The sequence below is a fragment of the Caldimonas mangrovi genome (assembly GCF_023721835.1).
In the GTDB taxonomy this organism is placed as follows: domain Bacteria; phylum Pseudomonadota; class Gammaproteobacteria; order Burkholderiales; family Burkholderiaceae_C; genus Caldimonas; species Caldimonas mangrovi.
Genome location: NZ_JAMKFE010000014.1, coordinates 1 through 108,514, shown reverse-complemented (window position 1 = coordinate 108,514; position 108,514 = coordinate 1). Strand labels below are relative to the sequence as shown.

At 69.4% G+C, this 108,514-nt stretch carries 109 protein-coding genes and 3 pseudogenes; 58 read left to right on the top strand and 54 right to left on the bottom strand.

Going from position 1 to position 108,514, the window contains the following annotated elements; all coding sequences use genetic code 11:
* Nucleotides 1-136: 136 nt before the first annotated feature.
* The 3 genes from M8A51_RS20155 to M8A51_RS20145 are packed head-to-tail and all read right to left on the bottom strand — an operon-like array spanning nt 137 to nt 3,191.
* The gene (locus M8A51_RS20155; RefSeq protein WP_251780329.1) at nt 137-1,003 is read right to left on the bottom strand and encodes an N-formylglutamate amidohydrolase; all 867 of its coding nucleotides are present in this window, start codon (nt 1,001-1,003) and stop codon (nt 137-139) included.
* A 31-nt stretch (nt 1,004-1,034) separates the two neighbouring features.
* Nucleotides 1,035-2,189 (bottom strand): ABC transporter substrate-binding protein, encoded by a 1,155-nt coding sequence (locus tag M8A51_RS20150; protein ID WP_251780328.1) that lies wholly within the window; start codon nt 2,187-2,189, stop codon nt 1,035-1,037.
* Between the two features lie 33 nt (nt 2,190-2,222).
* Nucleotides 2,223-3,191: a Bug family tripartite tricarboxylate transporter substrate binding protein gene (locus tag M8A51_RS20145; RefSeq protein ID WP_251780327.1), complete on the bottom strand. Its 969-nt coding sequence runs from the start codon at nt 3,189-3,191 to the stop codon at nt 2,223-2,225.
* A 96-nt stretch (nt 3,192-3,287) separates the two neighbouring features.
* Between M8A51_RS20145 and M8A51_RS20140 the strand changes: the two genes are divergently transcribed.
* From M8A51_RS20140 to M8A51_RS20130, 3 genes are all read left to right on the top strand, one after another.
* Nucleotides 3,288-4,226 carry a LysR substrate-binding domain-containing protein gene (locus tag M8A51_RS20140; protein ID WP_251780326.1) on the top strand — a complete coding sequence of 313 codons (939 nt, stop codon included), beginning with the start codon at nt 3,288-3,290 and terminating at the stop codon, nt 4,224-4,226.
* Between the two features lie 7 nt (nt 4,227-4,233).
* On the top strand, nt 4,234-4,449 hold the full coding sequence (locus tag M8A51_RS20135) for a hypothetical protein (protein WP_251780325.1): 216 nt from the start codon (nt 4,234-4,236) through the stop codon (nt 4,447-4,449).
* 62 nt (nt 4,450-4,511) lie between these two features.
* Nucleotides 4,512-5,045, top strand: coding sequence for a hypothetical protein (locus M8A51_RS20130; protein ID WP_251780324.1), 534 nt, complete (start codon nt 4,512-4,514; stop codon nt 5,043-5,045).
* An 18-nt stretch (nt 5,046-5,063) separates the two neighbouring features.
* Here the strand turns inward: M8A51_RS20130 and M8A51_RS20125 are convergent, their stop codons facing one another.
* The 4 genes from M8A51_RS20125 to dctP all read right to left on the bottom strand — a co-directional run bounded on the left by M8A51_RS20125 (nt 5,064) and on the right by dctP (nt 9,334).
* Nucleotides 5,064-6,356 (bottom strand): hydroxymethylglutaryl-CoA reductase, degradative, encoded by a 1,293-nt coding sequence (locus tag M8A51_RS20125; protein ID WP_251780323.1) that lies wholly within the window; start codon nt 6,354-6,356, stop codon nt 5,064-5,066.
* Between the two features lie 17 nt (nt 6,357-6,373).
* Nucleotides 6,374-7,690, bottom strand: coding sequence for a TRAP transporter large permease (locus M8A51_RS20120; RefSeq protein WP_251780322.1), 1,317 nt, complete (start codon nt 7,688-7,690; stop codon nt 6,374-6,376).
* Nucleotides 7,687-8,220: a TRAP transporter small permease subunit gene (locus tag M8A51_RS20115; RefSeq protein ID WP_251780321.1), complete on the bottom strand. Its 534-nt coding sequence runs from the start codon at nt 8,218-8,220 to the stop codon at nt 7,687-7,689. The genes M8A51_RS20120 and M8A51_RS20115 overlap by 4 nt, the downstream gene beginning before the upstream one ends.
* A 64-nt stretch (nt 8,221-8,284) precedes the next feature.
* Entirely contained in the window at nt 8,285-9,334 is a 1,050-nt protein-coding gene (gene dctP / locus M8A51_RS20110; RefSeq protein ID WP_251780320.1) for a TRAP transporter substrate-binding protein DctP, read from the bottom strand.
* A 169-nt stretch (nt 9,335-9,503) separates the two neighbouring features.
* On the opposite strand from dctP, the gene M8A51_RS20105 reads away from it, so the two are divergent.
* On the top strand, nt 9,504-10,910 hold the full coding sequence (locus M8A51_RS20105) for an aminotransferase-like domain-containing protein (RefSeq protein WP_251780319.1): 1,407 nt from the start codon (nt 9,504-9,506) through the stop codon (nt 10,908-10,910).
* A 12-nt stretch (nt 10,911-10,922) separates the two neighbouring features.
* Here the strand turns inward: M8A51_RS20105 and M8A51_RS20100 are convergent, their stop codons facing one another.
* From M8A51_RS20100 to M8A51_RS20060, 9 genes are all read right to left on the bottom strand, one after another.
* Nucleotides 10,923-11,924: a Bug family tripartite tricarboxylate transporter substrate binding protein gene (locus M8A51_RS20100; protein WP_251780318.1), complete on the bottom strand. Its 1,002-nt coding sequence runs from the start codon at nt 11,922-11,924 to the stop codon at nt 10,923-10,925.
* 17 nt (nt 11,925-11,941) lie between these two features.
* Nucleotides 11,942-13,012 (bottom strand): porin, encoded by a 1,071-nt coding sequence (locus M8A51_RS20095; protein WP_251780317.1) that lies wholly within the window; start codon nt 13,010-13,012, stop codon nt 11,942-11,944.
* A 108-nt stretch (nt 13,013-13,120) separates the two neighbouring features.
* A complete protein-coding gene (locus M8A51_RS20090; protein ID WP_251780316.1) occupies nt 13,121-14,107 on the bottom strand; it encodes a Bug family tripartite tricarboxylate transporter substrate binding protein in 987 nt (328 codons plus the stop codon).
* 34 nt (nt 14,108-14,141) lie between these two features.
* Nucleotides 14,142-15,125, bottom strand: coding sequence for a Bug family tripartite tricarboxylate transporter substrate binding protein (locus M8A51_RS20085; protein WP_251780315.1), 984 nt, complete (start codon nt 15,123-15,125; stop codon nt 14,142-14,144).
* 127 nt (nt 15,126-15,252) lie between these two features.
* Complete coding sequence (locus tag M8A51_RS20080) at nt 15,253-16,209, bottom strand: amidohydrolase family protein (protein ID WP_251780314.1); 957 nt, start codon at nt 16,207-16,209, stop codon at nt 15,253-15,255.
* Nucleotides 16,206-17,153, bottom strand: a complete 948-nt coding sequence (locus M8A51_RS20075) for an NAD(P)-dependent oxidoreductase (RefSeq protein WP_251780313.1) — start codon at nt 17,151-17,153, stop codon at nt 16,206-16,208. Before M8A51_RS20075 ends, M8A51_RS20080 begins: the two co-directional genes overlap by 4 nt.
* Before the next feature lie 10 nt (nt 17,154-17,163).
* Nucleotides 17,164-17,847 carry a 4-carboxy-4-hydroxy-2-oxoadipate aldolase/oxaloacetate decarboxylase gene (ligK, locus tag M8A51_RS20070; protein WP_251780312.1) on the bottom strand — a complete coding sequence of 228 codons (684 nt, stop codon included), beginning with the start codon at nt 17,845-17,847 and terminating at the stop codon, nt 17,164-17,166.
* Between the two features lie 36 nt (nt 17,848-17,883).
* Nucleotides 17,884-18,912 carry an amidohydrolase family protein gene (locus M8A51_RS20065; RefSeq protein ID WP_251780311.1) on the bottom strand — a complete coding sequence of 343 codons (1,029 nt, stop codon included), beginning with the start codon at nt 18,910-18,912 and terminating at the stop codon, nt 17,884-17,886.
* A gap of 51 nt (nt 18,913-18,963) precedes the next feature.
* A complete protein-coding gene (locus M8A51_RS20060; protein ID WP_368408575.1) occupies nt 18,964-19,626 on the bottom strand; it encodes a substrate-binding domain-containing protein in 663 nt (220 codons plus the stop codon).
* 146 nt (nt 19,627-19,772) lie between these two features.
* Here M8A51_RS20060 and M8A51_RS20055 point away from each other — a divergent pair, with 146 nt between their 5' ends.
* Entirely contained in the window at nt 19,773-20,657 is an 885-nt protein-coding gene (locus M8A51_RS20055) for a LysR family transcriptional regulator (RefSeq protein WP_251780309.1), read from the top strand.
* A gap of 98 nt (nt 20,658-20,755) precedes the next feature.
* Here the strand turns inward: M8A51_RS20055 and alr are convergent, their stop codons facing one another.
* The 3 genes from alr to M8A51_RS20040 all read right to left on the bottom strand — a co-directional run bounded on the left by alr (nt 20,756) and on the right by M8A51_RS20040 (nt 24,649).
* Nucleotides 20,756-21,868, bottom strand: a complete 1,113-nt coding sequence (gene alr, locus M8A51_RS20050; RefSeq protein ID WP_251780308.1) for an alanine racemase — start codon at nt 21,866-21,868, stop codon at nt 20,756-20,758.
* The gene (locus M8A51_RS20045) at nt 21,865-23,328 is read right to left on the bottom strand and encodes an alanine/glycine:cation symporter family protein (protein ID WP_251780307.1); all 1,464 of its coding nucleotides are present in this window, start codon (nt 23,326-23,328) and stop codon (nt 21,865-21,867) included. Before M8A51_RS20045 ends, alr begins: the two co-directional genes overlap by 4 nt.
* Nucleotides 23,329-23,395: 67 nt before the next feature.
* Entirely contained in the window at nt 23,396-24,649 is a 1,254-nt protein-coding gene (locus M8A51_RS20040; protein ID WP_251780306.1) for a D-amino acid dehydrogenase, read from the bottom strand.
* 245 nt (nt 24,650-24,894) lie between these two features.
* On the opposite strand from M8A51_RS20040, the gene M8A51_RS20035 reads away from it, so the two are divergent.
* Nucleotides 24,895-26,430 (top strand): sigma-54-dependent transcriptional regulator, encoded by a 1,536-nt coding sequence (locus tag M8A51_RS20035; protein WP_251780305.1) that lies wholly within the window; start codon nt 24,895-24,897, stop codon nt 26,428-26,430.
* A gap of 11 nt (nt 26,431-26,441) precedes the next feature.
* On the opposite strand, the gene M8A51_RS20030 is transcribed toward M8A51_RS20035, so the two are convergent.
* The 7 genes from M8A51_RS20030 to M8A51_RS20000 form a co-directional block, all read right to left on the bottom strand.
* A complete protein-coding gene (locus tag M8A51_RS20030; RefSeq protein WP_251780304.1) occupies nt 26,442-27,086 on the bottom strand; it encodes a PAS domain-containing protein in 645 nt (214 codons plus the stop codon).
* 103 nt (nt 27,087-27,189) lie between these two features.
* Nucleotides 27,190-27,900: a glutathione binding-like protein gene (locus M8A51_RS20025; protein ID WP_251780303.1), complete on the bottom strand. Its 711-nt coding sequence runs from the start codon at nt 27,898-27,900 to the stop codon at nt 27,190-27,192.
* A gap of 156 nt (nt 27,901-28,056) precedes the next feature.
* Entirely contained in the window at nt 28,057-28,884 is an 828-nt protein-coding gene (locus tag M8A51_RS20020) for an AraC family transcriptional regulator (RefSeq protein ID WP_251780302.1), read from the bottom strand.
* A complete protein-coding gene (locus M8A51_RS20015; protein WP_251780301.1) occupies nt 28,881-29,180 on the bottom strand; it encodes an AzlD family protein in 300 nt (99 codons plus the stop codon). The genes M8A51_RS20020 and M8A51_RS20015 overlap by 4 nt, the downstream gene beginning before the upstream one ends.
* On the bottom strand, nt 29,162-29,914 hold the full coding sequence (locus M8A51_RS20010) for an AzlC family ABC transporter permease (RefSeq protein WP_251780300.1): 753 nt from the start codon (nt 29,912-29,914) through the stop codon (nt 29,162-29,164). Before M8A51_RS20010 ends, M8A51_RS20015 begins: the two co-directional genes overlap by 19 nt.
* A 95-nt stretch (nt 29,915-30,009) precedes the next feature.
* Nucleotides 30,010-30,642, bottom strand: a complete 633-nt coding sequence (locus M8A51_RS20005; protein ID WP_251780299.1) for a hypothetical protein — start codon at nt 30,640-30,642, stop codon at nt 30,010-30,012.
* Nucleotides 30,643-30,724: 82 nt separating this feature from the next.
* Entirely contained in the window at nt 30,725-31,588 is an 864-nt protein-coding gene (locus M8A51_RS20000; RefSeq protein WP_251780298.1) for a helix-turn-helix domain-containing protein, read from the bottom strand.
* Nucleotides 31,589-31,721: 133 nt separating this feature from the next.
* Between M8A51_RS20000 and M8A51_RS19995 the strand changes: the two genes are divergently transcribed.
* From M8A51_RS19995 to M8A51_RS19980, 4 genes are all read left to right on the top strand, one after another.
* The gene (locus M8A51_RS19995; protein ID WP_251780297.1) at nt 31,722-33,140 is read left to right on the top strand and encodes a cytochrome P450; all 1,419 of its coding nucleotides are present in this window, start codon (nt 31,722-31,724) and stop codon (nt 33,138-33,140) included.
* Nucleotides 33,141-33,182: 42 nt separating this feature from the next.
* Nucleotides 33,183-33,593, top strand: a complete 411-nt coding sequence (locus M8A51_RS19990; RefSeq protein WP_251780296.1) for a DUF6463 family protein — start codon at nt 33,183-33,185, stop codon at nt 33,591-33,593.
* Nucleotides 33,593-34,423: a helix-turn-helix domain-containing protein gene (locus M8A51_RS19985; protein WP_251780295.1), complete on the top strand. Its 831-nt coding sequence runs from the start codon at nt 33,593-33,595 to the stop codon at nt 34,421-34,423. The genes M8A51_RS19990 and M8A51_RS19985 overlap by 1 nt, the downstream gene beginning before the upstream one ends.
* A gap of 61 nt (nt 34,424-34,484) precedes the next feature.
* Nucleotides 34,485-35,405 carry a DMT family transporter gene (locus tag M8A51_RS19980; RefSeq protein WP_251780294.1) on the top strand — a complete coding sequence of 307 codons (921 nt, stop codon included), beginning with the start codon at nt 34,485-34,487 and terminating at the stop codon, nt 35,403-35,405.
* On the opposite strand, the gene M8A51_RS19975 is transcribed toward M8A51_RS19980, so the two are convergent.
* The 3 genes and pseudogenes from M8A51_RS19975 to M8A51_RS19965 form a co-directional block, all read right to left on the bottom strand.
* Nucleotides 35,383-35,823, bottom strand: a complete 441-nt coding sequence (locus M8A51_RS19975; RefSeq protein ID WP_251780293.1) for a host attachment protein — start codon at nt 35,821-35,823, stop codon at nt 35,383-35,385. The genes M8A51_RS19980 and M8A51_RS19975 overlap by 23 nt on opposite strands.
* A gap of 67 nt (nt 35,824-35,890) precedes the next feature.
* A complete protein-coding gene (locus M8A51_RS19970) occupies nt 35,891-36,862 on the bottom strand; it encodes a CvpA family protein (protein WP_251780292.1) in 972 nt (323 codons plus the stop codon).
* A gap of 42 nt (nt 36,863-36,904) precedes the next feature.
* Nucleotides 36,905-37,134, bottom strand: a pseudogene (locus tag M8A51_RS19965) (helix-turn-helix domain-containing protein); the annotation flags it as partial.
* On the opposite strand from M8A51_RS19965, the pseudogene M8A51_RS19960 reads away from it, so the two are divergent.
* Nucleotides 37,131-37,417: pseudogene (locus M8A51_RS19960) on the top strand (cysteine hydrolase); the annotation flags it as partial. The pseudogenes M8A51_RS19965 and M8A51_RS19960 overlap by 4 nt on opposite strands.
* On the opposite strand, the gene M8A51_RS19955 reads toward M8A51_RS19960, so the two are convergent.
* Nucleotides 37,401-38,042 carry an NAD(P)-dependent oxidoreductase gene (locus tag M8A51_RS19955; protein ID WP_251780291.1) on the bottom strand — a complete coding sequence of 214 codons (642 nt, stop codon included), beginning with the start codon at nt 38,040-38,042 and terminating at the stop codon, nt 37,401-37,403. The pseudogene M8A51_RS19960 and the gene M8A51_RS19955 sit on opposite strands and share 17 nt — an antisense overlap.
* 120 nt (nt 38,043-38,162) lie before the next feature.
* Between M8A51_RS19955 and M8A51_RS19950 the strand changes: the two genes are divergently transcribed.
* From M8A51_RS19950 to M8A51_RS19935, 4 genes are all read left to right on the top strand, one after another.
* Complete coding sequence (locus tag M8A51_RS19950; protein ID WP_251780377.1) at nt 38,163-39,086, top strand: LysR family transcriptional regulator; 924 nt, start codon at nt 38,163-38,165, stop codon at nt 39,084-39,086.
* Between the two features lie 10 nt (nt 39,087-39,096).
* Complete coding sequence (locus M8A51_RS19945) at nt 39,097-39,912, top strand: ChaN family lipoprotein (RefSeq protein ID WP_251780290.1); 816 nt, start codon at nt 39,097-39,099, stop codon at nt 39,910-39,912.
* Nucleotides 39,909-41,126, top strand: coding sequence for a CaiB/BaiF CoA transferase family protein (locus tag M8A51_RS19940; RefSeq protein WP_251780289.1), 1,218 nt, complete (start codon nt 39,909-39,911; stop codon nt 41,124-41,126). The genes M8A51_RS19945 and M8A51_RS19940 overlap by 4 nt, the downstream gene beginning before the upstream one ends.
* Before the next feature lie 151 nt (nt 41,127-41,277).
* Nucleotides 41,278-42,909 (top strand): response regulator, encoded by a 1,632-nt coding sequence (locus M8A51_RS19935; protein ID WP_251780288.1) that lies wholly within the window; start codon nt 41,278-41,280, stop codon nt 42,907-42,909.
* 21 nt (nt 42,910-42,930) lie between these two features.
* Here the strand turns inward: M8A51_RS19935 and M8A51_RS19930 are convergent, their stop codons facing one another.
* Together M8A51_RS19930 and M8A51_RS19925 are read right to left on the bottom strand one after the other, a co-directional pair.
* Nucleotides 42,931-43,674, bottom strand: a complete 744-nt coding sequence (locus M8A51_RS19930) for a helix-turn-helix domain-containing protein (RefSeq protein ID WP_251780287.1) — start codon at nt 43,672-43,674, stop codon at nt 42,931-42,933.
* Between the two features lie 11 nt (nt 43,675-43,685).
* Entirely contained in the window at nt 43,686-44,597 is a 912-nt protein-coding gene (locus tag M8A51_RS19925) for a DMT family transporter (RefSeq protein WP_251780286.1), read from the bottom strand.
* A gap of 74 nt (nt 44,598-44,671) precedes the next feature.
* Between M8A51_RS19925 and M8A51_RS19920 the strand changes: the two genes are divergently transcribed.
* From M8A51_RS19920 to M8A51_RS19855, 14 genes are all read left to right on the top strand, one after another.
* Nucleotides 44,672-45,529 (top strand): LysR family transcriptional regulator, encoded by an 858-nt coding sequence (locus tag M8A51_RS19920; RefSeq protein WP_251780285.1) that lies wholly within the window; start codon nt 44,672-44,674, stop codon nt 45,527-45,529.
* A 141-nt stretch (nt 45,530-45,670) separates the two neighbouring features.
* Entirely contained in the window at nt 45,671-47,626 is a 1,956-nt protein-coding gene (locus tag M8A51_RS19915; RefSeq protein WP_251780284.1) for a diguanylate cyclase domain-containing protein, read from the top strand.
* Nucleotides 47,627-47,696: 70 nt separating this feature from the next.
* Nucleotides 47,697-48,152 carry a YiaA/YiaB family inner membrane protein gene (locus M8A51_RS19910; protein ID WP_251780283.1) on the top strand — a complete coding sequence of 152 codons (456 nt, stop codon included), beginning with the start codon at nt 47,697-47,699 and terminating at the stop codon, nt 48,150-48,152.
* Between the two features lie 26 nt (nt 48,153-48,178).
* Complete coding sequence (locus M8A51_RS19905) at nt 48,179-48,613, top strand: hypothetical protein (protein ID WP_251780282.1); 435 nt, start codon at nt 48,179-48,181, stop codon at nt 48,611-48,613.
* Nucleotides 48,614-48,626: 13 nt separating this feature from the next.
* Complete coding sequence (locus M8A51_RS19900; RefSeq protein WP_251780281.1) at nt 48,627-49,418, top strand: DUF2145 domain-containing protein; 792 nt, start codon at nt 48,627-48,629, stop codon at nt 49,416-49,418.
* Nucleotides 49,415-50,728 carry an amidohydrolase family protein gene (locus M8A51_RS19895; protein ID WP_251780280.1) on the top strand — a complete coding sequence of 438 codons (1,314 nt, stop codon included), beginning with the start codon at nt 49,415-49,417 and terminating at the stop codon, nt 50,726-50,728. Before M8A51_RS19900 ends, M8A51_RS19895 begins: the two co-directional genes overlap by 4 nt.
* Nucleotides 50,729-50,789: 61 nt before the next feature.
* A complete protein-coding gene (locus tag M8A51_RS19890; RefSeq protein ID WP_251780279.1) occupies nt 50,790-51,404 on the top strand; it encodes a CDP-alcohol phosphatidyltransferase family protein in 615 nt (204 codons plus the stop codon).
* A 61-nt stretch (nt 51,405-51,465) separates the two neighbouring features.
* Entirely contained in the window at nt 51,466-53,235 is a 1,770-nt protein-coding gene (locus tag M8A51_RS19885) for a bifunctional alpha/beta hydrolase/class I SAM-dependent methyltransferase (RefSeq protein ID WP_251780278.1), read from the top strand.
* Nucleotides 53,232-54,644, top strand: coding sequence for a phosphatase PAP2/dual specificity phosphatase family protein (locus M8A51_RS19880; protein ID WP_251780277.1), 1,413 nt, complete (start codon nt 53,232-53,234; stop codon nt 54,642-54,644). Before M8A51_RS19885 ends, M8A51_RS19880 begins: the two co-directional genes overlap by 4 nt.
* Nucleotides 54,641-55,075, top strand: a complete 435-nt coding sequence (locus tag M8A51_RS19875; RefSeq protein ID WP_251780276.1) for a hypothetical protein — start codon at nt 54,641-54,643, stop codon at nt 55,073-55,075. The genes M8A51_RS19880 and M8A51_RS19875 overlap by 4 nt, the downstream gene beginning before the upstream one ends.
* A gap of 23 nt (nt 55,076-55,098) precedes the next feature.
* On the top strand, nt 55,099-56,040 hold the full coding sequence (locus M8A51_RS19870; RefSeq protein ID WP_251780275.1) for a phosphatidate cytidylyltransferase: 942 nt from the start codon (nt 55,099-55,101) through the stop codon (nt 56,038-56,040).
* Between the two features lie 69 nt (nt 56,041-56,109).
* A complete protein-coding gene (locus M8A51_RS19865; RefSeq protein ID WP_251780274.1) occupies nt 56,110-58,002 on the top strand; it encodes an MFS transporter in 1,893 nt (630 codons plus the stop codon).
* Nucleotides 58,003-58,123: 121 nt separating this feature from the next.
* Complete coding sequence (locus tag M8A51_RS19860) at nt 58,124-58,798, top strand: CAAX prenyl protease-related protein (protein ID WP_251780376.1); 675 nt, start codon at nt 58,124-58,126, stop codon at nt 58,796-58,798.
* 39 nt (nt 58,799-58,837) lie between these two features.
* Nucleotides 58,838-59,680, top strand: coding sequence for a 23S rRNA (adenine(2030)-N(6))-methyltransferase RlmJ (locus tag M8A51_RS19855; RefSeq protein WP_251780273.1), 843 nt, complete (start codon nt 58,838-58,840; stop codon nt 59,678-59,680).
* A gap of 15 nt (nt 59,681-59,695) precedes the next feature.
* Here M8A51_RS19855 and tgt read toward each other — a convergent pair whose 3' ends face one another.
* Complete coding sequence (tgt, locus tag M8A51_RS19850; RefSeq protein WP_251780272.1) at nt 59,696-60,877, bottom strand: tRNA guanosine(34) transglycosylase Tgt; 1,182 nt, start codon at nt 60,875-60,877, stop codon at nt 59,696-59,698.
* 359 nt (nt 60,878-61,236) lie between these two features.
* On the opposite strand from tgt, the gene M8A51_RS19845 reads away from it, so the two are divergent.
* Nucleotides 61,237-61,899 carry a response regulator gene (locus M8A51_RS19845; protein ID WP_251780271.1) on the top strand — a complete coding sequence of 221 codons (663 nt, stop codon included), beginning with the start codon at nt 61,237-61,239 and terminating at the stop codon, nt 61,897-61,899.
* 4 nt (nt 61,900-61,903) lie between these two features.
* Here M8A51_RS19845 and M8A51_RS19840 read toward each other — a convergent pair whose 3' ends face one another.
* Nucleotides 61,904-64,195, bottom strand: a complete 2,292-nt coding sequence (locus M8A51_RS19840; protein ID WP_251780270.1) for an ATP-binding response regulator — start codon at nt 64,193-64,195, stop codon at nt 61,904-61,906.
* A 154-nt stretch (nt 64,196-64,349) separates the two neighbouring features.
* Here M8A51_RS19840 and M8A51_RS19835 point away from each other — a divergent pair, with 154 nt between their 5' ends.
* A complete protein-coding gene (locus tag M8A51_RS19835) occupies nt 64,350-65,639 on the top strand; it encodes a hypothetical protein (RefSeq protein ID WP_251780269.1) in 1,290 nt (429 codons plus the stop codon).
* Nucleotides 65,640-65,684: 45 nt separating this feature from the next.
* Here M8A51_RS19835 and queA read toward each other — a convergent pair whose 3' ends face one another.
* From queA to M8A51_RS19815, 4 genes are read right to left on the bottom strand one after another with little or no spacing between them, the layout of a single operon-like run.
* Entirely contained in the window at nt 65,685-66,725 is a 1,041-nt protein-coding gene (gene queA / locus M8A51_RS19830; RefSeq protein WP_251780268.1) for a tRNA preQ1(34) S-adenosylmethionine ribosyltransferase-isomerase QueA, read from the bottom strand.
* A gap of 52 nt (nt 66,726-66,777) precedes the next feature.
* The gene (sigJ, locus tag M8A51_RS19825; RefSeq protein WP_251780267.1) at nt 66,778-67,677 is read right to left on the bottom strand and encodes an RNA polymerase sigma factor SigJ; all 900 of its coding nucleotides are present in this window, start codon (nt 67,675-67,677) and stop codon (nt 66,778-66,780) included.
* Nucleotides 67,670-68,230 carry a hypothetical protein gene (locus tag M8A51_RS19820; RefSeq protein WP_251780266.1) on the bottom strand — a complete coding sequence of 187 codons (561 nt, stop codon included), beginning with the start codon at nt 68,228-68,230 and terminating at the stop codon, nt 67,670-67,672. Before M8A51_RS19820 ends, sigJ begins: the two co-directional genes overlap by 8 nt.
* Entirely contained in the window at nt 68,223-68,648 is a 426-nt protein-coding gene (locus M8A51_RS19815) for a hypothetical protein (protein WP_251780265.1), read from the bottom strand. Before M8A51_RS19815 ends, M8A51_RS19820 begins: the two co-directional genes overlap by 8 nt.
* Nucleotides 68,649-68,733: 85 nt before the next feature.
* Between M8A51_RS19815 and recG the strand changes: the two genes are divergently transcribed.
* From recG to M8A51_RS19795, 4 genes are all read left to right on the top strand, one after another.
* On the top strand, nt 68,734-70,803 hold the full coding sequence (gene recG / locus M8A51_RS19810) for an ATP-dependent DNA helicase RecG (protein WP_251780264.1): 2,070 nt from the start codon (nt 68,734-68,736) through the stop codon (nt 70,801-70,803).
* Nucleotides 70,804-70,924: 121 nt separating this feature from the next.
* Nucleotides 70,925-71,437 (top strand): hypothetical protein, encoded by a 513-nt coding sequence (locus M8A51_RS19805; RefSeq protein ID WP_251780263.1) that lies wholly within the window; start codon nt 70,925-70,927, stop codon nt 71,435-71,437.
* Nucleotides 71,438-71,524: 87 nt separating this feature from the next.
* The gene (locus M8A51_RS19800) at nt 71,525-72,286 is read left to right on the top strand and encodes a L,D-transpeptidase family protein (RefSeq protein ID WP_251780262.1); all 762 of its coding nucleotides are present in this window, start codon (nt 71,525-71,527) and stop codon (nt 72,284-72,286) included.
* A gap of 38 nt (nt 72,287-72,324) precedes the next feature.
* Nucleotides 72,325-72,951, top strand: coding sequence for a LysE family translocator (locus tag M8A51_RS19795; protein WP_251780261.1), 627 nt, complete (start codon nt 72,325-72,327; stop codon nt 72,949-72,951).
* 63 nt (nt 72,952-73,014) lie between these two features.
* On the opposite strand, the gene M8A51_RS26605 is transcribed toward M8A51_RS19795, so the two are convergent.
* Together M8A51_RS26605 and M8A51_RS19790 are read right to left on the bottom strand one after the other, a co-directional pair.
* Nucleotides 73,015-73,332, bottom strand: a complete 318-nt coding sequence (locus M8A51_RS26605; RefSeq protein ID WP_368408574.1) for an MGMT family protein — start codon at nt 73,330-73,332, stop codon at nt 73,015-73,017.
* Nucleotides 73,329-73,781 (bottom strand): gamma-glutamylcyclotransferase family protein, encoded by a 453-nt coding sequence (locus M8A51_RS19790; protein ID WP_251780260.1) that lies wholly within the window; start codon nt 73,779-73,781, stop codon nt 73,329-73,331. Before M8A51_RS19790 ends, M8A51_RS26605 begins: the two co-directional genes overlap by 4 nt.
* Before the next feature lie 91 nt (nt 73,782-73,872).
* Between M8A51_RS19790 and M8A51_RS19785 the strand changes: the two genes are divergently transcribed.
* The 7 genes and pseudogenes from M8A51_RS19785 to M8A51_RS19755 all read left to right on the top strand — a co-directional run.
* Nucleotides 73,873-74,616 carry an AraC family transcriptional regulator gene (locus M8A51_RS19785; RefSeq protein WP_251780259.1) on the top strand — a complete coding sequence of 248 codons (744 nt, stop codon included), beginning with the start codon at nt 73,873-73,875 and terminating at the stop codon, nt 74,614-74,616.
* 150 nt (nt 74,617-74,766) lie between these two features.
* Nucleotides 74,767-75,687 (top strand): LysR substrate-binding domain-containing protein, encoded by a 921-nt coding sequence (locus M8A51_RS19780; protein WP_251780258.1) that lies wholly within the window; start codon nt 74,767-74,769, stop codon nt 75,685-75,687.
* A gap of 63 nt (nt 75,688-75,750) precedes the next feature.
* A complete protein-coding gene (locus tag M8A51_RS19775) occupies nt 75,751-76,275 on the top strand; it encodes a Dps family protein (protein ID WP_251780257.1) in 525 nt (174 codons plus the stop codon).
* Between the two features lie 191 nt (nt 76,276-76,466).
* Nucleotides 76,467-77,828 carry a reverse transcriptase family protein gene (locus M8A51_RS19770; RefSeq protein WP_251780256.1) on the top strand — a complete coding sequence of 454 codons (1,362 nt, stop codon included), beginning with the start codon at nt 76,467-76,469 and terminating at the stop codon, nt 77,826-77,828.
* A gap of 45 nt (nt 77,829-77,873) precedes the next feature.
* Complete coding sequence (locus tag M8A51_RS19765) at nt 77,874-78,377, top strand: anti-virulence regulator CigR family protein (protein WP_251780255.1); 504 nt, start codon at nt 77,874-77,876, stop codon at nt 78,375-78,377.
* 172 nt (nt 78,378-78,549) lie between these two features.
* Nucleotides 78,550-79,410, top strand: coding sequence for a 4-hydroxybenzoate octaprenyltransferase (gene ubiA, locus M8A51_RS19760; RefSeq protein ID WP_251780254.1), 861 nt, complete (start codon nt 78,550-78,552; stop codon nt 79,408-79,410).
* A gap of 252 nt (nt 79,411-79,662) precedes the next feature.
* Nucleotides 79,663-80,133: pseudogene (locus tag M8A51_RS19755) on the top strand (FxDxF family PEP-CTERM protein); the annotation flags it as partial.
* 499 nt (nt 80,134-80,632) lie between these two features.
* On the opposite strand, the gene proC reads toward M8A51_RS19755, so the two are convergent.
* A complete protein-coding gene (gene proC, locus M8A51_RS19750; RefSeq protein WP_251780252.1) occupies nt 80,633-81,451 on the bottom strand; it encodes a pyrroline-5-carboxylate reductase in 819 nt (272 codons plus the stop codon).
* 16 nt (nt 81,452-81,467) lie between these two features.
* Nucleotides 81,468-84,437, bottom strand: coding sequence for an L-glutamate gamma-semialdehyde dehydrogenase (locus tag M8A51_RS19745; RefSeq protein ID WP_251780251.1), 2,970 nt, complete (start codon nt 84,435-84,437; stop codon nt 81,468-81,470).
* Nucleotides 84,438-84,573: 136 nt separating this feature from the next.
* Here M8A51_RS19745 and M8A51_RS19740 point away from each other — a divergent pair, with 136 nt between their 5' ends.
* Nucleotides 84,574-85,056: an Lrp/AsnC ligand binding domain-containing protein gene (locus M8A51_RS19740; protein ID WP_251780250.1), complete on the top strand. Its 483-nt coding sequence runs from the start codon at nt 84,574-84,576 to the stop codon at nt 85,054-85,056.
* Nucleotides 85,057-85,157: 101 nt separating this feature from the next.
* Here M8A51_RS19740 and M8A51_RS19735 read toward each other — a convergent pair whose 3' ends face one another.
* The gene (locus M8A51_RS19735; protein ID WP_251780249.1) at nt 85,158-85,844 is read right to left on the bottom strand and encodes a YggS family pyridoxal phosphate-dependent enzyme; all 687 of its coding nucleotides are present in this window, start codon (nt 85,842-85,844) and stop codon (nt 85,158-85,160) included.
* 68 nt (nt 85,845-85,912) lie between these two features.
* Here M8A51_RS19735 and M8A51_RS19730 point away from each other — a divergent pair, with 68 nt between their 5' ends.
* From M8A51_RS19730 to M8A51_RS19715, 4 genes are all read left to right on the top strand, one after another.
* Nucleotides 85,913-86,956 carry a type IV pilus twitching motility protein PilT gene (locus M8A51_RS19730; RefSeq protein WP_251780248.1) on the top strand — a complete coding sequence of 348 codons (1,044 nt, stop codon included), beginning with the start codon at nt 85,913-85,915 and terminating at the stop codon, nt 86,954-86,956.
* A 34-nt stretch (nt 86,957-86,990) separates the two neighbouring features.
* Entirely contained in the window at nt 86,991-87,638 is a 648-nt protein-coding gene (locus M8A51_RS19725; protein ID WP_251780247.1) for a cyclic nucleotide-binding domain-containing protein, read from the top strand.
* A 39-nt stretch (nt 87,639-87,677) separates the two neighbouring features.
* The gene (locus M8A51_RS19720; RefSeq protein ID WP_251780246.1) at nt 87,678-88,814 is read left to right on the top strand and encodes a PilT/PilU family type 4a pilus ATPase; all 1,137 of its coding nucleotides are present in this window, start codon (nt 87,678-87,680) and stop codon (nt 88,812-88,814) included.
* Between the two features lie 67 nt (nt 88,815-88,881).
* Complete coding sequence (locus M8A51_RS19715; RefSeq protein WP_251780245.1) at nt 88,882-89,775, top strand: NAD(P)-dependent oxidoreductase; 894 nt, start codon at nt 88,882-88,884, stop codon at nt 89,773-89,775.
* Between the two features lie 60 nt (nt 89,776-89,835).
* Here the strand turns inward: M8A51_RS19715 and M8A51_RS19710 are convergent, their stop codons facing one another.
* From M8A51_RS19710 to M8A51_RS19700, 3 genes are all read right to left on the bottom strand, one after another.
* Entirely contained in the window at nt 89,836-90,525 is a 690-nt protein-coding gene (locus tag M8A51_RS19710) for a BON domain-containing protein (RefSeq protein WP_251780244.1), read from the bottom strand.
* Nucleotides 90,522-91,118 (bottom strand): phosphoheptose isomerase, encoded by a 597-nt coding sequence (locus M8A51_RS19705; RefSeq protein WP_251780243.1) that lies wholly within the window; start codon nt 91,116-91,118, stop codon nt 90,522-90,524. Before M8A51_RS19705 ends, M8A51_RS19710 begins: the two co-directional genes overlap by 4 nt.
* 127 nt (nt 91,119-91,245) lie before the next feature.
* Nucleotides 91,246-91,611 carry a YraN family protein gene (locus M8A51_RS19700; RefSeq protein WP_251780242.1) on the bottom strand — a complete coding sequence of 122 codons (366 nt, stop codon included), beginning with the start codon at nt 91,609-91,611 and terminating at the stop codon, nt 91,246-91,248.
* On the opposite strand from M8A51_RS19700, the gene rsmI reads away from it, so the two are divergent.
* Nucleotides 91,604-92,503: a 16S rRNA (cytidine(1402)-2'-O)-methyltransferase gene (rsmI, locus tag M8A51_RS19695; protein WP_251780241.1), complete on the top strand. Its 900-nt coding sequence runs from the start codon at nt 91,604-91,606 to the stop codon at nt 92,501-92,503. The genes M8A51_RS19700 and rsmI overlap by 8 nt on opposite strands.
* On the opposite strand, the gene M8A51_RS19690 is transcribed toward rsmI, so the two are convergent.
* On the bottom strand, nt 92,504-93,487 hold the full coding sequence (locus tag M8A51_RS19690) for a septal ring lytic transglycosylase RlpA family protein (RefSeq protein ID WP_251780240.1): 984 nt from the start codon (nt 93,485-93,487) through the stop codon (nt 92,504-92,506). It lies immediately after the preceding gene.
* A gap of 99 nt (nt 93,488-93,586) precedes the next feature.
* The gene (locus tag M8A51_RS19685) at nt 93,587-94,237 is read right to left on the bottom strand and encodes a DOMON domain-containing protein (protein WP_251780239.1); all 651 of its coding nucleotides are present in this window, start codon (nt 94,235-94,237) and stop codon (nt 93,587-93,589) included.
* A gap of 240 nt (nt 94,238-94,477) precedes the next feature.
* On the opposite strand from M8A51_RS19685, the gene M8A51_RS19680 reads away from it, so the two are divergent.
* The 3 genes from M8A51_RS19680 to M8A51_RS19670 are packed head-to-tail and all read left to right on the top strand — an operon-like array spanning nt 94,478 to nt 99,111.
* The gene (locus M8A51_RS19680; RefSeq protein ID WP_251780238.1) at nt 94,478-95,692 is read left to right on the top strand and encodes an efflux RND transporter periplasmic adaptor subunit; all 1,215 of its coding nucleotides are present in this window, start codon (nt 94,478-94,480) and stop codon (nt 95,690-95,692) included.
* Nucleotides 95,692-97,716, top strand: a complete 2,025-nt coding sequence (locus M8A51_RS19675; RefSeq protein WP_251780237.1) for a MacB family efflux pump subunit — start codon at nt 95,692-95,694, stop codon at nt 97,714-97,716. Before M8A51_RS19680 ends, M8A51_RS19675 begins: the two co-directional genes overlap by 1 nt.
* 6 nt (nt 97,717-97,722) lie before the next feature.
* Nucleotides 97,723-99,111, top strand: a complete 1,389-nt coding sequence (locus tag M8A51_RS19670) for an efflux transporter outer membrane subunit (RefSeq protein WP_251780236.1) — start codon at nt 97,723-97,725, stop codon at nt 99,109-99,111.
* 7 nt (nt 99,112-99,118) lie between these two features.
* Here M8A51_RS19670 and M8A51_RS19665 read toward each other — a convergent pair whose 3' ends face one another.
* The 3 genes from M8A51_RS19665 to M8A51_RS19655 form a co-directional block, all read right to left on the bottom strand.
* On the bottom strand, nt 99,119-100,189 hold the full coding sequence (locus M8A51_RS19665) for a flavodoxin family protein (protein ID WP_251780235.1): 1,071 nt from the start codon (nt 100,187-100,189) through the stop codon (nt 99,119-99,121).
* 121 nt (nt 100,190-100,310) lie between these two features.
* Nucleotides 100,311-100,634, bottom strand: coding sequence for a hypothetical protein (locus tag M8A51_RS19660; protein WP_251780234.1), 324 nt, complete (start codon nt 100,632-100,634; stop codon nt 100,311-100,313).
* Nucleotides 100,635-100,664: 30 nt separating this feature from the next.
* Entirely contained in the window at nt 100,665-100,946 is a 282-nt protein-coding gene (locus M8A51_RS19655; RefSeq protein WP_251780233.1) for a hypothetical protein, read from the bottom strand.
* 344 nt (nt 100,947-101,290) lie between these two features.
* Between M8A51_RS19655 and M8A51_RS19650 the strand changes: the two genes are divergently transcribed.
* The 7 genes from M8A51_RS19650 (at nt 101,291) to M8A51_RS19620 (ending at nt 105,742) form a co-directional block, all read left to right on the top strand.
* On the top strand, nt 101,291-101,839 hold the full coding sequence (locus M8A51_RS19650) for a M23 family metallopeptidase (RefSeq protein WP_251780232.1): 549 nt from the start codon (nt 101,291-101,293) through the stop codon (nt 101,837-101,839).
* Nucleotides 101,836-102,399: a hypothetical protein gene (locus tag M8A51_RS19645; RefSeq protein WP_251780231.1), complete on the top strand. Its 564-nt coding sequence runs from the start codon at nt 101,836-101,838 to the stop codon at nt 102,397-102,399. Before M8A51_RS19650 ends, M8A51_RS19645 begins: the two co-directional genes overlap by 4 nt.
* A gap of 168 nt (nt 102,400-102,567) precedes the next feature.
* Nucleotides 102,568-103,131, top strand: coding sequence for a hypothetical protein (locus M8A51_RS19640; protein WP_251780230.1), 564 nt, complete (start codon nt 102,568-102,570; stop codon nt 103,129-103,131).
* Between the two features lie 160 nt (nt 103,132-103,291).
* Complete coding sequence (locus M8A51_RS19635; RefSeq protein WP_259372090.1) at nt 103,292-104,095, top strand: VOC family protein; 804 nt, start codon at nt 103,292-103,294, stop codon at nt 104,093-104,095.
* Between the two features lie 106 nt (nt 104,096-104,201).
* On the top strand, nt 104,202-104,513 hold the full coding sequence (locus tag M8A51_RS19630; protein ID WP_251780228.1) for an aminoglycoside phosphotransferase/kinase family protein: 312 nt from the start codon (nt 104,202-104,204) through the stop codon (nt 104,511-104,513).
* 96 nt (nt 104,514-104,609) lie between these two features.
* Nucleotides 104,610-105,251 (top strand): phosphotransferase enzyme family protein, encoded by a 642-nt coding sequence (locus M8A51_RS19625; protein ID WP_251780227.1) that lies wholly within the window; start codon nt 104,610-104,612, stop codon nt 105,249-105,251.
* Nucleotides 105,252-105,400: 149 nt separating this feature from the next.
* Nucleotides 105,401-105,742 (top strand): YciI family protein, encoded by a 342-nt coding sequence (locus M8A51_RS19620; RefSeq protein ID WP_251780226.1) that lies wholly within the window; start codon nt 105,401-105,403, stop codon nt 105,740-105,742.
* 450 nt (nt 105,743-106,192) lie between these two features.
* Here the strand turns inward: M8A51_RS19620 and M8A51_RS19615 are convergent, their stop codons facing one another.
* The 3 genes from M8A51_RS19615 to M8A51_RS19605 all read right to left on the bottom strand — a co-directional run.
* A complete protein-coding gene (locus M8A51_RS19615) occupies nt 106,193-107,386 on the bottom strand; it encodes an IS91 family transposase (RefSeq protein WP_251780225.1) in 1,194 nt (397 codons plus the stop codon).
* Nucleotides 107,387-107,395: 9 nt separating this feature from the next.
* Complete coding sequence (locus tag M8A51_RS19610; protein WP_251780224.1) at nt 107,396-108,274, bottom strand: tyrosine-type recombinase/integrase; 879 nt, start codon at nt 108,272-108,274, stop codon at nt 107,396-107,398.
* 108 nt (nt 108,275-108,382) lie between these two features.
* On the bottom strand, nt 108,383-108,514 hold a 132-nt coding region (locus tag M8A51_RS19605; RefSeq protein WP_407062255.1), incomplete at its 5' end, for an integrase core domain-containing protein.

The following is a 108,514-nucleotide window of genomic DNA, read 5'->3' as shown; positions in this document are numbered from 1 at the left end:
AGGCGGTCATTCACCACGACGATCGGGTGTGCCCCGATTCGACAGCTGCCCAGAAGAAAAGGGCGGAACGCCGGCCTCTGCCCAACCACGGTCATGCGGGCGGCAGCCGCGCCCGCGGCGTTCCGCGAAGGCTGCTTCAAAAGTTGTGCTTCGTCGCCGTCAGCTGCTCGAGCAATTCACGCAACGCGGCCTGCACACGGTCGAACTCGGCGCGCCGCTCGAGTGTGGTTTCGTTCATGTAGAGCCTCTTGTTGATCTCGAGCTGGATGGAATGGCAGCCCTCGCTCGGGCGGCCGTGACGTCGCACGATTTCGACACCCTTGTAAGGATGGTTCACGCCGACGGTGTAGCCACGGCTGTTCAGGAAGCGCTCGATCCACCGGGTCAGCTGCGGAGCGGCGGTGGTGCCGTCGCGGTCACCGAGGACGAAGTCCGGGTGGGCCTCATAGGGGTGCTCCGTGGAATAGGCCTGTGCGACCGAAGGCATCGAGTGGCAGTCGATGTGGATGACCATTGGATGCCGGCTGCGGGCCTCGGCAATCGCCTCGTCCAGCAGACGATGGTAGGGCTGCCAGCAGCGGTCGATGCGCATCTGCGCTTCGGCCACCGACAGCCCCCGGTCGTAGATCGGCGTGCCGTCGTCCAGTTGTCGCCAGATCAGGCCCTTGCCGAGGCGCACCTTGGTGCTGCGGGCCAGCGGCAGGGGCCACGTGCCGGTCAGCATGGACGCGTCGAGCTCGTCCAGCGCGCGGTTGACGTCGATGTAGCTGCGCGGGAAATGGGCCAGCAACAGCGCCGCGCCCATCGAGGGCGCGAAGCCCCAGAGGGTGTCGACGTCGGTGTCTTCGGCCATGCGCAGCGCCTGCGCCGGGCAGGCGAAGCGGAAATCGGCCGGATAGAGCGTGCCGCTGTGCGGCGAGTCGAGCACCAGGGCGGTCCGCCCCGGGTGCAGCGTGCAGGCGGGATGGCGGTCCCAGAAGGAAGCGATATCGGAGAGGGTCATGTGCAGGGGAGGAAAGCGATGCCCGGCGGCATCAGTCGACGATGCGGCCGCCCGCGCCGATCATCACGATGTCGACGTAGCGGGAGCCGTGATGCTGTTGCGGCGAGAAGCCGACGGTGTAGCCGCCCGCGTCGTAGGCGTTCATGCGCTCCAGGCTGTGCCGCAGCGCCTCCCGAGTGGGTCGCGGGCCGGTGCGGCGCAGTGCTTCGACGAACACCTTCGCCGAGACCAGGCCTTCGAGGCCGATGTAGTCGGGCTGGAGCGCCGGGTTGTAGTGCTGCAGCAGCGCGCGGTACTCCACGGCCACCGGCGTGCGGTTCTTGTGCGGGTTCGGTGCCGTCTGGCTGACCGACAGCCCCTGGGCCTGCGCTCCGAGCTCGCTCACCAGGTGCTGGATGCCGATCAGGCTGCGCGCGTAGTACGCGGTGCGGCCCTTGCGGACGCGGTCGAACGCGCGGATGAAGGCGACGGCGTCGCTGCCCGAGACGCCGATGATCAGTGCCTGCAGGTCGTCGGTGCGTTTCAGTGCGTCGACGGCGGCCGCGGCATCGCGCGAGCCGGCCTTCATCGTGCCGGTCGCGACCAGCTTCATCTGCAGCGCTTCGGCACGTTGCCGCGTGTCGTCCAGCAGCTCCCGACCGGGCGGGCTGTCGTAGTGCACCAGGCCCATGCGCGTGAGCCCGATCGTGTGCAGGTGCCGGACGATCTGGGCCAGTTCGTCGGCGAAGCTCGCGCGCGTCGTGAAGACCTGCGGCGAAGAGCGTGCATAGAGCTCCTCGTAGCCGGTGTACGGGGCGAACAGCGGCACGCCGGCTGCTTCGGCGAGCGGCAGGCTGGCCTTCACGGTGTTGGTCCAGGTCGGGTTGAACAGCGCGAACACCCGGTCGCGCTCGATCAACCGGCGCGTGTTCTCGACTGCGCGCTCGGCGACGTAGCCGTCGTCCAGCGAGATCAGCCGGATGCGCCGGCCGTGCACGCCGCCGCGCGCGTTGACGGCTGCGAAGTAAGCGAGCGCGCCGTCGCGGTACGAGGCGGCCTGCGACGCGAAGCTGCCCGAAAACGAGGCCGACTGGCCGAGCAGGACCTCGTGGGGCGTCACGCCGGGGCTGGGCTGCGCGGCCGCCGACGACAGTGCCGCGACGCCGAGCGCGCAGGCGACGCGATGGAACCAGAGCACAGACTTCATGCTCGTGTCTCCTCTTGCAGTGCTTAGGGGGGCTCAGTCGAGCTGGATCTTGGCGAACTGGGCCACCTGCTGCATGCGCTCGATCTCCTGGCGGATCTGCGTGCCGAACTCGGCAGGCGAGCGCAGCGGCGATGGGTACAGCCCCAGCTTCGCCAGGCGTTCGCTTATGCCGGGCGCCTTCAGGGCGCTGCCGACGGCCTGATGCAGGCGCTTCACCTCAGCGGCCGGTGTGCCGGCCGGTGCGACCAGACCGAACCACGACGGCAGGTTGTTGTTGGGCAGGCCGACCTCGGCGAAGGTCGGCACGTCGGGCAGCACCTCCAGCCGCGTGGGCCAGGACACCGCCAGCGCCTTCACCTTGCCGGATTGGATGTGCGGCAGCGCCGAGGCCACCTGGTCGAAATAGGCGTGCACCTGGCCGGCCAGCACGTCGTTGAGGGCCGGCGCCGCGCCGCGGTAGGGCACGTGCAGCATGAAGGTCTGCGTCGAGCGCTTGAACAGCTCGGCCCACATGTGGCCGATCGTGCCGTTGCCGGGCGACGCGTACATCAGCTTGCCCGGCTGCGACTTCAGCAGCTTCAGGAAGGCGGCCATGTCGCGCACGCCGAGGCCCGCGTTGACGATCAGCACACCGGGCGCCTTCACCAGTTCGGCCACCGGGGCGAAGCTTGCGACCGGGTCGTAGCCCAGCTTCTTGTAGACCGCCGGGTTGACACCGTGCGTCGACAGCGTGGCCACGCCCAGTGTCAGGCCGTCGGGCTCGGAGCGCGCCACTTCCTGCATGCCGATCGAACCGCCGGCGCCGGCCTTGTTCTCGACGATCACCGGCTGGCTCAGCTCTTTCGAGAGCTGGTCGCCGACCGCACGCGCGGTGATGTCGGTGGCCCCGCCCGGCGCGAACGGCACGACCAGGCGCAGCGGCTTGCCGTCGGTGCTGCTGGCGGCCCATGCCGGCGCGATCAGCGTGGACGACAGCGCGGTGGTGAATTGTCTGCGGTTCATCATGAAGCTCTCCTCATCCGTTGGTCAGGCGCATCTTGGCGGGGCACCCGGTGCGGCGACAATCGAAACTTCAGCAAGAGATCATTTGCATTTGGAATGAACCGCAGACTCCTGCCCCCGATGCACCTGTTGCGTGCGTTTGTCACGACGGCCCAGCTGAAGACGGTTTCCGCAGCGGCGGACGCCCTGCATCTGACGCAAGGGGCGGTCAGCCGACAGGTGCTGGAGCTCGAGGATTGGCTTGGCGTGACGCTGTTCGCCCGCGTGCGCCGCCGGCTGCAGCTGACGCCGGCCGGGCAGCGTTACTTGCTGGCGGTGCAGCCGCTGCTGTTGCAGCTCGAAGCGGCGACGCTCGATCTCATGAGCAGCCCGCATGATGGCGGCGTGCTGCACCTGTCGGCGCTGCCGACCTTCGCCGCCAAGTGGCTGATCCCGCGGCTGCCGGCCTTCCAGGCGGCGCACCCCAAGGTGATGCTGCAGTTCGTGCCGTATGTGCAGGGCTACGACTTCCATCGCGCCGACCTGGACTGTGCTGTCCGCTACGGCGAAGGGCCGTGGGAAGGCGCCGTCTGCGAATACGTGATCGGCCGGCGCATGGTGCTGATCGCGCCGCCGGCCGGCCGGGGCCGGCCCGCGCTGAAGCGGCCGGCCGACGTGGTGAACCACCGGCTGCTGCACCACGTGACGGTGCCCTCGGCGTGGTCCCACTGGTGCGAACGGCAAGGGGTCGGCGGCATCAACCCGCACGGCGGCATCCAGCTGGACCAGTACGCCGCGATCGTGCGCGCGGTGGCAGCGGGGATGGGCCTCGGCCTGGTGCCGCGATGCCTGGTCGAGGACGAACTGGCCCGTGCCGAAGTGGTGATGCCGTTGCGCGGCGCCGCGGGGGTTTACGAGGCCGAAGCAGGCTACTACCTGTGCTACCCCGAGAACCGCTCGTCGATCGAGCCGCTGCTGGCCTTCAGGCGCTGGCTGATGCAGGCCGCCGTCGAAGGCGAGCCACCGCTGGTCAAGCAAGCCCCATCACCCCAATAATCGCGGCATGACATATTTCTACTGGGTGATGGGTCTGCTCATCGTCGGGACCCTCGTTCCGTCGGCGCTCTTCATGCTGCTCTATGCGCTGACGGGCAGCGACCTGCATGCGCGGCGGGCGAGCAGCCTGTGGGGCTTCGCCCGCTCGTTCGCGCTGCTGGGATTCAACGTGCTGGTCTGGGGGCACGTGATCGTCGGGTTGTGGCGCATCTGGTTCCCCTAGATGAAGGATGTGCATCGGCCGGGCATGAGCCTACCCTGGGCCATTCCGAACGGGAGAGGACCGTGATCGTCTACGTGCACGCTTACGACATCGGCCACGACCGGGGCATGACCTGGGACCGCCACGCCCATGCCACCGACGTCCGCCACGTGCTGCTGGGGCGAGACGACTCGATCTCGATGATCGTCGAGCGCATCATCTCGGCGGTGCAGACGGAGCGCACCATCTACACGATGCTCGTCAATGCGCATGGGTGGGAGGCGACCCGCCCCACGCCGCGCGGCATCGGCATCGTGTCGCTGAGCGACCTGGCCGACCTGTCCGACCTGACGGCACCGCGGTTCCGGCCGTTGCAGCCTTACTTCACGCACGGGGGCGGCGCGCGCGGCGTCGAGATCCATGCCTGCCGCATCCTCGAACACGCGGGCGGCTGGCGCATGTGCCAGGTGCTGGCCGACACGCTGCAGGTGCAGGTGGCCGCCGCCGAGGCGCCGCAGCGCGGCATCACACCGTGGTGGTCCTCGACGCCATCGGACAGCTACGGCAGCTTCGAAGGGATGCGGCAGACCTTCATGCCGAGCACCAGGGCCGAGTGACGCGCCCGCTGCGCGCTGTCATGTGCCACCGGCTGTGGCGGCCCGCAGCGCGGCCAGTTCTGCTTCGGCCGTGTCCATGCGCACGCTGCCCTTGGCCACCAGCACGCGGGCCAGCAGGTCGACCTCGGGCCCGGTCGCGCCGGCCATCATCGCGATGTTCTGCGCATGCAGGGCCATGTGGCCCTTCTGGATGCCGGAGGTCGCGAGTGCCTTCATCGCCGAGAAGTTCTGCGCCAGGCCCACGGCGACGATGACGCGGGCCAGTTGCTCGGCGGTGTCGACGCCGAGGATCTTCAGCGCCAGGCGCGCGGTGGGGTGCACGCGTGTGGCGCCCCCGATCAGGCCCACGGCCATCGGCATCTCGAGCACACCCACCAGGTCGCCGTCGGCCGACGCTTCCCAGGTGCTGAGGCTGCCGTAGCGGCCCTTGCGCGCCGCATAGGCGTGGGCGCCGGCTTCCACGGCCCGGGTGTCGTTGCCGGTGGCCAGCACCACCGCGCTGATGCCGTTCATGATGCCCTTGTTGTGGGTGGCCGCGCGGTAGGGGTCGGCTTCGGCGAAGTGGTAGGCGGCGAGCATGCCGTCGCGCACGCTCTCGCCGCCGATGTCGGCCAGCTTCCAGGTGCAGCGCGCACGCGCCACGCGCCGGTCGGCCAGGTTGGACAGGATGCGCAGCCGGCTGGTGGCGCCGGTCCACTGCGCCAGATGAGGGGCCAGCCGCTCGGCCATCGTGTTGACGGCATTGGCTCCCATCGCGTCGCGCGTGTCGACGATCAGGTGCACGATCACCATGGGGCCGGCGATCGTGTCGATCACCCGCACCTCCAGTTCACGAAAGCCCCCGCCCAGGCGCACCAGCACCGGGTCGCAGGCGTTGCACAGCTCGCGGATCTCGGCTTCGCGCTCGAGGATGCGCAGCCGCGCGTGCTGCGGGTCGCTCACGCCGGTCAGTTGCACCTGCGCGATCATCAGCATGCCCGACATCGACGTGGTGAAGCCGCCGCTGTCGTAGCACTGCCGGGCCGCATTGCACACCGCGGCCACCACCGACGATTCTTCGGTGGCCATCGGCACCAGGCGGTCGCAGCCGTCGATGCGCAGGTTGGTGGCGATGCCGACGGGGATGTTCAGCGTGCCGACCACGTTCTCGATCATGTGGTCGGCCAGCTCGGGCGGCAGGTTGCCGGTGTCGGCCAGGTGCGCCTTTTCGGCGGCGTCCAGCTGCGCGAAACGCGCCACGCTGTCGATGCGCCCGGCGATGTCGAGTTTGTGAAAGCCGGCGATCCGGCTGCTCTTCGGTGTGGCGTCCATGGAGGGTCTCGTCGATGTCAGCGGCTGGTCATCATTCGCGGCAGAAAAGTGACCAGGTCGGGGAAAGCGGCGCAGATCAGCAGGCCGACGATCTGCAGCAGGAAGAAGGGCACGATGCCGCGATAGACCGCACCCATGCCGATGTGCTTGGGCAGCGTGGCCTTCACGTAGAACAGCGTGTAGCCGAACGGCGGGCTGATGTAGCCCATCTGGATCGTCAGCGCATACAGCACGCCGAACCACAGCTCGTCGAAGCCGAGCAGCCGCACGATGGGCAGGAACACCGGCACGGTGAGCAAGATGATGCCGAGCTCGTCGAGCACGGTGCCGAGGAACACCAGCAGCAGCATCATCGCGCCCAGGATCAGCCAGCGGTTGACGTCCAGGCTCTTGATGATTTCCAGCAGCGTGTCGGCGCCGCCCAGGCCGGTGAAGATGGCCACATAGGCCTTCGCACCGAGCGTGATCCACAGGATCATCGACGTGGCCTTGAGCGCGTCGGTGCCGGCCTCGCGCAGCATGGACAGGCGCAGCTTGCGGCTGCTCAGCGCCGGCAGCAGCGCACCCACCACACCGATCGCGGCCGACTCGGTAGGCGTTGCGACACCGAAGAAGATGGAGCCCAGGATCAGCACGATCAGCAGCGCGGGCACGGCCAGTGCCTTCAGTGCCAGCAGCTTCTCGCGCCACGGCACGCGGCGGGTGTCCTGGTCCAGCGGCACCCAGTCGGGGCGCAGCCAGCCGACCACGAGGATGTAGCCGATGTACAGCGTCGCGAGCAGCAGCCCGGGCGCCAGCCCGGCGATCAGCATCTGGCCGATCGAGATCTGCGCGGTGACGGCGTAGACGATGGTCAGCACCGACGGCGGGATCAGGATGCCCAGCGTGCCCGAAGCGCAGATGGTGCCCAGGGCCAGCCGAGGCTCGTAGCCGCGGCGCAGCATCTCGGGCAGCGCCAGGATGCCCATCGCGGTGACCGCGGCACCGACCACGCCGGTCATCGCCGCCATCACGACGCAGATCACCACCGTGCCGATCGCGAGCCCGCCCTTGAGCCGGCCGAACCACAGCTCCATCGCGCGGTACAGCGCCTCGATGACACCCGAGCGCTGCAGGATGCAGGCCATCAGGATGAACAGCGGGATGGCCAGCAGTGCCTCTGACTTCATGGTGTCGAAGATTTGCAGCACCAGCACGATGACGGCGTTCGGCTCCCACAGCGTCACCGTGAACAGCAGCGACAGACCGCCGAGCACGAAGGCGATCGGCAGGCCGGTCAGCATGAAGACGGTGAGGCTGCCGAACATCAGCAGCAGGATGGCGTTGGGGCTCATTGCGGCGCTCCCTGGGCGCTCTCGTCATGGCGCGCCGTGGAGCCGAACCACACCGTCAGCCACTCGACCAGCGCCTGCAGCAGCATCAACAGCAGCGCCAGCGGCACGGCGGCCTTCACCGGCCAGATGGGTGGGTTCCAGGCCGAGAAGCTGGTCTCGCGATAGGCCCACGCGTTCAGCGCCGACGGCAGGCTGAAGTACAGCAAGATGGCGCAGAACACGATGATGACGGGGTAGTTGAGCAGGTCCATGCGGCGGCGCCATGCGGGGCTCATGCGCGCATGCGCCAGGTCGAGCGCCACGTGGCCGCGCAGGTGCAGCAGGTAGGGCCCGCCGAGCAGGAAGTAGGGGCCGAACAGCAGCACCGCCAGCTCCATCGCCCACACCGTCGGCGCGTTGAACAGGTAGCGGCACACCACCTCGTACAGCATCACCGGCACCACGATGGCCATGAGCCACACGGTGAGCCGGAACAGGCCGTGGTTGAAGCGGGTGATCGCGCGAGAGGGCAGGTGCAGCCAGGCGGGCACGACGATGGGCTCCGGCAAGAGCCGGCCGTGCGGCGCCGAAAGGCGTGACGCGGCCGGCGGGACGTCAGGCCAGCAGGCCCAGCTCTTTCATGAAGGCGACCTGGCTGTCGAGCACCTTGCCGGCGAGCGCATCGTTCTTGGTCGCGGCGCGCCAGGCTTCCATCGCCTTTGGGCGCGCGGCGGCCAGGTCGGCGGCGCTGAAGCGGATGATCTCGCAACCCTTGGCCTGGTACTTGGCGAGCACGCTCGCGTCGTTGACCAGGATGCGCTGGCGCAGCGCCGCTGACGTTTCGCGCGCGGCGATGGTCAGCGCCGCCTTGAACTCGGCGGGCAGCTTGTCGTGCGCGGCGCGGTTGGCGACGTAGGCCGTGGCAGTGGTCGGCTGGTGGAAGCCGGGCAGGATCACGTACTTCGCGACCTCGGCCAGGCCGGCCTCGAAGTTGGCCGTCAGGTCGCCGCGGTCGGCCATGTCGATCACGCCCTTGTCCAGCGCCGAATACACCTCGCCGGTCGGCAGGGGGGTCACCGCGACGCCGAACGCGCCCATCACCGACGACGCCAGGCCGACGAAGCGGCCCTTCTTGCCGGCGAGGTCGCTCAGCTTGCGGATCGGCACCTTGGAGTGCAGCGGCTCCTGGCCGTAGACGGTGGGTGCCACGTAGTGAAGGCCGGCCGGCGCGTACGCCTGGCGAGCCAGCTCGAGCCCGCCCTTTTCGTAGAACCAGGCCTCGAACTCGTCGCTCTCGCCGAAGCCGAACGGGATGGTGCTGGTGAACGCGAACGCAGGGATCTTGCCGGCTTCGTAGCCGTCGAAGGTCTTCATCATCTCGAAGGCGCCGCCGCGCACCGCGTCGAACGCCTGCGCGGCGGGCACGATCTGGCCGGCGGCGAACAGGTTGATCTTGAAGCGTCCGCCGGTCAGTTCGCTGACCCGCTTGACGAAGGCCTCCTCGAACTTCTGCGGCGTGGTGCCGCCGTCCCACAGCGCCTGCATGCGCCAGGTCACGCTGGCCGCCTGGGCGGCGGCGATGCGCGGGGCGGCGACACCCGCCACGGCCGCGCCGGCCAGGGCCGTCTTGATGAGGCTGCGACGCCGGATCGTTCTGTCGCTCATGGTCTGTCTCCTGTGTTGTGGCAGTGGATGCACCGCTGCGCACTCACTGTAGGTGAGCTGTACCAATCGATATGGTTACAGTTTGCCGGGACAGTCGCGTACCGGGCCCTGCGACAGCCGGTGCGTGTCATAGTCCGGACGCCTTCCACCCGCTGACGCCAAGCCCCGCATGAGCGCGAAACACCCCCGCCCCTCGATCGCTTCCACGCTCGCGCGGTCCATCGAGCGGCAGATCCGCGAGGGGGCCTTCAAGCCCGGCGACAAGCTGCCTTCGCTGCGCGAACTGGCCCAGCTGCACGGCTATGCGAAGAACACCGTGGTGGCGTCCTTCGAATGGCTGGTGGCGCAGGGCTTGGTCGAACCGAGGCGCGGCGCCGGCTATTTCGTGCGCGAGCTGGCGGCGAGGAAGGCGCCGGAAGAAGACGAAGCCGGCTCGCTGGGCCGCGCGATGGACATCGTCTGGATGATGCGCGAGCAGCTCAAGACCGAAGCCGGCGCGTTTGCGGTGGGCGACGGCTTTCCGCCGGTGGAATGGCTGTCGGAGGCGCGCCTGGACCGTTACCACCACAAGGTGGTGCGCACCGGGCTGGGCGCGCTGTTTCGCTATGGCAGCCGCTTCGGCTACCGCCCGCTGCGCGAGCGCCTGGTGCGCAAGCTGGCCGACTTCGGCATCGGCGCCGAGCCGCGCCAGATCGTGCTGACGCACGGCGCCAACGAAGCGATGGACATGGTGGTGCGCTACTTCGTGCCGCCGGGCGGCACGGTGCTGGTCGACGACCCGGGCTACTACCCGCTGTTCGGCAAGCTCAAGCTGGCCGGCGCGCGCATCGTGGGCGTGCCGCGGCAACCGGACGGTCCCGACCTGGCGGCGCTGGAGCAGTGCCTGCTCGCGCACAAGCCCCGCCTGTTCTTCACGCAGTCGATCGCGCACAACCCGACCGGCTCGGCGCTGTCGGCCGCCAAGGCGTTCAAGGTGCTGCAGCTGGCGCAGAAGCACGACCTGCTGATCGTCGAGAACGACGCGCTGGCCGACTTCGTGCCGACCTCGACGCCGCGGCTCGCGGCGCTCGACCAGCTGGAACGCACCATCTACATCGGCAGCTTCTCGAAGTCGTTCTCGGCCGCGCTGCGGGTGGGCTTCATCGCGTCGAGCGCCGACCTCGCCAGCGACCTGGCCGACCTGAAGGCGCTGATCCACGTGGGCAGCTCCGAGTACTGCGAGCGCACGGTCGACGTGATCCTCAGCGAAGGGCACTACCAGCGGCACCTGAAGCGCCTGCGCGACCGACTCGGCGAGGCGACGCAACAGGCGCAACGCCTGTTCGACGCGGTGGGCGCCGAGATCTTCGCGCGCACGCCGCAGTCGCTGTACCTGTGGGCCGCGCTGCCTGGCGTGCCGGACACGCTGGAATTCGCCAAGGAGGTGCTGCCGCAGAACATCGTGCTGGCGCCGGGGCGCATCTTCTGCGTCGATGCGTCGGCCACCTGCCGCTGGTCGCGCTTCAACGTCGGCGCGGTGGGCGACCCGCGTTTCGCCAAGGCGCTGCGGGCCGCGCTGAAACGGCGCGGCGGGTAGCCGGCCGCGGCTTCATTCCAGCTTGATGTTGCCCTGGCGGATCACCTCGCCCCAGCGCTTGATGTCGTTGACCAGCAGCTCACGCGCCTGCTCCGGCGTGCCGGCCCGGTAGCGCATGCCGGCCGCGCCGAGCGTGGCCTGCACCGGCGGTGAGGCGAGTGCCTCGCGGATGGCCTGGTTCAGCCGTTCCACCACCGGTGCCGGCGTGCCCTTGGGCACGGCGATGGCGTTCCACGACGCGACGCTGTACTGCGCCAGCCCCGACTCCTGCACGGTGGGCACGTTCGGCAGCGTCGGGTTCCTCTCGTCGCCGGTGACCGCCAGCGCCTTGACCGTGCCGCCGCGCACCTGCGGCAGCATCGGGCCGACGATCTCGATCGCAAGGTCGACTTCGCCGCCGATCAGCGCGGTCTGCAGCGCCGGCGAGGTCTTGTAGGGCACCAGCAGCACGTCGATGCCCGCCTGGGTCTGGAACAGCTTGGCAGCGAGGTGCTGCGTGCTGCCGACCGCGATGGTGCCGATCGTCAGCTTCCCGGGTTCGGCCCTGGCCGCGGCCAGCGCCTGCTTCAGGCTGCCGTACTTCGACTTGGCGGACGCGAAGACCCCCAGGTCGAAGAAGCCCAGCGTCGAGACGAGCTGGAAGTCCTCGACCGTGTCGTAGGGCAGCTTCTTGAACAGGTTGACGCTGACCGCGTTGCCGTTGCTCATCAGCAGCAGGGTGTAGCCATCGGGCCTGGCCTTCGCGACCGCCTGAGAGGCGACGATGCTGCCGGCACTCGGCTTGTTGTCGACGATGACCGTCTGGCCGAGCGTCTTGCTCATCGACTCGGTGACGGCCCGTGCGGTGACGTCGGCAATGCCGCCGACGCCGAACGGCACCAGCAGCGTGACGGTGCGGTCCGGGTAGCTGCCCTGCGCCAGTGCCTGGCTGCAGGCCGCTGCCAGCGTCAGAGCGACCGCGGCGACGCGGCGTGTCCAGGCACCCAGATGAAAAACGCAGTGTGTGTCGTGCATGCGAGGCCTCCGCAATGTCAGAACCGATGGCGCAGCCCGGCAGCCAGGCCGGTTTGCGTGCCCTTGCTGCCCATGAAGGAAGGCAGCGCGTAGCCGTCGCCGACCTTGTTGCGGTCGAGCACGGCATACAGGCTGCTGCGCTTGGACAGCTGGTAGTCGGCATGCACCCAGCTCACCTGCCGCTTGCCGGACAGCACCGCGCTGCCGGACTGGTGGTCCTGGTAGTGCGCCAGGCTCAGCGTGACGTTGGGAGCCACCTGCAGGTTGGTGCCGACGGTCCAGGCCTTGTTGGTCTGCGGGCTCACTTCCGCGGTGCGCCGCATCACACCGGCGAACAGCTGCACCGTGGCATTGAAGCGGTAGTTGCCGCCCAGGCCGAGCACCTTGCGTGTTTCAGTGCCGGCCAGGTTCTTCATCTGCTGGAAGTAGGCGCCCAGGGCCACCGGGCCGCCGGAGTATCCCGCACCCACGGCCCAGGCGTCGTTGGCGCTGCTGCCGGACACTTCGCCGAAGGTGTGGGTGGCGCTGAGGTCGATGCCGACCACCTTCGTGTCGACACGCAGCATGTTGTCCTGCCGCGCGATGTGATGGCTGCTGAAGAGCGAATGCGCCAGGCTGTTCGGGTTGCCCAGCGGCTGGAAGCGTGCGGCCAGCGTGTGCGCCAGCGTGTACTGCCGGCCCAGCGTCAGGCCCCACGCGCTGCCGCGCAAGCCGACGTTCAGGTCGCGGCCCCAGAAACGCGGGTTGGCCTGCACCTGGCCATAGTCGGCTGTCGCGGTGCCCTGCAGCGAATTGCCGCTGCTCGGGTCGAAGCCCGACTCCATCGTGAACACCACCGCCAGGTCGCGCGAAAGCGGCTCGCGTCCCCGGAACCCGAGTCGCGTGCCGGTGATGATGCCGTCGCCCATTGTGGTCATCGATCCGCCGGCGGCGGTCACGTTGTCGGCATGCCGCACGGCAGCGTCGATCAATCCGTACATCGTCACGCCGCCGGGCAGGCCCGGGGTGTCCTGTGCCGGGGCCTGGGTCGAGAGGGCCGCGGCAAGGCAGCCGAGTGCAACGGCCGCGAGGGGTTTCGGGTGGCGCATGAAGTCTCCTTGTTGTGATGAGGCAGAGCGAGGCCCGGCCGCGGCCGACAACCGGCCGTGGCAAGGCAGTGGGAAAGCGTCCGGGCTGGCGGTGAAGCCGCGAGAGCGTCAGTCGGCCGTCACCTTGGCGGTGCGTACGACGTCGGCCCAGCGTGGTAGCTCCCTGGCGATCAGCTCGGCGAAGGCCTGCGGCGTGTCGGGTGTCGGCACGGCGCCTTCGGCGGCGAGCTGCCGTGCGACGGCCGGGTCGCGCAGGGCCTTGTTGATCTCGGCGTTGAGCTGCCTGACCTTGGCCGCCGGCGTGCCGGCGGGCGCGACGAAGCCGTACCACTGGTCGGCCTCGAAGCCGGCATACCCGCTTTCCGCCACCGTCGGTACGTCGGGCAGTGCCGCGAGGCGCTGCGTGCTGGACACCGCCAGCGCGCGCAGCTTGCCGGAGCGGATGTGCGGCAGCACGGTCGGCACGCCGGTGAAGGTGGCGTCGACCTGGCCGCCGAGCAGGTCGTTGATCGACGGAGCGGTGCCGCGGTAGGGCACGTGCAGCAGGTCGGCCCGCGCCTTCAGTTTGAGGTACTCGAAGGTGATGTGGGCCGCGCTGCCGTTGCCACCGGACGAATACGACAGCTTGCCCGGCTGCGCCTGCGCGTGCTCGATCAGCTGCTTCAGGCTCTTGATCGGCGAGTGGGCGTTGACCACCAGCACATTGGGCACGCGCGCCACCCAGGCCACCGGCACGAAGCTCTTCTGCGCGTCGTAGGGCAGCTTGGGATACAGCGCCGGGTTGACGGCCAGCGTGCCGATGTGACCCATCAGCAAGGTGTTGCCGTCCGGCTCGGCCTTCGCCACTTCGCCGGCCCCCAGGGCGCCGCCGGCCCCGGGGCGGTTGTCGACCAGCAGCGTCTGGCCCAGCTGCTGGCCCAGCCGCGCGCCGACGGCCCGTGCCAGGATGTCGGTGCTGCCGCCGGGCGGGAAGGGCACCACCACGCGCAGCGTCTTGCCGGCCTGCGCATGGGCGATCGGGCAGGTCGCCAGGGCCAGTGCAGCCAGCAGCATGCGGCGACGCCGGTGCATGGGTCGGGGCTTGATGTTCATCATCGAGGGTCTCCTGTGGTGCATGGACGGCGGGGCGTCAATCCGGCTTGATGTGCGCGTCGGTGATCAGCCGCGCATAGCGCTGCTGCTCCTTGTCGAGCAGCGTGACGAAGGCCGAGGTCGGCCCGGGACGCACCTGCCCGCCCGCGCCGGACAGGCGCTCGCGCACCTCGTTCGAGGCGAGCGCCCGCTGCACCTCGGCATGCAGCAGCTTCACGATGTCGGCCGACAGGCCGGCCGGGCCGATCAGCCCGTACCACACCGACGCCTCGAAACCCGCGAAGCCGGACTCGGCGATGGTCGGCACCTCGGGGAACAGCGGCGAGCGCTGTGCGCTCAGCACCGCCAGCACGCGCAACTTGCCGCTGCGCACGTGGGGCAGTGCCTCCAGCGCGTTGACCGCCACCGTGGGAATGTGGCCGGCAACGACGTCATTCATGGCCTGCGCGCCGCCCTTGTACGGCACGTGCATCAGCTGGATACCGGCCGCGCGCTCGAGCATCTCGACGGCGAGATGCGGGGTCGACCCGTTGCCCGGCGAGCCGAAGCCGATCGCGTCGGGCTGTTTTTTCGCCTGCGTCACCAGGCTGGCGAAGTCGGGCAGCTTCGAGTCGGCGTTGGCCGCCAGCACCACCGGCACCTGCCCCACCTGCGCGATCGGCGTGATGTCACGCTCGATCCGGTAGGGAGCCGGCTGGTACAGCGTCACATTCGCGGCCAGGGCGTTGGCGGCCAGCATCAGCGTGTAGCCGTCGGCCGGGCTGTCGATCAGCGCGCGCAGCGCGATGTTGGTGCCGCCGCCGGGCTTGTTCTCGACGATCACCTGCTGCCCGAGGCGAGCGGTCATCTGCTGCGCGACCGCACGGGCGATGATGTCGACCGCGCCGCCGGCGCTGTAGCCGACGAGGATGCGCACCGGCCTGGACGGGTAGGCCGCAGCCTGGGCCACGGCGCGGTTCTGCACGCCTGCGGCCAGCACCAGCAGCAGGGCCGCAGCGGCCCGCCTCGAAATCTTGCTCATGTGGGTGGTCTCCGTGGTGGTCCCGGCCGCTTCGGGCGGGTCGGGTGGATTCTGGGAATTACGGGCCGGCCCGCCTAGATTCGTTTCGGGATAGCAGCTATGCCGGGGCGGAATGGAAGCGGGCGGCTCATGCCGGCGGCGCAGGGACCGGCAGCTCGGGCCAGTACAGCCGCATCGGGTTGGCCACCAGCAGGCGGTGCTGCAGCGCGGGGGTCACGGCGATCTGCGGGATGAAGTCCACCAGCAGGCCGTCGTCGGGCATGTGGTCCTTCAGGTTGGGGTGCGGCCAGTCGGTGCCCCACAGCACGCGGTCGGGAAAGGTCTCGACGATGCGGCGCGCATAGGGCACCACGTCGCGGTACGGCCGCGTTTCGCCGTTGCGTGCGTGCGGGCCGCTGATGGACAGGCGCTCCGGGCAGGACACCTTGCTCCAGACGTTCGGGTGCTCGCGCATGAACTGCAGGAACAGCCCGAACTCCGGTCCGTCCACCGGCTTGGAGACCTCGGGGCGGCCCATGTGGTCGACCACCACGGGCGTCGGCAGCGCACTGAAGAAGTCCCACAGCTCGGGCAGGTCGGGCGCCTCGAAGTAGACCACCACGTGCCAGCCAAGGCGGGCGATGCGACCGGCGATTTCGAGCAGCTCTTCCCTGGGCGTGAAGTCGACCAGACGCTTGACGAAGTTGAAGCGTACGCCGCGCACGCCGGCCTCGTGGAGTTCGCACAGCTCTTCGTCGGTGATGCTGCGGCGCACGGTGGCCACGCCGCGGGCCTTGCCGCCCGACGCGCGGCAGGCGTCGGCCATGGCCCGGTTGTCGTCGCCATGGCAGGTGGCCTGCACGATCACGTTGCGCGCGAAACCGAGGTGGTCGCGCAGCGCGAACAGCTGCGGCGCCGACGCGTCGCAGGGCGTGTACTTGCGCTCGGGCGCATAGGGGTAGCACTCGCCGGGGCCGAACACATGGCAATGGGCGTCGACGGCACCTGCCGGTAGCCGGAAGCGCGGCGCGGACGGGCCGTCGTACCAGTCGAGCCAGCCGGGGGTCTTGGTGAAGTCGCCCGTGACGGGACGGGTGGGGGTCATCGGTGCGGGCTCCCGTGAGTGTCGTGAAGGCGGCGCAGGTGGTCGAGCAAACGGTCTGCTTCCACGCGCCAGTCGCTGCTGCGCGCGTGGCCGGGGGCGTCCCGGGCGCCGAACAGGCCGGCGTCCGCGACTGCGGCCACCCAGGCCTGGCGCTCGGCGGTGCCGGACGCGCTCCACGCTTCCAGGCCCGCTTCCCGCACCGTCTCCGCGGCCTCGAGCATCTCCTCGCTGCGGCGCCGGCCGTGCTCGATCACACGCTGGAAGAAGTACGCGGCCTGACGCTCCCAGTCGATGCCCGGAAAGGTCTCGGCCAGCGATGCGATCACCGCGTCCTCGACGCCGTGGTGCCGGGCCGCCGTGAAGCTTTCGATGACCATTGCCTCCAGGCCCTTGATCATCACGCTGCGGCACATCTTGGTGGCCGATGCGACGCCGAGCCGCTCGCTGGCGACGCGCGCGGCAAAGCCCAGCGCGTTCAGCGGCTCGAGCAGCTCGGCCGCGTGCAGGCCGCCGAGCAGCAGCGGCACCCGGCTGCGGTAGGGCGGCACGCTGGTCATCACCGCGCCCTCGACGTAGCGGCCGCCGGCGGCGTCGACGAGGTGCGCTGCGCGCTGCTTGGCGCCGGGCGATGCGGAGTTGAGGTCGAGGTAGAACGCGCCGGGCCGGATCTGCGCGGCACAGGCCGCGGCGGCGGGCACTGCCTGGCTCGCGGTGACGGCGCTGATGAGGACATCGCTGGCCGCGGCCAGGCCGCCCGGCGTCGCGCACAGCTGCACGCCGTGCAGCGCCGCGTGCCCGTGCAGGCCGGCCGCATGGCCGGCGTGCTCCAGCTTCACGTCGTGGCAGCTGACGCGCACGCCCTGCGCTCGCAGGTCCTCGGCGAGGATGCGCCCCACTTCGCCATAGCCGAGCAGGCCCACCTGCCACTGTCGCGGATCGATCACGGCCTCGCCCTCAGTCGATGTAGCGCAGGCCGGCCTGGGCCAGCGGCTCGCGCATCCGGTACATGTCCAGACCCAGCACCCCGGACGCGAGCCTGGCCCGCTTGGCGCCTTCGTTGGCTTCGCGTGCCGCCGCCGCTTCGGCGGCAGCGGCGGCGCGCGCCGCCGGCACGCATACCACCCCGTCGTCGTCGGCCACGATCACATCGCCCGGGGTGACCCACATGCCGGCGCACACCACGGGAATGTTCACCGAGCCCAGCGTGGCCTTGATGGTCCCCTTGGCGGAGATGGCCTTGCTCCACACCGGAAAGCGCATCTCGGTCAGCGTCTTCACGTCGCGCACGCCGGCGTCGATGATCAGCGCCTTCGCGCCGCGCGCCTGGAAGGACGTGGCGAGCAGGTCGCCGAAGTAGCCGTCGCTGCAATCGGCGGTGACTGCCGCCACGACGATGTCACCGGACCGGATCTGCTCGGCCACCACATGCATCATCCAGTTGTCGCCCGGCTGCAGCAGCACCGTCACCGCGGGGCCGGAGACGTGCGCGCCGGCATAGATCGGGCGCAGGTAGGGTTTCATCAGGCCGACGCGGCCCATGGCCTCGTGCACGGTGGCCGACCCGAACGATGCCAGCCGCTGCACGGCGTGCGGATCGGCACGGTGGATCTGGGTGTGGACGACCCCGAGTTCGTACATGGTGGACAGTCTCCTTGGGTGCTTCGGGCGACGGGCTCAACGGCCCTGGGCCTTCAGTGCGGCGTCGAGCCGCGGGAACACGCGGCGTGCATTGCCTTCGTAGACCCAGTAGCGGTCGTCGTCCGAGAGGTTGGCCGTGGCCTCGACGTAGCGGCGGGTGTCGTCGTAGTGGTGGCCCGTGGTCGGGTCCACGCCACGCACCGCGCCGATCATCTCGCTGGCAAAAAGCACGTTCTTCACCGGGATCACCCGGGTAAGCAGGTCGATACCCGGCTGGTGGTACACGCAGGTGTCGAAGTAGATGTTGTCGAGCAGATGCTCCTCGAGCAGCGGCTTCTTCATCTCCTGCGCAAGGCCACGAAAGCGGCCCCAGTGGTAGGGCACTGCGCCGCCGCCGTGCGGGATCAGGAACTTCAGCGTCGGGAAGTCCTTGAACAGCTCGCCGCTGAGGCACTGCATGAAAGCCGTCGTGTCGGCGTTGAGGTAGTGCGCCCCGGTGGTGTGGAAGCACGCGTTGCAGCTGGTGCTGACATGGACCATCGCCGGGATGTCGTGCTCGACCATCTTCTCGTAGAGCGGATACCAGTGGCGGTCGGTCAGCGGCGGGCTGGTCCAGTGGCCGCCGGACGGGTCCGGGTTGAGGTTGATGCCGACGAAGCCATACTCCCTGACGCACTTCTCCAGCTCGGGGATGCAGGTCCTCGGGTCGACGCCCGGCGACTGCGGCAGCATCGCGGCGCCGATGAAGTGGTCGGGAAACAGCCGGCTGACGCGGTGGCAGAGTTCGTTGCAGATCGCCGCCCAGGTGGCCGAAGTCTCGAAGTCGCCGATGTGGTGCGCCATGAAGCTGGCGCGCGGGCTGAAGATCGTCAGGTCGCTGCCGCGCTGCTTCATCAGCTTCAGCTGGTTGGCCTCGATCGACTCGCACAGCTCGTCGTCGCTGATGTGCAGCGCGGACGGGCTGGGCTTGCGGGCGGGGTCCTTGAGCGCGGCGATCTGCAGCTCGCGCCAGGCGCCCAGGGCCGCCGGGGCGGTGGTGTAGTGGCCGTGTACGTCGATGATCATGAACGGGTTCGTCGATGGAGGGGTCGTCGGTGAGAAAGCGGGGCGCGGCCCTCACCTCATGCCGCAGCGCTGCCGGAGCCCGGCTGTCTCGGGCGAGCGCATGAAGTCCAGCAGCGCGCGCGCCTCGGCGGCGCGCTCGGTGCGCGCGCACACCGCGGCGCTGAATACCGTGGTGATGCCGGCGCCCGCGGGCAGCGTGCCGAGCACGTCGACCTGGTCGACGTGCATCAACTCGCTCAACTGCTGAAAGCCCAGCTCCACCTCGCCGGCGGCGATCAGTTGCGCGACGGGAATGCCGGGGCGCGCCTGCAGCAGGCGGTCTTGCAGTGCGGCGGCGAGGCCCCAGCGCTCGAGCAATCCCAGCAGCGCTGCACCGCTCGGGCCGGTCGAATAGCCGATGCGGCCGGCGGCGAGCACGGCCTGCTTGAGCGCCTGCTCGCTGCCGATGTCGGGGCGGCCGGCGCCGGCCCGCACGGCGACGGCCATCGGCGACCGGGCCATCGGCGCAATGCTGCCGGGCAGCACATGGCCTTCGGCGGCCAGTCCGTCGAGCGCGTCCGAGGCGAGCACGACGATGTCGAACGCCTCGCCGTCACGCACCCGCCGCGCCGCGTCGACACCGCCCACCGACTCGAAGTGCACGGCCTGGCCGGTGGCGCTTGCGAACGCCGCGCCGAGCGCGGCCAGCAGCTGGCGAGTGGCCATCGACGACATGCCGGTCAGAGGTGAGCCCACGGTGCAAGGGAAGGATGACGGTGGGCGGATTCTGAGCAGGGGCCCCGGGCCGAACAAGCCGCACGGCGGGATAGCTGCTATACGGCGCCGGCATGGCTCGCCGGTCCGGGTGCGAAAATCCCGCCGTGAACCTCAACCAGCTCGAAGCCTTCGTGCATGTCGCGGAGCACGGCAGTTTCAGCAAGGCCGCGCTGGTGCTCGGCGTGGCGCAGCCGGCCCTGAGCCGGCAAGTGCGGGCGCTCGAGACCGAACTGCGCGAGGCGCTGCTGCTGCGCCACGGCCGCGGCGTGCAACTCACCGATGCCGGCAGGCGCCTGCTGGAGCATTGCCAGGAGATCCTGCACCTCGTCTCTCTGGCGCGGGCAGACCTGCTGGCCCATCGCAACGAGCCGATCGGCCAGGTGGCCATCGCGATGCCGCCGACGCTGGCGCGCCAGCACACGCTGCCGCTCGTCAGCGCGTTCCGGCGCGACCTGCCGAAGGCCCGGCTGGCGATCGCCGAAGGCTTCTCGGTGCACCTGACCGAATGGCTGCTGACCGGCCGCATCGACCTGGCGCTGATCTACAACCCCGAGCCGCTGCCGGCGCTGGAAATCACGCCGCTGCGCACCGAGTCGTTGCGGCTGATCAGCGCAGCCGGGCAGGCGCCCGCCGGGCCGCTGACGCTGCAGCGGCTGGCCGACCTGCCCCTGATCATGCCGCAGCGTGGGCAGATCTTTCGCACGCTGGTGGAGTCGGCGGCCGCGATGGCCGGCGTGCAGTTGCGCGTCGAGTGGGAGGTGTCCAGCGTGCCCGCCATACTCGAGCTGGTCGAGGCCGGTGTCGGCCACGCGGCGCTCGGCGAGGACGCGGTGCGCTCCGCCAAGCAGCAGCCGCGCCTTGCGATCACGCCCTTTGCCGGTGCCGAGATCACCAGCACCTTGTGCCTGGTGCTGCCGGCGCACAAGAAATCGACGCCATTGATGCAGCGCACGGCTGCGATGCTGACCGCCCTGGTTCAGGCGGGTTGAGTTGGCAGCGGCTGGCGTCCGTCAGGTGAGGGGCCGTCCGGCGCAGCCGCGGCAGACGGGGGCCTGCCCGGCGGGGAGCAGAGCCGCGTCGACGGCGCTCAGGCGCCCAGATAGCTGCGGGCGTAGCGGCCGCCCAGGCTGGTGAGGATCTCGTAGCCGATGGTGCCCGCGGCGCGTGCCGCATCGTCGACGCCGATGCTGTCGCCGAGCAGGTCGACCAGCGCGCCTTCGGCCAGCTGCCCTTCGGGCACGTCGGTGGCGTCGACGGTGATCGCGTCCATCGACACCCGCCCGACGACGGGCAGGCGACGGCCCTCGAACTCGACCTCGCCGCGGTTGCCGAAGCTGCGCAACCAGCCGTCGGCATAGCCGGTGGCCAGCGTGGCGATGCGCGAGGGCCGCGACGCGACCCAGGCGTGGCCGTAGCCGACGCCGGTGCCGGTCTCGATGCGGCGCAGCTGGATCACCTTGCTGCGCAGCCGCACCACCGGCCGCATCGGGTTGGCGGCGCCGGCCACCGGTGCCACGCCGTAGAGCGCGGCACCCGGTCGCACCAGGTCGAAGCGGTATTCGGGCCCGAGAAAGATGCCGGACGAGTTCGCCAGGCTGGCACGTGCGCGCGGCAGCCGCGCCAGCGCACTGCGAAAGCGTTCGAGCTGCCGGGCGTTGATGGGCGCGGCCGGGTCTTCGGCGCTGACCAGGTGGCTCATCACGACTTGCAGCGCCAGGCCGCGCAGCCGGCCTTCGTCGTTCGCCACGGCCTCGAGTTCGTCGGCCGGCAGCCCCATGCGCGCCATGCCGGTGTCCACCTGCAGCACGGCGGGCAGTTCGCGCCCCAGCGCGTGCGCCAGGCGCTGCCAGGCGTCCAGCTGCGGCAGGCTGTTGAGCACCGGCACCAGCCCGTGCGCGACGAACTCCGGCTCGGACCCCGGGGGCGGGCCGTGCATCACGTAAAGGATGGCGTCGGTGTCCAGCAGCGGGCGTAGCGCGATGCCTTCATCGAGATGCGCGACGAAAAAGTGGCGGCAGCCGGCACGGTACAGCGCCGGTGCCACCCGTGCCGCACCGAGGCCGTAGGCGTCGGCCTTGACGACCGCGCCGCAGACGGCTCCTTCCGCCTGCTGGCGCAGCAGCCGCCAGTTGGCGCACACGGCGTCGAGCCGGATCTCCAGCCACGCGCCGGCATTGGTGTGGGCGCGGGCCGAACTCATTGCGTCTTGCGCGCTGCTTCCTTGCGCCGGTCGACCCAGAACTGCGCGTTGCGGATGCCCAGCTTCTCGGGGTCGAAGGTCGGCGTCACGCGGGCCTTCTTCTGCTGCTCGTAGTCCTTCAGGGCCAGCAGCGCGGGCTTCTGGATGATCAGGATCGCGATGATGTTCAGCCACGCCATCAGGCCCACACCGACGTCGCCCAGGTCCCAGGCCACGGAGGCGCTGCGCACGGCGCCGTAGGTCACGGCGGCCATGATGCCCAGCTTCAGCACGAAGCTGAGCCACGGGCGGTGTACCTTGCGGTTGATGTAGGCGATGTTGGTCTCGGCCATGTAGTAGTAGGCAACGATGGTTGTGAACGCGAAGAAGAACAGCGCCAGCGCGACGAAGGTGGCGCCGAAGCCCGGCAGCACCGACTCGACCGCAGCCTGCGTGTAGCCGGCGCCGGCCTCCACGCCGGGCAGGCCGTTGAACAGCATGGCGCCGTCGGGAGCCTGCACGTTGTACATGCCGGTCGACAGCAGCATGAAGGCGGTGGCCGAGCAGACCAGCAGCGTGTCGACATAGACCGAGAAGGCCTGCACATAGCCCTGCTGCGCCGGGTGCTCCACTTCGGCCGCAGCAGCGGGGTGCGGCCCCGTGCCCTGGCCCGCTTCGTTCGAGTACACGCCGCGCTTGACGCCCCACTGCACCGCCATGCCGAGCACCGCACCGAAGCCGGCCTCGAGCCCGAAGGCGCTCTTGAAGATCAGCGCGATCATGCCTGGCACCTGGGCGATGTTGAGCAGCACGATCACCAGCGCCACCAGCACGTAGGCCAGTGCCATGAAGGGCACGACCACCTCGGCGAACAGCGCGATGCGCTTGACGCCGCCGAAGATGATGAAGCCGAGCAGGATCACGATCACCGCGGCGCTCACCGCCGTGTTGACGCCCCAGGCGTTGGCCAGGCCCGAGGCGATGCTGTTGGCCTGCACGCCGGGCAGCAGCAGCCCGGTGGCAATGATGGTGGCCACCGCGAAGATCCACGCGTACCACTTCTGGCCCATGCACTTCTCGATGTAGTAGGCCGGCCCGCCCCGGTACAGGCCCTGGTCGTCCTTTTCCTTGTAGATCTGCGCCAGCGTCGACTCGACGTAGGCGGTCGATGCGCCGAGGAAGGCCACCATCCACATCCAGAACACCGCGCCCGGGCCGCCGAAGCTGATCGCGGTGGCGACGCCGGCGATGTTGCCGGTGCCCACGCGGCCCGACAGCGACATCGCCAGCGCCTGGAACGACGACACGCCGGCGGCCGACGACTTGCCCTTGAACATCAGGCGGAACATGTGCCCGAAGCCGCGCACCTGCATGAAGCGCGTGCGCAGCGAGAAGTACAGGCCCACACCGAGGCACAGATAGACCAGCGCCGGGCTCCAGATGATGCCGTTGACGGCGCTGACGATTTCATTGAGTGACATGCAGAGGTCTCCTGTCTCGGTGTTGGTGGTTGTTCAGTCTGCGGTGGTTCTCGGAAAACGGGCGTGACTAGGCGTAGCGGTCGACGCCCAGGCCTTCCATGTCGATCTGCGGCGTCTTGCCGCTGACGAGGTCGGCGATCACGCGGCCGGTGCCTGCGGCCATGGTCCAGCCCAGCGTGCCGTGGCCGGTGGCCAGCAGCAGGTTGGGCAGCCGGCAGGGGCCGACGATGGGCGTGCCGTCGGGCGTCATCGGGCGCAGCCCGGTCCAGAATTCGGCACGCGTCACGTCGCCGCCCCGCGGGAACAGGTCGGTGACGACGAACTCCAGCGTCTCGCGGCGGCCGCGTTCCAGGTCGAGGTTGTAGCCGGACAACTGCGCCGTTCCGCCGACGCGGATGCGGTCGCCCAGGCGCGTCACGGCCACCTTGTGCGTCTCGTCCATCAGGGTCGACTCCGGTGCGTGCTTCGCGTCGGTGATGGGCAGCGTGATCGAGTAGCCCTTGACCGGGTAGACCGGCAGCTCGAGGCCGAGCGGCCTGGCCAGCAGCGGCGAGTAGCTGCCGAGCGCCAGCACGTAGCGGTCGGCCGTCAGCGGCCCGCGGTCGGTGTGCACCGCGCTCACCGCGCCGCCCGCGGCCTCGATGCGGCGGATGTCGACGCCGAACTCGAACTTCACGCCCAGTGCCTGGGCCATCTCGGCCAGCCGCTGCGTGTACAGGAAGCAGTCGCCGGTCTCGTCGCCGGGCAGACGCAAGGCGCCCACGAACTTGTCCTTCACCTCGGCCAGCGCCGGCTCGTAGAGCAGGTAGCCGGCCCGATCGAGCACCTGGTAGGGCACGCCGTACTGCTGCAGGATCTCGACGTCCTTGCCCACGCCGTCGAGCTGCTTCTGGGTGCGAAACAGCTGCAGCGTGCCCTGCGTGCGTTCGTCGTAGCGGATGCCGGTTTCGTCGCGCAGCTCCCGCAGGCAATCGCGGCTGTATTCGGCCAAACGCACCATGCGGGCCTTGTTGACGCGGTAGCACGCCTCGGTGCAGTTGCGCAGCATCTGCAGCCCCCAGCGCCACATCGCCAGGTCGAGCGCCGGCTTGATGACCAGCGGGCTGTGGTGCATCAGCAGCCACTTGATGGCCTTCAGCGGCACGCCGGGGCCCGCCCACGGCGCCGAATAGCCGGGCGAGACCTCGCCCGCGTTGGCGTAGCTGGTTTCCATGGCCGGCGCGCGTTGGCGGTCGACCACCGTCACCTGGTGCCCTGCGCGCGCCAGGTAGTAGGCCACCGAGACGCCGATGACGCCGCTGCCCAGAACCAGAACCTGCATGTCGATGCTCCTGTGAGGCCCGGACCGGCCGGGTGCGATGGCGGTTGCAAGACGGGTGCCAGCCGGGCGCGCCCCAGGCGAATCAGGCACTTGCGTGCAACGCCCGCCGCGCGCTGTGTCGATTTCAATCCAGACGGCGCCGAAGAATCAGCGTGAAATCGCTCGCAAACCCCGTCAAAGTCACGGCCTGCTGCCCGCTAGACTGCTGTCACGAAAACATGACAGCGTAAGGCTTTCGGTACACCATGCGCCTGCAAATCCATTTCGTCGACCGTGTCGGCATTGCACAGGAGATCCTGGCCGTGCTGGCGGCCCGTTCGCTCGATGTGGTCGCCGTCGAGGTCGACCCGCCCCACATCTACCTGGAGGCCCCCGGCCTGCAGCGCAGCGGCTATGCGCAGTTGCGCGCCGAGGTCGCGCGCGTGAAGGGCGTGCGCCGCGTCGCCGAAGTCGCGATGCTGCCCGGCGCACGCCGGCGCCTGTACCTCGACGCGGTGCTGGCGTCGCTGGCCGACCCGGTGCTGGCGGTCGACGACCACGGCACGGTGGTCGTCGGCAACCCGGCCGCGGCGCAGGCCAGCGGCCTGTCCGAGGACGAGCTTGCCGGCCGATCGCTGCACGAGCTGACCGGCGACGCACAGCTGGCCGCGGCGCTGGTCGAGCAGGGCTACCGGCTGCCCGTCAGCGAGGTGCAGGTCGGCGGGCAGCCCTACCTGCTGGAGACGGTGGCGCTGCACGAGGCCGGGGGCAGCGTCGCCGGTGCCGTGCTGACGCTGCATGCGCCGCAGCGCATCGGCGAACGGCTGAGCGCCTTGCAGAACTACAGCGCCGGCGGCTTCGAAGCCATCCTCGGCCCCTCGGTCGCGATCCGGCAGCTGAAGCAGCGAGCAGTGCGCGTGGCGCAGGTCGACGCGCCGCTGCTGATCCGCGGCGAGACGGGCACCGGCAAGGAGCTGGTCGCCCATGCCTGTCATGCCGGCAGCCGCCGCCACGGCCAGCCGTTCTTCGCGCTGAACTGCGCGGCGCTGCCCGAGAGCCTGGCCGAGAGCGAGCTGTTCGGCTATGCGCCCGGCGCCTTCACCGGTGCCTTGCGCGGCGGGCGACCGGGCTTGCTGGAGCTGGCCGACGGCGGCACGCTGTTTCTCGACGAGATCGGCGAGATGTCGCCCTACCTGCAGGCGAAGCTGCTGCGCTTCCTGAACGACGGCAGCTTCCGCCGTGTCGGGGGCGAGCGCGAATTGAAGGCCGACGTGCGCATCATCAGCGCGACGCATCGCTCGCTCGAAGACATGGTCGCGGCCGGCAGCTTCCGCCAGGACCTCCTGTTCCGGCTCGACGTGCTGCAGCTGGCCGTGCCGCCGCTGCGCGAACGGCCCGAAGACGTGCTGCCGCTGGCGCAGGTCTTCATCGAGCGCGCCTGCACCCAGGCCGGCCGCCCGCGCGCCCGCCTGAGCCGCGCTGCCGCCCAGGCGCTGCAGGCCAACCCTTGGCGCGGCAACGTGCGCCAGCTCCAGAACGTGATCTTCCGCGCCGTGACGATGAGCGACCGTTCGGTGATCGATGTGGACGACCTGGAGCTGGCCGATGCGGCCACGGCGCCGGCGATGGCCTTGGGCGACGACAGCATCGTCAGCCTGGACGACGCGGTGGCGCGCTTCGAACGTGCGCTGCTGCAGCGGCTGTGGCCGCAGTACCCGTCGACGCGCAAGCTGGCCGAGCGGCTGGGCACTTCGCATTCGGCGATTGCGGCGCGGCTGAGGAAGTACGACATCGCCGGCTGAGCGGGAGCCCTCTATCGCGAGCCGTGGCCCTCCAGGCGCGACAGTTCCAGCATGTTGTCGACCAAGCGAACCAGGTGCCAGCCGGCCGTTTCGATCTGCTCGACGTACATGCGCTTGGCGTCGAGATCGCTGTCCTCGAGTCGCTCGGCCAGCAGTTGGGCGAAGCCCAGCACGACATTGAGCGGCGTGCGCAGCTCGCGGCTCACCTGCGACAGGAAGGCCAGCTTGGCCTGGACGGCGGCTTCGGCGCGGTCGCGCTCCAGCTTCAGGCGTTCGGCTTCGCGGCGGTCGGTGAGGTCGGTCAGCGTGCCGACCGCGCGGGTGGCGCCCCCGTGCGCGTCGCGTTCGACGACCCGTCCGCGCGACAGCACCCAGCGGTAGCTGCCATCAGCGGCGCGCAGCCGGAACTCGGTCTCGTAGACAGGTGTGCGGCCGTCGATGTGCCCGTGCAAGGCGTCCAGCATCGCCGCCAGGTCGTCGGGATGCACCCGGGCGCGCCAGGTGGCAGTGGCGTCCGACGCGTCCGAGTCGCCATAGCCGAGCATCGCCTTCCATTGCGGCGGGTAGTGGACCGTTTCGTTGCGTATGTCCAGGTCCCAGACGCCGAAGGCCGCGCTCTGGACCGCCAAGCCCCAGCGCCGTTCGAGTAGCTGCAAGTCGGCCCGCATCGTGTACTGCCCGTTGACCGTGTGTGCCGACAATACCAGTGCCGCCGCCGGCGCACATCGGGGGCGCACCCGCCGCGACGACGATGAGCGGTCAGGCGGCCGGCCGTTGCGGGATGCGCAAGCCGCGTGCGACCGCCGGCCGGGCCACGAAGGCGGCCAGCACGCGGCGCACGTTGGGGAAACCGTCGATCCCGACCAGCTCGCCCGCCTCGTAGAAGCCGACCAGGTTGTTGACCCACGGCCAGGTCGCGATGTCGGCAATGGTGTAGTCGTCGCCCATCAACCACTGACGCCCGTTGAGCCGCTGCTCCAGCACACCCAGCAGCCGCTTCGCCTCGGCGATGTAGCGGTCGCGTGGGCGCTTGTCCTCGTAGTCGCGGCCGGCGAACTTGTGGAAGAAGCCCACCTGCCCGAACATCGGCCCGATGCCACCCATCTGGAACATCAGCCACTGGATCGATTCATAGCGGCGCGCCGGGTCGGCCGGCATCAGCTGACCGGTCTTGTCGGCCAGGTACAGCAGGATCGCGCCCGACTCGAACAGCGGCAGCGGCTCGCCCCCGGGGCCGTTCGGGTCCAGGATGGCCGGGATCTTGTTGTTCGGGTTCAGCGACAGGAACTCGGCCGACATCTGCTCGTTCGCATCGAAGCGCACCAGATGCGGCTCGTACGGCAGGCCGGTCTCTTCCAGCATGATCGACACCTTCACGCCGTTGGGCGTCGGCAGCGAATACAGCTGCAGCCTGTCGGGGTGCTGCGCGGGCCACTTCTGGGTGATGGCAAAGCGGGACAGGTCGGTCATGGCAGGCTTTCTCGGGGAAGAGGCAGTGGCTGGGCATTGTTGCGGCAGGCCCTTGCCGCGCGCGCCGGGGCGGCCGGTGGCCTTGCCGCCGGTGGGGCGAAGTGCGCGGCGGGCTGCAGGGTCCTGGCCACTCTGGCAGCCGGGGCGGCTGCAGGATCAGGGCCGGCCTGCGGTGAACTGCCCCGGCGTGATGCCGAAGGCGGCCCGGAAGCGCTTGGTCAGGTGGCTCTGGTCGACATAGCCCACGGCCGCGGCCACCGAGGCCGGCGCCTCGCCGGCCAGCAGCAGGCGGCGCGCTTCACGCAGCCGGGCGCGGGTCATGTAGGCATGCGGCGGCATGCCGACCTCGCGCGTGAACAGCCGCAGCAGCGCGAAGCGGCTCATGCCGCAGTGGGCGGCCAGCTGGCCCAGCGAGAGGTCGGCCGCGAATTGCTCGTCCAGCACCTGCCGTGCATAGCGCACCGCGGTGCAGCCGTTGCCGTCGTGCGGCGAGCGGCGCAGCGTGCCGGCCGCGTGCCTGGACAGCAGCGCGCGCAGCCCATGCAGCAACCGGCTTTCGAGCTCCAGCGTGTCCGGCCCCTCCGGCGTTTCGGTGCGGCGGTTGAAGGCGCACAGCCAGGCGGCCAGTTCCTCGTCGCGCACCACCGGGGTACGGAACAGCGGCAAGCTGTCGTGCGACTCGCCAGCGTCACGCAGGGCTTCGGACACCACCGCAGGGTCGAGATAGATCATGCGATAACGATAAGCGCCGTCGGCCGAGCGGCCGTCGTGCAAGTCGTCCGGGTTCACCAGGATCACCGAGCCGGGCAGCGACAGCCGTTGGCCGCCGCGGCAATGAAACGTCTGCACGCCCGATTCGATCGTGCCCACCGCGTATTCGTCGTGCGTGTGGCGGCTGTAGCTGTGGCGCTCGAAGCGCGCGCTGAAGCAGCTGACGCCGGCCAGGCCCTCGACACGCCAGTAGCGGCTGGCTTCCGTGTTCACAGGGCGCCCCATCGCCCCAGCGCCACCACCGCGATGCCGGCGGCCATCGCCAGCGGCAGGCTGCGGCTGGCCAGCATGGTCGCGGCCGTTGCCGCCGCGGCCACCCACTCTGGCGGGCCGCCGCTCAGCACGGCCGGCGCCACCAGCGACGCCATCACGCAGCCGGGCATGTGCTGCAGCGCCTGCGCCACGCGGCCCTGCTGCGGCAGCCGGCCGGCGAGCAGCAGGCCGCCGGCGCGGCAGCCCCAGGTGACGGCGGCCATCGCGAGGACGGCGATCAGGGTGTCGGTGCGCATGGAGGTGTCTTTTCGACCCGACGCACAGGCGCCCAGGCTCCCGCAATGCTGCCACACAGGCCGCCCACGACGATGTACCACTTGCCCGGCAGCCACGCATGCGCCAGCACCGCGGTGATGGCCGCCACCGCCCATGGCAGCAGCGTCGGGCGGCCGCGCCACAAGCCGAGCAGCAGCGCCAGAAAGCTGGCCGTGAACGCGAAATCGAGCCCGAAGCGCGCCGGGTCGCCCAGCCATGTGCCGGCCAGACGCCCGGCCACCGAGGACAGCAGCCACGCGCCGTAGACGAGCAAACCGCCGCCCAGCAGAAAGCCGACGCTGCCTCGGCCCTGCGCCAGCTCGGCCGAGGTCAGCGCCCAGTTCTCGTCGCTGATCCAGAACGCCGTCAACCAGCGCCGCCGTGCGGCTTCGCGTTCGAACATCGGGTACAGCGAGGCGCTCATCAGCACGAAGCGCAGGTTGACGATCAGGGTCGTGACGACGATGGGCCACAGCGGCAGTGCATGAGCGCCGCCGCCTTGCCAGAACCCGAGCGCAACGAACTGCGCCGCGCCCGCGAACACCGCGGCGCTCATCAGGCCGGTTTCCAACGGCGCCAGCCCTGCCTGGCCCGCCAGCGCCCCCCACACCAGCCCATAGGCGGCCACACCCAGCGCCAGCGGTGCGCTGCGTTGCATGCCGAGGCCGAAGCCGGGCGGCACCAGAGGCGGTCGAAAGGCGGACAGCTGACGCATGCGCGGATGATTCCGCGACGCGTGCGCGATGGCTTGTAAATTCGTGCGGCGCAGGCGGCTGCCGGACCAGGACCTCAGGCAGCCCCGGCGGCGGCTCAGGGCTTCTTGAACAGCTTCTCGTGCACCCACCCGGTGTTGGTCAGCACCAGCGCGTCCAGCGCCTTCACGGGTTCGGCAGCCGAAGCGGCATCGGCCTGCAACGCCTTCAGCACCGACGTCATTTCAGGCGCCTTTGCCCAGTCCGGCAGGCCGCTCACCGTGTAGGTGTAGCTGACGCGCGAGATGCGGTGGCCGAACATGTCCGCCGGCTCCGAGAACTGCGTGATGGCCGTGACGGTGGCGCGGCCGAAGCAGAAACCGCCGATGTCCTCTCCACGCAGCGTCTTCACGGCGTCGGGCTTGTAGAACTTGCGGCCTTCGTCGGTCAGGTCGAACGAACTCTTGACGACCACCTTCTTGCCGCCGCCCCACTGGGGGACTTCTTTGCGCGACGCTTCCTTCTCGACCAGCAGGCCCGCCCGGGCCATGGCCTGGAGGACCGCAGTGCTACCGCCGATGTCGAACTCGTTCGTCGTCGGGAACTGGCGGTTGAAGTAGCACTTGGGGTAGGCCGTGTCGAGATAGCTCTGGATCGCGGCTTCGAAGTTCTTCTCGCTCGCGGCCTTGGGGTCCGAGCATCCGGTGACGAGCGATGCAGCGGCGGCTGCCAGCGCAAGCAGGTAGCGCATGAAGGGTCCTCTCCTGTTTTTTGGAAGGCGCAAGGATAGCCGGGCCATGTCGCACGAACGTGCTGAGCCGACGCCGCGCGGTTCAACGCCAGATCCGGTAGAGCCAGTACCCCTCGTTGCACTGGATCTGGCGCAGCAGCTCGGACGGGCTGTGGCCGGTCACGTCGCGCGTCTCGCGGCAGAAGTGGGCCTGGTCGGCATAGCCTGCGCCGAGCGCCACCTCGGCCCAGCTGGTGTCGCCGGCGATCATCGGGTCGCGGTTCAGCGTGAAGGTCTGCTCGGCGCGCTGTAGCCGACGCAGGGTGCGCATCGGCTGCCCGGCCCAGGCCTTGATGCGGCGTTCGAGGTTGCGCATGCTGCGCCCCCAGCCGCTGGTTGCCAGGTACATGATCAGCGCCTGCAGCCCATCGCCCAGCGCCGTGCCCGGCGCGCGAGATTGTTCGCGGGCCTGGCGCAGCCTCGGTTCGAGGAATGCCTCGAGCAGGCGCACCCGGGCCTCGTCGTCGGGGGCGTGAAGCACCGCCTGTGTCATGTCCAGCCAGGCATCGTCGAACACCTGCTCCACCGGCGTGAGCCGGTCGGCGTGCGAAGCCAGGTCGAGCCCGGTGAGTGCGTGCGTGGCGGGCGACAGCAGCATCACCATGAAGGCGCGCACCGGCCCGGGGTTGTAGCTGACGCGAGGCTGGTTCTGTGGGCCGCCGAACACCACGCGCGCGATGCGACCGTCAGGCTCTGTCACCCGGCCCTGGGTCAGACACAGCGCCTCGCCCTCGATGAACCAGGTGATGCTGCAGAACGTGGTGGCCGGGAAGTGATTGAAGCGCTGCTCGTGCGGCAGCGGCGGCAGCACGGTGGTGTCGCGTGCGATGTAGGCGCGCACGCACGGGGCCAGCGCACGGCTCGGTGCGATCAGGCGAGCGGTGAGGGGCAGGGGCAGCGCCGGCATGCGCCTGCGAATGTAGCGCAGGGGTGCATTGACAAGGGGCTGCCACCCGGATGGGCGGTGTCGGCCGGCAACCGGCCGGGCGTGGCGGAATCGTTCAATACGGGCGACGCTGCATGGCCCCATGATGCGTCCCATGAATCCCACTCGCCCCCCCGGCCCTCGCGCCGGCCTGTTCGGGTTGCGCCTTGCCTCCCGCATGTTCAGGGACTACCCGGAATTCCACCGGCAACTGCAGCGCGATCACGGCGATGCGGCCTATTTTCGGCTGGGACGGTACCGCGACTATGTGTTCAGCGACCCGGAGCTGATCCGTGAAGTGCTGATGACCAAGGCACGGTCCTTCGTGCGCTGGCAGCGCAGCATGCGGGTGTTTGCACTGGCGCATGGCCAAAGCGTGCTGATCACCGAAGGCGGAGTGTGGCAACGCCAGCGCCGCATGCTGCAGCCCGGCTTCGCGCCGCGGCGCTTCGATGCCTATGCCCGCCAGATCGGAGACGCCTCGGCGCGTGCACTCGATGCCGTGCAGACCGACGGCCGCACGCCGATCGACTTCGAGCAGACGATGACGGCGCTGACGATGGACGTGATCATGCGCACGCTGTTCAGCAGCGAGGCGCCCGAGGACGCGGCAGCGGCCGGCGCCGCGGTGCAGGTGCTCAGCCGCGCGGCCCTCAACGAGATGTTCCTGCCTTTCGAGCTGCCCCAGTGGGTACCGCTGCCCTGGCGGCCGGCCACCCGGCGGGCGCTGCAGACCCTCGATGCGCTGGTGTGGCGGCTGCTGCGCGAGCGGCGTGCCCACCCGGGCGCGCACCAGGACCTGCTGGCGATGCTCATGTCCGCGGCCGACGAAGAGGACGGCGATGCCCGGCTGTCGGACCAGGAGGTGCGCGACCAGTGCATGACGATGTTCCTGGCCGGCCATGAAACCACCGCCACCGGCCTGGCATGGTGGGGCTGGGCGATGGCTTCGCATCCCGAGATCGCGCGCCGTGCGGCTGCCGAGGTCGACGCCGCGTTGGGCGGCCGCATCCCCGTGCACGGCGACCTGCCGCGCCTGCCCTATCTGATGCAGACCCTCAAAGAAACCCTCCGCCTGCGACCTCCGGCCGCCGCGCTGTTCACGCGCGAAGCGGTCGAAGACGTGCAGATCGGATCCTGGTTGCTGCCCAGGGGGTCTCTGGTGATGATCACGCCCTTTGTCGTGCACCACGACGAGCGCTGGTTCCCGTCTGCCGAACGCTTCGACCCCGACCGTTTCGCCCCCGAGCGTGCCGACTCGATACCGCGCGGCGCCTACCTCCCGTTCGGGGTGGGGCCGCGCGTGTGCATCGGCAACAACTTCGCCCTGATGGAAATGGCGCAGGTTGCCGCGATGCTGCTGCAACGCTTCGAGCTCGTGCGGCCGGCACATGCGCCCGAGCCGCACCCGCGCCTGCACGTCACGCTCAAGCCCGAAGGCGGCCTGCGACTGGTGCTGAGGCCCCGTTCTGCCGTCCGGTCGCAGGCGACCGGACTTGCCGGTATGGCAAGCTGTCCTCGCGTCCATGCGTGAGGAACAATTTCCACCCCTGGTCGACAACGGGAGATCGACAAGATGAAGCGATGGATCGGCAACTGGTTGATGGGCGTCGCGGTGTTGCACACCGGGTTCGCGGTGGTGGTGTACGGCGGCGTGTTGCGATCGATGGCGCAGCGCGGGGTGTTCAACACGGTCGGCGACGACCCGCTGACGGGCGCTGTCGCGTGGTTCGTGCTGTTCGGCATGCTGATGTTCGCCTGCGGCCTGGCGGTGGCCTCGCTCGAAAAAGCCGGTGCTCCGGTGCCCCGCGCGCTGGGCGGGTGTCTGCTGGCGCTGACCGTGCTCGGCGTGGTGCTGATGCCGGCCTCCGGCTTCTGGCTGGCCTTCCCTCCGGCGATCGCGCTGCTGGCGAGGGCGCGGTCCCGGCCGGCCGAAGGGGCGGATTTGCTCCTGCAGGGGCAGGCGCGCAGCGCCCAGGGTTCCTGATGGACGGTCTGCACCGCAGCCGGGTGCTGGCCTCGCCGTGGCCCGGCGTGTATGGCACGCACATCGACAGCAGCCGGCACTTCGGGCGCCACAGTCACGCGACCTACGGCATCGGCGTGCTCGAAGACGGCGCGCAGCGATCGGCCAGCGGGCAGGGCATCGTGGAGGCCCGCGCGGGCGATCTCATCGCCACCAACCCGGGCGAAGTGCATGACGGCCGGCCGCTCGGCGGCCCGTCGCGCCGCTGGCGCATGGTCTACCTCGAGCCGCCGGTGCTGGCAGCGATGGCTGGCGGCGGGGCCGCCGGGCAGGGCCTCGAACTCACCCGGCCGGTCATCCGCGACCCCCGGCTGACGCCAGCGCTGGTGCGCCTGCTCGACCGTGTCGCTGCATGGAACGGCGGCTCGCGCAGCCCTGCCGATGCGCTGGCGTGCGAGGAAGCGCTGGTGCACGCCTGCGGCCTGCTGCTTGCACGGCACGCCACCGCGGTGCTTCCCGACGACGCCGCCGCCGACGTGTCGGCGGTACGCGATCGACTGGCCGACGAACTGCTCGACCCACCGACGCTGGCCGAACTGGCGGCGATGGCCGGGCTCAGCCGGTACCAGTTGTTGCGGCGCTTCGCCAGGGTGCACGGCCTCACGCCGTATGCCTGGCTGTTGCAGCAGCGCGCGGAACGCGCCCGGCACCTGATCGGCAGCGGTGCGCCGCTCGTCGATGCCGCTGCGGCGGCCGGCTTTGCCGACCAGAGCCACATGACCCGGGTCTTCACGCGCCAGTTCGGCTTCACGCCCGGCGCATGGCAGCGCGGGGTCGCCGCACCGCAATAGCGTTCAAGACGCCGCGACCGCCCTTCGCGAGACTGCGTCTTCGTCGATTCGAAGGTGCGTCATGACGGAGTCTTCCCAAGGGCAGTGGCTGTGCAGCGCAGCGATGGTGCTGGTCGGCAGCACGGTGGTGGCCAGCAAGGTGATCGGACAGGACGTCGAGCCGTTTCTCGCCACGGCGCTGCGGCACGCGGCCGCGCTGCCGGTGTTCCTGCTGCTGATGGTCGGGACCGGCGCGCGCTTCGAACGCGTCGGCTGGCGCGATGCGGCCCTGCTGACGCTGCAGGCGGCGGCCGGCAGCGTCGGCTACACGGTGCTCCTGATCCAGGGGGTGACCTGGTCGAGCGCGGCCGACGCCGGCATCGTCGCCGGCACGCTGCCGGCGGTGTCGGCGCTGTTCGCCGCCGTGTTCCTCGGCGAGCGGCCCGGGCTGCGGCTGGCGTTCGCGATCGCACTCGCCACCGCCGGCGTGATGGCGGTCGCCGCGGCACCGGCGGGCCCGGCGCATGCGCCCACGCGGCTGCTCGGCATCGTCATGGTGCTGGCAGCGATCGGTTGCGAGGCGGTGTTCATCCTGGCCAACAAGCGGCTGTCGCGGCCGCTGCCGCCGCTCGCGCTGTCGACGCTGATGTGTGCCGGCGGGCTCGTGCTGTCGGCGCTGCCGGCGGCGCTCGCGATGCGCTCGTCACCCTCGGTGCTCAGCGTGCCGGCGCTGGCCGGCATCGTCTACTACGCCTGGGTGCCCACGGTCGGCGGCTTCCTGCTGTGGTATGCCGGCAGCGCACGCACCAGCGGCGCGCGTGCGTCGCTGGCCACTGCGTGGCTGCCGGTGTCTGCACTGCTGCTGTCGGCCGCGGTGCTGGCCGAGCCGGTGCGCCTGTGGCAGTGGGTCGGGCTGGGCTGCGTGCTCGCCGCGGTCTGGCTGGCCTCGCGCGACGGCACGCCCGCGCCGGCCGCCGCACTCAATGAAACAGCCGCTCGGTGAGTTCGCGGTTGCTGGCCTTGACCAGGTCCTTGTCGATCTCCTCGGTCACCGACTTCGCGACGTTGCCGCTGAGCGACTTGCGCAGTAGGCCCAGGAAGCGCGGCGCCGCGATGATGCGCAGCTCGTCGTAGCGGTGCTGCTGCTGCGCTTCTTCCAGTCTCTGCGCCACGCGCCGGGCGAATTCTTCGGCTTCGAGGTGCTGCTCGTCGACACCGGACGAGGTGGTGACGGAAGACGGCCCGCGCCGCCCGGCGCCGCCGGCCCGCCGGCCATGCGCGTCGTCGCGCAACTCGGCGCCCGCGGCATGTGCTTCGGGGTCGGTCATTTCCTCGACGCTTTCCAGTTCGTCGCCGTCGGCCGGCCACTGCAGCACGCGTGCGATGGCCTCGTCGGCGACGACTACCCAGGTTGTCTTCATGGCTACTCCTTGCGATGGGTCACCCCGCATACCGGCAAGCAGCGTGCGCGGGCCGCCGGGCGCAGCGTCAGTTGCGGAACTTCTGCGTCACCATCAGCCCGTGCATGCCGCCGTCCAGCACGCCGATGCCGACGCGGCCGAAGGCCGGCCGCAGGATGTTGGCGCGGTGGCCGGGCGAGTTCATCAACCCCTGGTGCGCCATCGGCAAGGTGCGCGCCAGCGCCAGGTTCTCGCCGGCGATCAGGAAGCGCACGCCGCCGGCGCGCATGCGGTCGAACGGGTCGCGCCCCTCCGGCGTGACGTGCGAGAAGAAGCCGCGGGCGAACATGTCGCGCGCATGCGCCCGCGCCACGCCGGTCAGCTCGGCGTCGGGCTTCAAGGGTGGCAGGCCGGCCTCGGCGCGCTCCTTGTTGAGCATCTCCAGCATGCGCGCTTCCAGGTCCGGGCGTGCGCGAGGCGCTTGCACCTGGAAAGGCAACTGGATCCTTTCGGTCGAGCCGGGCCTGACCGTCAGCCGTGTCAGCGTGCGCTGCACCGCATCGTCGAAGATGACCGCGAGCTTCGATTCGGCCCATTCCGCCGGCGCCGCCAGCCGCTGGGCGACGACGCTGTCGCGTGCCTGGGCCGACAAGCCGTCGAACAAGGGCACCGACAGCAGCAGCACCGCCACGATCGCGGCGTTGATCAGCCCGTTCGCCAGGCCCGGCACCAGGCCTGCCGCACGATTGGCGCCGTGCAGATGGGCTGCGTTTGGTGTGGCACGCACCACCTGGTGCGCCAGCGTGCCGAACAGTGCCCAGGCCAGCACATAACTCAGCACGAAGGCCACCGGTTGCGTCCACACGCCGAGCGACGGCACGGCTGCTTCCAGCCAGCTCGCCGGGTAGCGGTAGCCCCAGAACGCAGCGGCGACGCCGAGCACCAGCACGAGCAGCCCGGACGCCGAGACGACGAAGCCACGCCGCCAGCCGCTCCACAGGCCGAGCATCGCGACCAGCACCAGCCCCGCGTCTACGAGGTTGTAGTCTTCAAGTGACATCGGTCACCGCATAGCAAACGGCATGCGAGCGGCCCGGCCGCCTCAGCCGGCCTGGAACTGGCGCCGGTAGGCCGACGGTGAGACGCGCAGCGCCGCGGTGAAGTGCTGACGCGGCGATACCGCCGAGCCGTAGCCGCATTCGACGCCGATGGTCTCGACCGGAGGGTCGATTCGAGCAGACGTTGCGCCAGCGCGAGCCGCTGGTGCTGCAGCCACTGGCCGACACTGGTGCCGGTGGCGTCCCGGAACCGGCGAGTGAAGGTGCGACATGACCCACAACTGCGATGCGTCCACGGTGTTCGAGGCGGCGCACCGCGGGCTGACAGTCGAGTTCCTGTCGGACGCCAGCGGCGCGCTGCCGTATCACACAACGATGCGGGCGGCGCCAGCGCAGAGGAGATCCACCGCGCGTTCAGCGTCGTGATGCACAGCAACTTCGCCGCGGTGGCCACGACCGAGGCCTGGCTCGATGCCGTGCGGACCGGCCAGCCGCTGCCGCGCGGCCGGCTGCCAACGCGACCTTCTCGTCCGGCCGCACTCAGTAGCCGGCGGTGAAACGTTGCCGCACGTGCTGTGGCTGTTCGATCTCGTCGACGATCGCCACGGCGAGGTCGGCCACCGAGAGGCGCGCCGGCTGCTCGCCGTTCATCAGCACTTCGTCGCCGCCCAGGCGGAAGCGGCCGGTGCGTTCGCCGGGTTCCAGGAACACCGCGGGGGACACGAAGGTCCAGTCCAGCGAGCTTTGCTGGCGAATCAGGTTCAGCGCCTCGCGGGCAGCCAGGGCGCCCTGCTTCCACTGCTCGGGGAAGGTCGGCGTGTCGACCAGCTGCACGCCGGGCGCCACATAGAGGCTGCCGGCACCGCCGACCACCAGCAGGCGCTTGACGCCGGCACGCTGGACACCATCGAAGATCGCACGCGTGCCGCGCAGGAAGTTGTCGTGGATCTGCGGGTCGCTCCAGCCGGGGTTGTAGGCGCTGATCACCGCGTCGTGGCCGGCCACGGCGTCGGCCACCTGGGCCGCATCGAGCGCATCGGCCTGCACGACCGCGAGTCCCGGCTGCGACGCCAGCTTCTGCGGCTGGCGCGACAGGGCGGTGACGGCGTGGCCGCGTTGCAATGCTTCGGCCAGTACCGCGGAGCCGACGAATCCGGTGGGGCCGATCAGGGCGAGTTTCATGAAAGTCCTTTCCTGGGGGTGAAGGCAGGCGCTGCGCCTGCGAGAACCTGAACGATAGAGATCCAAGCGGAGCTGAACTAGACTGGTGAAATCACATTCTTTATTTAGAAAAACTGCATGATCGAGCAGCTCAAGCGCATGGCAGTGTTCGCGACCGTGGTCGAGCACGGCTCGATGAACGCGGCCGCCCGGTCGCTGGGCACCACGCCGTCGGCGGTGAGCCAGCAGGTGCGCGTGCTGGAGCGCGACATGGGCGTCACGCTGCTGCACCGCTCGACACGCAAGCTGCGGCTGACCGAGGCCGGCGAGCGTTTTCACGAAGGCTGCGCCGCCATGGTGGCGGCTGCGCGCCGGGCCGAGCAGCACCTGGCGCAGTTGCGCGACGCGCCGGTCGGCGAACTGCGGGTAGCGTCGCCGGTGGGTTTTGCACGCCACCTCGGTCCGGCGCTGGCGCCGATGCTGTCGGCCAACCCGGGGCTGACCGTTCACCTCGAGGTCGACGACGCGCTGATCGACCTCGTCGAGGCCCGCATCGACCTCGCGATCCGCTTCGGCCGGCTGCCCGATTCGACCTGGGTCGCGCAGCGGGTGGCGGCGATGGATCTGGCGGTGTGCGCGTCGCCGGCCTATCTCGCCCGTCATGGCGTGCCGACCACGCCACAGGAGCTGCTGCAGCACGAATGGCTGCGGCTGGTGCACCGCAGCTCGGGGCCGCATCTGGAACTGAGCGGCCCCGGGGGGGCCGTCGAGCGCCTGCGCGTGCAGTCGCGCGCGACCAGCAACAACCAGCTCTCGTTGCAGCAACTGTGCGAGGCCGGGCTGGGGCTGGCGGTGCTCGGCGTGCAGGATGTCGAGGCGTCGCTGCGCAGCGGGGCGCTCGTGGTCGTGCTGCCGTCATGGCGCCCGGCCTCGCTGCCCGTGTATGCCGTCACGCCCCGGCGCGATACGCAGCCGGCAAAGGTGCGGCATGCGATTGCAGCCTTGCAGAACTACCTGAGCGGGTATGGCGCCGGCTCGCTGTGGCTGGCGCCGCGGAGCGCGTAGGATGGCCGGCATGCGTCGCCCCCTGCTCGCACTGTTCCTTCTTGCCGTGCTGCTGATGCCGCCGCTCGCGCTCGCGCAGAGCGCGTGGCTGTTCGGCGAGCGTCACGATCACGCCGACCATCAGCGGCAGACGGCTGTCGCGGTGCAGCGGCTCGCCGCGCAGGGCCGCCTGCACGCGCTGGTGCTCGAGATGGCCGAGCGCGGCCGCAGCACCAGCGGCCTCGGCGCCGACGCGGCCGAGACCGCGGTGCGTGACGCGCTGGCCTGGAACGAGGCGGGCTGGCCCTGGCAGCGTTATCGCGACGTCGTGATGAACGCGGTGCGCGCCGGCGTGCCGGTGTACGGTGGCAACCTGCCGCGTTCGCTGCTGCGCGAGGCCATGCAGCAACCGCGCTGGGACCAACTGGTCCCCCCCGAGGCACATGCGCGGCTGTTGGAGGCCGTGCGCGAAGGCCACTGCAACCTGCTGCCCGAAGCGCAGCTCGTGCCCATGGTGCGCATGCAGATCGCGCGCGACTTCAGCCTCGCACAAGCCCTGGCCGGTGCCGCCGCCGGCGCGCAGCCCGAGGCCATCGTCCTGATGCTCGCCGGTGCCGCGCATGCTTCGCAAGAGACCGGCGTGCCGCTGCATCTGGGCACGCTGGCCGTGCCGCTGCAGGTCCGCAGCATCGGCTATGCGTCGTCCTATTCCGAGGGCGCTGAACCGGGCTTCGACGAGTGGCGACCGGCGCAGGCCGAGCCGCCGCAGGACCACTGTGCCGCGCTGCGCGAGCGCGGCATGCCGGCCGTCACCGTTCCCGCCGCTTCCGCTTCCACACCGCGATGACGAATACCGCCTCTCCCGCCGGCCCGCTGCAAGGCCTCAAGGTGCTCGAACTCGGGCAACTGATTGCCGGGCCTTTCGCCGCCAAGACGCTGGCCGACTTCGGTGCCGAGGTGATCAAGATCGAGCCGCCCGCGAGCTCGACCGCGTCCGGCGGCGACCCGCTGCGCCAGTGGCGCCTGCTGCACGAGGGCACCAGCGTGTGGTGGCAGGTGCAGTCGCGCAACAAGAAGAGCGTGACGCTGGACTTGCGGCAGCCCGAGGCGCGCGAGATCGTGCGCCGCCTGATCGACGAGGCGGACATCCTGGTTGAGAACTTCAAGCCTGGCGTGATGGAAGGCTGGGGCCTCGGCTATGACGAGTTGAGCCGCAGCAACCCGGGGCTGGTGATGCTGCGCATCAGCGGTTACGGGCAGACCGGGCCCTACAAGGACCGCCCCGGTTTTGGGGTGGTGGCCGAGGCGATGGGCGGCCTGCGCTACCTGACCGCCGAGCCCGGCCGCGTGCCGGTGCGCGTGGGCGTCAGCATCGGTGACACGCTGGCGTCGCTGCATGGTGTGATCGGCGTGCTGATGGCGTTGCAGCATCGCCATCGCAGCGGCCGCGGCCAGGTGGTCGACGTGGCGCTGTACGAAGCGGTGTTCAACTGCATGGAAAGCCTGCTGCCCGAGTACAGCGCGTTCGGCACCGTGCGCGAGCCGGCCGGCTCGGCGCTGCCCGGCATCGCACCGAGCAATGCCTATGCATGCACCGACGGCTGGGTGCTGGTCGCCGGCAACGGCGACTCAATCTTCAAGCGCCTGATGAGCGCGATCGGCCGGGACGATCTCGGCCGCGACCCGGCGCTGTCCAGCAACGTCGGTCGCGTGCAACGGGTGCAGGAGATCGACGGCGCCATCGGCGCCTGGACCGCAAGCCGTACCGTGGCCGAGGTGCTGGACGCGCTGACCGCGGCCAATGTGCCGGCCGGGCGCATCTACAGCGCGAAGGACATCGCCGAGGACCCGCACTACCGTGCCCGCGGCATGTTGCAACGGGTCATCAGCGCAGAGGGCTTGAGCGTCGAGGTGCCGGGCGTGGTGCCGGTCCTCAGCGAGACACCCGGCGGCATCGCTCGCCGTGCGCCCCGGCTGGGCGAGGACACCGCGGCCGTGCTGCACCAGGTCGGCGTTACACCTGAGCAACTACAACAGTTGCGCGACCGGGGTATCGTCTGAACGTATGACGCAGGCGCCGGCCACCTGCAAAGCCGCAAGGCCGTTCGCGGCCGAACGCCATTGATGCCGATCGGTTGACGGCCCAGTGGGCTTGACGTCTGCCCGCATCGTTCGGGCGTGGCCTGTGCCGCTCGCCCCCAAGGAGCGAACCGTGAAGCTGCTGGACCCCACCATACAAAGCGCCACCGCCCTCGTGGTGGACGCCAACCCGACGTCCCGCAGCATTCTCACGACGATGCTGCGCGAGTTCGGCATTTCCCACATCACGCAGACGAGCCGCGCCACTGAAGCGCGCAAAGTGCTGGAGAACCGCCACTTCGACATCGTGCTGTGCGAGTACGAGTTCGAGAACGAGCCGATGACCGGCCAGGACCTGCTCGACGATCTGCGGCTGGCGAACCTGCTGCCGCTGTCGAGCGTGGTGGTGATGATCTCCGGCGAGGCCGGCTACGCGCATGTGGCCGAAGCGGCCGAGGCGGCACTCGACGCGTACCTGATCAAGCCGCACACCGAGCAGGCGCTGCGCGAGCGGCTGGTGCAGGCCCGCCAGCGCAAGCAGTCGCTGCGCGACATCCTGACTCACGTCGAGGCCGAGCAGTTCCTCGAGGCGGCCGAGCTGTGCCAGGTGCGCTTCGACACGCACGGGCCCAACTGGGTGCATGCAGCACGCATCGGTGCCGAGCTGTGGCTGCGCCTGGGCAAGCCGCATGCGGCGCAGAAGATGTTCTCGGCGATCCTGCAGGTGCGTGCCTTGCCGTGGGCGCGCCTGGGACTGGCGCGCACGCAGTACGAGGCGGGCGGGGCCTTCCAGGCGCGCCGCACGCTCGAGAGCCTGCTGACCGAGCAGCCCGGGTATGCCGACGCCTACGACGTCATGGGCCGGGTGCTGCTCGACGAAGGCGAGTCCGACAAGGCGATCGACTGCCTGCGGCGTGCCAGCGGGCTGACGCCCGGCAGCGTCGCCCGGCACGTGAAGCTGGGGCTGCTGGCGTTCTACTACGGCGACCCGAAGGAAGCGGCGGACGCACTGCAGAAGGCGAGCCGGCTCGGGCTGCACTCCAAGGTGTTCGATCTGCAAGGGCTGGTGCTGCTGGGCACGCTGCAGTTCGACGCGGGCGAGACGCTGAACCTGAAGCGCTCGCTCGACAGCATGGTGGTGGCGCGCCAGCAGGCACCGCAAAGCCCGCGGCTGCGCCGCTTCGAGGCGGTGCTGTCGGCGCTGCTGCATCTGTCGCGTCGCGAGGTGGGCGAAGCGGTCGCCGGCGTCCGGCGCCTGGTGGACGAGATCCGGGAGCCGAACTTCGAATTCGAGGCTGCGACCAACCTGCTGATGTTGCTGTCGCGCCTGCACGTCACCGAGGTCCGGCTCGAGGACGCCGAGCACCAGGTCGACCTGCTGGCGCGCCGCTTCGCGGTGTCGCGCACCACCACCGAGCTGCTCGGCTGCGCGGTGCGCGGGCGGGAGGTCTTCCTGAACATCCTGCGGCAAGCCTATGCCGATGTGTCGAGCGCGGCCGAAGAAGCGGTCAGCTACAGCATCGAAGGCAAGCCCCGCGAGGCGGTCGTGGCGCTGCTGGCGCATGCGAAGAAGACGCTCAACGCAAAGCTGATCGACATGGCCAGCCACACGCTCGAGCGCCATCATCGCGCCATTGCCGACGCGCAGATGCTGGCGATGGAAGTGAACGAACTGCACCGCCAATACCGCAGCTACGGTACGCAGGTGCACCTCAGCCGTGTCGACGACCCGCGCACGATGGCGTCGGCCGCCCGCAGCCGCTGAGGCACCGGGCGCGGCGTTCGTTCAGTCTGCGTTGTCGCGCTTCAGGTCGCGGAAGGCCGCGAACAGCCAGGAGCGCATGCCGATCACCAGCGTGTACGGCGCGCGCTGCGCCGCCGGCAGTTTCTGGTCGGCCAGGTGTTGGTGCGCGAAGTCCTGCGCCACGCGCTGCAACCGCTCGTTGAACAGGTTGGCCAGGCTCTTGCCGATCTGGCCGTGCACCAGCGTCAGCATCTCGCCTTCTCCATCGAAGCCCCCGCTGTAGTAGTCGTCGACCACCTGTTCGCGGAAGTACTGCATCACCGGTCCGTGCGGACGCCAGCGGAATCCCTTGGCGACCTTCAGGCGGTAGCGGTTCATCGGCTTGAGTTCGATGATGCCGACGCGGTCCAGCTGGGCCAGGTATTTCACGCCCTCGGCTTCAGTGAAGGTGTATGTCGACAGGATCTGCTCGAAGGTCCATTGGCTCAGGCAGCAGATCGCCACCAGCATCAGGCGGCGGTCGGCCACGACGGCCTTCTCCTGCTCCAGCGTCAGTTCGCGCCGCAGCGGCTGCGCGTCGGCCACCTTGCGTGCCAGGTCGGCGAAGTCGAGCTTCAGCACGCGGCAGATCTCGTCGATGCGCGACAGCGGCATGTCGCCCTTGGCGAAGATGCGCTTGATGCTCGACTCGGCCATGCCGAGCTGCGGTGCCAGTTCGGCGTAGGTGATGCCGGCCGCCTTCAGTTCGGCCTTCAGCGCGTTGACGAGGTCCAGGGTCGTGCTCATGGCACGCGATGCTACTGCGTCGGCTTCGCCTCGTGTGCGGCCCACAGCGCCAAACCCATCATCAGCACGCCGATCCATTGCGCCGGTGCCAGCCACCTGCCATACACGGCAGCGTCAAAGACGATGGCGCTGATCGGGTAGACGAACTGCAGCAGCGCCACCTGTGCGGCCTGCAGGCGCCGCATGCCGGCATAGAGCACCACATAGGCCAGGGCGGTGTGCACGACGCCCAACCCGGCCAGCCAGGCCCATGCCGGGGATGCAGCGGGCCAGCCGTGCCACCACGGCCACCCAGCCAGCAGCACCGTGCCAACCAGACACTGCCAGCTCGCGAGCGCGAAGGAACCGATGCGGCGGTCGAGCTTCGCCAGCAGCGTCACGGCGGCGTAGCTCAACGAGCCGCCGAGCGCGCACGCCAGCCCAGTGAGGAAGCCGGCGTCCAGCGGGCGCCCGGTGCCCCCCGCCAGCCCAGTGGCCAGCACCAGGCCGGCCAGCGCGACCGCCACCGCCGCCAACCGTCGCGGCGAGACCGGCTCGCCGAGCCACAGCATGCCGAAGACCATCACCCAGACCGGCTGCACGTGGAAGGCCACCGTGGCGACCGCGATCGACGTGCGCGGGATGGCCGCGAAGAACAGGCCCCAGTTGAACACCACCAGCATGCCCACGGTAAGGGCGACCGCCAGCGCGCGTCCGCGCAGCCGCAGTTCCTGCAACTGGCCGCTCCATGCGCCCCAGGCCAGCAACGCCAGCACGCCGAATGCGCAGCGGAACCATACGGCGGTCAACGGGTGCTGGCCGGCCTCTTCGATGAAGACGCCCAGCGTGCCGAGCAGCACCCCGCCGGCAGCCATCAACGCCGTGCCGCGGGTGCTGTCGCTCCATTCGGTGCGGCCCGGCCGCCGTGCATTCGCGAAGTCCATGCCGGCACTTTGCCGTTCGTCCATGCATATGAAAAGCGCATACTTCGAAGAAATTCCATTCGACGATCGAATTGATGGACTCCTCCGATCTGCAGCTCGACTGGCTGCGAGCCTTTGTCTCGGTGGTCGACGCCGGGACGCTGACCGCCGCGGCGCCCCTGGTGCACCGCTCGCAGTCGGCGCTCAGCATGCAGTTGAAAAAGCTCGAGCAGGCCGTCGGCGCACCGGTGCTGACGCGCGACGCACGCCATGTAGCGCTCACCGCCACCGGCCGGCAACTGCTGCCGCACGCCCGTCGCATCCTCGAAGCGCACGCCGAGGCCCAACAGGCGCTGCGCGGGCCCTCGGTCACCGGCCGCGTCACGCTCGGCGTACCAGACGACTACGCGGTGGCCTACCTGGCGCCGGTGCTGCGCACCTTCGCGGCCCGGCACCCGGGCGTCGAGATCTCGCTGATCTGCGAGCAGTCGACTGCACTGCTGCCGCGGCTGCATCGGGCCGAAATCGACCTGGCGCTCGTCTCGCGCGACCGCCCCGGGCGCGGCACGCTGCTGTTTCGCGAGCCGCTGGTGTGGGTGGGTGCCGCCGCGTACGAAGCCTGGCGGCGCGAGCCGTTGCCGGTCGCCGTCTACGAGGCGGGCAGCCGTGCGCGCAAGGACGCACTGGCCGCGCTCGCGATGCAACGGCGGGCGTACCGGCTGGTCTACAACAGCTCCAGCCTGGCGGGCCAGATCGCGGCGGTGGAAAGCGGCCTGGCGGTCGCCGTGCTCACGCGCTGCAGCGTGCCGCCGCACCTGGTGCAACTCGACGCGCGGCATGGTCTGCCGTCGCTGCCCGAGCTGGAGGTGGCCGTCGTGCGCAGCCGGGCCTCGGCGCGCTCGACGGCAGCGAATGCGATGGAGGAACAGTTCACCCGCACGCTGGCGCGGTAGAGCGAGGCGGGCGCCGCCGGGGAAGCGCCTCCGTGGTGCCGGCAACCCGGCTCTCGCAGGAGGTGCCGGCTGTTCAGGAGGGAATTGAATCCCCAGCGAGGAGCGCTTGGCGGTACGCTTCAGCAACGAAGGAGGCTGGGCATGGACCCTGCGGCAAAGGAGCGAAACGAGTCCAGGCAGCGTTGGAGCAGCGCCGTCGCCTTGATCGTGTGTATCGCGTTCGGTGCGCTCACCTACCAGGCCGCGCTGAAACGCGTGGCCCAGGCGCAGGCTGAGAGCGCGTCGCACGGGCTCAGGTCGTTCACCTCCACGCTGACGTCCTTGCTGGCACGGCATGAATCGCTGCCGCGCATCCTCGCCCTTGATCCTCGGGTGGTCGCGGTGCTGCGCGAGCCCGGCGAGCAGGCGTCGCGGACGGCAGCGAACCTGTTCCTCCAGGAGGTCGCGGCGCGGGGTGAAATCATGGCGACCTACGTCATCGACCCGACGGGTCACACCCTGGCGTCGAGCAACTGGCACCAGCCTTCGTCCTTCGTCGGGCAGAACTACGCTTTCAGACCCTACTTCACCGGCGCACTCCAGCGTGGCTTCGGCCGCTTTTACGCCGTGGGCAGCACCACGGGCGAACCCGGCTATTTCCTCGCCAGCCGAGTCACCGACGCCGGCCAGACCCTCGGCGTGGTGGTCGTGAAAGTCGATTTGCGCACGCTGTTCGTGTCCCGACGCGGCGGCCTCGAGTCGATCGCGGTGGCCGACGAGTTCGGTGTGATCTTCCTGTCGTCGGAGCCGGCGCTGATGTACCGTCCCCTCGAATCGCTGCCGGCAGCCGCGCGGCAGGCCCTTGCGGCGACCAAGCGATATGGCGGCCACGCTCTCGCGCCGTTGAGCGAAGGCCGGCAAGCCGGCGACGAAACGCAGACGGTTCGCCTCGATGGCGTGTCGAGAAGGATGCAGCTCGTCCGCCAGCCGGTCGATGCGCTCGGCTGGCAGGCCATTTCCTTCGTGGACCCGAGTCGTGGCCGGGGCGTCGCCTGGATGGCCGGTATCGCCGGCGCGGTGGCCGTCGGGTTTCTGCTCGCTTCCATCATGTATCTGCGCCTCAAGCGCCTGCGTGCCGACGAACTGCGGCGCTCTCGCGACGACATCCACCAAAGCGAGCTGCGCCTGCGGGCGGTGGTCGACAACCTGCCCGTGATGGTCGGCTTCGTCGATAGCGCGGAGCGCTTCGTCTTCGCCAACGCCCTGTATGCCAACATGTACAGCACGACCAGCGACGCCCTCGCCGGAAAGCCGCTTGCCGAGGTGCTGCCGCCGGAGGAGTACCTGTCCGTGCTGCCGCATCTGCGGCGCGCGATGAACGGAGAGGTGGTCGTCTTCGAACGCGAGTACCGCCACATGCGCATGTACCGGTGTTTCGAGGCGACTTACCGCCCCGAGTGGGACGCCCGGCACGAGCGCGTGACCGGCGTGCATGTGATGACGCAGGACGTGACCGAGCACCGGCGCCGGCTGGACGAGCTGGCGCAGGTTTCGCAACTCGATCACCTCACCCAGCTGCTCAACCGCAAAGGTTTCGACGTGAGGCTGTCGGCGGCCATCGAGGAGTCGGCGCGCAGCGGTGCCGCGGCGGCGCTGCTGCTGATCGATCTCGACCGGTTCAAGCCCGTGAACGACACCTATGGCCATGCCGTGGGCGACGGCTTGCTGTGTGCATTCAGCCAGAGGTTGTCGCGGCTCGTGCGCGCCTCCGATGCCGTGGCGCGGATCGGAGGCGACGAGTTCGCGGTGATCCTCGGCAGCGTTGCCGACCCGGCGGTGACGGAGCGCCTTGCGGCTTCCATACTGAAGATGGCGGCGGTTCCGTTCGAACTGGACGGGATCATCGTCTCGATCGGTGCCAGCGTCGGCGTGGTGATGGACCGCCGGGCGGCGGCGTCGCCGGCGCTGCTGTGCCGCCTGGCCGACGACTGCCTGTACCGGGCCAAGCGGGCCGGTCGCAACCGGTACGAGGTCATGGAGGTCGATGACCCTGTGCCACACCCATCAGTAATTGAGCATCGTTATTCGATACCGAATGGCCAAGGCGGTGCTACATAGTGTCGTTTGATTGATCTTGATCGCCCTCGGCCCGAACATCCGCCCCATGTTCAACAGCCCCGAGGGCTCCATGCATCACACGACCCCCGTCATCCGTCGCGACACCAAGGCCTGGAAGGCCCAGGTCTGGATTGCCTTCGGCGCCGCCGCCACGCTGTGCGCCACCGGGCTGGCCTACCTGCCGGGCGAGGACATCCACCGCGCATTCATGGTGATGGGCTACGTGTTCTGTCTCTCGACCGCATTCGCGCTGGCGAAGTTCGTGCGCGACAACGAAGCCCGGCCGGCCGACACGCCGATGTGGAAGCTGGTGGTCTGGGGCGGCTTCGCGCTCGCGATGTCGCTGACGGGCTGGGGACTGTGGCGCATGGAGATCAACCCGACCTACAAGGCCTACCTGGGCGTGTGCTGGCTGTTCCTGATCTCCAACGTCTTCACGCTGGCCAAGACGCTGCGCGACGCGCACGAAGCCGACCTCGCCGAAGCGCGCCTGCAGCGCCGCGCTGCGCCGTCCGAGCCGCAGTGAACCCGCGTCCGCTGAAGGAGCCTGCCATGAGCAAACGCACGTTCGTCCTGTCCGCCGCGCTGGCGGCCCAGATCCTCGCCATCTCCTGCATCGGCCTGGCGCGCCCGGCGCAGGCCCATTCGACCGCCTCTGAGGCCAGCGCGCTGTCGGCGCTGCCGGTGGCGGTGTCGCTTGCCGCACCCGCGATGCTGCTGTCCGGTGGGGTGATGCTGACGGTGGCTGCCGTCGACGTTTCGGCCGAAGGCACCGTGTGGGTGCTGGAGCGGGCCTCCGACGGCGCCCACGCCACCGTGCGGCTCAGTGCCAACGCGGCCGGTGCGGCCTCGCTGGCGGTCGGCACGGCCGTCACCGTCACGGCGCTGGCAGCCGGCTGGGTGCTGTCGGCCGCCGGCGAGGCGATCGCCTTCATTCCCAACCAGATCGGCGCGTCGCTGCTCCACAACGAGCGGCTGACGCACTGAGCGAAGGCATTCGATGACCTCCCATGTCTTCACCGCGCTGGCCCTGGCAGCAGCGCTTGTTGCGGGTCCCGCGCAGGCCGGCCGCTCCTGCCAGTCCAGGCCCCTGTCCCTGCAGACGCTGCAGCAGGGCCTGGCGCTGGCCGAGCACACGGCTCGCCGGCTCGAGGCCTCCGGCGCCCAGGTCGCGGTGATCGCCCGCAACGGGCAGGACCTGAGCCGCTACGGCCTGCGGTACTCGCACCTGGGCCTGGCCTACCGCGACGAGCAGGCCGGCCGGCCGGTCTGGCGCGTGGTGCACAAGCTCAACCATTGCGGCACGGCACGTGCGGCGGTGTACCGACAGGGCTTCGCCGAGTTTTTCCTCGACGACCTGCACGTCTTCGAGGCGGGCATCGTGCCGCTCACGCCCCGGGTGCAGCAGCCGCTGCTGGCGGCGCTGCGCGACAACCGCCGCGCCACGACGCTCCACACGCCGGCCTACAACATGGTGGCCTACCCCTGGTCGGTGCGCTATCAGCAGTCCAACCAGTGGGCCATCGAGACGCTCGCCTCGGCGCTGGAGCCGGCCGTGCGCAACCGCGAGCAGGCGCAGGCCTGGTTGAAGCTGCAGGACTACCGGCCGACCACGCTGCGCATCGGCGCGCTGACGCGGCTGGGCGGGCGCATGACGGCCGCCAACATCGCCTTCGACGATCACCCCAACGACAAGCGCTATGCCGACCGTATCGAGACCGTGACGGTCGATTCGGTGTTCCGCTGGCTGGAGCGCAGCGGCCTCGGCCGGCACGAAGAGGTGGTGCGATGAACCGCCGCCACCTGTTGTGCTGCTCGGCCGCGCTCGCGACCGGCCTCTTCACTGCGCTGGCGGTCGGCACCGCCGCACCGCGCGGCGGCTGGCGCAATCCGTGTCGGGGACCGCTGCCGCGGGAACTGGCGCAGCACGACCTGGTGTTGTCGGCCTGGGACGGCATCGACCCGGCGCAGGTGTGGGACGCGCATGCCCACCTGCTCGGCACCGGCGACAGCGGCTCCGGCTGCCGCGTGCACGCGCAGATGCACCAGTGGTGGCACCCGGGCGAGGTGCTGCGCCGCCACGCGATCCTGAATGCGGCCTGCGTGCCCGGCGCGGCCGCCTCGGTCGACCGCGCCTATGTCGAGCGCCTGGCGACATTGATGCAGGACTTCCCTGCCGGCGTGCAGTGGTGCCTGTTCGCGTTCGACCATGCCTGCGACGAGGCCGGTCGCGAGCATCAGGACTGGACCACCTTCCACGTGCCGAACGACTACGCCGCACGCATCAGCGCGGGCGCACCCGAGCGCCTGCGCTGGGTCGCCTCGGTGCATCCGTACCGTGCCGATGCGGTGGCGTGCCTGCAGGCGGCGATCGCGGGCGGCGCGGTCGCCGTCAAGTGGCTGCCGAGCGCGATGAACATCGATCTGCGCCATCCGCGCTGCCGGCCGGTCTACGAGCTGCTGGCGCGACACGAGGTGCCGCTGATCGTGCACTGCGGCGAGGAGAAGGCGGTGCCCGGCGCCGGCCGCGACGATTTCGGCAACCCGTTGCTGGTGCGGGCTCCGCTGGAAGCCGGTGTGCGGGTGATCGTCGCGCATGCCGCGTCGCTCGGCCATGCGCGCGACCTCGACCGGCGCTCACGGCCCCGGCGCGCGGCGTTCGAGTTGTGGGCGCGGCTGATGGACGAGCCGGCCTGGCGCGACCGGCTGCTGGCCGACGTGTCGGCGGTGTTCCAGGTCAACCGCCCGCCCGCGGTGTGGCGCACGGTGCTGACGCGCGACGACTGGCACCCGCGCCTGCTGCATGGCTCGGACTACCCGCTGCCTGGCGTGATGCCGCTGTACTCGGCCGAGCGGCTGGCCGCTGCCGGCCTGCTGAAAGCCGATGCCGTCCCGGTACTCGACGCGATCCGCGAGCACAACCCGCTGCTGTTCGACTTCGTGCTGAAACGCCAGCTGCGCACCGGCAATGCCCGCCTGAATGCGGGGGTGTTCGAGTCGCGCCGGCACCTGCAGCCGCGGGAGGGAGCCGTGTACAGTCGCCCACACACAGAACAGGCACCGCGCTCAGCGTGGGCCAGACAAGACGGGGCAGGGTCATGAGGGCAGCACAGTTACCCGGGGTCGCGATTCCGGCGCCGGTATGCGTCAGGCGGGAGGGCACATGACGCTCTACCAGCTCAAGCCGGCGTTCCAGCAGCGGCTGCGCCCGTGGGTCGGCCGGCTGGCCCGCCACGGGGTACGGGCCAATCACGTCACGTTGGCTGCTGCGGCCCTCTCCATCGCACTGGGCGCATGGCTCGCCTTGCAGCCGCCGGGCGGCGGAGCCAGCGGCTTTCTGCTGGTGCCGCTGTGGATGCTGCTGCGCATGGCGTTCAACGCGATCGACGGCATGCTGGCCCGCGAACACGGCCAGCAGACGGCGCTCGGCGCCTACCTCAACGAGCTGTGCGACGCGGTGTCCGACGCGGCGCTGTACCTGCCCTTTGCAGTGATCGCCCCGTTCGGGCCCTGGGGGGTCGGCGCCGTCGTGCTGGCCGCACTGCTCGCCGAATACGCCGGCGTGCTGGGGCCGCTGGTCGGCGCGTCGCGGCGCTACGACGGCCCTCTGGGCAAGAGCGACCGGGCCCTGGCGTTCGGCGCACTCGGCGCCTGGGTCGGCCTCGGTGGTGCCTTGCCGGCCTGGACCGCCGCCCTGATGCCGCTGCTGGCCGTGCTCGGCCTGGCCACCGCCGCCAACCGCGTCCGCCACGGCCTGCGCGAAGCGGCCGCACGCTGATCCAACCACTGCAAAAGACATTGCGGCCCCACCGGGCACGCACCGGCAAGAGAGGGAAGGCATGGAATACCCGACACAGCGCCAGCAAAGCGAACACCGTTTTCGCACGCACGACGCCCACGAACTCTTCTACCGCTACTGGCCTGCGCTGCAGGCGCCGGCCACCGGCGCGGTGATCCTGCTGCACCGCGGCCACGAACATTCGGGCCGCATGTCGCACCTGGTCGACGAACTCGATCTGCCCGGCCACGCCTTCTTCGCGTGGGACGCGCGCGGGCACGGCCGCTCGCCCGGCGAACGGGGGCACAGCCCCGGCTTCGCCACCTCGGTGCGCGACCTGCACACTTTCGTGCAGCACCTCGAATCGGTGCACGGCTTCGAGCCGGCGTCCGTCGTCGTGGTGGCGCAATCGGTCGGCGCGGTGCTGGCGGCGACCTGGGCGCACGACTACGCGCCCCGCATCCGCGGCATGGTGCTCGCGTCGCCGGCCTTCAAGGTCAAGCTCTACGTGCCGTTTGCCCGGGCCGGGCTGAAGCTGATGCACAAGCTGTTCGGCGACTTCGTCGTCAACAGCTATGTCAAGGCGAAGTTCCTGACCCACGACGTGCAGCGCATCGCCTCCTACGGGCAGGACCCGCACATCACGCGGCCGATCTCGGTCAAGGTGCTGCTGGGGTTGTACGAGGCGGCCGAGCGGGTGGTGGACGACGCCGCGGCGATCCATGTGCCGACGCAGCTGTTCATCTCGGGCAGCGACTGGGTCGTGCACCATGCGCCGCAGCACCGCTACTTCGAGCGCCTGTCGTCGAGCGTGAAGGAAAAGCACGTGCTGCCCGGCTTCTTCCACGACACGCTGGGCGAGGCCGGGCGCGGCCCGGCGCTGGCGTTGGCGCGCCGCTTCATCCTCGAACGGTATGCCGCGCCGGCACCCGTGCCCGAGCTGCTCGACGCGCATCGGCGCGGCCCGACCCACGACGAAGCACAGGCCTTGCACCGGCCGCTGCCGCGGTGGTCGCCGCGCGGCCTGTACTGGGCCGCGACGCGGCTGTCGCTGAAACTGGGAGGCCGGCTGTCGCGCGGCATCCGCCTGGGCCACGACACCGGCTTCGACTCGGGCTCCACGCTCGACTACGTCTACCGCAACCAGGCGCAGGGTGCGTCGCTGGTCGGGCGCGCGATCGATCGCGCCTATCTCGATTCGATCGGCTGGCGCGGCATCCGCCAGCGCAAGCTGCATGTCGAGGAACTGCAGCGCATCGCGATGCAGCGCTTGCGCGCCGACGGCCGGCCCGTGCATGTGCTCGACGTCGCCGCCGGCCACGGCCGCTATGTGCTCGACGCGCTGCAGGCCGACCTGGCCACGCGGCCCGACGCCATCCTGCTGCGTGACTACAGCGAACTCAACGTGCAGGAAGGCTCGGCCCTGATCCGCACCAAAGGCCTGGCCGACATCGCCCGCTTCGAGCAGGGCGACGCGTTCGACCGCGCCAGCCTGGCGCAGGTGCTGCCGCGGCCGACACTGGCGATCGTTTCCGGCCTGTACGAGCTGTTCGACGACAACGAGCAGGTACTGCGCTCGCTGCGAGGCATCGCCGACGCCGTCCCCGAAGGCGGTTGGCTGGTCTACACCGGCCAGCCTTGGCACCCGCAGCTCGAGCTGATCGCGCGGGCGCTGACCAGCCACCGTGCCGGCCAGGCGTGGGTGATGCGCCGGCGCGTGCAGGCCGAGATGGACCAGCTGGTGGACGAGGCGGGTTTCGAGAAGACCGAGCAGCGCATCGACGAGTGGGGCATCTTCACCGTGTCGCTGGCGCGCCGGAGGACGTCATGAGCGCGCTGGTTCCGGCCCTGTCCGCGCCCGGTTCGTGGGCGCGCTCGGCGGCATGGCTGGCCGCGCTGGCGCCGTTCTTCTACCTCAGCTACGGGCTGTCCAACCACTTGGCGGCGCAGCGCGCCGACGTGCCCTCGCTCGCGTTCGCGTGGGAGCAGCACCTGCCCTTTCTGGCGTGGACCATCCTGCCGTACTGGAGCCTCAACGCGTTCTACGGGCTGTCGCTGTTCGTCGCGCGTTCGAAGCACGAAATCGACGCGCACGGCTGCCGGCTGCTGGTGGCCCAGCTGTTCGCGGTCGCCTGCTTCCTGTTGTGGCCGCTGCAATTCACGTTCGAGCGACCGGCGTCCGATGGCTGGGCCGGCTGGATGTTCGCCGCGCTGACCAGCTTCGACCAGCCCTACAACCAGGCGCCGTCACTGCACATCGCGCTGATGGTGATCCTGTGGAGCCTCTACACCCGCGTGCTGCGTGGCGCCTGGCGCTGGGCCTTCCATGCCTGGTTCACGCTGATCGGCGTCTCGGTGCTGACGACCTACCAGCATCATTTCATCGACATCCCCGCCGGACTGTGGCTGGGCTGGCTGTGCGTGGCGCTGTTCCCGCTCGACCTGCACCACCGCGACAGCGGCTGGGCCACGCTGCGGTCGCGGCCGCTGACGCCGCGGCGGGTGCGGCTCGCGGTGCGCTACGGCGCCGGCGGTGTGGCGCTGCTGGTGGCCGGCATCGCGCTCGTCGGCCATGCGGCAGCGCTCGACGCCGTGCCGGCGTCGGCCGTGCTCGGTCTCGCCGGCATCGTGCTGTGCTGGTCGGCCGGGTCGGCCTTGCTGATCTGCAGCCTCTATCTCTGCGGCGACCCGTGGCGGTTCCAGAAGAGCGAGAGCGGGCGCATGAGCATGGCCGCGCGCTGGCTGCTGGGGCCGTACCTGGCGGCCGCCTGGCTCAATTCGCGCTGGTGGACGCGCCGCGATGCGCCGCGCGCCGAAGTGGCGCCGGGCGTGTGGCTGTCGCGCCTGCCCCGCGCGCGCGAACTGGCGGCCGAGCCGCACACCGGCATCGTCGATCTGTGTGCCGAGCTGCCGCTGCCGCTGGCGTTGCTGCGCCCCAGCCTGCGCGTGCCGGTGCTCGACCTGACGGCGCCGACCGCCCAGCAGCTGCGCGAGGCCGTGCAGGGCATCGAGCGCCTGCGGGCGCAGGGGCCCGTGTGGGTGTGCTGTGCGCTGGGCTATGCGCGCAGCGCCAGCGCGGTGGCGGCTTGGCTGCTGGCCACCGGCCGCGCGAAGGACAAGTGCCAGGCTCATGCGCTGCTGCACGCCGCCCGGCCCCGGGTGAGGCTGGGCCCCGACCACTGGGACGCGATCGTCGAGGCCGCCGAAACCGTCTGTCTGCCTGCGGAGCGTGCGGCATGACGGGTGCCGACCGCCACCTGCTGGCCCACACGGCGGCCGCATTGTCGACCTCGTCTGCGCTGCTGCGCTGGAGCGGCGCGCTGAGCGTGCTGGTGCTCGGCTGGTGGGTCGCCCGGCCGCCGTCGATCCTGTGGGTGGGCGTGTTGTGTGCCGCCCTGGCCATGCATGGCGTGGCAGCGATCTACGCCGCGCGCGCCGGCTTCGACGCCGCAGTGTTCCGTTGGTGGGCCGCACAGGACGACCCCGCACAGGCGGTGCAGTGCTTCGACCAGTGGCTGTCCGATGCGGGGCGTGCATCCGCAGCGCGCAGCGTGGCCGAGCGGGCCCGAGGCGGGTTGCGGCTGTTGCGACGTGCTCTCGCGTGGGCGGCAGCCGGCACCGCGACCCTGTGCGCTGCCGCGGTGGCGCACGCCTTGCAGGCTGCCGCCTGACCCACAAAAGGAGCCACCGCGCCATGTCACTGCCGACACAAGCCACGTTGCTGTTTGCCGGTGTGGGGGGCGTGCTGGTCGTCGCCACCGCGATCGGCTGGTCGCTCAAGCGCCGCGTCGCGGCCGCCGGGCCCCATGCGGCGATCGACAACCTCAACGCACGCATCCACGCCTGGTGGGTGATGGTGGGCGTGCTGGCGGTGGCGTTCTGGCTCGGCGCCTGGGGCGTGATCGGGCTGTTCGCGTTGCTGTCGGCCGTGGCGTTGCGCGAGTACACGCGCGTGTCGGCCATGCCGCCCGAGCGCATCGTGCAGGTGCTGGCCTATGCGGTGGCGCTGCCCATGCAATACCTGCTGATCGGCATCGACTGGTACGGCCTGTATTCGATCTTCATCCCGGTGTATGCCTTTCTGGTGCTGCCGATCACGGCGGCACTGCTCGGCGACGGCACGCGTTTCCTCGAGCGGGCCGCCAAGACCCAGTGGGGCCTGATGATCTGCGTCTTCTGCATCTCGCACGTGCCGGCGCTGATGCTGCTCGACATTCCCGGCTTCGAAGGCCGCAACCTGCTGCTGATCGCCTACCTCGTGCTGGTGGTGCAGGCCAGCGACGTGCTGCAGTACGTCTGGGGCAAGCTCGCCGGCCGGCACCCGGTGGCGCCGCGGCTGTCGCCGTCCAAGACGGTCGAGGGCGCTGTCGGCGGCATCCTCAGTGCCACCGCGCTCGGGGCTGCACTGCACGGCGTCACGCCCTTCACGCCGGCCGAGGCGGCGGCGCTGTCGTTCGCGGTCTGCCTGATGGGCTTCCTGGGCGGCCTGGTGATGTCGGCGATCAAGCGCGATGCCGGCGCCAAGGACTGGGGCTCGTTGATCGAAGGCCACGGCGGCGTGCTCGACCGGCTCGATTCCGTGGCGTTTGCCGCACCCGTGTATTTCCATCTCGTGCGTTACTGGTGGACGCCCTGAGCCCCAAACGCGCCGGTTTCCGTTCGAATACGAGCCGTCCCGCATGAAACAGCCCCCAGGAGTCTCTTCGTGAGCGCAGATACACAGCATTCCAGCCAGTTCGCGTTGCTTCGGCAGCGCCGCTTCGCGCCTTTCTTCTGGACCCAGTTCCTGGGCGCCGGCAACGACAACCTGTTCAAGTTCGCGTTCACGGTGCTGGTGACCTACCAGCTGCAGGTGAGCTGGCTGCCGGGCGAGATGGCGGGCCTCGTGATCGGCGCGCTGTTCATCCTGCCCTTCTTGCTGTTCTCGGCCACCAGCGGGCAACTGGCCGACAAGCACGACAAGGCCACGCTGATCCGCGGGCTGAAGCTGCTCGAGGTGGCGGTGATGGTGCTGGCCGCATGGGGCTTCCATGCGCAGCAGGTGCCGCTGCTGCTGGCCTGCATCTTCCTGATGGGGCTGCAGTCGGCGGTGTTCGGCCCGGTCAAGTACGCCTATCTGCCGCAGCACCTGAACGAGCGCGAGCTGACCGGCGGCAACGGCATGGTCGAGATGGGGACCTTCGTCGCCATCCTGCTCGGCAACGTCGCTGGCGGCCTGCTGATCGCGATCCCCGAGGTCGGTGCACGCTGGGTGGCCTGGAGCTGCATCGGGCTGGCGTTGCTCGGCTGGCTGGCGTCGCTGAAGGTGCCCGCATCGCCGTCGACCGACCCGGCGCTGGTGATCAACTGGAACCCGGTGTCGGAAACCTGGCGCAACCTGAAGCTCGCGTCCGAGAGCAAGTCGGTGTTCCGCTCCATCCTGGGCATCTCGTGGATGTGGTTCGTCGGTGCCGTCTTCCTGTCGCAGTTTCCCGCCTTCGCGAAAGACGTGCTGCACGGCGACGAGCAGGTGGCCTCGCTGCTGCTGGTGGTGTTCTCGGTCGGCATCGCGACCGGTTCGCTGCTGTGCGAGACGCTGTCGCGCCGCCACGTCGAGATCGGCCTGGTGCCGGTCGGCGCGATCGGCATGAGCGTGTTCGCGGTCGACCTGTACTTTGCGTCACGCGGCCTGGGCGGCGGTGCGGCCTACACGCTGGCCGGCTTTGTCGAACGCGCCGCGCACTGGCGCGTGATGATCGACCTGGCCCTGCTGGCCTTCAGCGCCGGCATCTACAGCGTGCCGATGTACGCGCTCATCCAGCTGCGATCGCCGGCGAGCCACCGCGCACGCATCATCGCGGCCAACAACATCCTCAATGCGCTGTTCATGATCGCCAGCGCCGTGCTGGGCGGCGCGCTGCTGCAGCTGGGGCTGACGATCCCGCAGGTCTTCCTGGCGGTGGGCCTGCTCAACGTGGTGGTCGGCTTCTACATCTTCCTGCTGGTGCCCGAATACCTGCTGCGCTTCGTCGCGCTGATCGCTTCGCGCTGCATCTACCGCTTCAAGGTGCGCGGCGACGAGCACATCCCGGTGCAGGGCGCGGCCATCCTGGTCGCCAACCACGTCAGCTTCGTCGACGCGATCCTGCTGATGGCGGCCAGCCCGCGGCCCATCGTCTTCATCATGGACCACCGCATCTTCCGCATCCCGGTGCTGGGCTGGCTGTTCAAGCTGGCCAAGGCGATTCCGATCGCGTCGCAGAAGGACGACCCGGCCACCTACGAGCGCGCATTCGCCGAGGCCGAGCGCGTGCTGCGCGACGGCGACCTGCTGTGCATCTTCCCCGAAGGCGCGATCACCCGCGACGGCACGCTGCAGGAGTTCAAGGGTGGCATCATGAAGATCCTCGAGCAGCAGCCGGTACCGGTGGTGCCGGTCGCGCTGCAGAACCTGTGGGGCTCGTTCTTCTCGCGCATCGAGCAGGGCACGGCCATGGTGCGGCCGTTCCGGCGCGGCCTGTTCAGCCGCGTGGGACTGGTGGCCGGTGCGGCCGTGGCCCCCGAAAACGTCAGCCCCGCGGGCCTGCGTGAGCGGGTGGAACAGTTGCTCGCCGCGTAAGTGAGAGCTCGCTCGTCGACACCACCCCCCGCGAACGCGTGGTCCCTGATTACCAATTGACATCGGCAGGAGCCGCAAGCTGGGGCATCCTTGGCCCCAAACAATGAGCTCAGGGGTGTTCATGCCGTTGCAGTTGTCCCGCGCCACGCTCGCGCGCGTGATTCCATTTGCGTTGTTCATGGTGCTGCTCGCCGTGCGCGGCGCGGTGCCCGAGGGCGCCGCCTTCGATGCGCGCTGGGTCTACGGCCTCACCGTGCTGCTGGTGGGCGCCACGCTGGTCTGGTTCTGGCGCGACTATGCCGAGCTGGCGCGCGGTACGGCACCGGACGCGAAGGAATGGGGCCTGGCCGTCGTCACCGGCCTTGCGGTGTTCGGGCTGTGGATCGTGCTCGACGCGCCGTGGATGACCTTGGGCGAGCCGAGCGCCAGCTTCGTCCCGCTCGACGCCGAGGGCCGGCTGGACTGGCCGCTGATCCTCGTGCGCTGGGTCGGGGCGGCCTTGCTCGTGCCGCTGATGGAAGAGCTGTTCTGGCGCTCGTTCCTGATGCGCTGGATCGAGCGGCCGCAGTTCGAGGCGGTCGACCCGCGCCGCGTCGGCGCGAAGGCCGTGCTGCTGTCGACCGGCGTGTTCGTGCTCGCGCACACGCTGTGGCTCGCGGCCCTCGTCGCCGGGCTGGCCTATGCGCTGCTGTACCGCCACACCGGCAAGCTGTGGGTGCCGGTAATCGCCCATGCGGTGACCAATGGCGTGCTCGGCGCGTGGGTGGTGGCGACCGGGCGGTGGCAGTTCTGGTGAGGCGCTACAGTGAGGCCCTGCTGAACCCTGGGTCCACGTATGCTCGCCTACCGACACGCCTTCCACGCGGGCAACCATGCCGACGTCCTCAAGCACCTGGTGCTGGTGCAGGTGCTGCGCTATCTGGGCGAGAAAGACAAGCCTTACTGGCTGATCGACACCCATGCCGGCGCCGGCGCCTACAAGCTGCAAAGCCGCCATGCGCAGCGCAATGCCGAGTTCGAGAACGGCATCGCGCGCCTGTGGGAGCGTGACGACCTGCCGCCGGCCGTGGCCGACTACGTCGAGCAGGTGCGGCTGCACAACCCCGGCGGCACGCTGAAGCACTACCCCGGATCGCCGGCGCTGGCGCTGCAGTTGCTGCGCCCGCAGGACCGGCTGCGCCTGTGGGAGCTGCACCCGACCGACCTCAAGCTGCTGGCGCAGCACTTCGGCACGCAGCCGCACACCGAGGTGCACCACGGTGACGGCTTCAGCGGCTTGAAGTCCCAGCTGCCGCCGCCGTCACGTCGCGGCGCGGTGCTGATCGACCCCCCCTACGAGATGAAGGCCGACTACGGGCTGGTGGTGAACACCGTGCGCGACGCGATGAAGCGCTTTGCCGAAGGCGTCGTGATGGTGTGGTACCCGCAGCTGCCGCGCCTGGAGTCGCAGCAGCTGCCGCAGCGTTTGAAGGGGGCTGCCCCCAAGGGCTGGCTGCATGTCCGCATGACGGTGCAGCGCCCAGGCGTCGACGGCTTCGGCCTGGTGGGCAGCGGCCTGTTCGTGATCAACCCCCCGTGGGTGCTGCACGACACGCTGCAGGGCGTGATGCCCTGGCTCACGCAGGCGCTGGCGCAATACGACGGCGCCAGCTACGTGCTCGAGCAGCACGCGGTGTGATCCTGAACGCGGGGCTCAGACCCCGCGCTGGCGATCCTCGGCGAACTGCCGGCGGAACGCGGTGAAGCGCCCGGCATCGAGCGCCTCGCGCACTTCGCGCATCAGGTTCAGGTAGTAGTGCAGGTTGTGGATGCTGGTCAGCATCGGCCCCAGCATCTCGCCGCAGCGGTCCAGGTGGTGCAGGTAGGCGCGGCTGAAGTTCGTGCAGGTGTGGCAGCCGCAGCTTTCGTCGACCGGCCGCTCGTCGGTCTTGTAGCGCGCGTTGCGCAGCCGCAGGTCGCCATAGCGCGTGAACAGGTGGCCGTTGCGCGCATTGCGGGTCGGCATCACGCAGTCGAACATGTCGATGCCGTGGGCCACGCCGTCGACCAGGTCTTCCGGCGTGCCCACGCCCATCAGGTAGTGCGGCTTGTGCGCCGGCAGCTGCGGGCCGATGTGCTCCAGCACGCGCAGCATCTCGGCCTTGGGTTCGCCGACGCTCAAGCCGCCGACCGCCAGGCCGGGGAAGTCCAGCGCCTCCAGGCCGGCGAGCGATTCGTCGCGCAGGTTGGTGTACATGCCGCCCTGCACGATGCCGAACAGCGCGTTGGGGTTGGCCAGCCGCTCGAACTCGGCCTGGCAGCGCCTGGCCCAGCGCAGGCTCAGCTCCATCGAGACGCGCGCTTCCTTCTCGGTGGTGATGTGGCCGCTTTGCTTGTCGCCCATCAGGTAGGGCGTGCATTCGTCGAACTGCATCACGATGTCGGAGTTCAGCACGCGCTGGATCTGCATGCTCACCTCCGGCGTCAGGAACAGCTTGTCGCCGTTGACGGGCGACGCGAACTTCACGCCTTCTTCGCTGATCTTGCGCATGTCGCCCAGGCTCCACACCTGGAAGCCGCCGCTGTCGGTGAGGATGGGCTTGTGCCAGCCCTCGAAGCGGTGCAGCCCGCCGAACTGCTGCAGCACGTCCAGCCCGGGGCGCAGCCACAAATGGAAGGTGTTGCCGAGGATGATCTGCGCGCCCATTTCTTCGAGCGAACGCGGCATCACGCCCTTGACGGTGCCGTAGGTGCCCACCGGCATGAAGATCGGCGTCTCGACCACGCCGTGGTTCAAGGTCAGCCGGCCGCGGCGCGCGTGGCCTTCGGTCTTCAGCACGTCGAAGTGCAGGCCGCGCGACAGCGTCGGGGCAGGGGAGGTCTGGGGTTGGGTCATGAAAGCGAGACGTTTCGGCGTGTGAGCGCGCGCTGAGTCGGCTAGTATCGCCGCGTATGGCCGCCCCTGGCGGACTTGGCCGCAGCCCACGCGTCGGCTTGGCGAAGAATCGTCCCTTCGTCCACGCCAACAAGCGTTGCGCCATTCTTGCCGTGCGTCTGTTTCTGCTGCTGAATGGGCACAAGCTTGTTGCGACGCCGGCAAGCGACGCCGACCATGATGTCCGTCGCCTCCGGCGAGCTTGCCGAGGCGGATTTCTCGCACTGGATCCGCACGCACAGCGCAGCGCGATAGCCGCACCCTCGGCCGCGCGGGCCGATGGACAATCTCGCCTGATCCCGTTTCCCGAATGCCCGTCGATGAAGATCCTGTTGGTCGACGACCATCCGCTGTTTCTCGATGGTCTGGCCCTGCTGTTCGCGCAGGAGTTTCCGCACGCCGAGGTGCTGCAGGCTCACAGCCTGGCTGCGGCGCTGTCCACCGTGGCCGCCGAGCCCGCGGTGAGCTGGGTGCTGCTCGACCTGGGCCTGCCCGACAGCGACGGCATGCAGGCCTTGCAGTGCCTGCGCGAGGCCAGCCCCGAAGCGACCTGCGTCGTGATGTCGGCCGATGAACGGCCTGCGACCATCCTCGCCGCCATCGACCTCGGCGCGGCCGGCTTCCTGCCCAAGACCACGCGGCATGGCGAACTGTTGCGCGCGTTGCGCCAGATGATGGGCGGCGGCGTCTACCTGCCGGCCAGCGTGCTGGCGCTGCAGCCCGCTCCCGTGCCCGGCGTGCCCGAGGCGGCCGAGAGCGTCGACTCGCTGGGCCTGTCGCCGCGCCAGGGCGACGTGCTGCGCCTGCTGATCGAAGGCAAACCCAACAAGGCCATCTGCCGCGACCTCGGGTTGTCGGAGTCGACCGTCAAGACGCATCTCGCGGCGATCTTCCGCAAGCTGGGGGCCAATTCGCGCACCCAGGCGGTGGTGGCGGCGGCACGGCTGGGCCTGCGGCTGCAAGCCTCCGCGATGGGCGGCTGAGTCGTCAGGCCTGCAGCGCCTGCAGCAGCGCGTCGCCCCGGAAGGGCTTGTGCAGCACCTGCACACCGGCCTCGTGCAGGCGGCCGAGTTCTTCCGGGCCGGTGTCTCCGGTCACCACCAAGGCCCGCACGGCGCCGAAACGAGCGCGCACCTCGGCCAGCACCTGCAGGCCGTCGCCGTCGGGCAGCCGGTAGTCGGACAGCAGCAGGTCGAGCCGCAGGTCACCGGCCTGCGCCAACCATCGTCGCAGGTCTGCGAGCGAGGTGCAGGGGTACACCTGCGCGCCCCAGGACTGCAGCCGCGCCACCATGGCTTCGCGCACCGTCGGGTCGTCCTCGACCAACAGCACGCGCCGCCCCTGCAGGCGGGGGACCGGCTGCTGCGCCGGTGCCGCGGACGGGGCGCGTTGCGCGGCCGGCACCTCGACCCAGAAGCACGAGCCGCGGCCGGGCTGCGAGCGCAGCCCGATCTCGTGCCCGAGCATCGCTGCCGTACGCTGCACGATCGCCAGCCCCAGCCCCATGCCGCGCGAGCGCTCGCGCTGCGGGTTGTCGAGTTGCACGAACTCCTGGAACACCGCTTGCCGGTGCTCCTCGGAAATGCCGATGCCGGTGTCGTGGATCTCGATGCGCACCTTGTCGCCGCGGCGGCGCGCCGCCACCAGCACGCCGCCGCGTTCGGTGTACTTCACGGCATTGCTGACCAGGTTGCGCACGATGCGGTCCAGCATCACCGGGTCGGATTCGATGACCGCGGGGGTCGGGCGCAGGCGCAGGCGCAGCCCTTTCAGCGCCGCAGCCGGTTGCTCGTGCAGTTCGATCGCATCGAACAGGTCGGCCACGCGCACCGCGGCCCGGTGGGCCTGCACCGTGCCGGAGTCCAGCTGCGACAGGTCGAGCAGGCCGGTCAGCAGGCCTTCCATCGCGCCCACGGCCTCGTCGACGCGGTCCATCATCTGGCGCATGCGCGCCGACTCGCTGCTGTCCTTGACCAGGCCGACCAGCAGGCCGATCGTCACCAGCGGCTGGCGCAGATCGTGGCTGGCCGACGCCAGAAAGCGCGTCTTGGCGGCATTGGCCTGCTCCAGCTGGCGCGTGCGGGTCGCCACGCGTGCCTCCAGTTCGGTGTTGAGCGCTTCCACTTCGCCCATCGCCTTGACCATGCGGTGCAGCAGCGCCAGCGAGAACAGCCCCAGCGTCAACGGCATCACGTAGGGGATCCAGAAGCCATGGGTGATGGGCAGCCAGTTGGCGGTCTGCATCGCGTAGTCATGGCCGACGGCTGCGAGCATCGCGCCGATGCCCAGCGCCTGGCCCGCCGCCGACCAGCCGCCGTGCGACCACGCCCGGCGGCCGCACAGCCACAGCACCGGCATGCAGGCGGCCAGCATCAGCGGGTAGGTGTAGCCGCGCACCACCTGCAGCTCGCCATGCCACGCAGCCCAGGCGCCGAGCGCCGGCAGCACCACGAGCGCCGCAAGCAGCGCGCGGGTGTAGCGCGGCCAGCGCACGCCGGCGAAGGCCTGTGCGAACACACCGAGCAGCACCGCGCTGGCGACGTTGGCCGTGTAGAAGATCCAGTCCGATGCGCGCGCCGACGTGACGGCGGTGTCGAGGAAGTAGCTGTAGTTGCGCACCGAGCCCAGCAGCACCAGCGCACCGAAGCTGCCGAGCGCGACCTCGCTGCGCCGCAGCCACCAGATCAGCATCATGAACAGCGCCAGCGCGGCGGCGCCGAGGTTCAGGGCCTGCGGCAGTGCCACGCGGGACAGCAGGTAGCGCTGGTGGTCCTGGCGCAGGGCAGACATCGGGCCCACGTTCACCTGCGACAGCCCGGCGCGCATCACGTAGCGCACCTCGACCACCACCGTGTTGTGCCCGGCCCTGAGAAACGACGGCGGCACGCTGATCAGCGTGGGCACCGGCACGCCGGGGTTGGACTCGCGCGGTCCCTGCGCGTGGCCGGCCACCAGAGCGTCGTTCACATACACCTGGTGGTGGCTGCTGAGCCGGGTGAAAGTCAGTGCCAGCGACTCCTGCGGCACCTTTGCCAGCTCGAACCCGAACCGGTAGCGTCCGGGCGTTCCGCGGTCGACGCTGCGGTGCGCCCAGGTGTCTGGCAACGCCACCCTCTCGGGTGCGCGGCCGGGGGCGTCGAATACCGCCGCGTCCACCGTCTGTACGCCGGGCAGGGCATCGGCTGCGCCCGCCGGCCATGCGGCGGCGAGCAGCCAGGCGGCGAGCAGCCCGGCCAGAAGGCGGGTCGCGCGGAGCAGGGCGGGGGGCATCGGACGCATGGGGCTGCAGCGTAGCCGCAAAGCCAGTTCCTGCACCTGTGAAGAAGTCACGCTGTCTCATCCGAATGGCCGATGGCGGCCGCCTCGCGGCGTCGGGACACTGCGCCCATTCGCGGAGGGGTTTCGCGGGAATTCACGACTGAGGAGAAATGGCATGCGTTTGGATCGGCTTTCGTGGTGGAGGGGCTTGCTGGCGGCGGCATCGCTGTCCGTGGCATTGACGGGCTGCGGCGGCGGGGGCGGCTCCGATGACGATGCGCCGGCGACGGGCAGCGAGGCCGGCGTGTTCACCGACGCGCCCGTCAACGGCCTGGCCTACACCGCCAGCCCGTCCGGCGTGACCGGCGTGACCGGCGACAACGGCACCACCGGCGGTTTCCGCTATGAGCCGGGCGACACCGTGACCTTCATGCTGGGCGGGCTGACCCTGGGCAGCGCGACCGGCGCCGCGGCGGTGACGCCGGCCGACATCTCGGGCGGCGACGCAACGGTGGCTGCCAACCTGCTGGTGCTGCTGCAATCGCTCGACAGCGACGACGCCGAAGGCACGATCGCCATCAGCCTGCCGGCCACGACCGATCTCAGCGGTCTGTCGCTGACGCAGCCGTCGACCGACTTCGCGGCCGCGCCCGCCTTCACGGCGGCGGTGACGGCCGCGGGTGGCACGGTGGTCGACCTGGAAGCGGCACGCGCCCACGCCATCGCGCAGTTCTGGGCGCAAGTGGCCGGCACCTGGGTGCTGCAGGAAGAAGACGGCACGGTGGTGGTTCGCTTCACCAGCGCAGGACACTACCTGCTGGGCGAGAACGGCGTGGCCGACGACGCCGGCCAGGCGGGCATGGAGCAGGGCCAGGTCGCCTGGGATCCCACCACGCAGGAAGCCACCTCGACGGTGTCGGTGGAGACCAACGGCGAATGGGGCCTGTCCCACCCCATCGGCGGCAAGTACGTGCTGCGCTACGACGGCACCCACCTGCTGGTGCGCGACATCGGCGAGGCCGAGGACGACTGGGTCTCGCTGCGCCGGGCCGGCAACGCCGCCGGCGCCCTGTACGGCGTCTGGGCAGTGCAGCTCGAAGACGGACAGACCCCGCCGCTGGGCACGTTCACCTTCGCCTTCTCCAGCGAGAACCGCTACTTCATGATCGACCCGCTCGGCGACACGCCGGACGAGAACGATCCCGACGATGTGGTCTGCGGCGGCCCGGGTGTCGAGACCGGCAGCTTCAGCTATTCCGCGAGCACCGGCATCCTGACGGTCGATACCGTGGGCACTGACACGAACGGCTGCGGCGGCTTGCACGACGGCACGCAAGGCGGCACCGGCCGCGCGCAGCTGCGCAACATCGCGTTCTCGCAGGACGGCAACACCATGACGGCGGTCGTCTACACGCAAGCCGGCGACGAGGACGGCAGCGTCACCCTGGTGCGCGTCGGCCCCTGAGTGCCGGAGGCGTTCCGAAACAGGCCGGCCTCGCCGGCCTGTTTTTCATGGCGCGCGCCGTTCGAGCAGCATCGCATCCCCATAGCTGAAGAAGCGATAGCGCTGCGCGATCGCATGGCCGTACAGCGCCATCACGTGCTCGTAGCCGGCGAACGCGCTGACCAGCATCATCAGCGTGCTCTTCGGCAGGTGGAAGTTGGTGACCAGCCGGTCGACGACCCGGAAGCCGTAGCCTGGCGTGATGAAGATGTCGGTCTCGGCGCTGCCGGCGCACAACGCACCGGTGCGCGCCGCCGATTCGAGCGCGCGCAGCGTCGTCGTCCCGACCGAGACCACGTGCCGGCCCGCCGCCTGCGTGCGGCCGATCGCCTCGACGGTGGCGGTGGGCACCTCGAACCACTCGCTGTGCATCCTGTGCTCGGCCAGGTTCTCGGTGCGCACCGGCTGGAAGGTGCCGGCGCCGACATGCAGCGTGACGTTGGCGGTGTCGACGCCGCGCTCGCGCAGGGCGGCCAGCAGCGCCTCGTCGAAGTGCAGCGCCGCCGTGGGCGCTGCCACCGCACCCGGCTTGTCGGCAAACACCGTCTGGTAGCGGCGCTCGTCGTCGGGCGTGTCCGGGTGAGCAATGTAGGGCGGCAGCGGCACGTGGCCGTGGCGGTCCAGCAGCGCCAGCGGGTCGTCGGGAAAGCGCAAATGGAACAGCCCGCCGTCCGGCCCGCCGCGGCCCAGCACCTCGGCGTCGAACGCCCCGGCGAAGCGCACCAGGCTGCCCGGCTTGGGCGACTTGCTCGCGCGCAGATGCGCCAGCACTTCATGGCCGGGCAGCACGCGCTCGACCAGCGCCTCGACGCTGCCGCCGGTCGCCTTGGCGCCGTGCAGCCGGGCCTTGATGACACGTGTGTCATTGAACACCAGCAGGTCGCCGGGCGACAGCAGCGAGGGCAGCTCGCGGAACACACGGTCCACCGGCGCGGTGCCGGTGCCGTCGAGCAGCCGAGAGGCGCTGCGCTCGGCGGCGGGGTGTTGTGCGATGAGTTCGGCCGGCAGAGCGAAGTCGAAGTCGCTCAGGGTGTAGGTGCGAGGCATCGTGTGGAGGGCCGGACAGACCCGTTCCCAGGGGAAAGGCCGCGATTGTCGCCTACTCGGGCGGCTGCCGCAGATGCTGCAGCTTCTGAGGGTTGCGCATGATGTAGATGTCGGCGACGCGCCCGTCGGGACCCGGCCGCAGCGCCAGCGTCTGGATGGGCGTGCCGTCGACGTCGTGCAGCAGCCAGCCGTGCAGGCCGTTGATGTCGACCGACCTGAACCGCACCCGGCTCCAGTCGACCAGCTTCGCAAAGCCCACCAACGCCTTGGCGACGCGCTCGGCACCCTGCAAGGGCCTCGGCACGGCAGCCACCAGGCCGCCGCCGTCGGACAGGAATTCCGCATCCTCGACCAGCAGCTTCGCCAGCTCTTCCACGTCGCCACGCGCAAGTGCCGTGCCGAAGGCCTGGAGCAGCCGGGCGCCTTCCTCGGCCTGCACTTCCCGGCGCGCGTAGTCGGTTTTCACGTGCTGCCGCGCGCGGCTGGCCAACTGCCGTACGGCCGCGGGCGAACGTTGCAACCGCCGGCCGATCTCGTCGAAGTCGAGGTCGAACACGTCGTGCAGCAGGAAGGCCGCGCGCTCCAGCGTGCTCAGCCGTTCGAGCGCCAGCATGAAGGCGATGGAGACGTCCTGGGCATGCTCGGTAGCGACGTCGGGGCCGGGGTGAAAGTCCATCGCCTCGTCGACCAGCGGCTCGGGCAACCACACGCCGACGTACTGCTCGCGCCGCAACCGGGCCGACTGCAAACGATCCAGACACAGGTGCGTGACGGTGCGCGACAGGAAGGCGCGCGCGTTCTCGACCTGGCTGCGGTCGGCCGACTGCCAGCGCAGCCACGCGTCCTGCACCACGTCCTCGGCCTCGGCGCGCGAGCCGAGCATGCGGTAGGCGAGCGCGCGCAGGTACCGGTAGTGCGGCTGAAAGCTGGTGTCGGCCAGGACGTCAGGCATGGGCGGAAGCGGGCTGGAGTGCGGGCGGCTGGATCGTCTCACGGCCCACCTGCACGCGCACGCAGGCATGGCCGTGGCCGAGCGCGTATTTGAGCATCGGGAACATCCGCACCGCGGTGATCGACAAGGCCAGCGAGGCCAGTGCGCGCGGGCCCCAGCGGCGCTGCACGTCGTCGCGCAGGCCCATCAGCTCGGGGGCATGCGTGATCGCCGCCCGCGTGTAGCGCACGGCCAGCGCGGTGTCGCTGCTCAATGCGTCGAGGTCGTCATGCAGCACCGCTCGCAGCACGGCATCGTCGATGCCCGCCTCGCGCGCCATGTCGACCGACAACTGGGTGCAGGGGCCGCAGTCCTCGGCCCGCACCGCCGCCAGCTTGGCGGCGTACCACGCCTCGGGCGGCACGCCGTCGCGGCAGTCCGCCATCGGCTGCACGCGCGCAAAGCGCCAGAATCCCTTGCGGTGGGACGCCAGCAGCTCGCGCGCGTAGCTCATGTCATAGCCGTAGGTCTTCTCGAAGGCCGCGATGCGGCGGCGGATCAGCCAGTCAAGCATGGTGGGGGTTCCTGATGAGAGGGGTGGAAGAGGGCAGCGCACGCGCTGGCCACGCCAGCGCGAAGGCCAGGGCCGCCGGCAGCACGACGCCGGGCACGTCGCGCAGCAACGTGCTCCAGCCGCACAGGCCCGCCAGCGTCTCGCCGACGTGCACGCCGGCATGCAGCACGAGGAACCCGGCGCCGGCAAAGGCCGCCGGCGCGCCCGTGTGCGGGCGCCAGGCCCGCCACGCCAGGCCGCCGGCGGCCACGAAATAGGCCGCGCCGATGTCGCGCACGAAATGGAAGTTCAACGGGCCGGTCAGGGCGACGCCCGGCACCGCGTGGTACCAGGCGGCCGGGTCGGCCAGCATGGCGGTCCCGTTGGCGGCCAGGCCGGCCGCCAGCAGCCAGCGCAGCGAGTCGAGAAGGAGGGGCACCGGTCGCTTTTTCGCAGCAGTCATGTCTTCATGACGATGCAGCCCCCGGGCTTGTGACATGCCGGGCACGGGCAGAATGCTCGCCATGCCGCCGGCCGCCGCCCCGACTTCCGACACCACCGCCCCGAAGCGCGAAAAATCCGCGCCGCAGAAGGCACTGGAGAAGCTGGGGCTGCAGCGCGACATCGACCTGGCGCTGCACCTGCCGCTGCGCTATGAAGACGAAACCCGCATCACCCGCCTGCGCGACACGCGCGACGGCCACACCGTGCAGGTCGAGGGTGTCGTCACCGACAGCCACATCAGCATGCGGCCGCGGCGCCAGCTGGTGGTGACGCTCGACGACGGCAGCGACACCGTGAACCTGCGCTTCTTCAGCTTCTATCCGGCGCAGCAGAAGGTGCTGGCCGTGGGCCAGCGCATCCGCGTGCGCGGCGAACTGCGCGGCGGCTTCATCGGCCGCGAGATGGTGCATCCGAGCTTCAAGGCCGTCACCGAAGACACCCCGCTGGCCGACGCGCTGACGCCGGTCTACCCCACGTCGGCCCACCTGCCGCAGACCTATCTGCGCAAGGTGGTGGCCTCGGGCCTGGCACGGGCCCACCTGGCCGAGATCCTGCCGCCCGAGGTACTGCCGCCCGGGCTGCCCAGCCTGCGCGAGGCGCTGCACTTCCTGCACCACCCGGCGCCGGAAGTGTCGCTGGCGACGCTGGAAGACCACAGCCACCCGGCGTGGGAACGGCTGAAATTCGAGGAGCTGCTGGCGCAGCAGCTGTCGCAGCTGCAGGCCCAGCGCGAGCGCGCCATGCTGCGCGCGCCTGCGCTCCAGGCCGAGCGCGAAGGGCTGCAGGAACGATTGCTGGCGGCCTTGCCGTTCCGGCTCACCGAGGCGCAGCGCCGCGTGGTCGAGGAGATCGCGCGGGACCTGGCGCGCCCGCAGCCGATGCACCGCCTGCTGCAGGGCGATGTCGGTTCGGGCAAGACGGTGGTGGCCGCGCTGGCTGCCGCCATCGCCATCGGCGCCGGCTGGCAGTGCGCGCTGATGGCGCCCACCGAGATCCTGGCCGAGCAGCATTTCCGCAAGCTGGTCGGCTGGCTGGAGCCGCTGGGCATCGGCGTCGCATGGCTCACCGGCAGCCAGAAGGGCAAGGCGCGCAAGCAGATGCTCGAACGCGTGGCCAGCGGCGAGGCGAAGCTGGTCGTCGGCACCCACGCGGTCATCCAGGACCAGGTCGAGTTCGCGAAGCTGGGCCTGGCGATCATCGACGAGCAGCACCGCTTCGGCGTGCAGCAGCGGCTGCAACTGCGCCAGAAGCTGCAGGGCGGCGAGCTGGAGCCGCACCTGCTGATGATGAGCGCCACGCCGATCCCGCGCACGCTGGCGATGACCTACTACGCCGACCTGGACGTCAGCACCATCGACGAGCTGCCGCCGGGCCGCACGCCCATCGTCACCAAGGTGTTCGCCGACGGCAAGCGCGACGCCGTGATCGAGCGCATCCGCCACGAAGTCGAGCAGGGCCGGCAGGTGTACTGGGTCTGCCCCTTGATCGAGGAAAGCGAGAAGCTCGACCTGCAGAACGCCACCGAGACGCACCGCCAGCTGAGCGACGCCTTGCCCGGCCGCATGGTCGGCCTGCTGCACGGCCGCATGCCGGCGGCCGAGAAGGCGGCCGTGATGTCGCTGTTCAGCGAGGGCCAGATGGGCGTGCTGGTCTCGACCACTGTGATCGAGGTCGGCGTCGACGTGCCCAATGCCAGCCTGATGGTGATCGAGCACGCCGAGCGTTTCGGGCTGAGCCAGTTGCACCAGTTGCGTGGGCGCGTGGGCCGCGGCGCCGTGGCGAGCGTGTGCGTGCTGCTGTACACGTCGCCGCTGTCCGACACCGGCAAGTCGCGCCTGAAGGCGATGGCCGAAACCAACGACGGCTTCGAGATCGCGCGGCGCGACCTGGAGATCCGCGGGCCGGGCGAGTTCCTGGGAGCGCGCCAGTCGGGCGCGCCGCTGCTGCGCTTCGCCGACCTGCACGAAGACGCGCATTGGGTCGCGAAGGCGAGGGCGGCCGCAGCCGTGCTGCTGGACCGCCATCCGCGCGCGGCTGAAGCCCATGTGGCGCGCTGGCTCGGCGGCAAGGCGGAATATTTGAAGGCGTGACCGGCTGAGAAAGCAGACAATTCCATTTCACGATTCGGCCCGGTGAGCCGGCTCCTTGCCACTGATCTCCACGCTCATGAAAACTGCTCTCCGCTTGTCGCTAGGTGCTGCCGTGGTTTCCTTGCCGCTGACGCTGTTCGCCGGTGAGCCGGTCCTGGTCCAGGTGCCGGCCGCACTCGATCCGTCTGCACCCATTCCGACGGCGGTCAGGGCAGAGTGCGGTCTTGATCAACTGCTCGGCAACTATGCGCTCGACGCGATCGGCAAACGCGGCGCGGATGCGCGTCCCTTCCGTGCGGTCGAGCCGGCCGCCCCGGAGCGGACGCTGCACTTGACCATCTTGTCGGTGCACGGGCACGGCGGCGGTGGGTGGAGCGGCGCGAAGTCGATGAGCGTCAAGGCCGATCTGCGCAAGGATGGGCAGCCGCTCGGTACGCGTGTGTTCACACGACGCTCGCGCGGGGGGCCGCTCGGAGGGATGAGCGGTACATGCGCCATTCTCGACCGCGTGGCGGGCGCGCTCGGGCGGGATGTCGCGAAGTGGGTCGCGGCCCAGGAAGGCACGCAAGCCGTGGTCGAACCGGTTGCCGCTCCTGCATCGGAACCCGAGGTGTCCGAGCCCGCCGGTCAGTAAGGTTGCGCGCCGCAGTGCTCCTGCTGCAGGGGCCCCGTGCGTGCATTGAAAATGGCAAGATCGCCGCCTGGCTCATCTCGACTGTCGATGCGACTTCTCACCTGGTTGACCATCACCGCCGGTCTCTGCGGGATGGTCGCCGCCGCGTTGCTGTTTCACGAGCCGAGCCGCAGCTACGCAAGCCACCTCGCCGACAGAGCGCGCGGCGGCTACACGGTCGAGCAGCGCGTGCAGCGCCACCAGCACGACGTGGCCATGCGCCTGAAGCCCGCCTTCGCCGCGGTCGGGCTGGCCTATCCGCCGTACGAGGTCGCGTATCTCGCCTTCAAGGACACGCGCCGGCTGGAGGTGTATGCGCGTGGCGCCCGCGGTGAGCCGTGGCGCTTCGTGAAGGCCTACCCGGTGCTGGCCGCCAGCGGCAAGCCGGGCCCGAAACTCAAGGAAGGCGACCTGCAGGTGCCCGAAGGCGTCTACCGCGCCGAATACCTGAACCCGAACAGCCGCTTCCACCTGTCCATCCGGCTGAACTACCCCAACGAGTTCGATCGCCGCATGGCGCGCAACGACGGCCGTACGCGGCTGGGCGGCGACATCATGATCCACGGCAGCAGCGTGTCGATCGGCTGCCTGGCCATGGGCGACGAGGCGGCGGAAGACCTGTTCATCCTGTCCGCGCGGGTGTCCAAGGAACGCACCCGCATCGTCGTGAGCCCGGTCGACTTCCGCATCCCTGGCCATGCAGCCCCTTCCGGCGGGCCCGAATGGGCGCACTCGCTGTACGACACCTTGCGGACCGAGCTCGCCCGGTACCCCCGCGGGCCCGAGCGCTACGCGCATGTGCGGCACTGACCCCCACGCGCAACGACCCCTAAAAGGAGACACCGTCCATGCATGAAACCCTGCTGCTCTTCGCCCTGGTCTCTTTCATCGGCATCGCCACCCCCGGCCCGACGGTGCTGCTCGCGCTGAACAACGGCTCGCGACTCGGCGTGCGCGCTTCGGTGCCCGGCATGGTCGGCGCCGTGCTGTCGGACTTCGTGCTGATCGGCGCCGTCGCGGTGGGGCTGGGCGCGCTGCTCGCCGCGTCGGAGTTCTGGTTCTCCGTGGTCAAGTGGCTGGGCTGCGCCTATCTGGCCTGGCTGGGCGTGCGCCTGCTGCGTTCGAGCGGCAGCCTGGCGCTGCCGGCGGAGCAGCAAGGAACACCGGCATCGAGTCGGCGGGCCGTCTTCATGCGCAGCTTCCTGGTCGCGGCAACCAACCCCAAGGGCTATCTCTTCTTCTCGGCCTTCCTGCCGCAATTCGTCGTGCCGACACAGCCCCAGTGGCCGCAATACCTCGCGCTGGGCATCACCTTCGCGTCGATCGATTTCGTCGTCATGCTGGCTTACGCCGCCGCTGGCGCGCAGGCCGTCAGGCTGCTGCGCGCCAAAGGCGCGCTGTGGCTTGAGAGGGTGTGTGGTGCAGCCTTGCTGGCACTGGCTGGCTCGCTGGCGCTGTATCGCAGGCAAGGATGATGCGGATGTCGCTGAGGCGCCACGCGGGCGTGTGGCACGCCGTCACGGAACGGTCGAAGCCTGTCATTCCAGGCCTCGCCTCCAAGCAAAATAATGCGCCAGAACGCGGCCTCGCGCATCGAACTGCACGCCTTCCAACTCAAGCCTGATTCGCTGTTCGACCTCGGGGCCTGGATCGCTGCGTCGACTGATCTGGCCGTGCGTGTTGACCACACGGTGCCAAGGAACAGGGCTGTTGCCAGGCAGCGCGTGAAGCGCATACCCGACCTGCCGCGCGGCGCCTGCCAGCCCCGCACGTTGGGCAACTTGGCCGTACGTTGCGACAAAGCCGCGGGGAATGCTCAGTGCGACTTTGCACACGAGCGCATTTCGGTTCTTCATGCGGCGGGAGACGACTCTCCCAACGTGGCGAGGCGCTCGAGGTACCACGTCGGAAAACCGTGCTCTCGACCAGCGGCAATCAAATGGTCAAGGTACTCGACGTCCGCGGGTTCGTCGCCACGTGCCGGCGGGATGTAGCACATTGCCGGCCGCGTGCAGCCGTTTGCGGTTTCGACCAAGACGGCTTCGGGCAAGAACACGCCGACACCGTCCATCGAGTACATCCGACGCAACTGGTCGTGTGTGGCCCAGACCAGAATCCCATAGATCGAATGCTGGTCTGATGGTGCAATGCATGCGTGCGGACAAATGTGAATCTCGAATCCACTCAATCTCGCCACTTCGATCCGGTCCGGAACCAGACCTCCTCGTGCCATCACATCGCGCCGTATAAAACTGCCGTAGAAGAAAACAGCAATCTGCCGAGCGACCTGCTCCTTCTGTTCCATAGGGCTTCCTCCGTAGTTGATGCAGCTGATACTAGCGAGCATGTCGAACGTAGAAAGACAACCGATATCGCCCAAGCGCCAAGCAGCGCCAATGCCTTGGCGCGCACTGGCGAAGCACCATCCGCGCGGGACGCTTCTGCCTGAGCACCGGCACAGCACCGTTCAGGTGGTGTATGCGGTATCAGGCGTGATGCAGGTCACAACCGGATCCAACCATTGGACCGTGCCCCCTCAAAGGGCCCTCTGGGTTCCTGCAGGAGAACCGCACTCGATCTGGATGCTGTCGGATACGCAGTTGCGGACGGTCTATTTCCAGCCCTCGATGCTGAAGGGCTCCTTGAAGGCAGACCGCCGAGGCCGTGCGCACGCCATCTCGATCTCGGCGCTGCATCGCGAACTGCTCCTGCGCCTCTTCCACAATGCCGGCGACAACAATGTCCAGACCATGGTCGCCACGTTGTTGCTGCACACATTGTGTGAGGCAGAGCCTTTGCCGACGGAACTCGTGCTTCCTCAGAACGCCGGATTGCGTCGCGTCGCCCAACAGCTCATCGACCGGCCGAGACTGAACATGTCCCTGACGGAGGCCGCCGACCTGGCGGGCTGCTCCGAGCGAACTTTCAGCCGGCGTTTCGCAGAGCAAACTGGCAGCCCCTTCAGGACATGGAGGCAGCGGGCGCGTATCGTTGCGTCCCTTGACTTGCTCTCCGATGGACGGCCGATCAAGTACATAGGGAGCGCCCTGGGTTTCTCAGGCGCAGCAGGCTATGTTGCAGCGTTCCGCGCGGTCATGGGTTGCAGCCCAGGCGCGTTTCGGGAAAACCGTGACCGCTGAGTTCGGCCCGCGCTCGCAGTGCGCGTACCACGTTGTGAACTGATCCCCGCCCGCCAACAGGCCCGCACTACCCACCGTCTCCCAACACGCGCACAATCGCGCCATGGCCGCGATAGTTTTTTGCTTTCAAGCCGGCACGGGAGTAACGCCATGACGCTGACCGAACTGCGCTACATCGTTGCCGTGGCCCGCGAACGCCACTTCGGGCGCGCGGCCGAGGCGTGCTTCGTCTCGCAGCCGACGTTGAGCGTCGCGATCAAGAAGCTGGAAGACGAACTCGACGTGAAGATCTTCGAGCGTGGCGCCACCGAGGTCAGCGTCACGCCGCTCGGCGAAGAGATCGTGCGGCAGGCCCAGGCCGTGCTCGACCAGGCGTCGTCGATCAAGGAGATCGCCAAGCGCGGCAAGGACCCGCTGGCCGGCCCGCTGCGGCTGGGCATCATCTACACCATCGGTCCCTACCTGCTGCCCGAACTGGTCAAGCACGCGATCGAGATGGTGCCGCAGATGCCGCTGATGCTGCAGGAGAACTTCACCGTCAAGCTGCTGGACATGCTGCGCACCGGCGAACTCGATTGCGCCATCATGGCCGAGCCCTTCCCGGATGCGGGCCTCGCCGTGGCGCCGCTGTACGACGAGCCCTTCATGGTTGCGACGCCGCGCAGCCACCCGCTGGCCCGGCGCGACAGCGTGTCGTCGGAAGAACTCAAGCGCGAGACCATGCTGCTGCTCGGCACCGGCCATTGCTTCCGCGACCATGTGCTCGAGGTGTGCCCCGAGTTCGCCCGCTTTTCGAGCGATGCGGAAGGCATCCGCAAGAGCTTCGAAGGCTCGTCGCTGGAAACGATCAAGCACATGGTGGCCTCGGGCATGGGCCTGACGGTGGTGCCGCAGTTGAGCGTGCCCAAGGAACCGCAGACGCATGTCGCCTACATTCCCTTCAGCGAGCCGGTGCCGACGCGGCGCGTGGTGCTGGCATGGCGCCGCACCTTCACGCGCTACGAGGCCATCGCCGCGTTGCGCAACGCCGTCTATGCCTGCGAGCTGCCCGGCGTGAGCAGGCTTTCGTAACGCGCGCGCCACAACGTGCGCCTAGACTGCATCGAACCGTCCCAACGAACAGGAGTAAGCCCGATGGCGAAGAACAAGGTGAAGACGTCCGCTTCCGCTGCAACGCTGGCCGGGATGCCGGTGAACATCGGCATCGCCGACAAGGACCGCGCGGCCATCGCGCAAGGCCTGAACCGCCTGCTGGCCGACACCTACACGCTCTACCTGACCACGCACAATTTCCACTGGAACGTCACCGGGCCGATGTTCAACACGCTGCACGCGATGTTCATGGCGCAGTACACCGAGCTGTGGAACGCGGTCGATCCGATCGCCGAGCGCATCCGTGCACTGGGTCATGTGGCCGCCGGTTCCTACAAGGACTTCGGTGCGCTGACCTCGCTGCCGGACGTGCCCAGCCAGCCGCCCAAAGCCGACGAGATGATCCGCATCCTGGTGCAGGGCAACGAAGGCGTGGCCCGCACCGCGCGCGGCCTGTTCCCCACCGTCGACAAGGCTTCCGACGAGCCCACGGCCGACCTGCTGACGCAACGGCTGGACGTGCACGAGAAGTCGGCCTGGATGCTGCGCAGCCTGCTGGAAGCCTGAGCGGTCCTGGCTATCATCCGCCCGCGGCCGCCCGCCTAGGGTATGGCGAATGCTGACCTGTGCAGCTTCGCGCCATGGGGCTTCCCCATGGTGATTTTTCATGTGTTCCCATCAGGGCGTGAGCGGGTCGGCACGGTGTGCCGGACAGCTCACGCATCACCTGCAGGTTGGCGGGTGCGCCGCACCTCACCATGAACGCCGGGTCCGTCCACTTTGCTGCCCTGGGCATCGCGCGCACGCTGCTGGCCGGCTCGCGCGAGCAGCATGCCCTGCACGCGCGGCTGGTGGAGTGCGTCGACGCACCTGCTGAGTGGATGCACGGCCTGGCCGAGCGCCTGGGCCAGTGGCCGGCTCACCGCTGGCAGCAGCACTCGATCGGATCGCTGGCGGCCTGGCTGGCCCACGACGCGCATTTCCTGCAGGCCTGGGAGGTGATGCGGGGCCCGCGCATCCGGCGCTACATCCTTCGACCCTGGGCGCAGATGCATCCCCGTCCGCTCGGGCTCGACGGCCTGCTGCTGCCGCCGTGGCCCGCGCCGGGCGATCTGGCGGCCTGGCTGCAGCTCACGCCGCAGGCCCTGTGGCGGCTCTCGCTGCCCGAAGGGTGGCAGCGCCGCCGGCCGCTGCACGAGCAGCATTACCGTTTCATCCCGTCTCCCAAGCGCAGCGGCGGCTGGCGCCTGCTCGAAGCACCCGAGCCGCACCTGAAGGCGCTGCAGCGCCGCGTGCTCGACGGGGCGCTGGCCCAGGTGCCGGTGCATCAGGCGGTGCACGGCTACGTGCCCGGCCGCTCCGTCGTCACGCATGCGCAGCAGCACGTCGGCCGCGCGGTCGTCGTGCGTTTCGACCTGCAGGACTTCTTCGCCAGCGTGACCGCCTCGCGCGTCCATGCGACCTGGCGCACGCTCGGCTACCCGGCGCCGGTGGCCCGGGTGCTGACCGCGCTGTGCACGGTGGCCACGCCCGAGCCGGTGCTGGAGCGGCTGCGAGGCCTGGGCGCTCTGACATGGCGGCAGGCGCAGCGGCTGCGCGACGCGCACCTGCCGCAAGGTGCGCCGACTTCCCCGGCGCTCGCCAACCTGTGCGCCTTCTCGCTCGATCTGCGCCTGGCAGGCCTCGCAGAGGCGTTCGGCGCCGGCTACAGCCGCTACGCGGACGACCTCGTCTTCTCCGGCGATGCCTCGCTGGCACGCCAGGCCGCGCGGCTGCAACTGCAGGTGGCGCGTGCGGCACTCGACGAAGGCTTCGCGCTGCAGCACCGCAAGACCCAGGTGCTGCGTGCCGGACGTCGGCAGCAGGTCTGCGGCATCGTCGTGAACCGGCACACCAACCTGCCGAGGGCCGAGTTCGACCGCCTGAAGGCCATGCTGCACCGGGCGCTGACCCGCGGCCTGGACCATGTCGACGCTCCCGGCGGCGGTGAAGTGAGCGAATACTTGCGAGGTCGCGTAGCCTGGGCCATGCAACTGAATCCAGCCAAAGCGAGCGTGCTGCGCGAGTTGTTGCAGCGGCTCGACGTTCCCGCCGTACCGCAGGAACGTGCTTCCTCGTAAACTGGACACCGTTTTCGTGGGATTTTGACCCACTAAGGATGCTCCATGTCTCCATCGCCACGTCCGGGTCGGCGCACGCTGATCCGCGGTCTGACCGCTGCCCTCGCTGTGCCCGGCTTTCCGCTGTGGGCGAAACCGCCTGAAGACAAAGGCCCCGACAAGGGCGGCAACGGGGCCAAGGGCGGCCCCGGCAAACACGAGAAAAAAGGCGGCACGAAGCAGGCCGCGGGATTGGGCAAGCCGGCCGGCGGGCCAGGCAGTGGCGGCACGCTGGTCACCGCCGGCATCACGGTCAGCAGTGCGCGCCATCTCGCGGTCGAAGTCGGTATCCGGAAGGGCAGCTACCAGTCGCTGCCGCCCGGCATCCGCAAGAACCTCGCGCGCGGCAAGCCGCTGCCGCCCGGCATCGCGAAGAAGATGGCGCCGCCGGCACTGGTGGCCCGGCTGCCGGTGCACCCGGGCTATGAGTGGCGCGTGGTCGGTACCGATCTGGTGCTGGTCGCGATCGCGACGCTGATCATCGCGGACGTGTTGTTCGACGTGTTTTGAGCGCCGTGCCGGACGTCGAACCGGGCGCGCAGTCGGCCTGTTCGTCGGCCGGTTCATCCAGCGCCGCAGGCCGCGGTCCGGGTGTTCTTGTCGAGCCGGCCTCATGTGTGGACATGAAGACGGGGCGTGTCGAGAAGACGGCGAACGGTTGGGCCGACCTAAACTGCAGCCCATGACTGCGCTGCGCCTGAAGTTCCCGCTGTACCTGCAACTGATCCGCTGGGACAAGCCCGTCGGCACGCTGCTGCTGCTGTGGCCGACGCTGTCGGCGCTGTGGATGGCGGCCGGGGGCTTTCCCGGCTGGCACCTGCTGGCGGTGTTCACGCTGGGCACCTTGCTGATGCGCTCGGCCGGTTGTGCGGTGAACGACGTGGCCGACCGCGAGTTCGACCGCCACGTGCAGCGCACGACGCAGCGGCCGGTGACCAGCGGTGCGGTGTCCGTGTCCGAGGCGCTCGTGGTCGGCGCCGGGCTGGCGCTGGCGGCCTTCGCGCTGGTACTGACGACCAACCTGCCGACGGTGTTGTGGTCGTTCTTCGCGCTGGCGGTGGCCATCGTCTACCCGTACACCAAGCGCTTCTTCTCGATGCCGCAGGCGGTGCTCGGCGTGGCGTTCAGCTTCGGCATCCCGATGGCCTTCGCGGCCGTGCAGCAGCAGGTGCCGCCGCTGGCGTGGCTGCTGCTGCTGGGCAACCTGTTCTGGGTGGTCGCCTACGACACCGAATACGCGATGGTCGACCGCGAGGACGACCTGAGAATCGGCTTGCGGACGTCGGCCATCACCTTCGGCCGCCATGACGTGGCTGCGGTGATGGTGCTGTATGCGGCGTATCTCGCCGTGTGGGGCGGGGTGGGCTGGCAACTGGGGCTGGGCTGGGCGTATGCCGCGGGGCTTGCAGCGGCCGCCGCCCAGGTGCTCTGGCACTTCCAGCTGATCCGCGAGCGTTCGCGCGACGGCTGCTTCCGCGCCTTCAAGGTCAACCACTGGGTCGGCTTCGCCGTCTTCGCCGGCGTCGTGGCGGGGCTCGCCTGAGGCTGCCTGCACCCCTTTGTTGCGGTGCACCAACCTGGAAAGCGACGCGGTCGCACGCTGTATCCGATTCTTGTGCCGCGTCGTGCAATCGCCGCCGCCGCAGCCGCATCTTTCACTACCGCAGCCGCAATGTGCCCGTCTCTGGTGAGGCGCAGTTGGCATGGGCCTTGCGGTACGCGCTCGCCTCAACATTTCTGCAGGGAGTGCAAGATGACGTTGCTACGCCAGATCAAGCAAGCGCTCGCGGCGGCCGGGCTGGCCGTTGCTGCCACGGCGGTCAGCGCCAGCCCGATCCCGGGCCCCGGCGACTGGGGCGCCCACGACACCATCGAGACCGGCGGCAATGTGGTTGCGGCCGGCGCCTTCGAAGAGGTTTTCCTGTTCACGCTGACGTCACCGACGACGCTGTTCACGTCGGCCGCGTCGGTCGGCATCCCGTCGATGTTCGGCATCACCGGTGGCACCGTCTCGCTGTTCAAGGACGTCTTCGGCCCCGACCCACTGATCGGCTCGTTCGGCTTCGACGGCAGCACCGGCATGTCGCCCACCACCTTCGCCGGCCTGTCCTCGGGGCACTACTACTACCTGGTGACCGGGGCCGGCCTCGGCCTGGGTGGCCTGTACAGCCTGGTGTCGGCCGTGCCCGAGCCCGAAACCTATGCCCTGCTGCTCGCCGGGCTGATGATCGTGCTGACGCTGACGCGCCGGCGCCTGAAAGACTAGGGCCTGTTCACACTACAGAGGGCAGGCTCGCTCCCTTCGGGTTGTTGCGCCGAAGGCCGTGCACGGCGTTGCAAAGCCTCGCCGGGTGCCGCGCGAAGCCGTCCGGTCTGCGCAGCGAACCAGGCGTAGCGCGGCAAATGGCGTTGCTGCGCTGTACAGCTATTGCGCACGGACGCTTCGCAACGCCCCACCCGGCTTCGTTTTGCGCCTTGCTCACGGCCTTCGGGACAACAACGCATCAGCCCTCCGTCGTGTGAACAGGCCCTCATCGACGCTGTCATGCGGCACGCCACCGTGCCGCCGGCGCGCCTTCACCGCCAGCGATCACCGGCGGGAGGGCGCGTCGCTTTGACGATGGCACCATGCGACCGCGATCGGCGGCGCTGCGCAAGGCTGTTGCGTGCGAACCGGACAAGGCCGAGTGACGCGGATCCGGCTTTGCCGGTCCGCCAGCGTCGCCCCCTGGAGGGGGCGCGCGAAGCGCGTAGGGGGTGGGCTGTCAGCTGCCGAATTCGTCGCCCAGCTGCTGCGCCCGCTGCTGCGCCGCCTGCATCGCCTTCACGAAAGCCGGCTTGATGCCGCCGGCTTCCATCGCCGTGAGGGCCGCGTAGGTGGTGCCGCCCTTGGACGTGACGCGCTCGCGCAGCACCTCGGGCGGTTCGGTGGACCGCCGCGCCAGTTCGGTGGCCCCGGCAAACGTCGCCAGCGCCAGCTGCTTGCCTTGCTCGGCGCTCAGGCCCATCGCCTGCGCGGCTTCGATCATCGCCTCGATGAAGTAGAAGACATAGGCCGGCCCGGAGCCCGACACCGCGGTCACCGCATCGAGGTCGGCTTCGTGCTCCACCCACACCGTGCGGCCGGTCGGCGCGAGCAGCTGCTCGATCGCGCCGCGCTCGGCCGGCGTCACCTCGGCGCGCGCATACAGCCCTGAAATGCCTTCGCCGATCAGCGCCGGCGTGTTGGGCATCGAGCGCACCACGCGGGTGCTGCCGGTGGCCGCGACGAGGGCGTCGCTGCGGATGCCGGCCATCACGCTCAGGTGCAGCGCCGCCGACACGTGCGGCGCGCACGGTGCGGCCGCCGCCTTGAAAAGCTGGGGCTTGACGGCCCACACGACGGTGCCCGCCCGCGCCAGTTCGGGGCCTGCCGATTCGAGCGCCTGCACGCCATGCTCTTGCGCCAGCCGCGCGCGCTGCTCGGCATGGGGCTCGACCACGAGGAGGTCCGACGCAGGCCGGCCATTCGCGCGCAGGCCGCCGATGACGGCGCTGGCCATGTTGCCGCCGCCGATGAAGGCAATTGCAGTGGAGGTGTTCATGCCGGCAGTGTACGGATCAATGCCCGCCGGCGAGCAGCGTCGCGTTGCCGCCGGCCGCCGCGGTGTTGACCGTCACCGTCTGCTCGCTGCAGAAGCGCAGCAGGTAGTGCGGACCGCCCGCCTTCGGTCCCGTGCCGCTCAATCCCTCGCCGCCGAACGGCTGCACACCCACCACCGCGCCGATCATGTTGCGGTTGACGTAGACGTTGCCGACCCGCGCGTGCCGGGCGATCTGCTGCGCGCGGCCGTCGATGCGCGTCTGCACGCCCAGCGTCAGGCCGTAGCCGAGCGCGTTGATGCGCTCCACCACCGCTTCGGCCGTGGCCAGCTCGCCCGAGCCCCAGCGCACCACGTGCAGCACCGGGCCGAAGATCTCCTGCCGCACGTCGGCGATCTGCTTCAGCTCGTACGCTGCCGGTGCGATGTAGCGGCCGTCCAGGCCGGCCGGCACCGGCGTGCGCGCGATCAGGCGCGCCTCGGCGTCGAGCCGCCGCACCTGGCGCGCGAGGTTCTCGTGTGCCTCGGCGTCGATCACCGGGCCCACGTCGGTAATCCATTGCACCGGGTCGCCGACCACCAGCTCCTGCATGGCGCCTCGCAGCATCTCCAGCAGCCCGTCGGCGATGCGCTCGTGCACGCACAGCAGGCGCAGTGCCGAGCAGCGCTGCCCGGTGGAGCGGAACGCGCTTTGCACGACGGCGTCGGCCACCTGCTCGGCCAGCGCGGTGGAATCGACCACCATGGCATTGATGCCGCCGGTCTCGGCGATCAGCGGCACGATGGGGCCGTCCTTGTCGGCCAGGCTGCGCTGGATCAGCTTGGCGACCTGGGTCGAGCCGGTGAAGGCCACGCCGGCGCAGCGCGGGTCACGCACCAGTGCGGCGCCCACGGTGTCGCCCGGGCCGTGCAGCAATTGCAGCGCGTCGGCCGGTACGCCGCACTCGTGCAGCAGCTCCACCATGCGCTGTGCGACCGCAGGCGTCTGCTCGGCCGGCTTGGCCGCCACCGCGTTGCCGGCGACGAGTGCCGCCGCCACCTGGCCGACGAAGATCGCGAGCGGGAAGTTCCACGGGCTGATGCAGACGAACACGCCGCGCCCGTGCAGGTGCAGTTCGTTCGATTCGCCGGTCGGCCCGGGCAGGGTCTGCGGGACCAGCTGGCGCTCGGCCTGCGCGGCGTAGTAGCGCAGGAAGTCCACCGCTTCGCGCACCTCGGGCACCGCGTCGGCCATCACCTTGTGGGCCTCGCGCACCAGCAGGCCGCAGAACTCCGGCATGCGGGCTTCGAGCGCATCCGCCGCGCGGCGCAGCACCGCGGCGCGCTCGGCGACGGGCCGGCCGTCCCAGCGGTCGAAGCCGGCCTGCAGCGAGCGCATGGCGGCGTCGACGGTTGCCGCGCCGGCTTCGGCAATGGTGGGCACGCTGGTGCGTTCGGCGGCCGCGAACAACGGCTCGCGCTCGGCCGCGCAGGCCAGGTCCACGCCCAGCGAGTTGCGTCGGCCCGGGCCGTACAGCGCCAGCGGCAGCGGCAGGCTGGGCTCGGGCTGCAGGTTGAAGGGCGACACCAGCAGCGCCTCGGGCGACACGTTCTGGTCGGCCAGCTGGTGCACGAAGGACGAGTTGGCGCCGTTCTCCAGCAGGCGGCGCACCAGGTAGGCGAGCAGGTCGCGGTGCTCGCCGACCGGGGCGTAGATGCGCAACGGCACCTGCCCGCCCTTCAGCACCTCGCGATAGAGGCTCTCACCCATGCCGTGCAGGCGCTGCATCTCGAACGCGGCGCCGCGTTCGCGGGCCAGTTGCAGGATGGCGGCGATGGTGCCGGCGTTGTGCGTGGCGAACTGCGGGTAGATCCGCGGCGCATGGTCGAGCAGCACGCGTGCGCAGGCCAGGTAGGCCAGGTCGGTGTGCTGCTTGTGCGTGAACACCGGGTAGCCGGCCAGGCCGAGTTCCTGGGCGCGCTTGATCTCGCCGTCCCAGTAGGCGCCCTTGACCAGGCGCACCATCAGCCGCAGGCCGTGGGTCTTGGCGATGCGGGCCACTTCCTGCACCGTCTCCAGCGATCGGGTCTGGTAGGCCTGCACCGCCAGGCCGAAGCCCTGCCACTGCGGGAACTGCTGCGCAATGCGGGCTGCCAACGACTCGAGCACGTCCAACGACAACTCCAGCCGCTCGCTTTCCTCGGCGTCGATGGTCAGGTTGATGTGGGCCTGGGCCGCCAGTTCCACCAGCGACCACACGCGCGGCAGCAGCACCTCGAACACCCGCTCGCGTTGCGATTCCTCGTAGCGCGAGTAGAGCGCGCTCAGCTTGATGGAGATGCCGTCGGAGCTTTCGGGCCGGCCGTCGGCGGGGTTCTGACGGGCGATCTGCTCGATGGCGTTGCGGTAGGACGCGAGATAGCGTTCGGCATCCTGCTCGGTGCGGGCGCCTTCGCCCAGCATGTCGAAGCTGAAGCGCAACGCCGGGTGGTCGCCGCGCTGCGATTGCGCCTCGCGCTGGGCCTCGGCGATGTTGCGGCCGAGCACGAACTGCCGCCCCAGCAACTGCAGCGCGCGCACGGCGGCGGCCACCACCGTTTGCGCGCCGAGGCGCTGGATCACTCCTGGCTGCGCGCCGTCGCCGGGCAGCAGTTTTTTCGTCAGCGCGATCGCGTTGGCCGACAGGCTCGCCAGCACCGGGTGGTGCCCGCCCGACGGCGTGTCGAAATCGGCGCGGCCGAGCTGGTCGGCGGTCAGGGCCATCGCGGTCTCGGTGTCGGGCACGCGCAGCAGGGCCTCGGCCAGCCGCATCAGCGCCAAGCCTTCCGGGCGCGACAGCGGGTATTCCTTCAGCAGCGATTCCATCGCCCAGAACGGCGCCGGCTTGTCACGCACCGCCTGCACCCAGGGGGTGGCCGCCAGACGCACCTGGTCCCACCCCAGCCGGGGCCGCTCGAGCAGGGCGTGGACCACCTCGGCTTCCGGGCGGTCGGGACGGGGGAGCCGCATGCGGGGCGGCGGGGCAGGGAAGCGGGGGTCGGCGGACATCGTCTATGCCTCAGGGTTTTGCATGACTTGCTAGGTTATGGCCTTTGACCTAGCATCATTCACCATTCAATAGGCAGGAGACGGGGGAAAATCAAGTATGAAAAACGGGGCCACCGATTTCAACGAGCTCGACAAGATCGATCGCAAGATACTTCGGGTCCTGCAGCAGGATGGGCGAATAGCGAACCTGAAACTCGCCGAAGCCGTGCATTTGTCACCGACCGCGGTGCTGGAGCGCGTCAAGCGCCTGACCCGTGACGGCTACATCCTCGGCTACGAGGCGCGCCTGAACCCGCAGAAGCTCAGCGCCAGCATGATGGTTTTCGTGGAGGTGGTGCTGGATCGCACCACGCCCGACGTGATGAACGCCTTCAAGGCCGCCGTGCAGACCCGGCCGGAAATCCTGGAATGCCACCTGGTGGCCGGCGGTTTCGACTACCTGATCAAGACCCGCGTGGCCGACATGCAGGCCTACCGCGAGCTGATCGGCTCGGTGATCTGGTCGCTGCCCGGCGTGCGCGAGACCCACACCTACGCGGTGATGGAAGAGGTCAAGAACACCGCGATGCTTCCGATTTAGCCCCGCTCCCAGGTGCGACCCTTCGAGTGATGCCGCGGATCCGGCTCTGCCGGTCCGCCAGCATCGCCCCCTGGGGGGCGGCCGCAGGCCGTAGGGGGGGGCTATCTCCTCCCGAAGAGGGCGGTGCCGATGCGCACCACGGTGGCGCCTTCGAGGATCGCGGCTTCGAGATCGGCACTCATGCCCATCGACAGGGTGTCGAGCACCAGGCCTTCCTGGTTCAGCGACTCCATCAGTTCACGCAGCGCGCGGTGCGGGCGGCGCCGGGCGTCGAGGTCGCCGGCGGGCTCCGGGATGGCCATCAGGCCGCGCAGCTTCACATGGGGCAGGCCGGCCACCTGGCGGGCCACGTCGGGCACCTCGGCGGGGGCGAGGCCGCTCTTGCTGTCTTCGCCGCTGATGTTGACCTGCAGGCACAGTTGCAGCGGCGGCAGGTGGGCGGGGCGCTGGGCCGACAGGCGCTCGGCGATCTTCAGCCGGTCGACCGAGTGCACCCAGTCGAAGTGCTCGGCGACCACGCGCGTCTTGTTGCTTTGCAGCGGGCCGATCAAATGCCATTCGAGCTGCGCGCGCAGGTCGGCCAGCGCCTGCATCTTGTCGACCGCCTCCTGCACGTAGTTCTCGCCGTAGCGGTGCAGCCCGGCGTGCACCGCCTCGCGCACGCTGTCGGCGGGAAACGTCTTGCTCACGGCGAGCAGCGTGACGCTTTGCACGTCGCGTTGCGCCTCGGCACAGGCCCCGGCGATGCGCTGCCGCACTTGTTGTATGTTCTCTGCAATCGTCGCCATAATGGCGCGAGCTTACTGCCTCCCAGGCCCTTCCTACACGGCGGCGCACGCCGGCAAAAAAAGCACCCATGGACATCACCCAGCTGTTGGCCTTCTCGGTCAAGAACAAGGCCTCCGACCTGCACTTGTCCGCCGGCTTGCCACCGATGATCCGCGTGCACGGCGATGTGCGCCGCATCAATGTCGACCCGCTCGAGCACAAGCAGGTGCACGACATGGTGTACGACATCATGAACGACGCCCAGCGCAAGGCGTACGAGGAAACGCTGGAGTGCGACTTCTCGTTCGAGATCCAGGGCCTGGCGCGCTTCCGCGTCAACGCGTTCAACCAGAACCGCGGTGCCGGCGCCGTGTTCCGGACCATTCCGTCGAAGATCCTGACGCTGGAGCAGCTCAACACGCCCAAGGTGTTCGCCGAGCTGGCGCTGAAGCCGCGCGGCCTGGTGCTGGTCACCGGCCCGACCGGCTCGGGCAAGTCGACCACGCTGGCGGCGATGGTCAACCACCTCAACGAGAACGAATACGGCCACGTGCTGACGGTCGAGGACCCGATCGAATTCGTGCACGAGTCGAAGAAGTGCCTGGTCAACCAGCGCGAGGTCGGGCCCCACACGCTCAGCTTCAGCAACGCGCTGCGTTCGGCGCTGCGCGAAGACCCCGACGCCATCCTCGTCGGCGAGATGCGCGACCTCGAAACCATCCGCCTGGCGCTCACCGCGGCCGAAACCGGCCACCTGGTGTTCGGTACGCTGCACACCTCGAGCGCGGCCAAGACCATCGACCGCGTGGTCGACGTGTTCCCGGCCGCCGAAAAGGACATGGTGCGCGCGATGCTGTCCGAATCGATCGTCGCGGTGATCTCGCAGACGCTGTGCAAGCTGAAGGACGGCTCCGGCCGCGTCGCGGCGCATGAAATCATGCTGGGCAACGCGGCCATCCGCAACCTGATCCGCGAGAACAAGATCGCCCAGATGTACTCGTCGATCCAGACCGGCAACAGCATGGGCATGCAGACCCTGGACCAGAACCTCACCGACCTGGTGCGGCGCAACGTGATTTCCCCGGCGGAAGCGCGCGCCAAGGCCAAGTTCCCCGAGAACTTCCCCGGCTGAACGTCACGCCGCCGCCGACGAGTTCGCTCACCCCATGAAGAAACTCATCGAGAAACTCAAAGGCGGCGCACCCTCTTCCGGCGCGAGTCCCGACCTCTCACCCGACGACTCCGGCTTCTTCTCCACCATGTTCCAGGAACGTTCCGACGACCCCCAGGACATCGCGAGCTGGAAGACCCGTGCGAAGGAGGTCGAGGCGCAACCGTACGACCGCCAGCGCGGCGCCGACCGCTTTGCCGAGCTGTGGGGCGTCGACCGCTATGTCGCGGCGCTCAGCAAGGACGAGCTCGACCGCATGAGCCGGTACCTCGACTTCGTGCAGGTGCCGGCCGACAAGGAAGTGATCGGTCAGGACGAGCAGGGTGACTACATGCTGATCGTGCTCGACGGCACGCTGGCGGTCGACCGCGTGCAACCCTGGGGCGGCCGTGCCCGCCTGGCAGAAGCACGCGCCGGCGACATGCTCGGCGAAATGTCGCTGCTCGACGCCGGCTCGCGTTTTTCGGCCTGCACCACGCTGACGCCCTGCGTGCTCGCGGTGGTCGATGCACAGGGCCTGGACCAGATGATCATGCAGGAGCCCCGCCTCGGGCTGGCCCTGCTGGCGTCGCTCGCGCGGCGCCTGTCGCTGCGCTTGCGGCAGGTGAGCGCCCGGCTGAGTGCGCTGCTGTCGCGCGGCTGACGCCCCCCTTTTTTTCGCCGCCATCGATCGGACCGACGCATGGAAAGAGACCAGGCCTCCAAATTCATCAACGACCTGCTGCGCCTGATGATTGCGCGCAACGGCTCCGACTTGTTCCTCACGGCCGACTTTCCGCCGGCCATCAAGGTCGACGGCAAGGTCACCAAGGTGTCGCCGCAGCCGCTGACCGGCCAGCACACGCTGGCGCTCGCGCGTTCGATCATGAACGACAAGCAGGCGGCCGAATTCGAGCGCACCAAGGAATGCAACTTCGCGGTGGCACCGCAGGGGGTGGGGCGCTTCCGGGTCAACGCCTTCGTGCAGCAGGGCAGCGTCGGCCTCGTGATGCGGGTGATTCCGCAGACGCTGCCGACCATCGACTCGATGGGTCTGCCGCAGGTTCTCAAGGAAATCACGATGACCAAGCGCGGGCTGGTCATCATGGTGGGTGCCACCGGCTCGGGCAAGTCGACCACGCTGGCAGCCATGGTCGACTACCGCAACGAGAACTCCCACGGCCACATCATCACGATCGAAGACCCGGTGGAGTTCGTGCACCCGCACAAGAACTGCATCGTCACGCAACGCGAAGTGGGGCTCGACACCGACGGCTGGGAGCAGGCGCTGAAGAACACGCTGCGCCAAGCGCCCGACGTGATCCTGATGGGCGAGATCCGCGACCGCGAAACCATGGAACACGCGGTCGCCTTCGCCGAGACCGGCCACCTGTGCATGGCCACGCTGCACGCCAACAGCGCCAACCAGGCGCTCGACCGCATCATCAACTTCTTCCCCGAAGAACGCCGTGCGCAGCTGCTGATGGACTTGTCGCTGAACCTGAAGTCGATGGTCTCGCAGCGCCTGCTGCCGCGCCAGGAAGGCAAGGGCCGCGCCGCTGCGGTCGAGATCATGCTGAACACGCCGCTGATCTCCGAGCTGATCTTCAAGGGCGAGGTCGCCGAGATCAAGGAAATCATGAAGAAGAGCCGCGAGCTCGGCATGCAGACCTTCGACCAGTCGCTGTTCGACCTGTACGAAGGCAACGTCGTGACCTACGAAGACGCGCTGCGCAATGCCGACTCGGTCAACGACCTGCGCCTGCAGATCAAGCTCAACAGCAACCGCGCCCGCAGCAGCGATCTGGCGGCCGGCACCGAGCACCTGACGATCGTCTGATCGTCGCCGCTTTCCGGCCCCAAGCTTGTGATGCAGGCTTGGGGCCTCGTCGTTTGAGGAGCATCGAATGAGCCACAGGACCTACGACCCGATCACCCCGCACGCCGTCGCCTTCATCGGCCTGGGCGTGATGGGGCATGCGATGGCCGGCCACCTGGCGCGCGCGGGCCACCGCGTGACGGTCTACAACCGCACGGCCTCGAAAGCCGAGGCGTGGGTGCAGGCGTACCGCGGCACGGCGGCCGCCACGCCGGCCGAGGCCGCGCATGGCGCCGACATCGTGTTCGCCTGCGTCGGCAACGACGACGACCTGCGCAGCGTGACGCTCGGCGAGGGCGGCGCCTTCGCCAGCATGAAGTCCGGCGCGATCTTCGTCGACCACACCACGGCCTCGGCCAACGTCGCGCGCGAGCTGAACGCGCTGGCCACCGAACGCGGCTTCGCATTCATCGACGCCCCGGTGTCGGGCGGCAACGTCGGCGCCATCAACGGTGCGCTGACGGTGATGTGCGGTGGCGATGCCGCAGCCTTCGAGAAGATGAAACCGGTGGCGATGGCGTTTTCCAAGGCCGTCACGCGCCTCGGCGACAGCGGCGCCGGGCAGCTCGCGAAGATGGTCAACCAGATCTGCATCGCCGGGCTGGTGCAGGGCCTCGCCGAAGCCATCGCGTTCGGCCAGAAGGCCGGGCTCGACATGGAGGCCGTGCTCGCGGTGATCGGCAAGGGCGCCGCGCAGAGCTGGCAGATGGACAACCGCGGCCCGACGATGCTGCAGGACAAGTTCGATTTCGGCTTCGCGGTCGACTGGATGCGCAAGGACCTCGGCCTGTGCCTCGACGAGGCCCGCCGCAACGGCGCGCAGCTGCCGGTCACCGCACTGGTCGACCAGTTCTATGCCGACGTGCAGGCGATGGACGGCGGCCGCTGGGACACGTCGAGCCTGCTGCGCCGGCTGACATAGCGGCAGCAACGGCCAGAAAAAAGGCTCCCGCAAGGGAGCCTTTTTCGTTCGAGGGGAGCGCTACTGCGGTGCCGGCGCCGGCGCGGTGCTGCCGCTGGCGGGCTGCTGCTTGGGCTGCAGGCGAGCGAGCTCTTCCTCGGTGACGATCTCGAACACCCGCACCACCTTCTGCACGCCGCTGACGCTGCGCGCCAGGTCGGAGCCGCGGTTCGCCTCGCGCTCGGTGACGATGCCCATCAGGTAGACGATGCCGCGCTCGGTGACCACCTTGAACGCGTTGGCCTGGATGTCGCGCGCATCGACGAAGGTCGCCTTGATCTTGCCGGCGAGGATCACGTCGTTCGAACGCGAGCCGAGTGAGCTCTTGTTCATCACGGCCACCTCGTTGACGATGGACTTGACGTTCTCGATGCGCGAGACGGCCAGCTCGATCGCCTGCTTGTCCTGCTCGCTCGGCACCTCGCCGGTCAGCAGCACCATGCGGTTGAAGCTGGTCGCGCTGACGTGGCCGCGGTCGCCGATGGTGTCCTTGATGCGGTTCAGTGCCTTCAGTTCGATCGACTGGTCCTCGACCTGGGTGCCGGACGTGCGGCGGTCCAGCGCCATCATCACACCGCCGACCATCGCGCCGCCGACGATCAGCGGGGCGCAGCCTGCGAAGCTGGCGGCGAACATGACGGCCGCGAGCGCCGCGGCCACCGGGCGTGCGGCGTTGCGGGCAAGAAGGGAAGTGCGGTACTGCAGGGTCATGCGTGGTCCTGTTCTCCGAGCAATTGGGTGTCGATCGCGTCGCACATGCAGTGCAACGAGAGGATGTGAACTTCCTGGATGCGGGCGGTGCGGTCGTGCGGCACGCAGATGTGCACGTCGGTTTCGGCGAGCAGCTCCTTGAGCTTGCCGCCGCCGCGGCCGGTCAGCGCAACCACGGTCATCTCGCGGTCGTGCGCGGCCTGCACGGCGGCGAGCACGTTGGCCGAGTTGCCGCTGGTCGACATCGCGACCAGCACGTCGCCGGGCTGGCCGAGCGCCTGCACCTGCTTCGAGAACACCTGCGAGAAGTCGTAGTCGTTGCCGACGGCCGTCAGGATGGACGTGTCGGTGGTCAGCGAGATGGCCGCGAGGCCCGGGCGTTCGCGCTCGAAGCGGCCGACGAATTCGGCCGCGAAATGCTGCGCGTCGCTGGCCGAGCCGCCGTTGCCGCAGGCGAGCACCTTGCCGCCGGCCGTCAGGCAGCCGACGATGGCCTGCACCGCGTCAGCGATAGGGCGTGCCAGCAGGTCGGCCGCCTGGTACTTCAGGTCCGCGCTTTCGAAAAACTGCTGTTGTATCCGTTGTTCCAGCATGGCTGGGCGTGATCCTTGGTCGGGCGGGAGGGCGCGCCGGCAGCGGGCGCGGCGCGGGAGGGATCATAAGTCACGGCCGTGTGACCCCCTGTTTCCAATTGGGTTCCGCGGCAGCGGCAACCGCATGCTACGCAGTGAACGCCGCCTTCAGCCACTGCAGCTGCGAGCCGTCGATGGCGATCACGTCGAAGCGGCACGGCGGGGGCGTGGGCGCACGCATCAGGAAGTGCTGCGCGGCACGCACGATGCGCCGTTGCTTGGTGACGGTGATGCTCGCTGCCGCGCCGCCGTGGGCCGCCGAGCGCCGCTGGCGCACTTCCACGAACACCAGCGTGCCGTCGCGCTCGCGCAGGATCAGGTCGACCTCGCCGGCGGGCCGGCCGGGGCCGCCGGCAACGCGATAATTGCGCTGCACCAGTGTCAAGCCCGCGCGCAGCAGATGTGCCAGTGCGCGCTCCTCCCCGTCATCACCCAGCGTCTTCGTCGTGACCATCGAGGCCTCGTTGTTGTTGCAGGCGGCCGCCCAGGCGGCCGGCGCGCAGCAGTATCCCGCAAGCGCGCTCTACATCGTCGCGACCCCGATCGGCAACCTCGCCGACATCACGCTGCGCGCGCTGCACGTGCTGGGGCTGGTCGATGCGGTGGCCTGCGAAGACACCCGCCACACCGCGGCATTGCTGCGCCACTACGGCATCGAGCGCCCGCTGCTGGCGGTGCACGAGCACAACGAACGTGAAGCCGCGCAGGGCGTGCTGGCGCGCCTGGCCGCTGGAGAGCGCGTGGCGTACGTCAGCGACGCCGGCACGCCGGCCGTGTCCGACCCCGGTGCCCGGCTGGTGGCGGTGGTGCGCGAGGCCGGCCGCACCGTCGTGCCGGTGCCCGGCGTCAGCAGCGCGACCGCGGCGCTCAGCGCGGCCGGCGACGTGCAGCCGGGCGGCTTTCGCTTTGTCGGCTTCCTGCCCAGCAAGGCGCGCGAACTCGAACAAGTGTTGCGCGAACTGTCGATGCGGCCGGAAGCGCAGGTGATCTTCGAGGCACCGCACCGCATCGAGGCGCTGGCCGCGGCGCTGGCCAGCGCGATGCCGCAGCGCCCGTTGACGGTGTGCCGCGAGCTGACCAAGCAGTTCGAGACCATCGCCGCCATGCCGGCCGGCGAGTGGCCGGCATGGCTGGCGGCCGACGCGCACCGGCGCAAGGGCGAGTTCGTGCTGGTACTGCACGCTCAGGCCGAGGCCACCGGCGACGCGCTCGCGCAGGCCGAGCCCGCGCTGCTGGCGCTGATGGAGGCGCTGCCGCTGAAGCAGGCCGTGGCGCTGGCCGCCCAGCTCACCGGGGCGCCGCGCAACGCGCTCTACGAGCGGGCGCTGGAACTCAAGCGCGGCTGACTACCGCTCCACCACCACCGGCACCAGCTTGAGCGCGTCGCGCACGCGCTCGGCGATGCCGAAGGCCTCGTCGCGCGTGGCATACGGCCCGGCCTGCAGCCGGAACAACGGCGCATCGTCGAACACCGCGAGCAGCGGCGAGAGCCAATCGGCCTCGCCGGCCACACGACGGCGGAAGCTGTCGGCCCCTTCGCGCTGCCGGAAGGCGCCGAGCTGGACCCAGAAGCCCGCCGCCGGCGCGATGGCAGGGGCCGACGCCGGTGTGGAATCGGCCGGCAGCGCGGCGGCCACGGCGGGTGCCGGCGCGGCGGCCGGAGGGGCTGGCGGCACTGAAACAGGCACGGGCGCCACCGGCGGCGGCTGCGCCACGCGAACCGGCTCCGGGGCGGGCGTCGGCGGCCGTCGCTCGCGCCAGGTGCCGGCGCGGATCTCTTCATGCGTGATGCGCTCGATCTCGACCTCGGCGCTGCCACGTCGCACGAAGCCCAGCTTCAGCGCCGCCGCGTAGCTCAGATCGATGATGCGGTTGCCGTGGAAGGGCCCGCGGTCGTTGATGCGCACGATCACCTCGCGGCCCGACGCGACGTGGCGCACCCGCACATAGCTCGGGATCGGCAGCGTCGGGTGTGCGGCCGTCATCTCGTACATGTCGTAGATCTCGCCGCTGGCGGTGCGCTTGCCGTGGAACTTGCGGCCGTACCACGACGCGATGCCGCGCTGCCGGAACGGGCGGTCTTCGGTGATGGGCACATAGCTGCGGCCCAGCACGGTGTAGGGCCGCAAGGTGCCGCGGCCGAACGGCTCGACGCGAGGCTCGGCGTCCGGGGCCGAGGCGGCGTCGGCCGGCGGGTTCTCGCCCGGGCCGTCGTCCTGGTAGTACCCGCCGCCACGCTTCGGCGCCGAGCCGCAGCCGGCCAGCACGGCGGCCGCACACAGGACGGCGACAAGCGCCGGAGCGCGCAAGAGAGAGGGCAGGCCAGACATGGCGCGAGGGTAAACGACAGCGCGGCCGCGGCTCAAGCGCGGCAAGTGCAAGCTGTGTGACCGGTCACACGCTTTGTCGCCCGCCGGGCCGGCGGGCGATCAATACCGCCGCCCTTTGACGATCTGCCCGCCCGACAGCTTCCATTCCTGCCCGCTGGCGGTCACGGCGCGGAAGCGGTCGGCCATCGACCCGCCGGCATAGCCGGTCTGTGCCGCGCCCATCCAGGCCCAGGCGCAGGCAGCGCCGGTGATCTCGCCGCGTGGCAGGCGGTCGAAGAAGTGCTTGCGGCGAATGAAGCCGCCGCCGAGCATGGCGTCGTTGATCGCGACGCCGGTGGTGTCCGAGTAGCCGAGCAGCGCCGCCTTCGGGAACAGCTCGCGCAGCACCTTCACGTCGGCGGCCTTGCGCAGCGCGCTGCAGCCGCCCCAGAAGACGGCGATCACGCTGTCGGGCAGCCGCAGGCCGCTGCCCTTGGCCAGCTCCCGGGTCTCGTCGCCGACCTGCAGCAGCACACGGTCCTTCTCGAACACGACGCCGGCGCGGTCGTCACCCCACAGCTGGCGGTCCTGGAAATGCCCGCTGAAATACACCAGCTGGGGCGACGCCTCGAAGAAGGCCGCCAAGTCGTCCATCGCCGGCGCAGGCGTCAGCAGCGCATGTTCCTTGCGCAGCCCGCGGGCCTCGCAACCCTTCTCGAAGGTGCGCGCATCCTTCGGGTTGCCGAAATCCAGTGTTGAATAGGCCTGCATCGTTCCCTCCTGTGCGGTTGCGGTGATCGGCGTCGATTGTTCCGAGAGGTCCTGCGAGCGACCCATCCCTAAGGCCGCGGGCACGCGTCCCGCAAACAGGGGACAACCCGGCCGCGTGTGCCGCGATGCGGTGCCGCAAGGGCGTCACGGCCGCTTTACAAGCGCTTTACATCGCCGACATACCGGGTTCGGACACGCTCCGGACAATCGTTCCCACACCCTCATCGTTCCGCTTCATCCATGCCGTTTCGTCTTTCCCGTCCCGTGCGTCTGGCGCTGCTGGCCCTGGCCGTGGCCGCCGCGGCGGTGGCCGGCTGGCGTTATGTCGCCGCCCGCTCGGCGCCGCCGCCCTACGTGACCGCCGAAGCCCGGCGTGCCGGCCTCGAAGACACGGTGCTGGCGACCGGCACGCTGATGGCGTTCAAGCAGGTCAGCGTCGGCTCGCAGGTGTCGGGGCAGTTGAAGTCCCTGAAAGTGGCGCTGGGCGACCGCGTCAAGAAAGGCCAGCTGGTGGCCGAGATCGACTCGATGACGCAGCGCAACGCGCGGCTCAACGCCGAAGCGGCGCTGGCCAACGTGCGCGCGCAGCTGCGATCGGCCGAGGCCGCCCTGGAGCAGCAACGCCTGACGCTCGCCCGCCAGCAGCAGATGCGTGCGGCCGACGCCAGCTCGCAGGCCGACCTGGAAGCGGCGCAAGCGGCCTTTCGCACGGGGCAGGCAAGCGTCGACGCGCTGAAGGCCCAGGTCGAGCAGGCCCGCGTGAGCCTCGAGACCGCCAAGGTCAACCTGGGCTACACGCAGATCACCTCGCCGATGGACGGGCAGGTGGTGGCCGTGGTGACTGAAGAGGGCACCACCGTGAACGCCAACCAGTCGACGCCGACCATCATCATCGTCGCGCAGACCGACACGATGACCGTCAAGGCTTCGATCTCGGAAGCCGACGTGACCAGCGTGCAGCCCGGCCAGCGGGTGTACTTCACGGTGCTCGGCGAGCCCGACAAGCGCTACGAGGCGACGCTGCGCACCATCGAGCCGGCCACCGACAGCATCGCGAGCAGCAGCAGTTCGGGCAACTCGGGCAGCTCCACGTCGAGCAGCACCACCAGCGCCACCGCCATCTACTACAACGGCCTGTTCGACGTGCCCAACCCCGACGGCAAGCTGCGCATCTCGATGACCGCCACCGTGCACATCGTGCGGGGCGCTGCCGACGACGCGCTGGTGATCCCGGCAGCGGCGCTGGGCCCCCGGCATCCCGACGGCAGCTACACCGTGAACGTGCTCGGCCCCGAGGGCCGCGCACAGCCGCGCAAGGTGCGCGTCGGGCTCAACAACAACGTGAACGCGCAGGTGCTGCAAGGCCTGCGTGAAGGCGACCAGGTCGTCACCGGCACGGCTGCGGCCGCGCCAGCCGCCGGCGAGCAGCGCATGCGCATGCCGCGGAGGCTGTGATGGACCGCAACGACCCCCGGCGCCTGGCGGCGGGCGACACCGCGCAGGCCGAGCCCTTGCTGCGGCTGCAGGGCATCTGGCGCGAGTTCCCCGCCGGCGAGGGCACCATTGCCGTCCTGAAAGACGTGCAGCTCGACATCCACGCCGGCGAGATGGTGGCCATCGTCGGGCAGTCGGGCTCGGGCAAGTCGACGCTGATGAACCTGCTCGGCTGCCTGGACCTGCCCACCCGCGGCAGCTACCGCATCGGCGGGCGCGAGGTGTCCACGCTGAGCGCCGACGAACTGGCCGCACTGCGGCGCGAGCACTTCGGCTTCATCTTCCAGCGCTATCACCTGCTGTCCGACCTGACCGCGCAGGGCAACGTGGAGGTGCCGGCGGTGTATGCCGGGGCCCCGCGCGCCGAGCGCCACGAACGCGCGCTGGCGCTGCTGCAGCGACTGGGGCTGGGCGAACGCACCCAGCACGTGCCGGGCAAGCTGTCGGGCGGGCAGCAGCAACGCGTGTCCATCGCACGTGCGTTGATGAACGGCGGCAGCGTGATCCTGGCCGACGAGCCCACCGGCGCGCTCGACACCCATGCGGGCGAAGAGGTGCTGAAGATCCTGGGCGAGCTGCACGCGCAGGGGCACACCGTCATCCTCGTCACGCACGACATGAACGTCGCGGCACATGCGCAGCGCATCGTCGAGATCCGCGACGGGGTGATCGTGTCCGATCAGCCCTCCGTGCCCGCGGGCACGGAGGGCGACGCCGGCGCAACACCGCCCGCAGCCGCCTCGGCGGCCCCGCGCCGCGCGAGTTCGTTCGCCGGCAGCCTGGGCAGCCAGCTCGACCGCCTGGCCGAAGCCTTCCGCATGGCGCTGACGGCCATGAACGCACACCGGCTGCGCACCTTCCTGACGATGCTGGGCATCGTCATCGGCATCGCGTCGGTGGTGTCGGTGGTGGCGCTGGGTGAAGGCTCGCGCCAGCAGGTGCTGCAGAACATCAGCGCCATCGGCACCAACACCATCGAAATCTATTCCGGCACCGGTTTCGGCGACACGCGCGCGTCGCGCATCCGCACGCTCAAGCCGTCCGACGCCGACGCGCTGGCCGAGCAGTCGTACGTGGACAGCGTGACGCCCAATGTGCAGACCTCGCTGACGGCACGCCACGCCAACATCGAAGCGTCGGTGTCTGTCAGCGGCGTCGGTGAAGGCTACTTCCGGGTGCGCGGCCTGAGCCTGGTGCAGGGCATGGCCTTCGACACCCAGGCGGTGCGGCAGTATGCGCAGGTGGCGGTGATCGACGACAACGCCCGGCGCACGCTGTTCCCCCGCACCGACCCGATCGGCCAGGTGCTGCTGCTGGGCGGCATGCCGGTGTACGTGGTGGGCGTGACGGGCAAGAACACCGGCTTCGGCCCCAGCAGCGAAAGCCTCAATGTCTATCTGCCCTACACCACCGCGATGTACCGGCTTCTGGGCCAGCCCTACCTGCGCAGCATCACCGTGCGCGTGGCCGACGAGGCCCCGATGGCGGCCGCCGAAGAGGGCATCAAGCAGCTCATGACGCGCCTGCACGGCCGCGAGGACTTCTATGTGCTCAACACCGACAGCATCCGCCAGACCATCGAGAACACCACGCGCACGATGACGCTGCTGATCTCGTCGATCGCGGTGATCTCGCTGCTGGTGGGCGGCATCGGCGTGATGAACATCATGCTGGTCAGCGTGACCGAGCGCACCCGCGAGATCGGCGTGCGCATGGCGGTGGGCGCGCGGCAGGCCGACATCCAGCAGCAGTTCCTGATCGAGGCGGTGCTGGTGTGCCTGTGCGGCGGGCTGCTCGGCATTTTGGGCGCACTCGCGTTCGGCGCGGTGTTCTCGCGCATGAGCAGCGACTTCACGCTGGCGTTCTCCGGCACGGCGATGCTCGCAGCCTTCGCGTGCTCGACGCTGATCGGCGTCGTGTTCGGTTTCCTTCCGGCGCGCAGTGCCGCGCGCCTCAACCCGGTGGACGCGCTGGCGCGCGACTGATCGACGATGGGCTCTTCCCCCCTACGCCTGGCCACGCTTGCGCTGGCCCTCGCCATGGCCGGCTGCAGCACCATGCGCACGCCCTACGCCACCCCGGCGGCCGACGTGCCCGCCGCCTGGTCAACGCCGGCGAGTTCGGCCGCCACGGCCGCGCCGCCCGACCGCTGGTGGACGGCCTTCGGCGACACCACGCTCGACACGCTGGTCGACACCGCCTTGGCCCGCAACAACGACCTGGCTGCGGCGGCGCTCGACGTGCGCCGCGCGCAACTGCAGGCCGGGCTGACGCAGCAGGGCCAGCGGCCGGCGCTGTCGGGCTCGGTGTCGGCCCAGCGGCAGCGTCAGCTCGACGGCAGCGGCGCCACCAGCCGCAGCCACGGCGCCAGCCTGGGCGTGAGCTACGAGGTCGACCTGTGGGGCCGCCTGGCGAGCCAGACCGACGCGGCGCAATGGGAAGCCGCCGCCACCGAGCAAGACCTGCAGACGGCGACGCTGAGCCTGGCGGCCACCGTGGCCAGGCTGTACTGGCAGCTGGGCTATTTGAACCAGCGCGTCGCCAGCGCCGAAGCCAGCGTGGCCTATGCCGAGCGCACGCAGGAACTGGTGGGCCAGCAATACCGCGCCGGCGCCGTTTCGTCGCTGGAAGTCAACGAGGCTGCGCAGGCCGTCGCCGCCCAGCGGGCCGCGTTGTCTTCGCTGCAGCAGCAACGCACCGAGACGCGCCATGCGCTGACCCTGCTGTTCGACACCGCGCCCGGCGGTGCCGTGCCGGCGCAATGGCTGCCGCAGGAGCCCCAGGCCATGCCCGGCTTCGCACTGCCCGAGGTGGCCGCCGGCCTGCCGGCCGAGCTGCTGGGCCGCCGCCCCGACCTGCGGGCCGCCGAAGCGCGGCTGCGTTCGCTGCTGGCCGATGCCGACGCCACCCGCGCCAGCTACTACCCCACGCTCAGCCTCACCGGCGGGTTGGGCAGCGCCAGCACCGCACTGGTCAGCCTGCTCTCCAACCCCTATGCGGTGCTGGGCGCGGGCATCACCTTGCCCTTCCTGCAGGTGCAGCAGCGCAAGCTCGACAACGAACTGGCGCGCACCAACTACGAGCAGGCCGTGATCACGTTCCGTCAGTCGCTGTACACCGCGCTCGGCGAGGTCGAGAACGCGCTGTCGGCCCGCACCGAACTGGCCCGCCAGGGCGAGCGGCTGGCGCAGGCGCTGCAGGCTGCGCGCGAAGTGGAGCGTCTGTACGAGGTGCGCTACCGCAACGGCGCGGTGCCGCTGAAAACCTGGCTCGACGCCCAGGAAAGCCGGCGCAACGCCGAGGACGCGCTGGCCGAAAACCGGCTGGAGCAGTTGAACAACCAGGCCGCGCTGTACCTGGCGCTGGGCGGCTCGGCCTGAGGGCGGGCTACTTCGGCCGCGGGCGCTGCAGCGCCCGGTCGGGCGCCGACAGCCGCCCCGCGCGCAGTTCGGCCACTGCGTTCGCGACCGCACGCGCCACGTTGCGCACTTCTTCCTGCACGTCGAGGTCGCGGTCGAGTTCCTCGTGGCTGGTCGCATACGGCCGGTAGTAGCCGATGTAGCGATCGAGCCGCGCGCTGGGGCCGGCATCGATCAGCCCCATCCAGTCGAGCCAGTCCGACAACGCGCGGCGCACGCCTTCGATGCCGGCCACGTCGCCATGCACGACCAGGCCATAGGCGCGCCCGGCCAGATGTTTCGGGTAGGGCCAGCCCTTCAGCTCCAGCGCCTTGGCGTCGGCGACCGTCTTGCCGTGCGTGGAGGTCGGGTCCGGGTTGCCGCCGTCGGCGCACACCATGCGGTCCATCATCAGCTTCAGCACGCTGGTGGCCTGGTACCAGTGCACCGGCGTGAAGAGGATGACCGCGTGCGCCAGTGTCCAGCGCTCGTAGATCTCGGCCATCCAGTCGTTCACCTGGCCCAGTTCGTGGTTGGGGTAGCACGAGCACGGCCAGTGGCACAGCGGCATGGCCGTCGACACGCAGCCCTTGCACGGGTGGATGCGGCGCTGGTAGTCGGACGTCAGCAGGCTCAGGTCGAGCAGGTCGGTTTCGAGGCCCGCTGCGTTCAAGGTCTGCTTGGCGATCCGGGTCAGCCGATGCGTCTTCGACTGCTCGCCCGGGCAGGTGCCGTCGTTGCGCGGCGACGCACACACCAGCAGCACGCGCGACGGTGTCGCCGGGTCTTGCCAGCGCGCCTGGGCCGCCAGCAACCGATCGCGTGTTTCGCGCCACTCGACCGACAGGTCGTAGCCGGGGTCTGCAAAGCCCGTGCCGGCCTTTTCGGTCAGCGGCGCCTTGCGCGCGTTGCGGTAGCCGTCCCATGCGATGTCTTCGACGATGCGTATCGCTTCGCGCGCCGGCGCGAACGCCGGGTCATAGAACACGCGGCGGAAGCGTTCACCGAATTGTTCGCGCGTGAGGCCCGGCGGGGCCTGGCCGGTGCGCACCTGGGTCATGGCGGGCTGTGGGGGCGTGTGGCGGTTCCGTGGCGCGGCAAGCGGCGTGCCGGGCGTCTCAAGGACGGGCCACATCGAGCGTGTGCGAGCCGCCACCAACCCGGCTGTGCAGGCAAGATCGCTAGGGCATGGACAAGGAGACCATGTAAAACGCGATGCCGAGCAAGAGAGCGATGTGGGCCGCCATGGAGGCGAGCAGAGCCGCTGCCGTCCTCCATTGCAGGATGCGCGTGTGCGGGCTTCGAACCACGTACATCCCCACCAGCACGTCGGGCACCAGCACGATCAGTGCAAGCGCTCGCCCCTCGATGGATGGGGTGTCGTCGAGGTTTCTCACTGCGGCGGGTATCGCTTCGAATGCGAGGTGCCACACGAAGAACAGAAGCAGCAGCCCATTGGTCAGCAGGGCGGCGTAGGTGAGCGGGCGGAGCGGATTGGCCGGCAATGTTCCTCCTGAGTGTTCAATGAAGTGGCACTACGTCGGGAAGAAGTTGCGACCGATGTACAGCCCCATCGCAATAACGGCCACTGCATAGGCCGCGACGGCGCAGACGATGAAAGCAGCTGTCCTCCATCTGAATACGCTGCGCTGCCAAGACATCAGCAGAAACGCAACGAGTACGGCATAGGGCAGCAATACAAAGAGAGAAAACGCTTTGCGACCGATGTGTCGGGCTGCGTGAAAGTCAACAAGCGTCTGCGGCACGGCTTCGAACGCAATGTGCCAGGCGAGAACAGCCAGCAGCGCGAGGTTCACTGCAAGGGCAACGTAAGCCGAAGTGGGTGTCAAACGAGCGTGACCATCCATCAGCAGGCAAATCAGGGTTCGAACCAGAGCTCATGCGCCGCGCTTGTTCACGGGCGTTCCCCGAAGACATACGGCGTGGGATGCAGGGTGAGCAACAGGCCCCGATCAACGGCAGAACTGCAAGGGCCCAGACAGCGTGGCACAGCCTACAGCGGTGCGCGGCGATGGGACACCCCCGAATGAGGGGCCGCCTGACGCCCTGAGCTGTCAGAACTTGCAGTCCGACCCCACCGCATCGGCGGCCAGAATGCCCCTTCCCCTATCTATAACCAACATCAGGAAGGAGAGGTGCAATGGCTTTGCTTGCATGGCCGCTGGAACGCAACGAGATCCGGCGTGGCGTTCAGAACAACGCATTCGGCATGGTGCGCAACGGCGGCACCAGGCCGCATCAGGGCTGGGACTTGTATGCAGCGCCGGGCACGCCCTGCTATGCGATTGCGGACGGCAAGATCGAACTGATAGAGACCGGAAGTGCGCTCGGCAACATGGTGCTGCTGGGTTTCGACCGAGGCGGACAGAGGCTCTACGCCGCCTATTGCCATCTGAGCTTCGTCTTGGCGCGTGACGGCGAGCCTGTTCGCCGCGGCGATATGCTGGGCTATACGGGCAACACAGGGAATGCCGCCAGCATGACCGGCGACGATCAGCACCTTCACTTCGAGGTTCGTACTGCCAAGAAGCCGGGCCATGGCCTAGGCGGGCGCATTGATCCTGCCGATCTGTATGGGCGCGCACCCGTAGGTTGGACCTTCTTCGAAGGACATGGGCAGAAAATCGTCACGGCCGGCGCACGGGGGTTGAAGGTCCCGGGCATCAACATCAGAGAGAGCCTGCAATGAAGCGAGGGGCACTGTCATTCATAGGGGCCATCGCCTGTGTGGCGGTGCAGGCCGATGCTTCGACGCTGCCAGTAGAGCAAGAGGCGCGCTCTCTCATCGGTGTCGAGTTCACGGCAAGGGTGATGGGGGCCGCTATCGCTCCGCACCTGACCTGTACCAACGAAGGCGGCGGCGGCATTGAGATCAAAGGCGTGTCACCCGAAGGATGGAGCTACGGCCGTGCGGTTTGCCAAGGCCGCTCTGTCGCTGTATTGAAGCGCGCCGTGGGACAAGAAGGCCAGCACATCAAATGGCGCATTGTTGATGCGGTGCTGCTGCCGCGCTTTGAGTTGGACCCCGATCCCAAGCGCCCGAATGCACCCCGCTTGCTCTCGGCAGGCGAGTGCGAGCTGGACGGCCGCACGGACACCTCCTTCATCGCCCTGGTGCGTTGGGGCAAGCATGAACGCGTCGACTGGCGCACGGGTGTGGAGCAGGCGTGGGGATACGACCCGCAGCAGGAGCGGATCGTCTCGTTGTCGACCAAGCGCATCGTGTGCTGGCGGCCTGAGCCGGCTTGACCAAGGACGGCGTAAGCCTTTGCGGACACCGGCGGGATGACCGGCGCAGAATCGATGAGAACGTAAAGGGCTGCGTCTTTCCGTTTCACGCTGGGTGTCGTAGATGATCAACACGGCAGGCGTGCGGGGGCTCAAGGTGCCAGGCATCAACGTGCGAGAGAGTCTGCAATGAAGCGTTTTGCTTTATCGGTCGTGTTGACCGTCGCTTTCGTCGCGGCACAAGCCGATGCGTCATCGCTGCCTGTGGCGCAAGAGGCGCAGGCCTTGATAGGCATCGAGTTCACCGCGAAGGCGATGGGAAACCCGATTGACCCAGGGTTGAGCTGCACGAGCAAAGGCGGCAGCACCATCGAAATCAACGGCGTCACCGTCGAAGGCTGGGGCTACGGCCGAGCCGTCTGCCAGGGGCGCACGGTCGCCATGTTGAAACGCATCGTGGGGCAAGAAGGCGCAGATATTCGATGGCGTGTCGTCGACGCAGTGTTGTTGCCGCGCTTCGCGTGGGGCTTCGATCCAAAGCGGCCCCATGCGCCGAGACTGTTCAAGGTCGGCGATTGCGAACTGGACGGTCGTACCGACATCTTCTTCATTGCACTCGTGCGTTGGGACAAGCGCGACCGCATCGACTGGCGCACGGGCGTGGAAAAGGCGTGGGGATTCGATCCGCAAAAGGAGCGGATTATTTCGCTGTCGCCCAAGCGCATCGTGTGCCATCGGCCAGAGCCGGCTTGACGGACGACGGTGTGAGCTGACTCTTGCGATAAAGCAGATCCGCATGCCGCGCCAGCTTGTTGCCGTTCTAGGGGGCAGTACCAGCCGCAGCCGTTGCTGACGGGAAGACGTGGAGCAGGGGGGAGCGGCCCTGCGGCCCCGTACGCTAGAGTGCCTGCCCATGCCTGCTTCACAAGGCCTGGATCACATCTACCTGCGCGTGGACGACCTCGACGCGCAGCTGCGGTTCTTTCACCAGCAGCTGGGCCTGCCGCTGTCTTGGCCCGCACGCGACGAAGCGTTTGCCCGGTACGCCTGGGTGAATGCCGGCAACGTTCAGCTGGAGCTTTGGCAGGCCCGCTCGAACGACGACCTTGCGCCGACGACGGTGCTGCCTTGTGTGGCCGGCCTGGCGCTTTGGCCCCACGACGTGCAGGCCAGCCGGGAACAACTGGTGGCGGCAGGCGTGGCCTGCAAGGAGCCGAGAGCCTGGCGCACCCCCGGGGCCGACGGCGCTGAGGCCCTCAATTTCACCAACTGCCTCATTGCCGACGCGTCCGGCCCGGCATGCCAGGTGTTCTTCTGCGAATGGGGCCCCCACGCGCCGATCGTTCCCTGGCCGAAGGGGCAGCCCACCGCTGAACGGCGGCAGCATATGGCAGCTGCGCTGGCACAGTGCGGTGGCGGGGCCGTCGGCCTCGTGGGGCTGCGCGCGGTGCACCTCGAATCGCCGGACCCCGATCGCAGTGCCCGGGTGTGGCACACCATCACGGGCGCGGCCGAAAGCGCCGCACCCGGGGTGGCATTGCGCATCACGCGCGGCCCTGAGCTGCGCGTTGCCGCGCTCGTCTTCGGTGTCCGCGACCTGGCCCGAGCGGGCGCCGCACTGGCCCGCCTGGGGGTAGGCACCGAGCACGACCCAGGCACCCTCTGGATCAACGCAAACACCCCCCGCGGGCTGCGCCTGGGCCTGATCAGCGCCTGACGAAACCGCTGGCTGCTGCTGCCTGCGGCACACGGCCGCCGCTATCGCCAGCAGCGGCCACCGTGGCAGAATCCGCGCCCCCCGCACCCGCCACGGCCAAGACCCCATGACCGCCATCGCCATCGCGCAGTCCACCCCCACGGCGGCGGCCATCGCCGCCATCGTGTCCCGGCACTATGCCTTCGGCGCGGCTCGCGACAGCGAGCTGCTGCGCCGCAGCTTCAACCAGGTGTATGGCTTGCAGTTCGCAGACGGTCGGCGCGCCGTGGCGCGGCTGAGTTCCGAGCGCCCGCGCGGCGAGCCGAATGTGGCCTACGAGGCCGCGCTGCTGCGGCACCTGCAGCAGCACGGCGTGCCCGTGTCGGCTTGCCTGCCCGCGGCCGATGGCGCCGACGTCATCGCGGTCGACCTGGCCTGAGGGCGCCCGCACGCTCATGCTGTTCGAGCACCTGGAAGGCGAAGAGACCGGCGACGCCGCCGAGGACGTGGAAGCTTTCGGGGCCGGGCTGGCTGCGTGCACCATGCCGCCAGCAGCTTTGCCGGGCCGCCCAGCCGCTACACGCTGAACCTGGACTACCTGATCAGCCAACCGCTGGCGCGCGTGCTCCAGGCACCCACCATGACCGACGAACTGCGCCCCCAGTTCGAAGACATCGCGCAGCGGCTGCGCCTGCGCATCGAGGCCATGAAAGGGCTGACGCACGTCGTCTGCCATGGCGACGCGCACGGCAGCAACAACTTCATCACCGGGGCCGCGCAAGGCGGCAAGGTGGCTGCCTTCTTCGACTTCGACGAATGCGGCCCAGGCTACCTGGCCTATGAACTGGCGGTGTACCCCTGGTCGCTGCACCCGCGCCACGTGGACGGCCAGATGAGCGACAAGGCGTTGGCACGCTGGGCGCGCTTTCTGGCGGCGTACTGCGCCGTGCGTGCCGTGGGCGAGCCAGACATCCAGGCCGTGCCCGCCTTCATGGCCGCGCGGCAGATCTGGCTGATGGAGGAATACGCGGGCCGCGTGCCGGTGTGGGGGTCGCAGGCCGTGCCCACGGCCTCGTTGCGCCGGCAGGTGACGATGCTCACGGCGTGGGAGTCGATGGCGTTGCCTGGAGGCATGCGAAACGCAGCGGCACCAGAGGCGTTCGCCATTCGCGAATAGCGAACATGGCCGCCACTGGGCCGCTGACCCCATGGCGCGCCGGTGCCGGTGAAGGCGGCAGCGCGCCGTTGGCGGCAGGCGGGCGTAGGATCCGGGCCACCTTTTCATGACACGCGTTCGGCGTCGACCACCACTGCAAGGAGGCCTCCATGACCAAATACCTGATCTCGTTCCCCAGTTCCGCGATGCTCGTCCCTGAAGAAGACTTTCAGGCGGTGTCCGACGAAGCGCGCGCTGTGGTGGCTGAGGCCCAGGCTGCCGGCGTGTATGTGTTCGCGGGTGGCATCAACGAGGGCGTCGCGCCTGTCCGGGTCTCGGCCGACGGCTCGCTCGTCGAGGGTACCTACCCCGAGACGCGCAAGATCGAGGGCGGCTACATGATCCTGGAACTGCCCTCGCGGGAGGCGGCGCAGGCATGGGCCGCGAAGATCGCGGTGGCGTGTCGATGCGATCAGGAACTTCGCGAGTTCATGTATGACCCGCTGTCGTGATGCTGGAAATGCCGAGAGTGCGTGCGGGACTCAGCGTTCGAGGGAGTAAAGCGCGGACGCTGCGAGACAGCTGGAGTACAAGGGCAGGTGGCGCGCACGATGGACCGTTCGAGTTAAGGGTTGTGCGACACCTGCCCTTGCGCCGAAGGTCGAGTTGCCTCGTTGCAGCCGGGCAGGTGTTGCATAAGCCTCTAGGGAGGAAACCGCGGCGAACGCCACGGTGGTTCGTCAGGCGCTGCGGCTATGGCGATTCGGCTGCGATGGCGCCCTGACAGGGCTGCCGGTGACGCGGCGTCGGCACGGTGCGAACGATGGCCGGCGATTGGACGGACGCAGCCGAGTCGTGGCGCTGCGTTGACGCAAGGTGTCGCGCGGCCATTTTCGGGTCGTAGGCAAGGCGATCCACCGGACGCCCGACCCGACGTCGCAATGGCGATCGGCAATGGAGCGTCATTCGCATGGCGGTGGTGCTCGGATCGAGCAATCACGCGGCAGGATCTGAAGCACCACCATGGCGTGGCCGCAGTGCGTGCAGACGAAGGTCGGCGCCGGCATGAGCGTCGATGCGTCGGCGGGCGCGTCGAGCGCCTGTGGCTCGACGCCCAGCAGCGCACGCGCCAGCGCCAGGTTGTTTTTACGGCCGCCGTTGGCCAGAAGCCCGTAGTGCCGGATCCGATGGAAGCCAGCCGGGAGCACATGCAGCAGAAACCGGCGCATGAACTCCGCTGGGGCCAGCGTCATCGCCTTGTTGCGCGTTCGGCCCCGGCCACCCTTGTTCGCGCGGTAGTCCTTCCAGCGGAAGGTGACGCCGCGCTCGTCCATCGCGATCAGCCGGCTGTTGGAGATCGCCACGCGGTGCGTGTAGCGCGACAGGTAGGCCAGTACGGCCTGCGGCCCGGCGAACGGCCGTTTGGCGTAGACAACCCACTGGCAGCGGCGCAGCGTCTCCAGCCAGTCTTGGAACGCCTCCGCGTCGGCTAGGCGCACGAGCTCGCCGAAGAACTTCAGCGCGCCGGTGTCGTGCAGCCGCTGCAGTTCCTCGATGAAACGCCGCCGGAACAAACGCGAGAGCACCCGCACCGGCAGGAAGAATCCTGACCGGCAGGCCACCCAGGTCTTGCCGTCGGGCGCGATCCCGCCGCCGGGCACGATGCCGTGCACGTGCGGATGGTGGGTCATGGCCGATCCCCAGGTGTGCAGCACGAGCGTGGCGCCGATACGCGCGCCCAGGTGCTTCGGGTCGGCGGCGATGGTCTGCAGCACTTCGGCGGTCACGTCGAACAGCAGCCCGTACACCGCGGTCTTATTCTGGTAGGCGACGTCCGCCACCGATGCAGGCAGCGTGAACACGACGTGGTAGTACTCGACCGGCAGCAGATCGACCTGGCGTGCATCGAGCCAGCGCTGGGCCGCGCTGCTCTGGCACTTCGGGCAGTGCCGGTTGCGGCAGGAGTTGTACGAGATCTGTTCACTGCCGCAGCCGCCGCAGCGCAAGACATGTCCGCCCAGCGCCGCGCTGCGGCACTGAGTGATGGCCGACATGACCTTCAGTTGCGCGAGGCTCAGGTGACCGCGCTGGGCCTCACGCCAACCGGGGCCGTAGATGCGGAAGATGTCGGCGACCTCCAGGGCGGGTCGCCCCATGGGCGCCACCTACTGTGTGGGCAGCACCTCCAGCGGACTGACCACCTCGCGCAGGACTTCGGTGGCCACATGGGCGTAGACGGTCGTGGTCTCGAGCTTCTTGTGGCCAAGCATGACCTGGATGACACGGATGTCGACCTTCTGCTCCAGCAGATGTGTGGCGAAGGCGTGCCGCAGCGAGTGCATCGTCACGCGCTTGTCGATGTGGGCGGCCTCGGCGGCGTCATGGATTGCGCGGTTGAGCTGCCGCGGCGTCAGCGGCTCGACGGGGTTCAGGCCCGGGAACAGCCAGCCACCGGGCAGCATCTTGCCTTGGGCATGGGCGACGCGCCACCAGGTGCGCAGCCGCTGCAGCAGCAGCGGCGAGAGCATGGCGTAGCGATCCTTGCGTCCCTTGGCCTGCTCGATGCGCAACGTCATGCGCTGGCTGTCGATGTCACCGACCTTGAGCGCAACGACCTCGCTGACGCGCAGTCCGGCGCCGTAGGCCAGCGCCAGGGCGGTCTGGTGCTTGAGGTTGGGGGCCGCGGCGATCAGCCTGGCAACCTCGTGGCGGCTGAGCACCACGGGCAGCCGTTGCGGCAGCCGTACCGACTTCATCCCCACCATGAGATTGGGCTGGCGTACCGTAACGTCGAAGAAGAACTTCAGCGCGGTCAGCGTGGCGTTGAGCGTGAACGGCGAGGTGCCGCTGTCGACCAGGTGCAGTTGGAAGGCGCGCAAGTCCTCCACCGTGGCCGTGTCAGGAGAGCGCTTCAGGAACGCCGCGAGCCTGCATACGGCGCGGACATACGCCTGCTGTGTCTTCGGATCGAGCTTGCGCATGCGCATGTCGTCGAGCATGCGTTGCCGCAGCGGCGTCACCGCCGCAGAGGTGGTCGTGTCCATGGTTGCTGCTCCATTGATGAACGAGGCGGATTGCCTCGATCGTCAACATCGCAGAACCGCGCTGCGAACCACCTCGACCCCACCCGGAGCGCCTACCGCGCGAGCGGTTTAGTTGTGAACTGTCAAGAGGTTGTATCGAGGCCCGGGTAGGCGAGAGGCAGGAGGGACGCGGCCGATGCCGTGATGCGGGCGGTGCCAGTTGTAGTGGTGCTGCCAGCTCAGCAAGGCGTGTTGGCGCTG

What these genes read in the sequence shown, in the direction of transcription:
- M8A51_RS19675 (WP_251780237.1), top strand. Translation starts at nt 95,692, where the DNA reads ATGGACCGCAACGACCCCCGGCGCCTGGCGGCGGGCGACACCGCGCAG.
- M8A51_RS19910 (WP_251780283.1), top strand. Translation starts at nt 47,697, where the DNA reads ATGCATCACACGACCCCCGTCATCCGTCGCGACACCAAGGCCTGGAAG.
- M8A51_RS19735 (WP_251780249.1), bottom strand. Translation starts at nt 85,844, where the DNA reads ATGGCGACGATTGCAGAGAACATACAACAAGTGCGGCAGCGCATCGCC.
- M8A51_RS19630 (WP_251780228.1), top strand. Translation starts at nt 104,202, where the DNA reads ATGACCGCCATCGCCATCGCGCAGTCCACCCCCACGGCGGCGGCCATC.
- M8A51_RS20120 (WP_251780322.1), bottom strand. Translation starts at nt 7,690, where the DNA reads ATGAGCCCCAACGCCATCCTGCTGCTGATGTTCGGCAGCCTCACCGTC.
- M8A51_RS19940 (WP_251780289.1), top strand. Translation starts at nt 39,909, where the DNA reads ATGACGAATACCGCCTCTCCCGCCGGCCCGCTGCAAGGCCTCAAGGTG.
- M8A51_RS19970 (WP_251780292.1), bottom strand. Translation starts at nt 36,862, where the DNA reads ATGTCACTTGAAGACTACAACCTCGTAGACGCGGGGCTGGTGCTGGTC.
- M8A51_RS19885 (WP_251780278.1), top strand. Translation starts at nt 51,466, where the DNA reads ATGGAATACCCGACACAGCGCCAGCAAAGCGAACACCGTTTTCGCACG.
- M8A51_RS19745 (WP_251780251.1), bottom strand. Translation starts at nt 84,437, where the DNA reads ATGCGGCTCCCCCGTCCCGACCGCCCGGAAGCCGAGGTGGTCCACGCC.
- M8A51_RS19705 (WP_251780243.1), bottom strand. Translation starts at nt 91,118, where the DNA reads ATGCTGGAACAACGGATACAACAGCAGTTTTTCGAAAGCGCGGACCTG.
- M8A51_RS19725 (WP_251780247.1), top strand. Translation starts at nt 86,991, where the DNA reads ATGAAGAAACTCATCGAGAAACTCAAAGGCGGCGCACCCTCTTCCGGC.
- M8A51_RS19740 (WP_251780250.1), top strand. Translation starts at nt 84,574, where the DNA reads ATGAAAAACGGGGCCACCGATTTCAACGAGCTCGACAAGATCGATCGC.
- ubiA (WP_251780254.1), top strand. Translation starts at nt 78,550, where the DNA reads ATGACTGCGCTGCGCCTGAAGTTCCCGCTGTACCTGCAACTGATCCGC.
- M8A51_RS20040 (WP_251780306.1), bottom strand. Translation starts at nt 24,649, where the DNA reads ATGCAGGTTCTGGTTCTGGGCAGCGGCGTCATCGGCGTCTCGGTGGCC.
- M8A51_RS19785 (WP_251780259.1), top strand. Translation starts at nt 73,873, where the DNA reads ATGCCTTGGCGCGCACTGGCGAAGCACCATCCGCGCGGGACGCTTCTG.
- M8A51_RS20100 (WP_251780318.1), bottom strand. Translation starts at nt 11,924, where the DNA reads ATGCACGACACACACTGCGTTTTTCATCTGGGTGCCTGGACACGCCGC.
- M8A51_RS19795 (WP_251780261.1), top strand. Translation starts at nt 72,325, where the DNA reads ATGCATGAAACCCTGCTGCTCTTCGCCCTGGTCTCTTTCATCGGCATC.
- M8A51_RS19820 (WP_251780266.1), bottom strand. Translation starts at nt 68,230, where the DNA reads ATGCTTGACTGGCTGATCCGCCGCCGCATCGCGGCCTTCGAGAAGACC.
- M8A51_RS19790 (WP_251780260.1), bottom strand. Translation starts at nt 73,781, where the DNA reads ATGGAACAGAAGGAGCAGGTCGCTCGGCAGATTGCTGTTTTCTTCTAC.
- M8A51_RS20135 (WP_251780325.1), top strand. Translation starts at nt 4,234, where the DNA reads ATGACATATTTCTACTGGGTGATGGGTCTGCTCATCGTCGGGACCCTC.
- M8A51_RS19730 (WP_251780248.1), top strand. Translation starts at nt 85,913, where the DNA reads ATGGACATCACCCAGCTGTTGGCCTTCTCGGTCAAGAACAAGGCCTCC.
- ligK (WP_251780312.1), bottom strand. Translation starts at nt 17,847, where the DNA reads ATGTACGAACTCGGGGTCGTCCACACCCAGATCCACCGTGCCGATCCG.
- queA (WP_251780268.1), bottom strand. Translation starts at nt 66,725, where the DNA reads ATGCCTCGCACCTACACCCTGAGCGACTTCGACTTCGCTCTGCCGGCC.
- M8A51_RS19680 (WP_251780238.1), top strand. Translation starts at nt 94,478, where the DNA reads ATGCCGTTTCGTCTTTCCCGTCCCGTGCGTCTGGCGCTGCTGGCCCTG.
- M8A51_RS19690 (WP_251780240.1), bottom strand. Translation starts at nt 93,487, where the DNA reads ATGTCTGGCCTGCCCTCTCTCTTGCGCGCTCCGGCGCTTGTCGCCGTC.
- M8A51_RS20010 (WP_251780300.1), bottom strand. Translation starts at nt 29,914, where the DNA reads ATGCGTCAGCTGTCCGCCTTTCGACCGCCTCTGGTGCCGCCCGGCTTC.
- M8A51_RS20145 (WP_251780327.1), bottom strand. Translation starts at nt 3,191, where the DNA reads ATGAACCGCAGACAATTCACCACCGCGCTGTCGTCCACGCTGATCGCG.
- M8A51_RS20090 (WP_251780316.1), bottom strand. Translation starts at nt 14,107, where the DNA reads ATGATGAACATCAAGCCCCGACCCATGCACCGGCGTCGCCGCATGCTG.
- M8A51_RS19955 (WP_251780291.1), bottom strand. Translation starts at nt 38,042, where the DNA reads ATGAAACTCGCCCTGATCGGCCCCACCGGATTCGTCGGCTCCGCGGTA.
- M8A51_RS19870 (WP_251780275.1), top strand. Translation starts at nt 55,099, where the DNA reads ATGTCACTGCCGACACAAGCCACGTTGCTGTTTGCCGGTGTGGGGGGC.
- M8A51_RS19770 (WP_251780256.1), top strand. Translation starts at nt 76,467, where the DNA reads ATGAACGCCGGGTCCGTCCACTTTGCTGCCCTGGGCATCGCGCGCACG.
- M8A51_RS19915 (WP_251780284.1), top strand. Translation starts at nt 45,671, where the DNA reads ATGGACCCTGCGGCAAAGGAGCGAAACGAGTCCAGGCAGCGTTGGAGC.
- M8A51_RS20005 (WP_251780299.1), bottom strand. Translation starts at nt 30,642, where the DNA reads ATGCGCTACCTGCTTGCGCTGGCAGCCGCCGCTGCATCGCTCGTCACC.
- M8A51_RS19860 (WP_251780376.1), top strand. Translation starts at nt 58,124, where the DNA reads ATGCCGTTGCAGTTGTCCCGCGCCACGCTCGCGCGCGTGATTCCATTT.
- sigJ (WP_251780267.1), bottom strand. Translation starts at nt 67,677, where the DNA reads ATGCCTGACGTCCTGGCCGACACCAGCTTTCAGCCGCACTACCGGTAC.
- M8A51_RS19665 (WP_251780235.1), bottom strand. Translation starts at nt 100,189, where the DNA reads ATGACCCAGGTGCGCACCGGCCAGGCCCCGCCGGGCCTCACGCGCGAA.
- M8A51_RS19720 (WP_251780246.1), top strand. Translation starts at nt 87,678, where the DNA reads ATGGAAAGAGACCAGGCCTCCAAATTCATCAACGACCTGCTGCGCCTG.
- M8A51_RS19670 (WP_251780236.1), top strand. Translation starts at nt 97,723, where the DNA reads ATGGGCTCTTCCCCCCTACGCCTGGCCACGCTTGCGCTGGCCCTCGCC.
- M8A51_RS19930 (WP_251780287.1), bottom strand. Translation starts at nt 43,674, where the DNA reads ATGAGCACGACCCTGGACCTCGTCAACGCGCTGAAGGCCGAACTGAAG.
- M8A51_RS19700 (WP_251780242.1), bottom strand. Translation starts at nt 91,611, where the DNA reads ATGGTCACGACGAAGACGCTGGGTGATGACGGGGAGGAGCGCGCACTG.
- M8A51_RS20000 (WP_251780298.1), bottom strand. Translation starts at nt 31,588, where the DNA reads ATGCCGGCGCTGCCCCTGCCCCTCACCGCTCGCCTGATCGCACCGAGC.
- M8A51_RS19945 (WP_251780290.1), top strand. Translation starts at nt 39,097, where the DNA reads ATGCGTCGCCCCCTGCTCGCACTGTTCCTTCTTGCCGTGCTGCTGATG.
- proC (WP_251780252.1), bottom strand. Translation starts at nt 81,451, where the DNA reads ATGAACACCTCCACTGCAATTGCCTTCATCGGCGGCGGCAACATGGCC.
- M8A51_RS19895 (WP_251780280.1), top strand. Translation starts at nt 49,415, where the DNA reads ATGAACCGCCGCCACCTGTTGTGCTGCTCGGCCGCGCTCGCGACCGGC.
- M8A51_RS20125 (WP_251780323.1), bottom strand. Translation starts at nt 6,356, where the DNA reads ATGGACGCCACACCGAAGAGCAGCCGGATCGCCGGCTTTCACAAACTC.
- M8A51_RS20150 (WP_251780328.1), bottom strand. Translation starts at nt 2,189, where the DNA reads ATGAAGTCTGTGCTCTGGTTCCATCGCGTCGCCTGCGCGCTCGGCGTC.
- M8A51_RS19855 (WP_251780273.1), top strand. Translation starts at nt 58,838, where the DNA reads ATGCTCGCCTACCGACACGCCTTCCACGCGGGCAACCATGCCGACGTC.
- recG (WP_251780264.1), top strand. Translation starts at nt 68,734, where the DNA reads ATGCCGCCGGCCGCCGCCCCGACTTCCGACACCACCGCCCCGAAGCGC.
- M8A51_RS19685 (WP_251780239.1), bottom strand. Translation starts at nt 94,237, where the DNA reads ATGCAGGCCTATTCAACACTGGATTTCGGCAACCCGAAGGATGCGCGC.
- M8A51_RS19620 (WP_251780226.1), top strand. Translation starts at nt 105,401, where the DNA reads ATGACCAAATACCTGATCTCGTTCCCCAGTTCCGCGATGCTCGTCCCT.
- M8A51_RS19775 (WP_251780257.1), top strand. Translation starts at nt 75,751, where the DNA reads ATGGCGAAGAACAAGGTGAAGACGTCCGCTTCCGCTGCAACGCTGGCC.
- M8A51_RS19990 (WP_251780296.1), top strand. Translation starts at nt 33,183, where the DNA reads ATGAAGCGATGGATCGGCAACTGGTTGATGGGCGTCGCGGTGTTGCAC.
- M8A51_RS19650 (WP_251780232.1), top strand. Translation starts at nt 101,291, where the DNA reads ATGGCTTTGCTTGCATGGCCGCTGGAACGCAACGAGATCCGGCGTGGC.
- M8A51_RS19840 (WP_251780270.1), bottom strand. Translation starts at nt 64,195, where the DNA reads ATGCGTCCGATGCCCCCCGCCCTGCTCCGCGCGACCCGCCTTCTGGCC.
- M8A51_RS19925 (WP_251780286.1), bottom strand. Translation starts at nt 44,597, where the DNA reads ATGGACTTCGCGAATGCACGGCGGCCGGGCCGCACCGAATGGAGCGAC.
- alr (WP_251780308.1), bottom strand. Translation starts at nt 21,868, where the DNA reads ATGAGTTCGGCCCGCGCCCACACCAATGCCGGCGCGTGGCTGGAGATC.
- M8A51_RS20155 (WP_251780329.1), bottom strand. Translation starts at nt 1,003, where the DNA reads ATGACCCTCTCCGATATCGCTTCCTTCTGGGACCGCCATCCCGCCTGC.
- M8A51_RS19890 (WP_251780279.1), top strand. Translation starts at nt 50,790, where the DNA reads ATGACGCTCTACCAGCTCAAGCCGGCGTTCCAGCAGCGGCTGCGCCCG.
- M8A51_RS19800 (WP_251780262.1), top strand. Translation starts at nt 71,525, where the DNA reads ATGCGACTTCTCACCTGGTTGACCATCACCGCCGGTCTCTGCGGGATG.
- dctP (WP_251780320.1), bottom strand. Translation starts at nt 9,334, where the DNA reads ATGAGCGACAGAACGATCCGGCGTCGCAGCCTCATCAAGACGGCCCTG.
- M8A51_RS19995 (WP_251780297.1), top strand. Translation starts at nt 31,722, where the DNA reads ATGAATCCCACTCGCCCCCCCGGCCCTCGCGCCGGCCTGTTCGGGTTG.
- M8A51_RS20015 (WP_251780301.1), bottom strand. Translation starts at nt 29,180, where the DNA reads ATGCGCACCGACACCCTGATCGCCGTCCTCGCGATGGCCGCCGTCACC.
- M8A51_RS20080 (WP_251780314.1), bottom strand. Translation starts at nt 16,209, where the DNA reads ATGACCCCCACCCGTCCCGTCACGGGCGACTTCACCAAGACCCCCGGC.
- M8A51_RS20140 (WP_251780326.1), top strand. Translation starts at nt 3,288, where the DNA reads ATGAACCGCAGACTCCTGCCCCCGATGCACCTGTTGCGTGCGTTTGTC.
- M8A51_RS20085 (WP_251780315.1), bottom strand. Translation starts at nt 15,125, where the DNA reads ATGAGCAAGATTTCGAGGCGGGCCGCTGCGGCCCTGCTGCTGGTGCTG.
- M8A51_RS19610 (WP_251780224.1), bottom strand. Translation starts at nt 108,274, where the DNA reads ATGGACACGACCACCTCTGCGGCGGTGACGCCGCTGCGGCAACGCATG.
- M8A51_RS20045 (WP_251780307.1), bottom strand. Translation starts at nt 23,328, where the DNA reads ATGTCACTCAATGAAATCGTCAGCGCCGTCAACGGCATCATCTGGAGC.
- M8A51_RS26605 (WP_368408574.1), bottom strand. Translation starts at nt 73,332, where the DNA reads ATGAAGAACCGAAATGCGCTCGTGTGCAAAGTCGCACTGAGCATTCCC.
- M8A51_RS20025 (WP_251780303.1), bottom strand. Translation starts at nt 27,900, where the DNA reads ATGACCGACCTGTCCCGCTTTGCCATCACCCAGAAGTGGCCCGCGCAG.
- M8A51_RS19920 (WP_251780285.1), top strand. Translation starts at nt 44,672, where the DNA reads ATGGACTCCTCCGATCTGCAGCTCGACTGGCTGCGAGCCTTTGTCTCG.
- M8A51_RS20060 (WP_368408575.1), bottom strand. Translation starts at nt 19,626, where the DNA reads ATGTCGTCGATGGCCACTCGCCAGCTGCTGGCCGCGCTCGGCGCGGCG.
- tgt (WP_251780272.1), bottom strand. Translation starts at nt 60,877, where the DNA reads ATGACCCAACCCCAGACCTCCCCTGCCCCGACGCTGTCGCGCGGCCTG.
- M8A51_RS19980 (WP_251780294.1), top strand. Translation starts at nt 34,485, where the DNA reads ATGACGGAGTCTTCCCAAGGGCAGTGGCTGTGCAGCGCAGCGATGGTG.
- M8A51_RS19985 (WP_251780295.1), top strand. Translation starts at nt 33,593, where the DNA reads ATGGACGGTCTGCACCGCAGCCGGGTGCTGGCCTCGCCGTGGCCCGGC.
- M8A51_RS19635 (WP_259372090.1), top strand. Translation starts at nt 103,292, where the DNA reads ATGCCTGCTTCACAAGGCCTGGATCACATCTACCTGCGCGTGGACGAC.
- M8A51_RS20105 (WP_251780319.1), top strand. Translation starts at nt 9,504, where the DNA reads ATGAGCGCGAAACACCCCCGCCCCTCGATCGCTTCCACGCTCGCGCGG.
- M8A51_RS19765 (WP_251780255.1), top strand. Translation starts at nt 77,874, where the DNA reads ATGTCTCCATCGCCACGTCCGGGTCGGCGCACGCTGATCCGCGGTCTG.
- M8A51_RS19615 (WP_251780225.1), bottom strand. Translation starts at nt 107,386, where the DNA reads ATGGGGCGACCCGCCCTGGAGGTCGCCGACATCTTCCGCATCTACGGC.
- M8A51_RS19780 (WP_251780258.1), top strand. Translation starts at nt 74,767, where the DNA reads ATGACGCTGACCGAACTGCGCTACATCGTTGCCGTGGCCCGCGAACGC.
- M8A51_RS20035 (WP_251780305.1), top strand. Translation starts at nt 24,895, where the DNA reads ATGCGCCTGCAAATCCATTTCGTCGACCGTGTCGGCATTGCACAGGAG.
- M8A51_RS19900 (WP_251780281.1), top strand. Translation starts at nt 48,627, where the DNA reads ATGACCTCCCATGTCTTCACCGCGCTGGCCCTGGCAGCAGCGCTTGTT.
- M8A51_RS19645 (WP_251780231.1), top strand. Translation starts at nt 101,836, where the DNA reads ATGAAGCGAGGGGCACTGTCATTCATAGGGGCCATCGCCTGTGTGGCG.
- M8A51_RS19905 (WP_251780282.1), top strand. Translation starts at nt 48,179, where the DNA reads ATGAGCAAACGCACGTTCGTCCTGTCCGCCGCGCTGGCGGCCCAGATC.
- M8A51_RS19875 (WP_251780276.1), top strand. Translation starts at nt 54,641, where the DNA reads ATGACGGGTGCCGACCGCCACCTGCTGGCCCACACGGCGGCCGCATTG.
- M8A51_RS20065 (WP_251780311.1), bottom strand. Translation starts at nt 18,912, where the DNA reads ATGATCATCGACGTACACGGCCACTACACCACCGCCCCGGCGGCCCTG.
- M8A51_RS20095 (WP_251780317.1), bottom strand. Translation starts at nt 13,012, where the DNA reads ATGCGCCACCCGAAACCCCTCGCGGCCGTTGCACTCGGCTGCCTTGCC.
- M8A51_RS19710 (WP_251780244.1), bottom strand. Translation starts at nt 90,525, where the DNA reads ATGACCCTGCAGTACCGCACTTCCCTTCTTGCCCGCAACGCCGCACGC.
- M8A51_RS19835 (WP_251780269.1), top strand. Translation starts at nt 64,350, where the DNA reads ATGCGTTTGGATCGGCTTTCGTGGTGGAGGGGCTTGCTGGCGGCGGCA.
- M8A51_RS19880 (WP_251780277.1), top strand. Translation starts at nt 53,232, where the DNA reads ATGAGCGCGCTGGTTCCGGCCCTGTCCGCGCCCGGTTCGTGGGCGCGC.
- M8A51_RS19715 (WP_251780245.1), top strand. Translation starts at nt 88,882, where the DNA reads ATGAGCCACAGGACCTACGACCCGATCACCCCGCACGCCGTCGCCTTC.
- M8A51_RS19640 (WP_251780230.1), top strand. Translation starts at nt 102,568, where the DNA reads ATGAAGCGTTTTGCTTTATCGGTCGTGTTGACCGTCGCTTTCGTCGCG.
- M8A51_RS19975 (WP_251780293.1), bottom strand. Translation starts at nt 35,823, where the DNA reads ATGAAGACAACCTGGGTAGTCGTCGCCGACGAGGCCATCGCACGCGTG.
- M8A51_RS19845 (WP_251780271.1), top strand. Translation starts at nt 61,237, where the DNA reads ATGAAGATCCTGTTGGTCGACGACCATCCGCTGTTTCTCGATGGTCTG.